The sequence below is a fragment of the Demequina sp. NBRC 110056 genome, from assembly GCF_002090155.1.
In the GTDB taxonomy this organism is placed as follows: Bacteria; Actinomycetota; Actinomycetes; order Actinomycetales; family Demequinaceae; genus Demequina.
Window position 1 is genome coordinate 621470 of the sequence record NZ_BBRM01000002.1, and the last position, 113599, is coordinate 735068.

Genomic DNA, 113599 nt, shown 5'->3' on the forward strand with positions numbered 1-113599 from the left:
TGAGGTCACGGAACGCGTCCATCGCGGACTCCGCCTCCGCGAGCGTGTGGTCCTCGACCAGGTCGTGCAGCACGGACACCGACGCCTGCGAGATCGAGCAGCCCTGGCCCTCCCAGGACACCGACGCGACACGATCGCCGTCGAGCCCGACCCGAAGCGTGACCTCGTCGCCGCACGTGGTGTTGACCTGGTGCGACTGCCCCACCTGGATCAGGCCGGGGTCGGTCAGTCCGCGACCGTGCGCCTCGCGGGCGTGGTCCATGATGACCTGCTGGTACATCTGCTCAAGGCTGCTCATGCGCTCACTCCGAAGAAGCTCGGGACGGTCGCGAGCGCCTCGACGAAGGCGCGGGCGTCATCCTGGGTCGTGTACACGTGGCCGCTCGCGCGGGTCGATCCGGTGACGCCGAGGCGCCGGTGCAGCGGCTGGCCGCAGTGGTGGCCCACTCGCGCGGCGATGCCGCGGTCGTCGAGCACCTGACCCACGTCGTGCGGGTGGACGCCGTCGACCGCCACGGCCGCGAGGCCGATGACGTCCGTGGCACCCGAGTCCCACGCCGGGCCGAGCAGGCGCACGCCCGGGATGTCGGCGACGCCCTCGCGAAGGATGGCCGCGAGCTCGCGCTCGTGCGCCGCGACGGCGTCCATGCCCAGGGCGGACAGGTAGCGCGCCGCGGCGGCCATGCCCACCGCCTGGGCGACGGGCTGGGTCCCCGGCTCGTGGCGCATCGGCGCCTCCTGCCAGGAGGTGGTCTCCATCGTGACGGTCTTGACCGCTCCCCCGCCGAACACCGCAGGCGGCAGCGCGTCGAGCAGGGCCTTGCGGCCGAACAGCGCGCCGATGCCGGTGGGACCGAGCATCTTGTGCCCGCTGAACGCCATGAAGTCCACGTCGAGAGCGGCGACGTCGACCGGCAGGTGCGGCACGGACTGGCACCCGTCGAGCACCGTGAGCGCGCCGACCTCCTTGGCCCGGGCCACCAGCGTCTCCACGGGGCTGATGACGCCCGTGATGTTCGACGCGTGGGTGAAGGCGAGCACGCGGGTGCGCTCGGTCACCACGGTGTCGAGCCGATCGAGGTCGAGCCTGCCATCGTCGTCCACCGGGATCCACCGCAGGGTGGCGCCCGTGCGGACGGCGAGCTGCTGCCACGGCACGAGGTTCGCGTGGTGCTCGGCCTCGGTGACGCAGATCTCGTCGCCGGGCCCGATGCGGAACGCAGCCGACTCCTCTCCGCCGATGCCGGCGGAGGCGTTGCCGATCGCGCCGGCCACGAGGTTGAGCGCCGCGGTGGCGTTCTCGGTCCACACGATCTCGTCGGCACGCGCGCCCACGAAGGCGGCGACCTCGGCGCGCGCCGCCTCGAACAGGCCGGTGGCCTCCTCGGCGAGCAGGTGCGCGCCGCGCGCGACGGCTCCGTTGTGACGCTCGTTGAACTCGCGCTCGGCGTCGAGCACCGCGCGCGGCTTCTGAGCGGTCGCCCCCGAATCCAGGTACACGAGCGGCTTCCCATTCCTGACCGTGCGGGTCAGGAGCGGGAAGTCGTCACGCACGTCGGGGAAGGTCACGAAGAGCTCCGGGATGCCTACGCGTCCACCAGGAAGCGGTCGTAGCCCTCGGCCTCGAGACGCTCGGCGAGCTCGGGGCCGCCCTGCTCCGCGACGCGGCCGTTCACGAAGACGTGGACGTAGTCGGGCTTGATGTAGTTCAGGATGCGCGTGTAGTGGGTGATGAGCATGACGCCCAGGCCCGTGTTCTCGGCGACGCGGTTGACGCCCTCGGAGACGATGCGCAGCGCGTCGACGTCGAGGCCGGAGTCGGTCTCGTCGAGGATCGCGATCTTGGGCTGCAGGAGCTCCATCTGGAGGATCTCGTGGCGCTTCTTCTCGCCGCCCGAGAAGCCCTCGTTGACGTTGCGCTCGGCGAACGACGGGTCCATGCGCAGGTTCTCCATCGAGACCTTCACGTCCTTGACCCAGGTGCGCAGCTTGGGGGCCTCGCCATCGAGCGCGGTCTTGGCGGTGCGCAGGAAGTTCGAGACCGACACGCCGGGGACCTCGACCGGGTACTGCATCGCGAGGAACAGGCCCGCCTTGGCGCGCTCGTCGACGCTCATCTCGAGGACGTTCTCGCCGTCGAGCAGCACCTCGCCCTCGGTGATCTGGTACTTGGGGTGGCCCGCGATCGAGTAGGCCAGCGTGGACTTGCCGGAGCCGTTGGGCCCCATGATGGCGTGCGTCTCACCGGAGTTGATGGTGAGGTCCACGCCCTTCAGGATCTGCTTGGTGCCCTCGGGGGTCTCCACGGAGGCGTGGAGGTTCTTGATCTCGAGAGTGCTCATGGTTGTTACCTCTTTCGGAAGTTCAGGTCAGGAAGTCTTGGGGTTGTCCACGTCGACGAGCACGCGCTCGCCGTCGATGCGGACGGGATAGGTCGCCACGGGGGTCATGGCGGGCAGCTCGTCGGGCACGCCGGTGCGCACGTCGAAGCGGGAGCCGTGGGCCCAGCACTCGATGTGGCAGCCCTCGACATCACCCTCGGCGAGGGGGACCTCGCCGTGCGTGCACATGCCGCCGATGGCGTAGTAGTCGCCGTCGTCGGAACGCACGATCGCCACGGGGGTGTCGGAGCCGTCGGCAAGCGTGAGGTCGGCCTGGAGCGCCGTGCCCGGCGCCAGGTCGCTCACGCTGCACGCGAGCTGCTCGCTCACGCCTCGTCCTCCACCAGCTCGTCCTCGAAGTGCTCGAGCTCGAGGTCGATCTCACGCATGAGACCCTCCTCGACCTCCGGCACGCCGATCTGGTGGATCAGGTCGGCGAAGAAGCCGCGGACCACGAGCTTGCGGGCCTTGTCCTCGGGGATGCCGCGCGAGCGCAGGTAGAACATCTGCTCGTCGTCGAAGCGACCCGTCGCGGACGCGTGTCCTGCGCCCTCGATCTCGCCGGTCTCGATCTCCAGGTTGGGGACGGAGTCGGCGCGCGCGCCGTCGGTGAGGACCAGGTTGCGGTTGAGCTCGTAGGTGTCGGTGCCCTCGGCCTCGGCACGGATCAGCACGTCGCCGATCCACACCGAGCGAGCCGTCTTGCCCGCCAGCGCGCCCTTGTACGCCACGTTCGAGTGGCACTTGGGGGCGTTGTGGTCGATGAAGGTGCGGTGCTCGAGGTGCTGGCCCGAGTCCGAGTAGTACAGGCCCAGCAGCTCAGCGGAGCCACCCGTGCCCTCGTACTCCGCGGTGACGGCGAGGCGCACGGCCTTGCCTCCGAGCGAGACCGCCACGTGCTTGTACGTCGCGTCGCGCCCCACACGGGCGTGGTGGGTGCCGGCGTGGACGGCGTCGTCGTCCCACTGCTGGATCGAGACGACCTTGAGCTGCGCGCCGTCGGCCGTGACGACCTCGACGTTGCCGGCGTGGGCACCGGTGCCGCGGTGCTCGAGGATGACCGTCGCCTCGGCGAACTGGCCGGCCTCGAGGACGATGTGCGACCGCGAGGTGGCGTGGCCCGTGACCGCGATGCGGATGGGCTCCGCGACCTGGGTGTTCGCCGGCACCTTGACGTGCAGGGCGTCGACCGAACCGGCCGACGCGATCGCCGCGATGCGGTCCTCGGGGACCAGCACGGTGCCGCGCGGACCCTCGCCGATGGCGAGCGAGCCTACGGTCACGCCCTCGGGCGCGGTGACGTCGACGGACGCGCCATCAGCGGGCGCCTCGGCCTGGTCGAGGACGGGGGCGAGGTCGCGCAGAGCCGAGAACCGGTACTCCTCGTCACGGGGGCCAGGCATCTCGAACGCGTCCACGTCGAACGACGTGAAGCGCTCGCCGCGCGAGCCCTCGGGGATGACGACGCCGTGGCTGTGCGCGGCGTCTGCGGTGGCCTGCGAGTGATCGGTGGTGGTCAACCGACACTTCCTTCCATCTGAAGCTCGATGAGGCGGTTGAGCTCGAGCGCGTACTCCATGGGCAGCTCGCGCGCGATGGGCTCGACGAACCCGCGCACGATCATGGCCATCGCCTCGGTCTCCTCCATGCCTCGGGACATGAGGTAGAACAGCTGGTCCTCGGACACCTTCGAGACGGTCGCCTCGTGGCCCATGTGCACGTCGTCCTCGCGGACGTCGACGTACGGGTACGTGTCGGAGCGGCTGATCTGGTCGACGAGCAGCGCGTCGCACAGCACGTTCGACTTGGAGTTCTTGGCGCCCTCGAGGACCTGCACGAGGCCGCGGTACGAGGTGCGGCCGCCGCCACGGGCGACGGACTTCGAGATGATCGAGCTCGACGTGTTGGGAGCCGCGTGGACCATCTTGGCGCCAGCGTCCTGGTGCTGGCCCTCACCCGCGAAGGCGATCGACAGCGTCTCGCCGCGCGCGTGCTCGCCGAGCATGAAGATCGCCGGGTACTTCATGGTGACCTTCGAGCCGATGTTGCCGTCGACCCACTCCATGGTGGCACCCTCGGCGGCCGTGGCGCGCTTGGTGACGAGGTTGTACACGTTGTTCGACCAGTTCTGGATGGTCGTGTAGCGCACGCGGGCGTTCTTCTTGACGATGATCTCGACGACCGCGGAGTGCAGCGAGTCGGACGAGTAGATGGGCGCGGTGCAGCCCTCGACGTAGTGCACGTACGAGCCCTCGTCGGCGATGATCAGCGTGCGCTCGAACTGGCCCATGTTCTCCGTGTTGATGCGGAAGTAGGCCTGCAGCGGGATCTCGACGTGGACGCCCGGCGGGACGTAAACGAACGAGCCACCCGACCACACGGCGGTGTTGAGCGCAGCGAACTTGTTGTCGCCGGCCGGGATCACCGTGCCGAAGTACTGCTCGAACAGCTCCGGGTGCTCCTTGAGCGCGGTGTCCGTGTCGAGGAAGATGACGCCCTGCTCCTCGAGGTCCTCGCGGATCTGGTGGTAGACCACCTCGGACTCGTACTGAGCCGCGACGCCCGCGACGAGGCGCTGCTTCTCCGCCTCCGGGATGCCCAGCTTGTCGTACGTCGCCTTGATGTCCTCGGGCAGGTCCTCCCAGCTGGTGGCCTGCTTCTCCGTGGAGCGGACGAAGTACTTGATGTTGTCGAAGTCGATGCCGGTGAGGTCGGACCCCCAGTGCGGCATGGGCTTCTTGTCGAACAGGCGCAGACCCTTGAGTCGCTGGTTCAGCATCCACTCCGGCTCGCTCTTGAGCGCGGAGATGTTGCGGACCACGGCCTCGGACAGGCCGCGCTGCGCGATCGCGCCCGCGTCGTCGGAGTCGTGCCAGCCATACTCGTAGCCGCCGATCGACGCGATGATCTCCTCATCGGTCTGAGTGGGGGCGTTGTCGGTGGGGGTGCTCATGGTCATCCTTCCTTGGCGGTCACCGCGGTGACCGGGATGGTCGTGGTGCACACGTGGGCTCCGCCTGCCAGGGTCGACAGGCGCTGGACATGGACGTCGAGGACGCGGGAGAACGCGCGCGTCTCCGCCTCGCACCACTCGGGTGCCTCCTCGGCGATGGACTGCACGGGGCAATGCCCCTGGCACAGCTGGACGGTGAAGCCTCCGGGTCCGGGTCGCACGGAGGTCGCGTAGCCCTGCTCGGCAAGCGATCGGGACAGCGCCTCGACGCGCTCCTCCATTGTCGCATCCGCGGGGACCGCGGCGCGCAACGTCTCCTCGAGCTCAGCGAGCTTGCCGTCGACGAACTCGCTCAGGTTGCCGTGCTCGCGCATGAAGGACACCGCGTCGACGGCGACCGACGAGTAGGCGGTCGTGAGGGAGCGCTGTCCCTCGGTGGTGGCGACATAGGACTTCGCGGGGCGTCCCCGGCCGCGCACGTGGGTGCCGGGCTGCTCGTGCTCGGTGATGAGCGCATCGTCCGCGAGCGCGGACAGGTGCCGACGCACGCCCGCAGGGGTGACGCCGAGCTCCGCCGCGAGGGTCGCGGCGGTGATGGGACCGGCGGAGGCGATGAGCCCCAGCACGCGGTCACGAGTGGTGTCAGTTCCCACGGTTCGCTCCTCACGCACGGCTGTCCTGTGAACGTGTCTCCAGGGGTGCACTCTTAGGAACGATTGTCGTGCCGAAAATAGTTCCTCGCAAGCAAGGGAAGCCTTACCGAACCGTTGCGTAATTCGGCGGTGGCGGGCAGTCGCGCGCGGCAGAAATAGGATGGTCGGGTGCTGACCAGGATCCTTGACGTCATCTCGCGCCGCGCCCGGCTGTTCCTGATCGCGAACATCATCGCGCAGGCCGGGATCATCGTCACCGGCGGCGTGGTGCGCCTCACGGGGTCCGGGCTCGGCTGCTCCACGTGGCCCCAGTGCGAGCCCGGCAGCTTCACGCCCGAGTTCCACCCCGAGCAGTGGTTCCACCCCGCCGTCGAGTTCGGCAACCGCATGCTCACCTTCGTGCTCGCGATCGTGGCGCTCGGCGTCGCGATCGCCGTGTGGCGCACGCGCCGCGAGCTGCGCTGGTACGGGCTCGTGCCCGGCATCGGCGTGATCCTCCAGGCGGTCGTCGGCGGGATCACGGTCCTCGTCGAGCTCCACCCGCTCGTCGTCGCCCCTCACCTGCTCCTGTCGACCGCGCTGGTCTGGTACTCGGTGTGGCTCGCGCTCGCCTACCGCCGCGCGCCGCGCCGCGCCGGAGAGCCGATGCGCTGGCACCTCCGCGCGCTCGCGGCGGTCGTCGCGATCATCCTGTTCCTCGGAGCACTGACGACGGGCGCCGGCCCTCACTCGGGCGACATCGACGCGACCGAGCGCCTCGCCTTGGACCCGGAGCTCATCGCCCGCGCGCACGCGGCTGCGGTGTGGGCGTTCGTGGTCGTGCTGGGCGCGCTCATCTGGCGCGTCCGCAAGGACAGGTCCGAGGGCGGCCGCGACGAGGTGCGCAAGGCGTGGGTCGTGCTCGTCGCCGTCACGCTCGCGCAGGGCGTCATCGGGTACGTCCAGTACTTCACGGGTCTGCCCGAGGCCATCGTCGCGCTGCACCTGGTGGGCATCGGCGCGTTCTCCGCGGCCGCATCGGCGCTGCACTACCTCCTCACGTCCTCGGGCCGCGGCCTCGCCGTCACGCGCGCCTGACCCATGCCCGGCCAGCGCCGCCGCATCGTGGCCGACCACGAGATCCCCGAGCGTGCTGCGCTGCGCATCGAGCCGGGCGACGTCGTCGAGGTGGGCGACCGCGACACCGAGTGGCCTGCGTTCACGTTCGTGAGCGCCGATGCGGGTGCCGGGTGGGTGCCGGAACGTCACCTCAGCGCCGCGCGCCCTCGGGCGGTGGTCCAGGTGGCGTACGACACCCAGGAGCTCGCCGTGGCCGCAGGCGACGAGGTCGAGATCGTCAGCGACGACGCCGCGAGCGGGTGGTCGTGGTGCCGCGGGCCGGCCGGCGACGAGGGCTGGGTGCCGCACCGTTGCCTCGGCGCCGAGAGCGCCGGAACGCGCTCCTAGACTGGGAGCATGAGCCCGCACGAGGTCACGCTCGCCCACATCGAGCAGGCGGCGGCCGCGCTGGCGGGCGTCGCGCAGCGCACGCCGGTCGACCACGCGACCCACCTCAGCGAGGTGCTGGGCGTGCCCGTGACGATGAAGCTCGAGAACCTCCAGCGGACGGGTTCGTTCAAGCTGCGGGGCGCCACCTACCGTCTGTCCCGCCTTACCGAGGCCGAGCGGGCGCGCGGCGTCGTGGCGGCATCGGCCGGCAACCACGCCCAGGGAGTCGCCTTCGCCGCTCAGCAGCTCGGCATCGAGGCGACCATCTGCATGCCGCTGGGAGCGCCGGTGCCCAAGCTGCTCGCCACCAAGGGCTACGGCGCCACCGTCGTCACGGACGGCGCCACCGTCGAGGACTGCCTGGCGCTCGCCCGCGAGCACGCCGACCGCACCGGTGCCGCGATGATCCATCCCTTCGACCACGCGGACGTCATCGCCGGGCAGGGAACCATCGGCCTCGAGATCATGCAGGACGTGCCCGACGTCGAGACGGTCGTCGTGCCGGTGGGCGGCGGCGGCCTCATCGCCGGCATCGGCGTCGCCGTCAAGGAGATCGCCGCCCGCGCGGGAAGGCAGGTGCGCGTCGTCGGCGTCCAGGCGGCCGCGTCCGCCGCCTATCCCCCGTCGCTCGCCGCCGGCGCGCCGGTGACGATCCAGCGCGGCACGACCATCGCCGACGGCATCGCCGTCGCGCGCCCGGGCGAGCACACGTTCCCGCTCGTGCGCGACCTCGTCGACGAGATCGTCACGGTCGAGGAGGACGACATGGCGCGCGCCGTGCTGACCGTGCTCGAGCGCACCAAGCTCGTGGTCGAGCCCGCGGGCGCCGCGGGCGTCGCAGCGATCCTCGGCGGCCTCGTCGAGACCACAGGACCGACGACGGTCCTGCTGTCGGGCGGCAACATCGACCCGCTGCTCATGCAGCGCATCATCGCGCTGGGCCTCGTGGCCTCCGGGCGCTACATGACCATGCGGATCCCCCTGCCTGACCGCCCCGGGCAGCTCGCCCGGGTCTCCGAGATCCTGGCGCGGGTGGGCGCGAACGTCATCGAGGTGCTGCACACCCGCCACGACCTGGGGCTCACGGTCGGGGACGTGGTCCTGCAGGTGAGCGTCGAGACCCGCGGGCCGAATCACCAGGCCGAGGTCGTCGACGCGCTCGTCGCGGACGGCTTCCACCCGGAGGTCGCGGACGCGAGCTGACGTCGCGCCTCCAGGGTCGACCGGGCGTCCCCGCTACCGGACCAGGCGCGTCGCCTCGGGTCGCATCCACGGCGCGTCCGCGGGGCGCAGCGACGCGTAGCCGTCCCGGCGAGCGCGGTCGGCCGCGAGCAGTCCCGCCACGGCGGACGACGAGTGCACGCGGCCGTCGAGCACGGCGGCGACCGCATCGTCGAGCGGGATCCACGCGCCGATCATGTCGCGCTCCTCGTCGGTGCGCTCGTGACGCTCGTCGAGCGGGACGGTGCCGATGCCGCGCGCGAGGAACACCCGCACGGCCTCGGAGACGCCGCCGCCAGACGGGAAGTAGTCGACCAGGGTGTGCCACTCGTCGGCCGTGAGGTCCGCCTCCTCGTGGAGCTCCCGGCGGGCCGCATCGGCGGGGTCCTCACCCGCGATGTCGAGCAGTCCCGCGGGCGGCTCCCAGCACTCCGCCTCGACGGGATGGCGGTACTGGCGCACGAGGTACACGCGGTCCGCCTCGTCGAGCGCGACGATCACCACGGCGCCGGTGTGGCGCACGTAGTCGCGGGTGACGACGCCGGCCTCCCCGAGGTCGACCTCGTCGCTCACCACGTCCCACACCTTTCCCGTGAAGCGCTCGTGATGCGCGAGCACGGGACGGCGCGCCGGGAGGTCGGCGAGCGGCTCCGTCATGGCTCAGGCGGTCGCCGGCTGGGCGTCCACCTCGGCGCCCTCGCGCACGGCGAGGGCCGCACCGATGAGCCCCGCGAACAGCGGGTGCGCCTTGGTCGGTCGCGACAGGAACTCCGGGTGCGCCTGAGTCGAGATGTAGTACGGGTGGACGTCGCGCGGCAGCTCGACGAACTCGACGAGCTCGCGGTCGGGCGACTCTCCCGACACCACGAGTCCCGCGTCCTCGAGCTGCGCGCGGTACGTGTTGTTGACCTCGTAGCGGTGGCGGTGGCGCTCCCCGACCTGGGTCGCGCCATACGTCTCCGCAGCGACCGAGCCGGCCTTGAGCACCGCCTGGTACTCCCCCAGCCGCATGGTGCCGCCGAGGTCGCCCTGGCCGTCCACGATCGCGAGCTGCTCCTCCATCGTCGCGACGACGGGGTGCTGGGTGTCGGGGTCGAACTCGGAGCTCGACGCGCCCTCGAGGCCCACGACGTTGCGGGCGTACTCCATGACCATCGTCTGCAGGCCGAGGCAGATGCCGAGCGTGGGCACCTTGTTCTCGCGTGCCCAGCGCAGCGCACCGATCTTGCCGTCGACGCCGCGGACCCCGAAGCCTCCCGGCACGAGCACGGCGTCGACGCCGCCCAGCGCCTTCTCGGCGCCCTCGGGCGTCTGGCAGGTGTCCGACGCGACCCAGCGCAGGTGCACCTTGGCGCTGTGGTGGAAGCCGCCGGCGCGCAGCGCCTCGCTCACGGACAGGTAGGCGTCGGGCAGGTCGATGTACTTGCCGACCAGCGCCACCTCGACCTCGTGCTGAGGGCGGTGCACGCGGTTGAGCACGTCGTTCCACGCGCCCCACTCGACATCGTGGAACGGCAGGTTGAGGCGGCGCACGACGTAGGCGTCGAGGCCCTCGGAGTGCAGCACCCGCGGGATGTCGTAGATGCTCGGCGCGTCGATCGCGTTCACGACGGCGTCGGGCTCGACGTCGCACATGAGCGCAACCTTGTTCTTGACCGACGGCTGGACCGGGCGGTCCGAGCGCAGGACCAGCGCGTCCGGCTGGATGCCGATGCTGCGCAGCGCGGCCACCGAGTGCTGGGTGGGCTTGGTCTTCTGCTCGCCGGAGGGCCCGATGAACGGCACGAGGGACACGTGCAGGAAGAACACGTGGTCGCGGCCGACATCGTGGCGCACCTGTCGCGCGGCCTCGAGGAACGGCTGCGACTCGATGTCTCCGACCGTGCCGCCGACCTCGGTGATGATGACGTCGCAGTCGGGGCCCGCCTGGTCACGCATGCGGCGCTTGATCTCGTCCGTGATGTGCGGGATGACCTGCACCGTGTCGCCGAGGTACTCGCCGCGGCGCTCCTTCGCGATCACCTGCGAGTACACCTGGCCCGTGGTGACGTTGGAGCTCGCGGAGAGCTTCACGTCGAGGAACCGCTCGTAGTGGCCGATGTCCAGGTCCGTCTCGGCGCCGTCGTCGGTCACGAAGACCTCGCCGTGCTGGAAGGGGTTCATCGTGCCCGGATCCACGTTCAGATAGGGATCGAGCTTCTGCATCGTCACGCGCAGTCCGCGCGACCGCAGCAGGCGGCCCAGCGATGATGCTGTGAGCCCCTTGCCGAGGGAGGAGACGACGCCTCCCGTGACGAAGATGTGACGGGTGACATGGTCCGTGCCGGACGAGAATCGCGTTCGCTCCACGGGCTTCAACTCTAACATCGAATCTGACGATGCGACACGGACCCGCCGGGCGGACCTGCCGGAATCACCCGGCGCGGGACGGCACGAGGGTCCTGCCCTCGCCGGGGCCGAAGTGCCCGACGGCTCCCGCCTGAGCGTCGGCGAGCGCGAGCGGAACGGAGATCTGCCCATAGTATTCGGTGCCCTCGACGACCGTCGCGACGGTGGCGGAGGCGTCGGGCGAATTCAGCACCGCGCTCGGCACGTCGCCGGCGGCGTCCACGCCCGAGGCGACCACGACGCCGCGCGTGTACTGGGCCAAGGTGGTCGCGAGGGCGGCCATGATGCCCGAGTCCTCGGCGCGGGTGGCGTCGTCCTCCGCACCGGGGCCGGCGACGACCGCGAAGGCGCTGACCGCATCGGTCGTCACGCCCGAGACGAGGCCCGCCTCGGTGAGCAGGTCCAGCAGCAGCGCCGAGCGGTCCGGCGCGTTCTCCGCGTCGGGGAAGTCGGTGTCCGACAGCGCGGACTCGTCGAAGCCTGCGGGGTACACACCGGGCATCAGCGCCTGCGCGAGCGCGTGCGCGAGCACGGTGGGTGCCGAGGTGGAGTCGTCGACTCCCACGACGTTCGGCGCGATGGTCGACGCCAGCGAGGAGCGGAACGCGGTCTGGGAAGGATCGGTCCAGATCGGCTCGACGACCACCTCGGCGTTGACCGTGGCGCCCGCCTGGACGAGACGATCCCGCACCCCGGCCTGCGCCTGCGCATCGGCCTGCGAGACCTGCACGGTCGCGACGGACGTGCCGAGCAGCGCTCCGGACAGCATCGCCGGTGCGGACTCGTCCGCGTACTGGCGAGCGGTGCTGGTCTGCGCCTCGGCGGCGACGACGTCGGCCTCGGCCTGGGCCAGATCGGTCTCGAGCTCGTCGACCTGCTCGGCGAGCGAACCCGTGAAGGCGTCGCGCATCGGCCCCGAGCCCAGCACGACGCCGACGGCGAGCGCGAGGAAGACGGCGACGAGCGAGACGACGTGGTAGCGGAAGTCCTTCATCAGGCGCCCCCGAACCAGCCGACGACGGTCGACCCCAGGTTCTCGAACCATTCCTTGCCGCCCGGCGTGATCCAGATGGCGGCGCCCAACGCCACGAGGCCGCTCACCACGAGCGCGACGAGCGCCCACGGCGAGTAGCGGTGACGGTAGACCTGCGCGAGCGCGGGCGCGTCGACGACGGCGCGTCCTGCCTGCAGCCGCGCGAGGAACATGCCGGAGGCGTCCGTGTGCGCCGACTCGAGGTAGTCCTGCAGGCTGCCCTCGACGCCGACGGTGACGATGACCTTCGCGCCAGCAGCGTGGGCGACGAGGATCGCGAGCGCGGCCGAGGGAAGGGACGACTGGATGTCGCTGTGGGAGACGCCCAGGGCGTCCACGCGCGCCTGGCCCGCGTCCCCACCGTGCGGCTCGTGCAGCAGCACGTGATCGGCGGAGCGCAAGGCCTCCTCGCGCAGCCCCTCGACGTCGCCGATGATGAGGTCGGGAGCCGACGCGAGGTCGTAGGTCGCGTCGGCGGCGTCGCCCACGGCGATGAGCACGGGGCGTCGATCGCGCAGGTAGCGACGGATCTGACGCAGCTGCTCGCGGTGCTGGTAGCCAGCGGCGATGACGACGACGTGGCGACCGGCGAGGTCGATGCCGAGGTCGGGCAGGCCCGTGCCGTCCAGGATGATGTCAGCCTCGCGCTCGACGTGGTCGAGGGCGTTGGCGGTGAACGTCGCGAGCTGGACGTGCATGCCGTCCGCGGCGGCGTGGGTGAGGTCGGCGAGCGCCGCGGCGTCGATGCGCGAGCCCTGGGCGACGGTCTCCCCGTCCACGGTGACCACGCCGCCCACGAGGGCGGCCTCGGCGCCGTCGCGGCAGCCGAGGATGCCGGTGCCGGCCTCATCCACCAGCGGGATCCCCGCGTCGAGAAGGACGCGAGGTCCACCGGTCGGAAAGCGTCCCGACATGGAGGTGCGCACGTTGACGACCGCCGCGGGTCGGCAGGACGCGAGGGCCTCCGCGGCCTTCTGGTCGAGGTCGAGGACGTCGATCACGGCGATGTCGCCGGGGCGCAGCCGGCGGGCGAGCACGCGGACGCTGGGCTCGATGCGCAGGGTGCCGGTGACGGTGCCGTCGGCCGCGCTCACGAGGGGGTCGGAGCGGGTCATGCGGTCATGGTCGCACGCCGGAGGCCTCCAGCAGCTCAAGCGCGTGGGCGCGTGCGGTCTGCGAGTCCTCCTGGCCCGACAGCAGGCGCGCGATCTCCTCGATGCGCCGCTCGGCGGCGACCTCGACCACCTGGGCGCGGGTCACGGCGCCGTCGGTCGCCTTCGCGACCACCACGTGGGCATCCGCGAAGGCCGCGACCTGCGCGAGGTGGGTCACCACGATCACCTGGTGGGTGCGTGCGAGCTGCGCGAGGCGCTCGCCCACGGCGACCGCGGCTCGGCCGCCCACGCCGGCGTCGACCTCGTCGAAGACGAAGGTGCGCGGCCCCTCGTGGGCGCTCTCGGCGAGCGCCACCTCGAGCGCGAGCATGATGCGCGACAGCTCTCCCCCGCTCGCCGCCTCGGCGATGGGTCGGTGTGGCGCGCCCGGGTGGGACGCGAGCGTCATCTCGATCGCGTCGGCGCCGTGGGCGGCCGGCTCGGACTCCGTCACGGCCACCGCGAAGTCCGCATCGGGCATCGCCAGCAGGACGAGCTCGCCGCGCACCGCGCTCGCGAGGCGGTCCGCGGCCTTCTGGCGTCCGGCACGAAGCTCTTGCGCGGCCCGCGTCAGCGCGTCACGCGTCGCGTCCACCTCGCGTCGCCTCGCGTCAAGCGTCTCGTCCCACGCGTCGTCCTCCTCGACTCGCGGCCGTGCACGGTCCGCGTACTCGAGGATCCCGGCGACGTCCGGGACGCCGATGCGCCTCGCGAGGGTCGACAGGTCGCTGCGCCGTTCGTGGATCTCGTCGAGACGCGCGGGGTCGGCATCGAGTCCGTCGAGGTAGCTCGCGAGCTCGGTGACGAGGTCCGACGCCGTGTAGCTCAGCCCGGCCAGACGCTCCTCGAGATCGGCGAGCGCCGGGTCGTGGCGGCTGGCGTCGGCGAGCCCGCGCCGGGCGCTCTCGATCGCGGAGACGGCCGTGAGGTCGTCGTCTCCCCCGAGCGCGGCGTGCGCGGCGGCCGCCCCGAGCCGCACGTCCTCGGCGTTCTCGAGCACGCGGGCCTGGGCGGCGAGGTCGGTGTCCTCACCCTCCTGGGGCGCGACCTCGTCGATCGCTGCCAGGTCGTCGCGCAGGCGCGCCACCTCGGCGCGGGCAGCCCCCGCGCCCTCCTCCATGCTCTGCAGCGCCGCGACCGCGTCGGTCCACGCGCTCCAGGCCTCGCGATAGGCGTCCAGCACGGCGGCGTGCCCGGCGCCGGCGTAGGCGTCGAGCGTCTCGCGCTGTCGGGCCGGCGTGCGCAGCCGCGCCTGGTCGTGCTGACCATGCACGGTGACCAGCTCGGAGGCGAGGTCGGCGAGCAGGCTCTGCGGCACCGTGCGGCCGCCGATCACGGTGCGCGAGCGCTTGCTCGCTCCCACGGTGCGGGACACGATGACGGTGCCGTCGTCGTCGAGGTCGACACCCGCATCGGCCAGCCGTGCGGCGATGTCTCCCTCGCGCGGGGCGTCGAGCACCGCCTCCGCCAAGGCGGCCTCGGCCCCGGCCCGCACCGTCGCGGGCACGGCCTTGCCGCCGAGGATGAGGCCGAGGCCGGTCAGCACCATGGTCTTGCCGGCGCCGGTCTCTCCCGTGACGCACGTGAGGCCGCGGCCGAGCTCGATGCGGGCCGACTCGATGACGCCGAGGTCGGTGATGGACAGCTCGTGGAGCACGCTCACCCGTCCTCGTCGGGAGCGGCCGCCGGAGCGGCGGGCGTCCCCGGGGTCACGGCGTGGATCTCTCGGCCGATGGGGGTGTCGCGGGCGCGCTCTCCGCGCCAGCCGTCGGTGGGCAGCGAGAACTTCTTCACGAGTCGCTCGGTGAACGGCGCGTCGGACATGCGCGCGAGGCGCACGCCGTGCTCGCCGCGGCTCACCTCGACCAGGCAGCCGCGGCCGCCATCGATCGCGCGGGCGCCGTCCAGCACGATCTGCGCCTGCGACTCGGAGCCGCGCACGACCTCGATCTGGAACGAGGAGTCCGGCCCGACCACCAGCGGTCGGGCGAACAGCGCATGCGCGGCGAGGGGGACGCACAGCAGCGCGTCCACGTTCGGCCACATCACGGGTCCCCCGGCGGAGAAGGCATGCGCCGTCGACCCGGTGGCCGTCGCGACGACGAGTCCGTCGCAGCCGAAGCTCGACAACGGCAGGCCGTCGACCGCCAAGGTCACCTCGAGGGTGCGCAGCCGGTTCGCGCGCTCGACGGTGGACTCGTTGAGCGCCCACCCGACCTCCGTCGACCCGTCCTCGCGCGTGACGCGGACCTGGAGCGTGCCGCGCTCCTCGACGGTGTAGTCGCCGGCCGCGAGGCGCTGCGCGGCGGAGGCCACATCCTCGCGCTCGAGCTCCGCGAGGAACCCCACGCGCCCGAGGTTGACGCCCAGCAGCGGGATGCCCGTCCCGTGGGTCAGCTGGGCAGCGTGCAGCATCGTGCCGTCGCCGCCCAGGACGATCGCAGCCTCGATGGGCTCCGAGACGCCAGACGTGAACGAGGTGCACGTCTCGATGCCAGCGGCGCCCAGCACGCGTGCGGCCTCCGCACCCGCCTCGAGCGTGCCGGGGCGGTGCGGGTTCGCGACGATGAGGATCCTGCGCGTCATGGCGATCCCTTCACCTCCCTGTCGATGGCGTTCGTGAGCGCGTCGCCGCCCAGCACCGGGCTTCCGGCGCGCTCGCCACTAGCCTGCCATGAGCCGGAGGCCCAGACGAAGAACTCGACGTTGCCTTGTGGACCGGGCAGCGCGCTGCGCGCGACGTGATGGATGGTGAGGCCGGCGTCCTGCATCGCGGCGGCGACGTCCGCGACCGCGCGCGCCCGCGCGCGGTCGTCGGTGACGACCCCACGGGCGCTCAGCGCACCCCTGCCCACCTCGAACTGAGGCTTCACCATGAGCACGAAGTCAGCGAGCGCATCGGCCGTGCTGACGAGCGCGGGGATCACCAGGCGCAAGGAGATGAACGACAGGTCGGCGACGACGAGGGAAGCGCCCGAGCCTGGGCCGCCGGGGGCGAGATCGCGGACGTTGAGTCCCTCGGTGGCGGTGACCCGTGCGTCGTCGCGCAGGGTGGACGCGAGCTGGTCGTGGCCGACGTCGACCGCGTCGACGCGCGCCACGCCTCTCTCGAGCAGGACCTGGGTGAAGCCACCTGTGGAGGCGCCCGCGTCGAGGGCGTGAGCGCCCGTGACCGAGAGGCCGAGCGGCGCGCACGCGTCCAGCGCGCCGATCAGCTTGTGTGCGGCGCGCGACACGTAGTGCGCGCCGGCGGCGACGGAGAGCGTCGCGTCATCAGCGACCTGCGCAGAGGCACGCTGGACCACGGCGCCGTCGACGGTGACGACACCTGCGGAGATCAGCTCCTGGGCGTGCGAGCGCGACCGTGCGAGCCCGCGCGCATGGAGCGCGCGGTCCAGGCGCACGGCGAGCTACTGCTCGTCGCGCATGCGGGACGAGAGGGAGTCCTGGATCTTGTCGAAGAACTCGGCCTGCTTGTCCAGGTCGTCCGGAAGCTCGGTGACCGCGTTGAGCGCCTCGCGGACCTCGGCGGGGTACTGCACCTCGCCCAGCGGCTCGCGCTGCTCCTTGATCTCACTCATGAGTCCGAGGGTACCGCCAGGTCCGGCAGGGTCTCAACATCCACCTCGCGGCCGTAGTCGGCGGTGGCCCACGCGGCGGCGCACGCGGCGCGCGCCGGGTCCAGGCCGTCCGCCGTGCCCGTGCCGTCGACCTCGAGGTGCAGGCGGCCGCCCGCGACCCACGACGTCGCCGAGCCCACCGTCCACCGGTCGCCGTGGCGTGTCGGAGCAGGATGGGAAAACGCGAGAGCGCTGAGGTCGAGGCCTAAGAAGGACGGGCGGTGCTCCGGCGGCGCGAGGATCGCGTCGCGCACGCCGTCGACGCCGGTGAGCACCTGAAGGCCGGGGTATCCCGCGGCACGCGCGCCCTTGAGGTCGGTGTCGAGCCGGTCCCCCACGACGAGCGGGCGTTCAGCGTCGGCCTTCGCCGCCGCGAGCCGGAACATCGCGGGCTCGGGCTTGCCTGCGCCGGGAGGGTTCACCCCGGTCGCCGCGACGACGACGTTCACGAGGGATCCGTTGCCCGGGGCCGTGCCGCGGTCGTTGGGGATCGTGAGGTCCTTGTTCGACGCGAAGAAGCGAGCCCCAGCGTTGATCGCGTACGACGCCTCGGCGAGCTCCTTCCACGACACGTCCGGCGAGAAGCCCTGGACGACGGCGTCGGGCTTCGCCTCGGCAGAGTCGACGATGACGTACCCGGCCTCGGTCACCGCGGTGCGCAGGCCGGCGCCGCCAACCACGTACACCGTCGACCCGGGCGCGAGCGTCTCGAGCATCAGGGCGGCCGCGGCCTGCGCGGCCGTCATGACCTCGTCGGTGTCGGTCGGCATGCCCAGCTCGCTCAGGTGATCGGCGACAGTGCCGGGCTCGCGGGACGCGTTGTTCGTCACGAAGACGACGCGCATCCCGGCCGCGCGTGCGGCCGCGAGGGCCGGCGGCGCCGAGGGGATCGCGTGCGGGCCGCGGTACGCCACGCCGTCGAGGTCGACCAGCGCAGCGTCGAACGCCACCTGGAGCGGGAGGTCCGTTCCGAGAAGGGACGATGCGGTCACTGGCGGTCCTCCTCGGCGCCAGTGTCCGCGGGTTCGGCTTCTTCCGTGTCGGCTTCAGCCGTGTCGGAGGCCGGGCCGTGCTCAGCGTCGCCTGCGGCCGAGTCGACGGCCGGTTCTCCATCGACTGCATCGGTGGGCTCGGAGCCGGCGTCTCCGTCGACGTCATCGACGTCCTCGACGTCCTCGACGTCCTCGACGGGAGCGTCCAGCTCGGCTACGTCGTACACCGTGATGTCGAAGTCGAGATCGGGCTCCGCCTCGCCGCTCGGCAGGGTCGCCTCGAGGGCCTCCGCCTCGTCGTCCTTGCCCATCGCGCGCAGCACCGGGACCGTGGCCTCGCCGATGCGCACGCGCTGGTCCTCGTCCGTCGCCTTGAGCTGGCGCAACAGCACGAGCGCAGCGCCCGCGTCGCCCATGTCGAGGCGCGCGCCGGCCAGCACGATGTCGAGCTCGGCTCGAGCATGTGCGGGAAGCGACTTCGCCTCCTCGGAACGCGCGAGGTCGATCGCCCTCTCGGGCCGGCCCAGACCACGCTCGCAGTCGGCCATCAGCGGGAGGTGCTCGTGCGAGCCGTTGAGGCGGCGCACGGTACGGAACTCACGCAATGCCTCCGCGTAGCGACCCGTCGCGTAGGCGGCGAGCGCGTTGGCCTCGCGCACCACGTCGACGCGCCCGCCGCGAGCAACGGCAACCTGCGCGTGACGGTAGGCGAGCTCGGGATCGAGGTCGAGGAACGACCCGACCATGATGAGGTGGCGGCCGACGTCCTCGGCGTTGTCCTTGCTCAGCGTGCGCAGGCGTGCGCGGACCGTGCGGTCAAGCTGTCCGTACTGCACCTCCTCGGGGATCTCGGGCGCGTCCACCATCGGGCGCACGGCAGCGCGATCTCCGCGGCGGGAGCCATCGTCACGCGTGGTCCGGCGGTCATCACGCCGCACGCGGTCCTGGGGACGGTCGCTGCGGACTCCATCCTGGCGGTCGTCGTCTCGCCGAGGCCGGCCGTAGCCGCCGGAGGAGCCAGAGCGCCTGTCGTTCCCGGCGCCCCGCGAGGCGCCGTAGCCGCCCCTGCTGTCGCCATCCCGGCGAGGCCCACCGCCGCCGTCACGGTCGCCGCGGTAGCCGCCACGAGAGTCACCATCGCGGTTGCCCCGGTATCCACCACGAGAGTCACCATCACGGTTGCCCCGGTATCCACCACGAGAGTCACCATCACGGTTGCCCCGGTATCCACCACGAGAGTCACCTTCACGGTTGCCGCGGTAGCCACCACGATCACCGCCGTCTCGGCTCCCGCCGTAACCACCACGAGAGTCACCATCACGGTTGCCCCGGTAGCCACCACGGTCACCCTGCGGACGCGAGCCGTACGATCGCTCGCCGCTCGAGGATCGGTTCTGCGACGGGCCGTCAGAACGGCGTTGCCCCTGGTAGCCACCACGACGATCGTCACTGGAACTAGAGCCGGATCGTCGAGGAGCTCCGGAGCGCTTGTCCCCGTACGACTTGCCGGCACGATCGCCGCTGCCGCGTCCCGATGACGCCGAGTCGCGACGCGGGCCGTCGGAGCGACGTGCATCTCGCGAGTCTCCGCCGGACGATCGTCCGTCGCTCGAGCGAGATGCGCGCTCGTCGCCGCTGTCGCGGTCGTCTGTGCCAGCCATGATGCTCCGTTCGGATGCGCGCTCGTGCGCGCGTCTTGGGACGATTCTTGCGGAAATGACGAAGGGCCGCCCAGCATTGGGCGGCCCTTCGTTGAAAGAATGTCCCGCTGCGACCTACTCTCCCACACCCTGGCGAGTGCAGTACCATCGGCGCTGAGAGGCTTAGCTTCCGGGTTCGGAATGGAGCCGGGCGTTTCCCTCTCGCTATGGCAGCGGAAACTCTATGGAGATATCAGTACCCGACCGTATCTCGGGAACCGCACAGTGGACGCGTAGCATTATTGATAAAAGTCAAGTTATCGGCCTATTAGTACCGGTCAGCTTCAAGAGTCGTTAGTCCTCTCTTCCACATCCGGCCTATCAACCCCATGGTCTATAGGGGGCCTCTCGGGACGAATCCCATGGAAATCTCATCTTGAGACCGGCTTCCCGCTTAGATGCTTTCAGCGGTTATCCGTTCCGAACGTAGCCAACCAGCCGTGCTCCTGGCGGAACAACTGGCACACCAGAGGTTCGTCCATCCCGGTCCTCTCGTACTAGGGACAGATTCTCTCAAATTTCCTGCGCGCGCAGCGGATAGGGACCGAACTGTCTCACGACGTTCTAAACCCAGCTCGCGTACCGCTTTAATGGGCGAACAGCCCAACCCTTGGGACCAACTCCAGCCCCAGGATGCGACGAGCCGACATCGAGGTGCCAAACCATGCCGTCGATATGGACTCTTGGGCAGGATCAGCCTGTTATCCCCGGGGTACCTTTTATCCGTTGAGCGCTGGCGCTTCCACATGCCACCAGCGGGTCACTAGTCCCGACTTTCGTCCCTGCTCGACCTGTCAGTCTCACAGTCAAGCTCCCTTGTACACTTGCACTCGCCACCTGATTGCCAACCAGGCTGAGGGAACCTTTGGGCGCCTCCGTTACTCTTTGGGAGGCAACCGCCCCAGTTAAACTACCCACCAGGCACTGTCCCTGATCCGGATTACGGACCGAGGTTAGATATCCAGAGTGATCAGAGTGGTATTTCAACAATGACTCCACCAATACTGGCGTATCGGCTTCAAAGTCTCCCACCTATCCTACACAAACCACACCGAATACCAATACCAAGCTATAGTAAAGGTCCCGGGGTCTTTCCGTCCTGCTGCGCGTAACGAGCATCTTTACTCGTAGTGCAATTTCGCCGAGTTCGCGGTTGAGACAGCGGAGAAGTCGTTACGCCATTCGTGCAGGTCGGAACTTACCCGACAAGGAATTTCGCTACCTTAGGATGGTTATAGTTACCACCGCCGTTTACTGGGGCTTAAATTCAGAGCTTCGCCTTTCGACTAACCCTTCCTCTTAACCTTCCAGCACCGGGCAGGCGTCAGTCCGTATACATCGTCTTGCGACTTCGCACGGACCTGTGTTTTTAGTAAACAGTCGCTTCTCCCTGGTCTCTGCGGCCCTCAAACGCTCACAGCCGCTAGTGCTGATCACGCCTCAGGCCCCCCTTCTCCCGAAGTTACGGGGGCATTTTGCCGAGTTCCTTAACCACGATTCACTCGATCGCCTTAGTATTCTCTACCTGACCACCTGAGTCGGTTTGGGGTACGGGCGGCTAGAACCTCGCGCCGAGGTTTTTCTTGGCAGCATAGGATCACCAGTTTCCCACTTGAGTGGTCACCATCAGTTCTCAGGCTTATGAGCTGCGGATTTGCCTACAGCTCGCCCTACGGCCTTGGACGTGGACTACCATCGCCACGCCTGGCTACCTTCCTGCGTCACCCCTGTTAATACGCTTGCCTACTAAGGACTTGGGTCGCGCGCTACTCCACCGCTCCCCGAAGGGTTGAGTGGCATCGGGCGCTTAGCATTATCCGTTCAGCATGGGCGGTTCTTCGCCGGTACGGGAATATCAACCCGTTGTCCATCGACTACGCCTGTCGGCCTCGCCTTAGGTCCCGACTTACCCAGGGCGGATTAACCTGGCCCTGGAACCCTTGGTCATTCGGCGGACGGGTTTCTCACCCGTCTTTCGCTACTCATGCCTGCATTCTCACTCGTGTGGCGTCCACCGCTGGGTTACCCCGCGACTTCACTCGCCACACGACGCTCCCCTACCCATCCACACGCTTGGATCCGAAGACCAGGCAGTGTGTGAATGACACAACTTCGGCGGTGTACTTGAGCCCCGCTACATTGTCGGCGCGGAATCACTTGACCAGTGAGCTATTACGCACTCTTTCAAGGGTGGCTGCTTCTAAGCCAACCTCCTGGTTGTCTATGCAACTCCACATCCTTTCCCACTTAGCACACGCTTAGGGGCCTTAGTTGGTGTTCTGGGCTGTTTCCCTCTCGACTACGAAGCTTATCCCCCGCAGTCTCACTGCTGCGCTCTCACTTACCGGCATTCGGAGTTTGGCTGACGTCAGTAACCTGGTGGGGCCCATCGGCCATCCAGTAGCTCTACCTCCGGCAAGAAACACGCAACGCTGCACCTAAATGCATTTCGGGGAGAACCAGCTATCACGAAGTTTGATTGGCCTTTCACCCCTATCCACAGCTCATCCCCTCGGTTTTCAACCCAAGTGGGTTCGGCCCTCCACGCGGTCTTACCCGCGCTTCAGCCTGGCCATGGATAGATCACTTCGCTTCGGGTCTAGACCCAGCGACTGAATCGCCCTATTCGGACTCGCTTTCGCTACGGCTGCCCCTCACGGGTTAACCTTGCCACTGAGCACTAACTCGCAGGCTCATTCTTCAAAAGGCACGCCGTCACCCCTGCTAGGGAGGCTCCGACGGATTGTAAGCACACGGTTTCAGGTACTATTTCACTCCCCTCTCGGGGTACTTTTCACCTTTCCCTCACGGTACTGTTCCGCTATCGGTCAGTAGGTAGTATTTAGGCTTACAGAGTGGTCTCTGCTGATTCACACGGGATTTCTCGGGCCCCGTGCTACTTGGGATGACTCTTAGGAGTCCACGAGATTTCGTCTACGGGGGTTGCACCCTCTATGCCGGGCCTTTCAATGCCCTTCGACTATCACGCGGATTTCTGACTCCTTGGAAGAGCGGCAGCTCTTCCCAAAAGGTCCCACAACCCCGCTAACGCAACGCCTGCCGGCTATCACACGCTAACGGTTTGGCCTGATCCGCTTTCGCTCGCCACTACTCACGGAATATCTCTTCCTGTCGGTACTGAGATGTTTCACTTCCCGACGTTCCCTCCGCTCGCCCTATGTGTTCAGGCGAGGGTCACTGGACATGACTCCAGCGGGGTTTCCCCATTCGGACATCCTCGGATCTAAGCTTGTTTGCCAGCTCCCCGAGGCTTATCGCAGGCTACAACGTCCTTCATCGGCTCCTACTGCCAAGGCATCCACCATGTGCTCTTAAAAACTTGACCACAGATATCAAAGATGCTCGCGTCCACTATGCAGTTCTCAAGGTACGGGCGGGTTCACCTTCGTCTGGCGCCTGCCTTGCATCGCAAGGTGGTTCATCCAGGTCCAGTGATCCGTCCAGTCAGTCATATCGACTGACCTGAGGTTGAGCTTGACGCCCGATCCCTCAGGACCCAACAGTGTGCCTTGCTCGATACGTGCTTGTTCATGGTTCCAGCCCGGAGGCGTACTGATGAGACTCACACGAGTCGAGCCATGTCGATGTTCCATCCATGAGCTCTCGCCGGCCTGCGTTTGAGGCCGAAGCGAGTCCTGGACAGCTCGAGAGCTGCCAAGTGCTCCTTAGAAAGGAGGTGATCCAGCCGCACCTTCCGGTACGGCTACCTTGTTACGACTTAGTCCCAATCGCCAATCCCACCTTAGACGTCTCCCTCCCAAAGGGTTGGGCCGACGGCTTCGGGTGTTACCGACTTTCGTGACTTGACGGGCGGTGTGTACAAGGCCCGGGAACGTATTCACCGCAGCGTTGCTGATCTGCGATTACTAGCGACTCCAACTTCATGAGGTCGAGTTGCAGACCTCAATCCGAACTGAGACCGGCTTTTTGGGATTCGCTCCACCTTACGGTATTGCAGCCCTTTGTACCGGCCATTGTAGCATGCGTGAAGCCCAAGACATAAGGGGCATGATGATTTGACGTCATCCCCACCTTCCTCCGAGTTGACCCCGGCAGTCTCCTATGAGTCCCCACCATTACGTGCTGGCAACATAGGACGAGGGTTGCGCTCGTTGCGGGACTTAACCCAACATCTCACGACACGAGCTGACGACAACCATGCACCACCTGTATACCCCCCCGAAGGACTCCCTATCTCTAGGGATAAAGGGTATATGTCAAGCCTTGGTAAGGTTCTTCGCGTTGCATCGAATTAATCCGCATGCTCCGCCGCTTGTGCGGGCCCCCGTCAATTCCTTTGAGTTTTAGCCTTGCGGCCGTACTCCCCAGGCGGGGCACTTAATGCGTTAGCTGCGACGCGGAACTCATGGAAAGAGCCCCACATCTAGTGCCCACCGTTTACGGCGTGGACTACCAGGGTATCTAATCCTGTTCGCTCCCCACGCTTTCGCTCCTCAGCGTCAGTAGTGGCCCAGAGACCTGCCTTCGCCATTGGTGTTCCTCCTGATATCTGCGCATTCCACCGCTACACCAGGAATTCCAGTCTCCCCTACCACACTCTAGTCTGCCCGTACCCACTGCAGGCCCGAGGTTGAGCCTCGGGTTTTCACAGCAGACGCGACAGACCGCCTACGAGCTCTTTACGCCCAATAATTCCGGACAACGCTTGCGCCCTACGTATTACCGCGGCTGCTGGCACGTAGTTAGCCGGCGCTTCTTCTGCAGGTACCGTCACTTTCGCTTCTTCCCTGCTGAAAGGGGTTTACAACCCGAAGGCCTTCATCCCCCACGCGGCGTCGCTGCATCAGGCTTGCGCCCATTGTGCAATATTCCCCACTGCTGCCTCCCGTAGGAGTCTGGACCGTGTCTCAGTTCCAGTGTGGCCGGTCGCCCTCTCAGGCCGGCTACCCGTCGTCGCCTTGGTGAGCCGTTACCTCACCAACAAGCTGATAGGCCGCGAGTCCATCCCAGACCGAAATTCTTTCCAGACGATGACCATGCGGTCTCGTCTCATATCCGGTATTAGACCTCGTTTCCAAGGCTTATCCCAGAGTCTGGGGCAGGTTACTCACGTGTTACTCACCCGTTCGCCACTGATCCACAAGAGCAAGCTCTCGCTTCACCGTTCGACTTGCATGTGTTAAGCACGCCGCCAGCGTTCGTCCTGAGCCAGGATCAAACTCTCCGTGAATGTTTGATAGCAATCCGACCGAAGTCGGTTCACATACAATACGAAGTGATTCCGAAGAATCGTTTAATCTCTAGCTTCGAACAAAATGTCACTGACATTTCGTTGTCTACCAAAGGAATCCTGCATCCCGCTGCTCGAGCCGAAGCTCGCTCACCGTGATGCCGGAGGTTTTGGCATCGACTATGTGGCACACTGTTGAGTTCTCAAGGTTCGGACGCGCACCGCTCTCAACTCGTTTGAGTTGGGATTCGGGGCAACCCTTCTAAGTTACTCGCATGTTTCCGACTTGTCAAATCGCCGTGTCGGCGATCCGTGTCGGCCCCATTTGGGCAACTCGTCTAAGTTACTCACTCGTTTGCAGCTTGTCAAATCGCGCTAGTGGCTGATTTGTTTCGCTGTTCCCGTGTGGCAACCCGACTAAGTTACTTTCTCGTTTCCGACCTGTCAAATCGCTTTGTTTGCGATTTGTTTTTGTCAGAACCGATCTGGCAACTCGTTGAAGTTACTCGGTTGTTTTCGGCCTGTCAAATCGCATTGTTTGCGATCTGAGCTTCTGGCCGAACCCTTCCGGGCAACTCCACCAACTTACCCGCTTCTTCAGTACCTGTCAACTTGCCTTGCCGGCGTGTTGTGTGGTCCTGCTCCCGCGGGGGGCTCTCCATCGTACATCAGTCAGGGCGCGCTTGCGACCCGAGTTCGATGTTCGTTGGGGAGCTGTCCAGTGGGGCTTCGCGTGGCCTTCTCCAGTCCTCCGCGAAGCGCTTCCGTCGTTGGCAGCGAGGAAGACATTACGGCTCGGTGAACCCCAAGTCAAATCGGCGCGCACCGGGCGTGTCGCACGCACTAGAACGACGAAAGCCCCTGGTAACCGCGCAGTTCGCGATCTCCAGGGGCGCTTCCGTCAGGCTTGCGTCCGCACAAGTCCGACAGATTTCTTGCCTCGCCGGAGCACGTACCACCCGCCTGCAAGGGCCGGGCCAGCGTCGATGAGCGCGTCGATCGACTCCACCTTGACGTTGTTCACGTACGCGCCACCGTCCTGCACCGCGCGCCGGGCATCGGACTTCGACCCCACGATCCCCGCGTCGACGAGAGCGTCGACCACCGAGGCGCCTCGTGCCACGGTGGCACCGCCGAGCTCATCCGCGCATCCGGCGAGCGTCGCCTCGTCCAACGTCGCCAGGTCTCCCCTGCCGAACAGTGATTGCGAGGCGGCGACAACCGCATCGGCCGCCGCCGCTCCGTGCACGAGCGCGGTGACCTCCCACGCGAGCGTGCGCTGCGCCTCCCGCTTGAACGGCTCGTCCGCCACAGCCTTCTCGAGCGCGTCGATCTCCTCCCGCTTCAGGAAGGTGAACACCTTGATGTAGCCGATCACGTCGGCGTCGGCCTGATTGAGCCAGAACTGGTAGAAGGCGTAGGGACTCGTCATCGCCGGGTCCAGCCAGACGGTTCCCGACTCAGTCTTGCCGAACTTGGTCCCGTCAGCCTTGGTGATGAGCGGCGTCGAGAGGGCATGCACCGATGTGCCCTCTGCCTTGCGGATCAGCTCTGTGCCGGCGGTGAGGTTGCCCCACTGGTCTGAGCCACCGGTCTGCATGGTGCAGCCGTAACGACGGTGGAGCTCCAGGAAGTCCATGCCCTGCAGCACTTGGTAGGAGAACTCCGTGTAGCTGATGCCCTCGTCGGAGGACAGGCGGCGCGCCACCGTGTCCTTGGCGATCATGGTGCCGAGGCGGAAGTACTTGCCAACGTCGCGCAGCAGCTCGATCGCGGACATGTCCTTGGTCCACTCGTAGTTGTTCACCATCCGCGCCGCCGCGGGACCTTCGAAGTCCAGGAACGGCTCGATCTGGCCCCGGATGCGCTCCACCCACTCGTGCACGACCTCGACGGAGTTGAGGGTGCGCTCGCCCGACATCTTCGGGTCTCCGATGAGTCCGGTCGCGCCTCCCACGAGCGCGAGCGGTAGGTGGCCCGCCTGCTGCAGCCTCTTCACGGTGAGGATCTGCACGAGGTTGCCGATGTGCAGGCTCGGCGCGGTCGGGTCGAAGCCGCAATACAGGGTGACCGGGCCCTCGTCGAGGTGAGCGCGGAGCTCGTCGTCGCCGGTGGTCTGAGAGATGAGGCCGCGCCAGGCGAGCTCGTCGAGGATGTGCTCAGTCATGATGCCTGTCATTGTGCCAGGCCGCAGAGCCGCCGCTCACGAGCGGTCCCGCAGCGCCATTGCTCCGGGACACGGTTCCTCGCCCTCAGGCGAAAGAGAGAGTCGCTGGGCACGCGGAGCGGAATCACGAATCGGCGCTGAGGGGTGGACGTCAATCGAGGGGTCCAACCGACTCGCGGTGTCGCATGCCCAGCGACACTTACGACGCTAGGCGTCGCTTCCTGAGAGGCTTCTCAGACGTCTCACAACGGATCAGTCGCGGATGGGAGACGTGCCGTCGACGATCATGTCCGCGGCCTCCCGCGTGCCATCCAGAGTGAAGTGCGTCATCTCACGTGGCTGCCAGCGAAGCCACTCGGCACGCATCCCCTCCCCGTCGCGGGCGATCCCCCGCGCCAGACGAACCTCCTCGGGCGCCTCGACCCACACGGTGCACACGCTGAACGCACGAGCCTCGCGCCGCGCCACACCCACGCCCTCGATGACGAGGAACGGGCGGACTGGCACCGCGATGCGATCGGTGCGCTCCCCTCGCTGCCAGTCCCACATCGCGAAGCCCGCCTCCTGCCCAGCGGCAAGCGGTTCGAGGACCTGGGTCACGAGCACCTCGTCCAGCTGCTCGAGCCCGTCCCACCCTTCGTACATGTCGTCCGCGTGGAGCAGCTGCGCCGGCGCATCGGGCGCGGGGGCGCGAGACGGGTCGTACGTCCCCGCGCCGGCGCTCGGCTCTCCGCCCAGCGCGACCGTGATGCGGCCGGCGAGCGTCGTCTTGCCCGAACCAGCGGGCCCGTCCACCAGGATCAGGCGGGTGGCTCCGAGGCGTGGCGCCGTTGCGCGCGCACGGGCCACGATCTCGCTCACCGTGGGCTGGGCCCCAGGCACGCCGGGACCAGTGACGTTCGACACCGGGCCAGGCTACGGTAGCCGCATGCACGCCAACGTTCAGAAGGTCACCGCAGTCCTCGACGAGGCGGGCCTGCACGGTCGCGTGCGCGAGCTCTCCCAGGGCACCCACACCGCCGCGGAGGCGGCGGCGTTCCTTGGATGCGAGATCGGCGCGATCGCCAACTCGCTCATCTTCATGACGGAGAAGGGGCCCATCCTCGTGCTCGCGTCGGGCGCGCATCGGGTCGACACGGCGCTCCTCGCAGCAGCGATCGGCGTCGAGGCCGTGGCCCGTGCGACTCCGGACGAGGTACGGGCGGCGACGGGCCAGCCCATCGGTGGCGTCGCACCGGTCGGCCACCCGGCGCCGCTGCCCACGTACCTCGACGTCGAGCTCGCCGAGCACGGCGAGCTGTGGGCCGCCGCCGGCATCCCCGCCTCGGTCTTCGAGATCTCGTACGAGGATCTCCGCGACGTGACGGGCGCGACCGAGGTGCGGGTCGCCTGACGCGTGTCTAGGTGACCGGGATCGAGCGGGACGTCGCCTCGAACCCGGCGAGCGCATCGGCGCTGGGCTGCTCGCACAGCCCCGGGAAGGTGGGCACGGCGATGTGGCCGTCCTCGATGACGAACGGCGTCGTCAGGTCCCGCTCGTAGAACCGCGACGACGCGGAGATGTCGCCGGGGAGCGTGAAGCCCGGCAGTGCCGCGAGGGCCGCGTTCGCGCCCCTCGCGAGTCCGGTCTCGAGCATCCCGCCACACCACACGGCGATGCCCGCGGCGCGCGCCAGGTCGTGGATGCGGCGCGACTCGAGGTACCCGCCCACGCGGGAGGGCTTGATGTTGATGACGGCCGCCGCACCCATCGCGATCGCGTCGGCGGCGGACGCGGCCGACACGACCGACTCGTCGAGACACATGGGCGTCGACATCGCGCGCGCGAGCTCGGCGTGCTGACGCAGGTCGTCCTCCGCCAGGGGCTGCTCGATGAGGAGCAGGTCGAACGCGTCGAGCCGGCGCAGGTGCGCGGCGTCGACCAGCGTGTAGGCGGCGTTGGCGTCGACCTGCAGGCCGATCTCGGGGTGCGCCTCGCGCACGGCACGCACCGGTTCGACGTCCCAGCCGGGCTGGATCTTGAGCTTGATGCGCTGGTATCCCTCGTCCAGGTAGCGCCCGACCACATCGAGCAGCGCCGGGATCGAGTCCTGGATCCCGACGGAGACGCCTGACGGCACGCGGTCGCGCGTCACGCCGAGGTACGTGCCGAAGCTCGTGCCCGAGGCCTTGAGCTGGGCATCGAGGAGCGCGGCCTCGAGCGCCGCCTTGGCCATGCGGTGGCCTACGATCGGCTCGAGGTGCGCGGCCGCGGTCTCGGCCGTCAGGGCGCCATCACGCTGCGCGAGGGCGAGGCGCGGCAGGAGGAAGCGCTCCGTCACGTCCATCGCGCCCGCCGCGTACTCCTCGGAGTAGACGGGCTCGGCGAGGGCGCCACACTCGCCCCAGCCGATCACCTCGGCGCCGTCGACCCGCGCCGCGACCTCGACCGCGACCAGCGTGCGTGCCGTCTGCGTCGAGAAGGACGTGGTGAAGGGCGCGACGAGCGGGATGCGCAGCTCTCGCAGCGTGACGGTGTCGATCTGGATCATGGTCTCCCCAGCAGGTAGTGGTGGTCGTGGAAGCCGGTCACGCGCCAGCCGCGGTCGAGCAGCGGCACCATCGCGCCGCGTACGGCGCCGCGCCACCGCGCCGCCTGCGGCGCGTTCGTCGCGCGCAGGGCTTCGATGTCCGGCGGAACGGCGATCGTCAGCACGTCTGCGGTGGGGTCGGGCACGACGGGTCGCGGCTCGCCGTCGCCGTCCGCTCGCAGCGCCGATGCGCTGGTGGGCGCCGGTGCGGTCGTGGCAGACTGTGCGGTCGTGGCGGCCGATGCGGTCGTCGGGTTCGACAGAGTCGTGCCCGTCAGGTCTGGGTCGGCCTCGGCGAGCTCCCGCATCGGGTCACCGTGCGTCGCGCCTCCCGTGGCGACTCTGGTGCCCGCGTCGGGACGAGGACCGCCCGAATCGCTGTCGACGGCCCAGCGCACGAGCAGGCGGTCGCTGCCCTGGCCGGCGTTCACGCCGTCGCTCATGTCGCCGTAGAAGTCGACGAGGTACTCGGCCACGTCGACGCCGAGCCGGGAGAGGTTGAAGGCGGCGTTGCGCGACACGAGCGGGTCGAAGGTCCAGGTGATGGCGCTCAGTCCGAGGTCGTGCGCCCAGGCGCGCTGGTGAAGCTTCATCGCCATGCCGATGCCGCGCCTCTCGGTCCCGGGCGCGACGCCCGCGACGTGCGAGTGGAGGGTCTGCCCCAGCGGCTGCGCGAAGTAGCCGATGCACGCGCCGAGCATGCGCCCCGACTGTCCGCTCGGCGCTTGACGTGAGTCGAAGGCGCCGGCGACGTAGGCACCGCTGTGGCGCAGCGCGATCATCAGCGGCGGCTCGACCGTCGCGGTGCCCCAGATCGAGGCCAGCAGGTCTGCGGCAGCGGCGACCTCGGCCGGCTCGAGCAGGCGGATCTCGACGCCGGCGCGGGCCGCGGCCGCCTCCGCTTCCTCGTGCGCGGTCACGGGGCGGTGCCCGCCGTCGAGGCACTGGCAGAGCCTGTGCCGTGACTCTCCGACGGTGACGGGTCGGGTGCCGATGCGCCCAGCAGGTCCTCGATCACGAGCGCGAGCAGCGCCGTGCGGTGAGCCACGTGCTCGATGAGGACGTGCTCGTCCTCGGCGTGCGCTCCCCCGCCCACGCCGCCGAGCCCGTCGAGCGTCGGCACGCCGATCCCGGCCGTGAAGTTGCCGTCCGAGGCCCCGCCGACGGAGCAGTCCGCGAGGTCGTGGACCCCGGCGGCCGGCGCGGCGCGCTGCGCACGGCCGAAGAGGTCCGCAGCCATCGCGCGCTCGAGCGGCGGTCGGTTGATCCCGCCAGACACCTCGAGCCGCGCGTCGTCGAGCACGGGCTCGAGCTGCCGGATCGCGGCATCGACGCGCTCGAGCTCGGCCGCGGTGCGGGCGCGCACGTCGACGTCGACGGACGCTGCGGCAGGGACGGTGTTGAGCGTCGTGCCGATGCGCCCGGAGGTCGGAGTCACTGTGGTGCCCGCGTCCGGGTCGGCGAGCGCTGCGATCGCGTGGATCTGGTGGGCGAGCTCGATGCCGGCGTTGACGCCTCGCTCGGGCTCGAGCCCGGCATGGGCGGCACGGCCGGTCACGGCGACCGTGTACATCGAGGTGCCCTTGCGCTCGGTCTTGAGCGCGCCGCCGGGGCCCGAGGCCTCGAGCACCAGCACGGCATCCGCCTCCCGGGCCTCCTCCTCGAGCAGGTGACGCGACCGGGTCGACCCGGTCTCCTCATCCCCTGTGACGAGGATCGTCACGTCCGCCACCGCATCGGCCCCCCGCAGTGCGGCGAGGGCCGCGACGGCGTGAGTGGCCTGCACGAGGCCGATCGCCATGTCGAAGCAGCCGGGCCCCCGCAGGAGGCCGCCGTCAGTCGAGAAGGGCAGGCGCGCGAGGGTGCCCAGCGGCCAGACCGTGTCGTGGTGGCCGAGCAGCAGCACCCGCGACGGTCCTCCCGTGCGCCACCGCAGGGTGATGCCTCCGTCGACCTCGATGCGCTGCGGCTCGGACGGCAGGCCCACCTCGGCGAGCCGCGCGCCGAGCACCTCGGCGACGACGTCGGCGCTGCGGGCGTTCGCGGCTGCGTCCTCGGACGGAGACTCGCACTCGATGATGCGGCGCACGTCCTCGAGCATCGCGGGCAGTCGGGCCTGGCAGTCGTCGAGCAGGGTCACCGTGCCATCGTGTCAGATGGCGCGTGACGCGGGTGTTTCGCGCTCCCGGCTAGCGCGGCTCGGTCTCGACTCTGGACTCGAACCCCGCGATGTGGGGCCTGCCACGCGCGATCGCCTCCTGCACCTGTGGAAGTGCGAGCGATGCCTGGTGATCTTCCCGGGAGCGCCAGTGCTCGACGACCCAGACCACGTCAGGGTCCTGGGCGTCCGCGGCGATCGCGTAGAGCACGTTGCCCGGCAGGCCCTCGCTCCCTGCTGTCAGCGCCTCGATCAGCTCTTCGCGGTGGCCGGACACCGCCCGCATCGCTCCGATGAGTCCGTACATGGCATTCCTCCGGGTCGGCTTCCTCTTCAACCGTAGCGGTGACAACGAGCAACCACCTGGGATCGCCGGCCGCGCAGAAGCGACAGCGAGGCACCATCTGGACGCTCAGGCAGGGAAGGCGACGGACGAGGCAGGGTCCCGACCGCGCGGGGTGGGACCAGGATCGCGCGAGGACCCGGGATCCCGACGGCGCGGGGCGGGAGCCCGGGGTGCGCGAGGACCTGGGGTCCCGACCGCGCGGGGTTGGGAGCCCGGCGCCCGGCTAGCACCGCGCACGGCTTGCGCCGCCGCGAGGCTGTCCTGCGCCTAGGACGCGGCGAGGGCCCAGGGGCGGAAGTGCTTCACCCGCGCCCGTGCGGCCTTGCCCTGCTCGACCACGCGGGCCGGAGCGGTGCCGCCGTACCCGTCACGCGCCGCGAGCGAACCCTCCACGGTCAGCACCTCGAGCACGCCCTCGTCGAGCTGCGGGTGGATCTCCCCCAGCTCGTCCGGCGTGAGCTCGTGGAGCTCCTTGCCGCGCTTCTCGCACAGACGCACGCATGCGCCGGCGACCTCGTGCGCCTCGCGGAACGGCACGCCCTTCTTGACCATCCACTCCGCGATGTCGGTCGCGAGCGAGAAGCCCGCCGGGGCGAGCTCGGCCATGCGGTCCGCCTTGATCACGAGCGTGCGCACCATGCCGGCGAACGCGGGCAGCAGCACCTCGAGCGTCTCGACGGCGTCGAAGCCGGGCTCGTGGACCTCCTGGATGTCGCGGTTGTACGCGAGCGGCAGGCCCTTGAGCGTCGCGAGCAGGCCGGTGAGGTCGCCGATGAGGCGCCCCGCCTTGCCGCGTGCGAGCTCCGCGATGTCCGGGTTCTTCTTCTGAGGCATGATGCTCGACCCGGTCGAGTAGGCGTCGTCGAGCCCCGCGAAGCCGAACTCGACGGTCGCCCACGCGATGACCTCCTCGGAGATGCGCGACAGGTCGACGCCGATCATCGCGCTCACCCACAGGAACTCGGCGACGACATCGCGCGAGGCGGTGGCGTCGATCGAGTTCTCCATGGGGCCGGCGAAGCCCAGCTCGTCGGCGACGCCCTGGGGGTCGAGGCCGAGCGTCGAGCCTGCCAGCGCCCCGGCCCCGTACGGCGAGAACGCCGCACGGGCGTCCCAGTCGGTGAGGCGCTCGACGTCGCGCAGCAGCGGCCACGCGTGCGCGAGCAGGTGGTGGCCGATGGTCACCGGCTGCGCGTGCTGGAAGTGGGTGCGCCCCGGCATCGGGTCGTCGAGGTGGCGGTCGGCCTGCGACAGCAGCGCGTCGACCACGTCGAGCAGCTGCGACGCGATGAGCCGGGCGTGACGGCGCAGGTACATGCGGGACAGGGTCGCGATCTGGTCGTTGCGTGAGCGACCGGCACGCAGCTTGCCGCCCACCTCAGCGCCGATGCGCTCGATGAGAATGCGCTCGAGGGCGCCGTGGACGTCCTCGTCGGACGCGGCCGGGCCGAGCCGGCCGGCAGCGTTGTCCTCTCGCATCCGCTCGAGACCGCCCACCATGGTGGAGGCCTCCTCGTCCGTCAGCAGCCCGGCACGCTGCAGGGCGTGCGCGTGCGCGATCGAGCCGCGCAGGTCGTCGTCGGCGTAGCGCCAGTCGAACTGCGTCGACTTGGACAGCGCGGCGAGCGCGTCCGCGGGGCCGCCGGCGAACCGGCCTCCCCACAGAGCCCCTGCAACCGTGGCGCCCTCGACCGTCGCGCTCTCGCTCGTGGCGGGCGTGGCCGCTCCCGACTGACCCGTGCCGGACTGCTCGGACATCCCTATCCCTTCAGGCGCGCCTCGCGCGCGGCGGCCTGCTTCGCGGCGAGGCCGTAGATCTCGATGAAGCCGCGGGCGGCCGACTGGTCGAACGCGTCACCCTCATCGTAGGTCGCGAGGTTGAAGTCGTAGAGGCCAGTGTCGCTGCGGCGCCCGGTCACGGTGGCGCGGCCGCCGTGGAGCACCATGCGGATGTCGCCCGACACGTACTCCTGGGTGTCGACGATGAACGTGTCGAGCGACTTCTTGAGCGGCGAGGACCACATGCCGTCGTAGACGAGCTCGCCCCACTTCTGCTCGATCGAGCGCTTGAAGCGCGCCTGCTCGCGCTCGAGGGTGACGTTCTCGAGCTCGCGGTGCGCCTCGATGAGGGCGACGGCGCCGGGCGCCTCGTACACCTCGCGCGACTTGATGCCCACGAGGCGGTCCTCGACGATGTCGATGCGGCCGATGCCGTGAGCGCCGGCCCGCTTGTTCAGCTGCTCGATCGCCTGCAGCGGGGTCACCTTCGCGCCGTCGATCGCGACGGGGATGCCGCGCTCGAACGTGATGACGACCTCGTCCGGCACCGGCGGGAAGGCCGGGTCGTCCGTGTAGTTGTAGACGTCCTTGGTGGGCGCGTTCCAGATGTCCTCGAGGAAGCCGGTCTCGATGGCGCGACCCCACACGTTCTGGTCGATCGAGAACGGGTTGGACTTGGTGGTCTCGATGGGCAGCTGGTGACGGCCCGCGTACTCGATGGCCTTGTCGCGCGTGAGCGCGAGGTCGCGCACGGGCGCGATGCACTTGAGCTCGGGCGCGATCGAGGTGATGCCCACCTCGAAGCGGACCTGGTCGTTGCCCTTGCCGGTGCAGCCGTGCGCGACGGTCGAGGCGCCGAACTCGTGCGCGGCGGCGACGAGGTGCTTCACGATGACGGGGCGCGACAGGCTCGACACCAGCGGGTACTTGTCCTGGTACAAGCCGTTGGCCTGCAGCGCGGGCATGCAGTACTCCTCCGCGAACTCGTCGCGGGCGTCGGCCACGTAGGCCTCCACCGCGCCGCAGTCGAGCGCTCGCTGACGGATGACCTCGAGGTCCTCGCCGCCCTGGCCGACGTCCACCGCCACGGCGATGACCTCGGCTCCCGTCGCATCGGCGATCCAGCCGATGGCCACGGACGTGTCCAGCCCGCCCGAATACGCGAGCACAACCCTGTCTGTCATGTGTGTTGCTTCCTTGTCTTTCTCGATGCTGCTGTGTGAGAACTCAGTGATGGAACTGTCAGTGGTGGGCCCCGCCGGCCGCCCGGTCGAGGAACTTCTGCGCCAGCCGCATCCCGCCGTCGGGGTCGCGGGTGATGATCATGAGCGTGTCGTCGCCCGCGACGGTGCCGACGATGTCCGCGTCGTCGTGGCTGTCGATCGCGCTCGCGAGGTACTGGGCCGCGCCCGACGGCGTGCGGATCACGGTCAGGTTCGCGGAGCCGTCCGCGCTGAACAGGAGCTCACCGCACAGTCGGGTGAGGCGCTGCTCCGTGTCCTCGCCGGCGGACATCGACTCGCTGGTCGCGTAGACGTGGCCACCGTGGGCGCCGCGGACCTTGACCGCGCCGATGTCGACGAGGTCGCGCGACAGCGTCGCCTGCGTCACGGTGATCCCCTGCGCCTCGAGCCGCACCGCGAGCTCGCCCTGCGAGTGCACGGGCTCAGCCTCGATGAGGCGGCGGATGAGCGCCTGGCGCGCGGCCTTGGTCGCGGGGATGGTCTGCGGCATCATCGCTCCGCCAACCAGCTCAGCACCGCCTTCTGGGCGTGCAGGCGGTACTCGGCCTCGAGCCACACGAGCGACTGCTCGCCGTCGAGGGCCGATGCGGTGATCTCCTTCCCGCGGTACGCGGGCAGGCAGTGGAGGACGTGGGCACCGGGAGCGGCCAGCTCGAGCGAGCTGGCGTTGACCTGGTACGGCGCGAACACGGCCTCGCGCTCGGCCTTCTGGGCCTCGTCACCCATCGACACCCAGGTATCCGTCGCGATGATGTCCGCGCCACGCACGGCCTCGTCGTGGCTGTGGGTGACGGTCACGGATCCGCCGGTGGACTCCGCGATCGCCTCCGCGCGGGCGACGATGTCCGCGTCGGGCAGGTAGCCCTCCGGGGTGCCGATGCGCACGTGCAGCCCGGCGGTCGCGCCGCCCACGAGGTAGGAGTGGGCCATGTTGTTGGCGCCGTCACCCACGTACGCCAGGTCCAGCCCGGCGAGGGAGCTCACCCCACCGCGCGCATCGGCCACGGCGGCGAGGTCGGCAAGGATCTGGCACGGGTGGAACTCGTCCGTGAGGGCGTTGACGACCGGCACCGACGAGTGCGCGGCCATCTCCTCGATGCGGTCCTGGCCATAGGTGCGCCACACGATGGCGCTGACCTGACGCTCGAGGACGCGGGCGGTGTCCGCCACGGACTCCCCACGGCCCATCTGCGAGGTGGAGGCGTCGATGACGAGCGGGTAGCCGCCCAGCTCGGCGACGCCCGCGGAGAACGACACCCGCGTGCGGGTGGAGTGCTTGTCGAAGATGATCGCGACGGCCTTGGGGCCGACGAACGGCTGAACCTTGTAGCGATCCTTGCGCAGCTCGAGCGCGAGCTCGAGGATCTCGCGCTGCTCCGCTGGCGTGACGTCGTCGTCGCGCAGGAAGTGACGCGTCATGACTCGCCGCCCTTCTCGAGGTCCGGGGTCAGAGGGTGGGCCGCGAGGTAGCCCTCGAGCCACGTCAGGAAGGTGTCCGCCTCCGCCTTGGTGAGGGTGAGTGCGGGCACGAGACGGAGCGTGTCGAGCGACGGCGGGTTGACGATGAAGCCCGAGGCCACGGCGGCCTGGGCGATCTCTGCCGACTGCGGCGCCGCGAGGCCGATGCCGAGCAGCAGCCCCTCGCCACGCACCTCGACCACGCCGTCCATCGCCTCGAGCCGCTCACGCAGGTGGGCTCCGACGGTCTTGACGTTGGCGATGAGGTCCTCGTCCTCGATGACGCGCAAGGTCGCAAGGGCCGCGGCGGCGGCGAGCGGGTTGCCGCCGAAGGTGGTGCCGTGCTCGCCCTTGCCGAGCATCGAGCCCGGCCCCTCGCCGAACGCGATGACCGCGCCCACGGGGAAGCCGCCGCCGAGTCCCTTCGCGAGGGTCATGACGTCGGGCTGGATGCCGTGGAGCTGGTGCGCGAACCAGGCACCGGTGCGCGCGACGCCCGTCTGGACCTCGTCGAGGATCAGCAGAGCCTCGTGCCGGCGGGTGAGCGCGCGGGCGAGCGCGAGGTAGGCGTGCGAGAGCGGGATGACGCCGGCCTCGCCCTGGATCGGCTCGAGCACGATCGCGGAGAGGTCGCCCGCGGCCGCGGAGACGGCCTCGGCGAGCGCCTGCTCGTCGTTCGGCGGGACGAACACCACATCGCCGATGAGCGGCGCGAAGGGGGCGCGGTACGCCTCCTTGTGGGTGAGCGCGAGCGCACCCGTGGAGCGGCCGTGGAAGCCGCCCTCGAGCGCGATGATGGTGCCCTTGCCCGTCTTGCGGGCCATCTTGATCGCGGCCTCGTTGGCCTCGGTGCCCGAGTTCGCGAAGAACACCCGCGAGCCCGACGGCGCGTGGGCGAGGTCGAGCAGCCGCTCGGCGAGGGCGATCTGCGGCTCGGTCGCGAAGAAGTTGGAGGTGTGCGACAGCGTCGCGGCCTGGTGCGCGATCGCCTCGACCCAGGCGGGGTGGCCATGGCCGAGCGCGTTGACGGCGATGCCGCCCAGGAGGTCGAGGTAGCGGTTGCCGTCCGCGTCCCAGACGTACGAGCCCTCTCCCCGGGTCAGCATGCGCATCGGCACGCCGAACGTGCCCATGAGCGAGTGGCCGTAGCGCTGGAGCGCGACGGCGCCCTTCTCGAGGCCGGCCTCGCCGTGGCTGAACAGGTCGCTCATGTCAGCCCCACAGGTCCACGTCGTCGGGCCGGACCATGGTGCCGATGCCGGAGGTCGTGAAGATCTCGGTGAGGATCGAGTGCGGCTCGCGGCCGTCGATGATGTGCGCCTGGGGCACGCCTCCGCGCACGGCGCGCAGGCACGCCTCCATCTTGGGCACCATGCCGGACGCGAGCGAGGGCAGCAGCTTCTCGACGTCGGTCGCGTGGATGCGGCGCACGAGCGAGTCGCGGTCGGGCCAGTTCGCGTACAGGCCCTCGACGTCGGTGAGCATGATGAGCTTGCGGGCGCGCAGCGCGACGGCGATCGCCGCGGCCGCGGTGTCCGCGTTGACGTTGAGAACCGTCGTGGGGTCGTCCATGTCGGGCGCGACCGTGCTGACCACGGGGATGCGGCCGGCGTCGATGATGTCCTGCACGGCGGCGGGGTTGACCTTGATGACGTCGCCGACCTGGCCGACGTCGACGAGCTTGCCGTCGATCTCCGCGTGGCGGCGCTTGGCCTGCAGCAGGCCCGCGTCCTCGCCCGACAGGCCCACCGCGAGGGGACCGTGGTCGTTGATGAGGCCCACGAGCTCGCGCGACACGGAGCCGGTGAGCACCATGCGGACCACGTCCATCGCCTCGGGCGTGGTGACCCGGAGGCCGCCGCGGAACTCGGACTCGATGCCGAGCTTGGTGAGCATCTCCGAGATCTGCGGGCCGCCGCCGTGCACGACGACCGGGTACAGGCCGAGAAGTCGCAGGTGGACGATGTCCTGGGCGAAGGCGGCCTTGAGGGTGTCGTCGACCATGGCGTTGCCGCCGTACTTGATGACGACGGTCGCGCCCTTGAAGGACTCGATCCACGGCATGGCGTCGATGAGGACGCCCACCTTCTGGGACGGGGTGAGGTCGGGATAGTCGATGTCGTGTGTCATGAGGAGTACGCGCTGTTCTCGTGGACGTAGTCGTGGGTGAGGTCGTTGGTCCAGACGGTCGCCGAGGCGTCGCCCGCCTTGAGGTCGACGACGACCTGGACCTCGCGGCCCGTGAGGTCGACGAGGTCGCGGTCGTCGCCCACGCCGGCGTCGCGGCACACCTGCACGCCGTTGACGACGACGTCGATGGTGCGCGGGTCGTACGGGGCGACCGCCTCGGGGACGGTGCCCGCGGCCGAGATGATCCGGCCCCAGTTGGGGTCGTTGCCGAAGATCGCGGTCTTGAAGAGGTTCGAGCGGGTGATCGCGCGGGCGACGGCCTCGGCCGCGGCCTCGGTGGTCGCGTTCTCGACGGTCACCGCGATGTCGTGGGCCGCGCCCTCGGCGTCCGCCACCAGCTGGCGGGACAGGCTCGCCAGCACGTCGGTGAGCTCGGCCTCGAACGCGCTCGCGTCGGGTGCCGACCCCGACGCGCCTGAGGCGAGCAAGAGCACGGTGTCGTTGGTCGACATGCACCCGTCGGAGTCGACCCGGTTGAGGGTGCGGGAGACGGCCGATGCGAGGGCCGCCTTGGCCGTGGCCGCGTCGATCTGCGCGTCGGTGGTGACGACGCACAGCATGGTCGCCATGCCGGGAGCGAGCATGCCCGCGCCCTTGGCCATGCCGCCGACGGTCCAGCCGTCCCGGCCGGCCACGGCGGTCTTCGACACGGAGTCGGTGGTCATGATGCCCTCGGCGGCGTCCTGGCCGCCGTCGGCGCTGAGCCCGGCGATCGCGGCATCCGCTCCGGCGAGCAGCGTGTCCATCGGCAGGCGCACGCCGATCAGGCCCGTGGAGCAGACGGCGACATCGCCAGAGGCGACGTCGCGGCCGGTGGCCTGCAGCGCGGTCGCGAGGTACTCCGCCGTGCGGTGCGTGTCCGCGAAGCCCTCGGGGCCGGTGCACGCGTTCGCGCCGCCGGAGTTGAGGACCACGGCGTCGACGCGGCCGTCCGAGGCGACCTCGCGCGACCAGGTGACGGGCGCCGCCTCGATGCGGTTGGTCGTGAAGACGCCCGCGGCGACCTTCACGGGGCCGTCGTTCACGACGACGGTGACGTCCTTGGCGCCGGTGGACTTGATCCCGGCGGCGACACCTGCGGCGACGAAGCCCTGTGCTGCGGTGACGCTCACGGTGCGACTCCCAACGTCTGCAGGCCCGTGGTCTCGTGGACTCCCAAGGCGAGGTTCATCGACTGCAGCGCCGCGCCAGCGGTGCCCTTGACGAGGTTGTCGATCGCGCTGATGACGACGACGCGGCCTGCCTTGGCGTCGACCGTGACCTGGACCAGGCATGTGTTCGCACCGAGCGTGGCCGCGGTCGTGGGCCACTGCCCCTCGGGCAGCAGGTGGACGAACGGCTCGTCGGCGTAGGCGGTCTCCCAGGCGGCGCGCACCTGCTCGGCGTCGACGCCGGCGGCCAGCGGCGCTGTCACGGTCGCGAGGATGCCGCGAGCCATCGGCACGAGCGTGGGGGTGAAGCTGATCCGCACGTCGTCGCCACCCGCGCTGGTGAGGTTCTGCACGATCTCCGGGATGTGGCGGTGCACTCCCCCGACGCCGTACGGGCTCACCGCGCCCAGGCCCTCGGAGGCGAGCAGGTTGGTCGCGAGCTTCTTGCCGGCGCCCGAGTAGCCGTTCGCGAGCACCGCGACGATGTCGGTGGGGTCCACCACACCGGCCGAGATGCCCGGCTGGAGACCGAGCGTGACGGCGGTGACGTTGCAGCCGGGCACGGCGATGCGCCGGGATCCGGGGAGGTTGTCCCGCTGGCGGCCGTCGGCCGTGATGAGCTCGGGCATGCCGTAGGGCCACGTCCCGGCGTGCTCGCCGCCGTAGTACTCGGCCCAGGCCTCGGCGCTCGCGAGCCGGTGGTCGGCGCCGCAGTCGATCACGAGCGTCTCCGGCGGAAGCTGGGCGGCGATCTCGCCGCTCGCTCCGTGCGGGAGGGCCAGCACCACCACGTCGTGACCGGCGAGCGTGTCCGCCGAGGTCTCCACGATGGTGCGATCGGCGAGGGTGCGCAGGTGGGGCTGGTGCAGGCCCAGCACATCGCCTGCGCTCGAGTGCGCGGTGAGCGCGCCGAACTGCACGTCCGGGTGCTCGCTGAACACTCGGAGCACCTCACCGCCCACGTATCCGGACGCTCCAGAGACTGCCACAGAGATCGTCATGTGCATAACTATACATGCATCGGAATGCGACGGCGCATCGGCGCTACAGGCCCGGCACCAGGCGCGACGTCCGCGCCGGTGCAAGGATGGGCGTCATGAAGGCGATCGTCGTGACCGAGACCGGAGACCCGCAGGTGATGAGCCTGACCGACGTGCCCGACCCGCGCATCGGCCCCGCGCAGGTTCTCGTGGACGTCGCGGCATGCGGCGTCAACTACATCGACACGTACCAGCGTTCCGGCACCTATACGGTGCAGACGCCGTTCACCCCGGGCCTCGAGGGTGCCGGCGTCGTTGCGGCGGTCGGCGCGGATGTCGACTGGGCGGCTCCCGGCGACCGCGTCGCCTGGTGCTCGACGGCGGGCTCCTACGCCGAGCGTGTCACGCTCAGCCGCGAGGACTGCTACCGGGTGCCCGAAGCCGTGGACCTCGACGTCGCCGCCGCGCTCATGCTCCAGGGCCTCACTGCGCACTACCTGAGCGCGTCCTCGTTCCCGCTGCATCCCGGCCAGACGGCCCTGGTGCATGCGGGCGCCGGTGGCGTGGGCCTGCTGCTCACGCAGCTTGCGGTGGCGCGGGGCGCTCGCGTCATCACCACCGTGTCGAGCGACGAGAAGGAGCAGCTATCGAGGGCGGCCGGCGCCGCGGACGTGATCCGCTACGAGCGCTTCCGTGACATGGCCAGCGAGCTGCCACGCGCGGTGCGCGAGCTCACCGACGGCGTTGGCGTGGAGGTGGTCTACGACGGCGTGGGTGCATCGACGTTCGACGGGTCGCTCGACTCGCTCGCCGTGCGCGGCACGATGGTGCTGTTCGGCGGCGCGTCGGGCCAAGTGCCGGACTTCAATCTCCAGCGCCTCAACCGCGGAGGATCCCTGTCGATCACGCGCCCCTCGATGGGCCACTTCCTGCGCACGGACGAGGAGCGCGCGTGGCGCGCGGGCGACCTGTTCTCCGCGGTCGCGGCGGGAGAGCTCGACGTGCGCATCGGCGCCACGTTCCCGTTGGCAGAGGCCGTCGCCGCCCACGAGGCCCTGCAGGGCCGTCGCACCACGGGCAAGGTGCTGCTTCACCCCTGATCACGACACGGAAGCGACGCGATCCCGACACGCGCCCGACATACTTCCACGGCACAATGGCGCCATGCAGAATCTCCGTCTCCGCGTGATGCGTGACAGCGACCTCGAGCAGGTGCTCGCGCTCAACACGGCGGCCTACCCTGCGGTGAACACGCTGGAAGAGGACGAGATGCGTGCGCTCATCGGGTGGTGCGACGTGGCGCTGGTCGCGCTCGGCCGTGACGGCACGGTCATCGCGTTCCTGTTGAGCCTCGGCTCGGGCCAGCCGTACACGTCGGAGAACTACCGGTGGTTCGAGGCGCGCGGCGTGCGTCATCAGTACATCGACCGCATCGTCGTCGGCGAGGCCGCTCGGGGCACCGGCGTGGGACGCGCGATGTACGAGTCGGTCTTCGAGCGCGCCCGCGAGCGCGGCGCCACGGAGGTGACCGCCGAGGTCAACGTGCGTCCCGCCAACCCGCGGTCGATCGCCTTCCACGAGCACCTGGGCTTCCGTCAGCTGTCCGAACAGGAGACCAAGGACGGCGCCGTGCGTGTGGCGCTGCTCGCACGTCCGGTCGACGGGCTGCTGTAGCGCGCAGTCGAGCTCTCGCGGCGCTGCTCGCACGTCCCGTCGAAGGGCTGCTCCCGCGAGACCAGCCCGGACGCTGCCCGCACGGACCGTCGACTGGTTGCCGTAGCGCGGGCGTCCGTGCCTCCGCTGAGGACGCCTACTCGGCCGCGACGCGCGTCGCGGGCGCCGTCTCGGGTGCCTCAGGCTCGCCTGCAGCGGTGGCGAGGTCATCGCAGACGCCGATCTCGCAGTCGTCAGCACCCCCTGCGGGGAATGTCGCCGCGGAGGCCTGTCCCTGGCGGGCAGCGAACACTGCCGCTGCCTCCTCGAGCTCGGTCTCGATGTCGACGATCTGCCACAGCGCGTACAGCAACGTCCGCGGCTGCACCGTCAGCCGCCGTGCGGTAGCACGCACGAGGGGCATCACGTCCGCATCGGTGAGCGCGTCGCCCTCGTCGCCGAGGAGCCGACGCAGGTAGCCCACGACGAGCGGCCCGGGAGCGTGCTCGGCCTGCATCATCGTCGAGATCGCCTCGGAGCTCACTCCCCCGAGCCCCCGGACGCGCTGGAGTGCGCCGTCGATCGCGCGAGCGTCGTCGCCGGTGGCCTCGCGATAGTCGCGGGCGGTCCGCACGCCTTCCGCGGCGAGCACCCGGGCCGCATCGTGGATCACTGCGGCGCGCATGCGCGGCACGCCCAGGACGCGAGTCGTCCCCCAGGCGGGTCCCAACATGGGAGCGAGCTGCTCGACGGGGATGTCTGCGAGCTCGTGGAGATCGTCGAGCATGCGCCCTGGCCTCGCCATCATGTACGAGCCCGCCACCTCCTCGGCGGTGGCCTGCGGCAGCTGCGCGGCGAACACGCCGGCGATGACCGCGAGCTCCGCCTGATCCGGGTAGCCCCAGGGCGCGCTCTCGCGCCAGCCTCGCGGCAGCTCCGGCGACAGCGCGCGCTGCACGATGATCCCCCAGTCATCCCTCACCTGCGCCACGGTAGCGCGCGTGCGGCGACTCCGAAAGGCTCTTCCAGCTCGCCTTCGGATCCGCTTGCCCGACGTTTCTGGACAAGCGCCGCAAAGCGCCCAACGAACATGCGCTATCGCACATCGAGAGCCTGCGGGAGTCTCGACGAGGTGGCGCGGGAACGGTCGCGCAGCCGAGGTGCACGCGGCGTGCCCATGGCCGGGAGCACTGCCTTGTCGGCACACGAACGACGGTCGGGGCGACCGCGGCCGAACGGCTCCCCCGCACGTCCCCGCAGCACAACGAGACGGCGAGGCCTGGCTCCATGGGCGACCGCCGTAGGCTCGGGGCATGCGGATCCTGATCGTCGGCGGCACCGGTCTCATCTCGTCCGAGCTCGCGCAGCTCGCCGTGCAGGCGGGCGACAGCGTGACGCTCGTCAACCGCGGCCGCAGCGCCGCCGCGCCACCTCCGGCAGGCGCGCACGTGATGCACGCCGACGCCACCGATGCCGCGGTCCTGCGGTCAGCGTTGCGTGGGATGCGCCTGCGCGGCGAGCGCTTCGACGCCGTCATCCAGTTCGTGGCCTTCGGGCCCGAGCACGTCGCCGAGGACGTGGAGACCTTCGCACCGCTGACGGACCGCTATGTCCTCATCGCGACGAGCGCCTCGTACCGCACGGCCGACAGGCTCGCCCCCACCACCGAGGACACCCCGCAGGAGAACCTCTACTGGGAGTACGCGCGCCTCAAGCAGGCGGGCGAAGAGGTGCTGCGGGAGCGGGCCGCGAGCGCCGGGCTGCCCTACGTCATCGTCCGCCCTGCTCACACCTACGGCCCCTCGAAGATCCCGGGCTTCACCGCCAACTCCCGCCTGCCGTGGACCCTGGTCGACCGGATGCGCCGCGGCGCCGACATCGTCATCCCCGGCGACGGCACGTCGCTGTGGACCCTCACCCACGCGCGCGACCTCGCCGCTGGCGTGCACGGGCTTCTCAGCAGCGCCGATGCGCTCGGCCGTGCCGTCCACGTCACCTCGGACGAGGCGCTCACCTGGAACGCCATCTATGCGGAGATCGCTGCCGCCGCGGGCGTCGACGCCGAGCGCTACGAGCTCCAGCGCGTCTGCGTCCCCTCGGACGCGCTCGTCGCCGCGGCGCCGTCCCAAGCCGGCTCGATCTATGGCGACAAGATGCACCCCGCCGTCTACGACACGTCGCTCATCAAGTCCCTCGTGCCGGGGTGGTCAGCGCAGATCCCGTTCGAGCAGGGCATCCGCGAGGCGATCGCCTGGTTCGAGGCCGACCCCGACCGCCAGCAGGTCGACGCCGACGCGAACGCGATGCTCGACCGGGTCGCTGCGATCTACCGCGGCGCGCTGCGCGAGGCGGGACGCGAGGACTCGGCGCGACCGTAGGACGCGGCGCGGCTGCCGCAGTCCGCTCGGGGCCGGAATCGTCGGAAGGAAACCCCACGGCGCGGCACCACGGGGACTCCGAGCTAGCGTACGACCCTCGTCGCGCCCGGAGAGGGTGACGTAACGGACAGCGGCGACTACCGTTGGTGGTGACGCGCCCCGAAGCCCACGAGGCGCGCACGGCAGAGCCTCGGGGGTGGCGATGTCCAGGGTGTTCGTGGCGACCGCCGTCGTGACGGCGGTCGTGATGCTCGCGACCGCGTGCATCCCGTCGGGCCCCGACGAGTCCAGCGAGCCCGAGCCCGTCACGGCAGGCGACCTCGCCACGCACTCCCCTGACGCCACGGCCACCGGCACGGCGACGTCCACCCCAGCGAGCGCATCGGCGACGGCGAGGGAACCTGCCCCGCCGACGAGCCCTGACTCAGGCGCCACCTCCGGCCCTGACACCACCGCTCGTGCGGACGACCTCGACTGCCCTACCTACGACGACGGGCTCGACTGGGACTACGTCGCCGTCGACAGCCACCGGTTCGGGTCGATCTGCGTCGGCATGACCTTCGCTGAGGCAAGCGCGTCCGCGCCAGGGCCCGCCGTCGAGGGCGAGGAGATGTGCCCGTGGCTGGCGACCGTCGTGGACGCCGACCCGCTCTACATCCACGCCATCACGTCTCCCGTCGATCCCGATGGCCCCATCCGCTTCTTCCACATGATCTACCTCGACGACCCTGCCGCGGCCTCGCCTCATGACGTGCCGGCGACCGCCGAAGGCGTGGGCATCGGCTCGCCTGCGGCAGACCTGGCCGCCGCCTACCCCACAGCCCGCGAGGTCACCCAGGACGACCCGTCGCGCGGCACCCGCCAGCAGGTGGTGGTCGAGGAAGCCGATGCGCACCACTACGTGTTCGACATCGTGGACGGCGTCGTGGCCGAGGTGACGTGGGGCACGGGGCTCTCCGGCGGCATCGCGGGCGAGCTGTGCGCGCTGTGAGCTGTGGAGTCACAGAGCCGCAGAGCCGCGCGCCGCACAGTCAGAGCGCCACTGAGCCACAAGACCGCCGGGCCGGGTGACGCGCCCCGGCGCATCGGCGGGGTGGATCGGCTGAGCGCGCCGGCGCCTTCCGGCGCGGGCGTAGGCTGAGAGCAGTCCCGCTCTCGAGTCACAGGAGACCTTCGTGCGCGTCCTCTTCATCGGTGGCACCGGCCTGATCTCGTCCGCCTGCTCACCGCTCGCGATCGAGCGCGGCATGGACCTCACGCTCGTCAATCGCGGCGCCTCGACCCGCGCGGCGGCACCCGACGGCGCCCGCGTCATCCACGCCGACATCCACGACGTCGACGCCTTGCGGGCGGCCGTGAAGGCGGACGTCGCCGAGCACGGCGAGTACGACGCCGTCGTCCAGTGGATCGCCTTCACCCCGGACCACGTCGCGCAGGACGTCGAGACGTTCGCGGGCCTCACCCGCCAGTACGTCTTCATCTCCTCGGCCAGCGCCTACGAGACTCCCCCGTCGCGCCCCGTCGTGCGCGAGGACTCGACGCCGCTGTCGAACCCGTACTGGCAGTACAGCCGCGACAAGGCCGCGTGCGAGGCGGACCTGCGCGAGGCGGGCGACGCGAGCGGGTTCCCGTTCACCATCGTGCGGCCGTCGCACACGTACGGGTACTCGGACATCGTGTTCGGCATCACGTCCTGGTCGCACCCCTGGACCATCGCGGACCGCCTCCGGCGCGGCGCGCCCATCCTGGTGCACGGCGACGGCACCTCGCTGTGGACCGTGACCGACCACCGCGACTTCGCCGTCGGGCTCGTGGGCCTGCTGGGCAACCCGGCCGCGCTTCACGAGGACTTTCACATCACGGGCGACGACGTCCTGTCGTGGAACCAGATCCACGAGCACGTCGCCGCCGCGGTGGGCGTCTCGGCCGATGCGCTCGAGGCGCAGACGGTCCGCATCCCCACCGACACCCTCATCCGCTTCGACCGCGAAGCCTTCGAGGGACCGCTGAAGGGCGACAAGACCAACGCGGCGATCTTCGACACGTCCAAGCTGCGCGCCGCGGTCCCCGACTTCGCCACCCGCCATCGCTTCGCCGACGCGATCCACGAGTCGATCGCCTGGTTCGAGGCCGACGAGTCCCGCCGCGGGATCGACGAGGAGGCGAACGCCTCGTGGGACCGGATCGCCGCGGCGTACACGTCCGCCGTCGACGGGATCTTCGAGCCGTGAGCCGCCTGTGGGGACGGCGCGCTTCAGCGGAGCGTGACCCGGTCTCGGATCACGCGATCCTCGACGCTGCGGTGAGCGTCCTGTCGCGCGACCCTCACGCGCCCGTCGAGAGGATCGCGGCCCGCGCCGGTGTCGACCCACGCGACCTCAAGGCCCTGTATCCCTCGCGGGAGGCGCTGCTGACGGCGACGATCCTGCGGGGCGCGCGACGCATCGCCGCCGCGGCCGTGATCGAGGACGGCACGCCCGCCGAGCAGATCGCACTGCTGCTCGCGAGGATCTGGGACGACCAGGCGCCCGTCGCGCCGTTCACGACCCTGTGGATGCGGTCGGGCCTGCGGGGCGAGGTCGAGGAGACGCTCGAGCCTGTGCGCGTCCTCATCGCCGATGCGGTCGCCCGAGGCGCGGGCGTGGGCGCCATGCGCGCGGACGTGCCGGAGACGACAGTCGCGTGGCTCGTCGAGCAAGCCGTGCTCACGTGCCTCGCCGGCGTCGCAGACGGTGCGATCGACGCCACGGCTGGGCGCCGCCTCGCCATCACGCACGCCCTGTCGGCCGCTGGACTCGCCTGGGACGCCGCCGCCGCGGTGGCCGAGCGCGTCGAGCTGCGACTGGACCGCGGGTGAGGCGGGGTGCATGCCAGCGCGCGCACCGCGAGGGCGACGCCGCGGCTGCGTGAGGCGGGCGGCCGAATGAATCCTCGCAGCGGGGTGTTGTCCCAGAGTGACAGGGCCGCGGCTCGACCGTGTGGCACCTCGGCACCAAGGCCCGCGACCCTGACGCTCTGACCTCCTGACGCCCCGACCCCCTGACCGCCCTGACAACTTGAGGAGACCCGATGCACGCGATCGCCGCTTTCGAGCCGCTGCCCATCGCCGATCACGACAGCCTGCGTGACGTCGAGGTCCCCGACCCGACGCCGGGACCGCTCGACGTCCTGATTCGGGTCGAGGCCGTCTCGGTCAACCCCGTGGACGTCAAGAAGCGCTCGGGCGGCTACGGGCGCGGGGCGGTGGGCGACGAGCCGCGCATCCTCGGCTACGACGGCGCCGGCACAATCGTCGGCGTGGGCGCCGAGGTCGAGGGGCTCGCGGTCGGCGACGAGGTGTGGTGGGCCGGCGACGCCGGACGCCAGGGCGCGAACGCCGACCTCCAGGCCGTCGACCACCGCATCGTCTCCCGCAAGCCCGAGTCGGCCTCCTTCGCGGACGCCGCCGCCCTGCCGCTGACCGCGCTCACCGCGTGGGAGGGCATGTTCGACCACCTGCGCATCAGCCGCGAGGACACGGCGACGATGCTCGTGGTAGGCGGCGCCGGCGGCGTCGGGTCGATCCTGACGCAGCTCGCGAAGCGCCTCACGGCGCTGCGGATCATCGCGACCGCCGGCCGTCCCGAGACCGAGGCGTGGTGCCTCAGGATGGGCGCCGATGCGGTCGCCGACCACCACGACCTCGTCGCCTCGGTCGAGAAGCTGGCTCCGGCGGGGGTCGACTCGATCTTCTCGTCGTACACCCCTGGAAACATCGGCCACTACGCGAAGCTCATCAAGCCATTCGGCGGGATCGTGTCGATCGACGGCACGGACGAGTCGCTGCTGCCCCTGTTCTCGAAGTCAGCGTCGATGCACTGGGAGTACATGTTCGCCCGATCGCGCTACGGCACGTGGGACATCGCCGAGCAGGGCCGCATCCTCGACGAGGTGGCGGAGCTCGTCGACCGCGGCGACATCGTGCCGACGGCGACGGAGCACATCGCCGCCTTCTCCGCGGCGGGCCTGCGTGAGGCGCACCGGCTCGTGGAGTCGCAGTCGATGATCGGCAAGGTGGTCGTGCACCGCTGAGGACCCTTCGCCGTCCTCGTTGCCCGCGTCGGCACCATTCGGGCACGGGCAGCGGGACGACACACGCCCCCGGGCTGCAGCGGCACCCGCGCGCCCGGCACCCGGCACTCGCACGACAGCGGCACCCAGGCGACCGCTGCACCCGGGCGACCGCTGCACCCAGGCGACCGCGGCGCGAACCGCAGCGGCATGCGCACGGCGTGGGCAACGCCGCGGGTTGGGCTGGAGCTCAGGCTCTGGCACACTCGGGGCCATGCGCGCGACCATCGTCCCTGCTCTGATCGCTGTCGCCCTCCTGGCGGGATGCTCGGCCGACGCCGACGACGCGTCCCCCGACCCGTCCTCCAGCCCCGCTGCGACGACCACCCCGGCGAGCGCATCGGCCTCGACGGATCCCTCCGACGGCACCTCGGACTCCCCCGACTCCTCAGACACGTCTGATGCCTCGGACTCCGCCGACGGCGCCACCGCAGGCGCCGACCTCTATTGCGAGCCCGCGCAGGCGGGGATCACCTCCACCCAGGCGCTGTTCGAGGCGACCGACCGCAAGAGCACCCAGACGGGGATCGAGGACGACGGTGGCGACGTGGGGCTGATGAACGCGGCCGGCGAGGAGATGCTCGTCCACGCCGAGGACGCCATGGCCCACTGGAACGACGCCCGCGAGCACCTCGAGTCCCCTGCCTGGGACGACGCGTCGTACCCCGTGAGCGCGGACGAGGTCGATGCGGCCATAGAGGACTACGACGCGCACATGGTCACGTGGGTGATCCCCGAGGCGGAGATCGCCGCGAGCGCGGGCACGATCGCCGAGTACGACCAGGCCACCGTGGCGCTGCTCGCCGACCCCGAGGTCATCGCGGCGGCGCAGAACGGCGGCGAGGCGCTCGGCACGATGCTCGGCTACACGGCCGAGCGCTGCGACGGGATCGACGCGCTCGACCCGTAGACGGCGGTCGTCAGGCGCCCATCTGCTCCTCGACGCGGGCGAGCAGCTCCTCCCACGCATCGGCGAACTTCGCGATCCCCTCGTCCTCGAGCTGCCGGGTGACGTCCGCGAGGTCGATCCCCGCATCCTCGAGGTGATGGAAGACCGAGTGAGCCTCCTCGTAGGTGCCGCGCACGGTGTCCCAGCCGTCGGCGTCGGCCGGAGCCTCACCGTGGTCCGCGAAGGCGTCGATGGTGGCCTGCGGCATCGTGTTCACGACGCCGTTGGTGACGAGCTCGTCGACGTACATCGTGTCTGGGTAGGCGGGGTCCTTCACCGAGGTGGACGCCCACAGCGGTCGCTGCGGCCGAGCACCCGCGTGCGCGAGCGACTTCCAACGCGACGAGTCCAGCACCTCCTCGTGGTGCTCGAAGGCCAGGCGCGCGTTCGCGATCGCGGCCGTGCCGCGCAGCTCCTGCCCCACGCCAGCGGCCTCGAGACGCTTGTCGACCTCGGAGTCCACGCGCGACACGAAGAAGGACGCGACCGAGTGGATCTTGGAGAGGTCGTGGCCCGCAGCGTGAGCCGCCTCGAGGCCCGCGAGGAACGCCTCGACGACCTCGGCGTAGCGCTGCAGCGAGAAGATCAGCGTCACGTTGACGGAGATGCCCTGTGCGAGCGCCTGGGTGATGGCAGGCAGACCCTCGACGGTCGCCGGGATCTTGATCATGACGTTCGGGCGGTCGACGAGCCACCACAGCTGGCGCGCCTCCGCGATGGTGGCCTCGGTGTCGCGCGCGAAGCGGGGGTCCACCTCGATCGACACGCGCCCATCGACGCCATCCGTGGCGTCGTAGACCGGGCGCAGCACGTCGCACGCCTCGCGCACGTCCGCGGTCGTGATCATGCGGACCGCCTCGTCCACCTCGACGCCACGCGCGGCAAGGTCGCCGATCTGCGCGTCGTACTGATCCGAGCCCGACACCGCCGCCGAGAAGATGGACGGGTTGGTCGTGACGCCCACGATGGAGCGGTCGCGCACGTCCTCGGCGAGAGAGCCGCTGCGCAGGCGCTCGCGCGACAGGTCGTCGAGCCAGATCGACACCCCGGCGGCGGACAGCGCCTCGAGGGGGCGGGTGGAGGTGGTGGCGGTCATCGCGTGCTCCTTCGCTGGTGGCGGGCCGGTCGTCCTCGGCAACCCGGAAGGCTCGACGAGCATTCCGCGCCGGCGACCACATCCCCGTCGGGTCTCCACGGTCGGGACTCCTCTGTCAGCATTCCACCGCGCGGGTCCGCGCGCGAGGGGTGCGAGGCGGCGTTCGCCCGACGTTCACGAGAGGGGCAGCCCCGGCGGAATGTGGGTGACGTCGCTGAGGTTGACGCTCCCACCACCCCACCCGCCGTCGAAGGAGCGCCGATGCCCTGGTCCACCGCAGACATCCCCGACCTGACCGGCCGGGTCGCCGTGGTGACGGGCGCGAACGGCGGGCTCGGGCTGGAGACGACCAAGGCCCTCGCCGGCGCGGGCGCCCACGTGGTGATGGCGGCTCGCTCGCCCGAGAAGACGGCCGATGCGGTCGCCGAGATCAAGGACTCGGTCCCCTCCGCTTCACTCGAGACCGTCGCGCTCGACCTGGGCTCGCAGGAGGGCACCCGCGCGGCCGCCGCGAGCATCGCGTCGGCGCACCCGCGCGTCGACATCCTCGTGAACAACGCCGGCGTCATGGCGACGCCCGAGGGGCGCACCGAGGACGGCTTCGAGACCCAGCTGGGCATCGACCACCTCGGCCACTGGACGTTCACCGCGGGGCTGCTCGCACCGCTCGTCGCGGCCGACGCGGCGCGCGTGGTCACCGTCTCCAGCACCGCGCACCACATGGGCCGTCGCATCGACCCCGACAACCCCCACCTCGAGGGCACCTACACCGAGTGGAAGGCGTACGGGCAGGCCAAGCTCGCCAACCTCCACTTCGCCTACGGGCTCGACCGCGAGTTCGGCGCCGCCGGTGCGCGCGCATCGTCCCTCGCGGCCCACCCGGGCCTGTCCCATACGGACCTCCAGAGCCGCACCGTGCGCGAGGGCGGGGGCGGGTCGACCGGTCCGTTCTGGGAAGGGCTCGCGGCGACGCGAGGGATGCCGCCGTGGCGCGGCGCGCTGCCGCAGCTGCGCGCCGCCACCGACCCCCGTGCCCGCGGCGGGCAGTTCTACGGGCCGCTGTGGATGAACACCGGAGACCCGGTGCGCAGGCCCCTGCTGCGGCGCCTCGGCCTCACGCGGTCGATCGAGATCCTGTGGCAGGTCTCGGAGGACCTCACGGGCGTCGCGATGGACGTGCGCGGAGCCGTCGCGGGCCTTACCCCGTCCTGACGCGAGACTCCTGCATCGCGCCTGCTCCCGCGCGCGTGTGATGCCGCGCGCCACGAGCCGCACACCCCTAGGGTGATCAGTGAAGATAGCCCTTCACCCAAAGGATTCCCATGGCCGGCGCCCTGCCCGACACCCCGTCCGATGCCCTCGTCTTCTTCGGCGCCAGCGGCGACCTCGCCCGGAAGTCGATCTTCCCGTCGCTGTACCGGATGGTGAAGGCCGGCGGCCTCACGGTGCCGGTGGTGGGCGTCGCGTTCTCGCAGTGGACCCTTGCGGACCTGCAGGAGCGTGCACGCGAGGCGGTCGCCGCCGCCGGGGACGTCGACGAGGCGGCGCTCGACCAGCTCGTGGGCCTGCTGCGCTACGTCGACGGCGACTACAACGACCCGGCGACCTTCACGCAGCTGCGCGAGGTGCTCGCCGAGTGCTCGTCGCCCACGCACTACCTCGCCATCCCGCCGGTGCTGTTCGGCACCGTGGTCGAGGGGCTGCGCGGCGTGGGCCTCAACGAGAACGCCCGCGTGGTGGTCGAGAAGCCCTTCGGACGCGACCTCGCGAGTGCGAAGACGCTCAACGCGGTGATCTCGAGCGCCTTCGACGAGCACGCGATCTTCCGCATCGACCACTTCCTGGGCAAGGAGGAGATCATGAATCTCCTCTACTTCCGCTTTGCCAACGCGATGTTCGAGCCCATCTGGAACCGCAACTACATCGAGACTGTGCAGATCACCTTCGCCGAGGACTTCGGCGTGCGCGGCCGGGGCTCCTTCTACGAGTCCGCGGGAGCCCTGCGCGACGTCGTGGAAAACCACCTGTTCCAGATCGTCGCTCTGCTGACGATGGAGGCGCCCACGTACCGCGGCTACGGGGCCGTCCAGTCCGCGAAGGCCAACGTGTTCAAGGCGATGCGGCCGCTGACGCGGCAGGACTACGTGCGCGGGCAGTTCATCGGCTACCGCGACGAGGAGGGCGTGAACCCGCACTCGGACGTCGAGACGTACGCCGCAGTGCGCCTGCACATCGACTCGTGGCGGTGGGCCGGGGTGCCGTTCTACCTGCGCACGGGCAAGTGCCTCGCCGTGTCGGCCGGCGAGGTGGTGGTCGACTTCAAGCGGCCGCCACAGGCGCTGTTCGGCGACGCGATGGACCCCGACCAGCACCCCAACCGGCTGCGCTTCCGCCTCCAGCCCGACGGCGCGATCGGCCTCGGAGTGCGCGTGAAGCGACCCGGCGAGGAGTTCGTCGGCCACGAGCAGGAGCTGCTGCTGCCGACGGAGAGCGAGCTCGAGCGCGCGCCGTACGAGCGCCTCCTCACCGACGCCCTCAAGGGCGACAGCGCACTGTTCACGCACGAGGAGTCCGTGGAGGCCGCGTGGCGTGTGGTCGACGGCATCCTCGAGGACCGTCCGGCCGCCATCCCCTACCAGCCGGGCACGTGGGGACCCGAGGAGGCCGCGGGCCGGCTCATCGGCGACGACGGCCCCTGGCACAACCCGCTCGCGTAGCGACACCAGCACAGACCCGACCTTTCACCACCTGAACCAAGGAGACAGACATGACCGAGACGCCGATGCAGCTGGGAATGATCGGACTGGGACGCATGGGCGCCGGCCTCAGTCGGCGGCTCATGCGCGACGGCCACACCGTCGCCGTGCACGACGTCTCTGCAGACGCGATCGATGCGCTCGCCGCAGAGGGTGCCGTCGCAGTGCATGAGCTCAAGGACTTCGTCACCGCGCTCGAGGCCCCGCGTGCGGTGTGGGTGATGGTTCCGGCTGGCCCCATCACGCAGTCCGTCATCGAGTCCCTCGCGGCCGTGCTCGAGCCGGGCGACACCATCATCGACGGCGGCAACAGCTACTACCGCGATGACATCGCCCACGCGGCGATGCTCGCAGACAAGGGCCTGCACCTCGTCGACTGCGGCACCTCCGGCGGAGTCCACGGCCTCGCGCGCGGCTTCTGCCTCATGATCGGCGGCGAGGATGAGGTCGTCGAGCGCCTCGCCCCCATCTGGGACACCATCTCCCCTGGTGTCGAGTCCGCCGAGCGCACGCCGGGCCGCACGGGCGACCCGATCTCGGCCGAGCACGGGTGGCTGCACTGCGGGCCCAACGGCGCGGGCCACTTCGTGAAGATGGTCCACAACGGCATCGAGTACGGGCTCATGGCGGCCTACGCCGAAGGTCTGAACGTGCTGCGCAACGCGAACGCCGGATCGACGGCGCGTCAGGCGGACGCCGAGACCGCTCCGCTATCGCAGCCCGAGTTCTACCAGTACGACATCGACACCGCCGCGGTCGCCGAGGTGTGGCGGCGCGGGTCCGTCATCGGCTCGTGGCTGCTCGACCTCACCGCGGAGGCCCTCCACGAGGATGCGGACCTCACGGAGTACTCGGGCCACGTGTCGGACTCCGGCGAGGGCCGATGGACGTCCATCGCCGCGATCGACGAGGGCGTGCCGACGCCGGTGCTCACCACCGCGCTGTACTCGCGCTTCGCGTCGCGCGACCTCGACATCTACGCCGAGAAGGTCCTGTCCGCGATGCGCAAGGGCTTCGGCGGCCACCAGGAGAAGCCCACGGGCGAGTAGTTCGAGGAGCGCGGGCAGCGCGGCGACAGCGAGAACCCCGAGCAGCGCAACGAGCGTCCATGCCGTCCCGCGATCCAAGCTCCTCGGTGGCCGCGGCGCCCGGCCGCGCCACCCTCAGGGGGTGACGCGGCCGGGCTGCGCGAACGCGCCGGCGGCGACGCGCAGTCGCCGCCGGGCACGCAGGCGCAGGAGCCTCACGCGGCGGCGGGCTCGGGTCAGACCGGACGGTCGTGGCCCGAGGCGGTCGTCGGCGCGGTCGGCGTGATGAAGCTCGGGGTGGTTGGCGTAGTACGCGGCCAACCGTCCGAGCTGCTCGTAGTGAGTCATGGCGGATTCACCTCCTCTCGACAGGATCGAGCGGCGGGAGCACGCGCGCTGGCGGTTTCGAGACGCGAGCGTGCGTGCCCGGGGCCACGGCCGATTCCCGCGAGCTCCCCGGTCGAGCCACGCCGGATGGCGCACACCGATCAGGGCTCTCGCGCGGCGGCACGCGGCGCGGGACGGGGGCTCACGGGCGAACCGAACTGTCCGAACCTTGCCGGGGCGGGCCGAGGGCGGGCCTCGGGCGTCGGGAACGGTCAGGAACGGTCAGGAACGGTCAGGAACGGTCAGGAAGCGTGAGCGAGGTCGGCAGACGAGCTGGCGACGGCGGCGGCGGAGCTAGAAGCCCCGAGCGAGGATGCTCGGGCTAGCCGGCCAGGACGGCAGCGACGGGACGCTTGCCGCGCGGCTGCTGCCGCTGGGCCCAGGAGCCGCGGGAGGGCTCGAGGGTCGCGGCGAACGCGCGAACGGCCGGCGCCACTGCGGCGCTGGTGACGTCGATATCCATCATGAGCTTCCTCCCTTCCTGAGGGCCGGGCCTCGAGAGCGCACGCTTCCGGAGGCGAATCCTGCGCGGCCGGGCCGGCTGCGCAACGGTGAAGGTAGCACCGTCACCGGGCGACGCGGAAGGACATTTTGCCGAACTGTGACAGTTCGGACGGTGACGCCGTGCGCTTCTGACGGCGATGCTGAGAGGTCCGCGCGCCCGTCAGGCCGCGATGCGGACGCTCACCGCGTCGACGAGCCCGGGCTCGTCGTCGACGCCGAGGTAGACCTCGGAGCCGTCGGCGAGCGACAGCACCACCGCGGACGTGCCGCGCGTCGCGTAGGCGCTCGCGCGCCGGTCGAAGGCCCACCGCCAGCCCCAGCCGCCGAATTCGCGGATGGGCCGGTAGTCGCGCGTCTCGACGGCGGTCACCTCCCCGAGGGGCACGGAACGCTTGAGGACGCCCGCGAGCGACACGTGCACGGCCGTCTCGTCGACGGTGATCGTCAGCGGGACGAACAGGAGGGCGGCGAGCAGCGCCGTGCAGCCGACGGCGAGCCACGGCAGCTCCGCCCAGGCGCCGCTCACGGTGAACAGCACCACGCACAGCGCGAGCGAGCCCAGCAGGGCTGCGCACGCGAGGCGGTTCTGGAACGAGAGCTGACGCGAGCGGTAGGCGACCATGGCCTCCACCCTGCCACGCGCATCGGCTCGCCGGCCTCCTCCCCCGGCAGGATTCGCCTCAGCGCGGCGCGAGCATGATGACCCCGGCACCGACCAGGCAGAGCGCGGCGCCGGTCCAGTCCCACACGTCCGGTCGGAACTTGTCGACGACGATGCCCCACGCGAGAGAGCCCGCCACGAAGATCCCGCCGTACGCCGCGAGGATGCGCCCGAAGTGCGGATCCGGCTGGAACGTCGCGATGACGCCGTAGAGCCCCAGGCACAGCACGCCGAGACCCACGAACAGCGCTCCGCGGTTCTCGCGCAGCCCCTGCCACACGAGCCACGCGCCGCCGATCTCGGCGAGGGCGGCGACGGCGAACAGGGCGATGATGCGCAGTGTCGTCATGCGCGTCACCCTACTGATGGGACGAGTGCTCAGGACGAACTCAGCATGGGTGGGACGGCACGGTGTGGTGCGGTGCGGTGGGGTGCGGTGTTCTGGGGTGCAGCGCAGTGCGGTGCGGTGCGGTGCGGTGCGACGCGCCCCGCGACGGTTCGTCAGTCCAGCCTGGCCTCGTACAGCTCGAGGTCGTAGTCGGAGAAGCAGCAGAAGATGACCTCGCGGATCGTGCGGTGCTCCGCCGCGGTTGCGCGGACGGTCTCGATCGCGATGTCCGCCGCGAAGTCCCGCGGGAACCCATACGTCCCGGTCGCGATGCACGGGAAGGCGACGGTCCCGAGCCCGTGCCCCGCGGCGAGCGCGATGGATTCCGAGTAGCAGCTCGCGAGGGTGTCACGCTCGCCGTGACCGCCGCCGCGCCAGATCGGGCCGACCGTGTGGATCACGTGCGTCGCGGGGAGCCGGTGGCCGCCGGTCATCTTGGCCTCGCCGGGCTCGCAGCCGCCGAGCTCACGGCACTCCTCGTAGAGCCCGCGGCCCGCGGCGGCGTGGATCGCTCCGTCGACGCCCGAGCCGCCGAGCAGTGTCTCGTTCGCGGCGTTGACGATCGCGTCGACATCGAGGGTGGTGATGTCGGCCTTGAGGGCGCGCAGGTGGGTCATGCACCCAGTCTCACCTACGAGCGACGGGTGCGCAGTGTCACGCGAGTCGCGTGATCGAGTCCTGGCCTTCCTGGCCGCGTGGCGCTGCCGTGTCTCGTCTGGCGTGTCGCCGCTGCCGTGTCGCGTCTGCCGCGTCAGCGTTGCTTTGCCGTGATCACGCCGGCATATGGACCCGACAGCGCGCCGGGCTCGCCCATCCCGCTGACCCACAGGTCGGAGATCTGCCCGTCGAGGTAGAGGGCATCCTCGACGCCCAGCTCGTCGCGGAACAGCGTCGCGAAGTCCCACAGGTTGGTGATGCCGACCGACATCGCCAGGTACACCGTCTCGCCATCGGGGCTCACGCCCACGCCGCTGCGCAGCGCGAAGTTGGTCGAGCCCTCGCGGAACTCGGGGTGCACCTCCCCGTCGAGGAGCAGCGCCGGGCCCGACTGGGTCGCCTGCGTGACGCCCGCGGGCTCGTAGTCCTCGCTGTTCACCACGGTCGCGGTGCCGTCGTCGAAGACCGCGAAGACCGCGTTGGGCTTGAGGTGGAAGTTGCCGCCGCCGTCGGCGAGGTTGAGCGGCACGAGCTCATCGCCGTCGCTCACGAGCAGCCCGCCGGGCACCATCTCGGGGGTGAAGATGCCGGCGTTGGTCGCGACGGCGATCTCGGGGTCCTCGGCGATGACATCGGCGAGCATGACGCCATGGTCCGCGGGGTCCCAGTCGACGCGCACGTCCCAGTCTGCGAGCGGCAGAGTCACGACGGCATAGGACCAGCCAGCGTGGTCGACGACCTCGGCGTCGACCTCGATCACCTCGCCGTTCGGCCACGCCTCAGGCGCCGATGCGCTCGCTGAGCCCTCGGGCCCGCTCGCCTCAGCCGTGGGCACCGGAGTCGCGCCAGGCTCGGCCGTGACGGTGACCCGCGGCGGCGCAGGATCTGACGAGGCGCAGCCGGCCAGTGCCAGGGCGGCAACGGCGGCTGCCGTCGCTGCGCCGGCCCGAGCCGCAGCCCGGGTACTAGCCCCGGCTCCAGTCGCAGCCGCTGCCCTGGAACTCGCCCCGACCCCTGCCCAAGGTCCGCGCGCTGCCCGCGTGCCGCCCCGTGCGCCATCCCTGGGCCGCGTCCCAGCCTCGACCGTGCCTCGTCGCCGAGCGGGCGGGACGGCGCGCGCCGGGCGCGCAGCGGTCACAGCTCGAGCCGGATCTGCTCGACGTCGAGCTCCGCGAGCATCGCCGACAGCGACGGCGAGCTGAAGGTGCCGAGCGAGCGCACGTCGAGCAGCGCGTCGCGCTTGGCCTTGATGATCGCGAGGTGCTGCGCGTGCCCGTGGCCGTCGCGCCCCTCGCGCTGGAACTGCTCGCGTGCCTCGGAGCCGACCTCGTCGAGCAGCTCGCGCAGCCGGGCACGCTCGTGATCCTGCTCCTCTTGCGTCGCGCCGCGGGAGGGATTGAGCCACCGCACCGCCCAGGCGACGGTGCCGCCTTGGATCACGAGCGAGCCGATGGCGACGATGTACGCGATGAGCACGAGAAGCGCGCGGTCTGGCGTGTCGGTCGGCAGGGTCTGGGCGGCAGCGACGGTGACGACTCCGCGCATGCCCGCCCACACCATGAGGGCACCCTCGCGGGGTCCGAGCCGTGCGCGCTCGAAGTACGAGATGTCCGCCTCCGCGCGGGTGAGGAAGCGCTCCACCCCCTCGGCCGTGTGCGCGGACCGGCGCAGCCGATGCCGACGCGACACCGCCCTGATGACCCCCGTCTGGGCGCCGTCGTCGGCAAGCCGGGCACGCGCATCGGCGATCCGACCGCGACGAGACGCCGCACGCGCGACGCGTCTGCCCTGCCACCACAGCAGCGGCGCGATGAAGCCCGCACGCACGACGAGCGCCGCGACGAGCACGACGGCGGCGACGCCGATCGCGAACCCGACTCCCGCGTGATCGCGCTCGACGGCCTCGATGGTGGACACGAGCTCGAGGCCGAGGATGAGGTAGACGGCGCCCTCGAGGACGAGCTCGATCGCGTTCCAGGTGCGGTGGTCCGAGGTGCGCACCAGCGGCGAGAGCTTGCGGGCGGCGCCATTGCCGGTGACGAGGCCGGCCACCACGGCGGCGACGAGGCCCGAGGCGTCGAGCAGCTCGGCCGGGATGGAGGCGAGGAACGGCACCGCGAAGGTGAAGACGGTGTTGGCCGTGGTGTCGCGGATGCGCGCGCTGATCCACAGGTTGAGGTGGCCGACCGCCCAGCCGATGGCGACGGCGATCGCCATGGCCAGCACGAACTCCCAGGCGACGCCCCACACGGTGACGGCCGATGCGGCGGCGGCGACCGCGGCACGCATGACCACCAGCGCTGTCGCGTCGTTGAGGAGGGACTCGCCTTCGAGCAGCGACACCATGCGCGGGGCGACGCCGAGGCGCTTGATGATCGCGGTGGCGACCGGGTCGGTGGGGCTGACGATCGCGCCGATGGCGAAGGCCCACGGCCACGACAGGTCCGGCAGCAGCGCGTGGAACAGCACGCCGAGCAGCACCGTCGAGATGATGGTGAGCAGGACCGAGAGGGCGCCGATGGACTTGAACTCGCGCCTGAAGTCCGTTGCCGGAATGGACACGCCCGCCGCGTACAGCAGCGGCGGCAGCACGCCGGCGAGGATCACCTCGGGGTCGATCTCGACGGGGCCGACGCCGGGGATGAAGCTCGCGGCCACGCCGATCGCCACGAGGATCAGCGGCGCGGCGACGCCGACACGCGGGCTGATCACGGTCGCGAGCGAGATCGAGATGAGCGCGACCACGCCGATGACCAGGTACTCCACGCGACGCCTCCCGTTGCTTCTCGCTCGCAGTCATCGTATCGGCGCCAAGCGGGACCTTGGCCGCTGTCGAGACCCGCCTCGCGGCTGATACCTTCGGCTCACGAGAGGAGACGCCGTGACCACCACGCAGCAGACCGCAGCCCCGCACCGCGCCACACGTTCATTCGTGCGCACGCCCGTACCGACCTTCCAGTCGGCGATGGGACGAGAGCGGGCGCCGATGCGCATGTGGGTCACGGGTCTGACGCAGCGAGGGATGATGGTCAGCGACGGCGAGGGCGCCGCGGTGTGGATCATCGACGAGCGCTCGCGCCACGCGGTCGAGCAGGCTCTCTCGGTGGGGATCAGCGCGCTCGACGTGCACCCCGGTGGCACCGCTGTGATGGCGGGCACCGAGATCAACATCGCCCCCTGGTGAGCTCGGGCTCCGGCAGCCGCACGCCGTGGCGGTGTCAGGTCCTTGCCCGCACCCGTGTTGCGCCACTGTGCCGCCACGACGCCGTGGAGTCCGCGCGCACCACGGTGCCTAGAACGAGGCGCTCAGAACAGCGTCGCCTCAGGTGCCGCTGAGGCGAGTTCGGCGAGGTTCGCCGTCGCGCTCGTGCGCCGCCACTCTCCGTTGCCGTCGCGGGCGTTGGCTCGCGAGACCGTCGTAGCCGATGCTGCGCGGGCCCCGGTCGCATCGGATGCAGTGCTGCCCATCGAGCCGGTGTTCGGGTCCTCCGGGGCCCGCTCGAGACCGTGCGCGAGGATGAGTGGCTTGATGCGGGCAGCGAGCCTGCGGCGGTACTCCTTGGGCGCGTAGGCGCCGTCTCCGTAGAGCTCGCGGTAGCGCGGCGTCAGATCGGGCCGGTGAGTGTTGAGCCACCGGGCGTACCACTCCTTGACCCCGGGGCGCAGGTGCAGCGCGGTGTACGTGACGGAGGTCGCGCCGGCGGCCTTGATCCTCGCGAGCGCGCGGTCCAGGTGCTCCTCCGAGTCGGTGAGGAACGGCAGGATCGGCATCATGAACACGGCGACGTCGAAGCCGGCCTCGGCAGCGGCGGTCACCGTCGCGAGCCGCGCCTGCGCCGTGGGCGTTCCGGGCTCCACGGACTGTTGAAGATCGTCGTCGAGGATCGCGATCGAGAGGGCCAGGTCGACGGGCACGTCCTTGCGCGCCTCGGCGAGCCGCGGCAGGTCGCGGCGCAGCAACGAGCCCTTGGTGAGGATCGAGAACGGCGTTCCCGACTCGGCGAGGGCGTCGATGATCCCCGGCATGAGTCGGTAGCGACCCTCGGCCCGCTGGTACGGATCGGTGTTGGTGCCGAGCGCGACGTGCTCGCGCGCCCACGAACGCTTCGCGAGGTCCTTGCGCAGCGCATCCACGATGTTGACCTTGACGATCAGCTGGCTGTCGAAGTCCCGGCCGGCGTCGAGCTCGAGGTACTGGTGCGAGGGTCGGGCGAAGCAGTACACGCACGCGTGGCTGCAGCCGCGGTACGGGTTGATGGTCCACGTGAACGGGACGGCGCTCCCCTGCCCCACCTTGTTGAGCGCGCTCTTGGCGAGCACCTCGTGGAACACGATGCCGTCGAATTCCGGAGTCCGGACGGAGCGCACAAGGTTGTTGAGCCGGGCGAGGCCGGGCAGCGCCTCGTCGTTCTCCGTGGCGATCGCCTGGCCTTCCCACCGCATGCGACCATTCGAACATATGTTCGACCGCGGTTCAACTGTCTGCGACCGGCGTGGCGGCGAGGCATCCCGCGCGCACGTCGGCGGGCGTCACCGGCGTGCCGCGATGGGCGACACCAGGTCGGCTCGTTCGCTCCCATCGCCGCCGTCGGGCACGTCGGCCCGCGCGGCGGTAGCGTCACTTCCATGGCCCAGTCCTCGCCCGGCGCACGCTTGGCGACCCCATCCGACGCACCGGTGCTCGCACGCATGCTCACCGAGTTCAACGCGGAGTACGGGGAGCCGTCGCCGCCGCTTCCGGAGCTGACGGAACGCTTCCGCCTCCTGTTGGGCAGCTCTCGGTTCTGGGCCATCGTCGCGAGCGCCGACGACGGCGTCCCCGTGGGATTCGCGACGCTCGCCGAGCGCGACTCGGCCTACTACGCGCGCGGCGCGGTCTACCTCGAGGATCTCTACGTCGTCCCTCGTCTGCGAGGCCAAGCCCTTGGCGCGGCGATGGTGCAGCTGATGATCGCCGAGTCTCACCGCCGCGGCATCGGCCTTGTCGAGGTCGGCGTCGACGAGCCCGACGTGGATGCGCTGCGCTTCTACGAGCGCGAGGGCTTCGTCCACCGGGATCCCGGCTCCGGCGATCGGGCGTTCCACCTGCAGATGGAGCTCGAGGGCTGAGAGACGTCGCGGCCGCCGGGTCCGACGTCGGTTGCCTCAGGCGCCGGCCGCGAGCTCCCGGAGCGCGGCCATCGCCTCCGAGGCGCTGCCGGCGGGCACGAAGATGTGGTCGTGGTGGAAGCCCGCGACGACGTTGGCGCTGATGCCCGCATTGGTCAGCGCGCTCGCGAACGCCGCCGTCAGGCCGACCGCCTCGAGAGACGAGTGCACAGTGAGCGTGATGCGCCGGCTCGGGAACTCCACGTTCTCGACGCCGTGCTTCGCCGCGGCATCGATCGGGAGCACCAAGGTCATCCCCTCGCCCTCGCGCACCGTAGCCACCGCATCGATCAGCGCACCGGCCGAGGCAAGGCCGTCGACGGTTGCCCAGACGTAGGTCACGGGATCGAGCACGGGCTCCATCGACGCGATGAGGGTCTCGAGATCGGTCTGGCCAGCCATGACGCCGAGCGTAACGCGCGGACCCAAGGCACCAAGGTCCCGGCAGGCGCGCCACTTGGCACCGTAGGTTGGAGGCACCGACCCCGAGGAGACCCCGTTGGACCCCGCCGCGATGCGTGCCGCCATGGCCGAGACCCCTGTTGAGGACCCCACCCGCACCGAGCACGAGAAGCTCTCCAACGACGAGTGGTTCCGCTACCGCAAGGGGCCCGAGCTCGCGGACATGCAGCGCGCCACGATCGCGCGCCTGCGGGAGCTCGGCGAGCTGTTCTACGCGGACCCTGACGCCGCGAACGCGGGAGTCGCGGAGCTCGTCGGCGAGTGCGGTCCTGGCCTGGACTTCCGGCCACCGATCTACCTCGAGTACCGCGAGCGCGTGAGCTTTGGCGCCAACGTCTTCATCAACGCGAACCTCATGATCCTCGGCTCTGGCAAGGTGCGCATCGGCGACAACGCCCTCATCGGGCCCGACGCGCGCTTCTACACGGTCAACCATCACTTCGATGTCGAGATCCGGCGCGAGGGATGGGAGCGTGCATTCCCGATCACGCTTGAGGACGACGTGTGGCTGGGCGGGTCGGTGGTGCTGTGCCCCGGCGTCACGGTGGGACGCGGCTCCGTGGTCGCGGCCGGCTCGGTGGTCACGCGGGATGTGCCCCCAGGCGTCGTCGTGGCGGGCAACCCGGCGCGAGTGGTGCGCGAGCTGGGCTGACGGCGCGGATCACCGCGACGACGCTCGCCCGGCGCGGGCTCGGCCCGCACCCCGCCGACCGGGGCGCACCCCATCGAGGCTCGTGGGCCGAGCACTCGTAACGCAGCGGCACATCCAGAGGCCCTGCTCCGCCCGCGCGGGTCAGTCGAACGGCTGCACGCGCCCGGCGTGCGCAGCGAGCTCGGCGAGCACCTCGAGGTCGAGATCCTCTGCCGACGCGAACGTCAGCGCCGCCGCCCCAGCCTTCACCTTGCCGAGGCGCGGCGCGTAGGTCTTCGACAGGTACTCGCGCCCCTCGGCGGCGTTGACGTACAGGCTCACGTGCCGCTTCTGGCGCGCCAGGCCGAGCAGGAACCACTCGACGGACTCGCCCCGCGGGCGCGGCTGCTCGATGCGGCCGTAGCCGACGATCGCCTGGTCAGTCCCGCCCCAGAACACCCCGCGCCACAGGGTGCGCGAGATGCCCGGCAGCGCCTCAATGATGACGCGGTCGACCGCTGCAAGCGTGCCGTCCGGGTCCTCGGCGCCGATGAACGCGTCGACGGACTCGTCGGTGGGGCGCACGGAGTCCTCAGCCATGACTCGACCCTAGATGCCGCGCGCCCGCAATTCATGCTGAGGAACGACTCCCGATCGCGCCGCATCTCACGTACCATTCCTGCATGCCCGACGGCCATAGTCCCAAGCGCCGGCCCGCCGCCTCGCCCCTCGCGAGCGCCCACGGCCCGGCGCCAGCCCTCGCCCACCTGCCTGCCCACCCGGCATGTGCCCAGCCTGCGTGTACGTTCCGCGCCGATGCGCGCATCGGCGCACGGAAGTCACGCGCACCCCTCGGCCACGTGACGGGGCACCCCAGCCAGCGCATCGGCGCTCTGTCATGACGCAGGCCTGGCTCCTCCTCGTCCTCGCGATCGCGCTCATCGGCGCGAACGCGCTGTTCGTCGCCGCCGAGTTTGCGTTCGTCACCGTCGACCGCCCGACCGTCGACAAGGCCGCGAAGTCGGGTGACAAGCGCGCGGCGTCCCTCAAGGCGGGGCTCGCGACGCTGTCCACGGAGCTGTCCGGCGCCCAGCTGGGCATCACCGTGACGAGCCTGCTTGTGGGCTTCATCGCCGAGCCGTCGATCGCGACCCTGCTCCGCTCGCCACTCGACGCGGCAGGGCTTCCGGAGGGCACCGCGCTCGCGATCTCGCTGACCGCAGCGTTCATTCTCGCGACGGCGACGCAGATGATCTTCGGCGAACTCGTGCCGAAGAACTGGGCGATCGCCGAGCCGCTGCGCGTGGGTCGCGCCGTCGCGGGCGCGCAGCGAGGCTTCACGTGGTTCATGGGGCCGCTCATCCGCTTCCTCAACGGCTCGGCCAACTGGCTGGTGCGCCGCCTCGGCATCGAGCCCGTGGAGGAGCTGGCTTCGGCACGCTCGGCGCAGGAGCTCGAGTCGCTCGCGATTCGCTCGGCCGCGCAGGGAACGCTCGAGCCGCGCGTCGCCACGCGCCTCGCCCGCGCCGCCGAGATGCGCGAGCGCACCGCCTCAGACGCGATGACGCCGCGCACCCGCGTGACCTTCGTGGAGGCCGATGCGCCCGTCGCCGAGGTGCTCGCCCTCGCCTCCCGCACAGGTCACGCCCGCTTTCCTGTCATGGGCGACAGCGTCGACGACATCGTGGGCGTCGCGCACTTCAAGAAGGCGCTCGCGGTCGCCGCGCGCCAGCGGAAGACCATGACCGTCCGCGACATCTGCCTGCCCGTCGAGTCGGTGCCGTCGACCATGCCGCTGAGCTCGGTGCTCGACGCGCTGCGACGCGGCTCCCAGATCGCGATCGTGGTCGACGAGTACGGCGGCACCGACGGCGTCGTCACGCTCGAGGACCTGGTCGAGGAGATCGTCGGCGAGATCGAGGACGAGCAGGACCTGCCCGTGTCGCGCCACCGGCAGATCGGCGAGGGCAAGTGGTCCCTGTCCGGCCTGCTGCGGCCCGACGAGGCCGGCGAGATCATGGGCCTCGACATGCCGGAGGCGCGCGAGTCCGACACCATCGGCGGCCTCCTCACCGAGCACCTCGAGCGCTTCCCGACCTTGGGCGATCAGATCACCGTCGAGGCGCGCGACGAGCAGCACCGCGACGAGGACGACATCCCGACGCCCATCGACGTCCGCATCACCGTGACCCGCCTCGACGGCCACCGCGTGGACCGCGTCATGGTCGAGCTCATGCCGCGCGAGGACGAGGACGGCAAGCCCTCGTCCAGCGAGCACCGGACCCGCGAGACCTCGGGCGGCCGCTCCGGGGACGCCGGCGACGACCGGAAGGGGGCCTCCGATGTCTGACGGACTTGCGATCGCGCTCGCCGTGGCGCTGCTCGTCGGCAACGCCTTCTTCGTGGGCGCCGAGTTCGCCCTCGTCTCCGCGCGCCGCACCCAGATCGAGCCTCGCGCCGCCGAAGGCTCGTGGTCGGCTCGCATCACCGTGCGCGCCATGGAGCGCGTGTCCCTCATGATGGCGGGCGCCCAGCTGGGCATCACGATGTGCTCGCTCGGGCTGGGTGCGATCGGCGAGCCCGCCGTCGCGCATCAACTCGAGAAGCCGCTCGCGGCCATTGGCATCGAGGGCGCGTGGCTGCACGGCATCGCGTTCGGCATCGCTCTGGCGATCGTCGTCTTCCTGCACATGGTGCTCGGCGAGATGGTGCCCAAGAACATCGCGCTCGCGGGGCCGGAGCGGTCGGCGATGATCCTCGGCCCGGTGCTCTACGGCATCGTGTGGGTCCTCAAGCCCGTCATCTGGGCCCTCAACTGGATCGCGAACTGCGTGCTCCGGCTGCTCAAGGTGGACCCGCGCGACGAGGTCGAGAGCGCGTTCGACGCCGACCAGGTCGCCTCCTTCGTGGCCGAGTCGCGCGAGGAGGGCCTGCTTGACGACGAGGAGCACCAGGTGCTCTCCGGATCGCTCACGCTCGCGTTCGAGACCGTCGAGACGGTGCTGACGCCGCGATCGGAGCTTGTCACGCTGCCGGTCGACGTCACTCCGCAGCAGGCGCAGAAGGCGTCGCTCAAGACGGGCTTCTCGCGCTTCCCCATCGTCGACGACTCCGACGAGTTCGTGGGCTACCTGCACCTCAAGGATTTCGTCGAGGTGCCGCGCGGTGGGGCGACCAAGCCCGTGGCCGAGGAGGCGATCCGGCCGCTGACCTTCATCAGCGCCGATGCGTCCCTCGAGTCCGCGCTGACTGCCATGCAGGCACGGGGCACCCACATCGCGCTCGTCCACAAGGGCGGCGCCGTGGTGGGCGCGGCGATGCTCGAGGACGTCATCGAGCGGCTCGTCGGCGAGGTCGTCGATGCCGGCCAGGCGGTGGTCTCCGAGGCGTGACGGCGGTCGCCGGCGGTGGCTGCTCAGCTGCGGTGCGCGCGGTTGAGCGGGCGGCGCGACCGTGAGGCACCAGCAGGATCCGGCGACCTCTCAGAACCGACAGCCACGCACCACCTGGACGCCAAGGCGGAGGCGGGATCCGGCGCGACGCTGAGACACCAGCAGGATCCGGCGACCTCTCGGAACCGACAGCCACGCACCACCTCCGCGCTCAGGCGGCAGAACAACTCGGAGTCGGGGCAACTGACGCTCGTTCGCGGCACCGGCGGACCCGGCGGTGTCGCGCGTCTGGGCTCAGCTGGGCGCTGGGGTGTCCTCGCCGCCCTCGGGCAGGTCGGTTCTCTCGGGCTTGCGGGCGAGCACCGCGACAGAGATGCCCAGCCCACCCCAGATGACGGCCATGGAGACGACCATGAGGACGATGGCATCGGCGCTCATGACGGGCTCCCCTCGGTCGAGCCGGCGTCGACGCGCCGGTCGGGGCGTTGCAGGTGGAGCTGCTGGCGCGTCGGCCACACCGAGAACCTCGAGATGTCGCGCCTCCAGCCGAACAGCGGCAGCACCACGGCGACCAGCAACAGGAACGCCACGGTCCCCCATCCGGCGAGGATCAGGTAGCCGCCGGGGTAGCCGCCGTAGCCATCGGCGATGAACTCGACCGTCTTCTGGATCAGCATGAAGATCAGCACGAGCGCGACGACGTTGACGAGCACGCGCCACAGCACCCCCGGTCGGTAGGTCGAAGTCGCGCTGAGGTGTCGGTCGAGCTCGACCGTGCGCCGGCCGAGCCACAGCGCGGCGACGATCATGCCCACCGCGCCGGCGACGATGCCGAGCTGGTTCGAGAAGGCGTCGACGACGTCCAAGAGGTACAGCCCGGTGGCCGTCGAGAAGCCGAGGATCGACAGCACCGCCGAGACGCCCCCGACGGTCACCGCCGCCACGCGCGGCGACAGCGAGAACTTGTCCTGCAGCGCCGCTGAGATGGTCTGCAGCACCGAGATCAGCGACGTGAGGCCCGCGATGACGAGCGAGGCGAAGAACAGGGCGCCGAACAGCTGTCCGCCGGGCATCTGCGCGATCACGGCGGGGAAGGTCACGAAGGACAGCTGGACGCCGGCAAGGCCCTCGAGCTCGGAGACCGCCACGCCCTGCTGCGCGGCGAGAAACCCCAGCGTCGCGAAGACACCCAAGCCCGCAAGCAGCGAGAAGGACGAGTTGCCGAAGGCCACCACCAGGGCCGGTCCCGTGAGGTTCGAGCGACGCCGCCGGTACGAGGCGTAGGTGATCATCACTCCGTAGGCGAGCGACAGGGAGAAGAACACCTGACCGAAGGCCGCGATCCACACCGCCGGGTCGCTCAGCGCGGCGAAGTCCGGAGTGAAGAGTGCCTCGATGCCCTCGGCGGCTCCATCGAGGAACAGTGCGCGCACCACCAGGACGCCGAACGTGATCACGAGCAGCGGGATGCCGATGACGTTGAGCTTCTCCACGCCGTTCGCGACGCCGAGCGCCAGCACCAGGATCGCGACGGCCCACAGCGCGGCGAGCGGGATCAACACCGCCGGCACGAAGTCGAGGCTGAAGGTGCCCGCCTCGCCCAGCTGCAGGTACTCGTTGTTGAAGAAGCCGGTCGGATCGTCGGCGTAGCGCAGGTCGAAGCTGTAGACGAAGTAGCTCACCGCCCAGGCGATGATCACCGTGTAGTAGAGGCCGATGACGAAGCAGATCGCGACGTGGAACCATCCCACGGACTCGCCGCCAGGCCCGGCCCGCTTCATCGCCAGCGGCGCCGATCCGCGGAAGCGGTGACCGATCGCGTTCTCCAGGAACAGGATCGGAATGCCCGCCACCACAAGGGCGACGAGGTACGGGATCATGAACGCCCCGCCACCGTTCTCGTACGCCTGGCCCGGGAACCGCCAGATGTTGCCGAGGCCTACGGCCGAGCCGATCGCCGCGAGGATGAAGGCCGTCTGGCCCGACCAGTGCTCGCGCTTGTCAGCCCGTGCGGACGTCGCGTCTGCAGAGCGCGGGGCCCGCGAGGAGCCCGACTCCTGAGGCGCACTCGGGCTCGATGAGCTACCGGCGGCTCCGGCGTCATCTCCGGCCATCGTGATCTCCCCTGGTTCGCAGGCGTTTGTCCCTACGGTAGCCCCGGACCAGGGCCGATGCGCGGGCTGAGCGCGGCGGCCAGGAACGAGACCGCCGCCTCGGCCTCTCCTGCGGGACCGGCTGACGAGCGAGAGTGTGGCGCGCGGGCCAGGGTGCGGCGCGTGAGCGGGGGTGTGGCGCCCGGGCGAGGGTGTGGCGCACGGGCGAGGACAGCGCTGCGCTGCGTGTTCCTCCTGGGGCTCCCGTGGAGTGTGCGGGTGGCTGAATGTTGGCTGGTCAGGGTGTGGCGATGAGTTCGCGGGGGTTGGTGGCTTGTTGTGTGGCGTCCCAGTCGGCGATCAAGGCTTGGAGCTGGTCGTCGGTGATGAGGTCGGGCTTTGCGCCTTGGTGCGGGAGGCTGCGGATGAACGCTTCGTCGTCGGGGGTGACGGGTGGGTCGATGAACTGGTCGACGGTGTGGATGCCGGTGAGGTCGACGTCGAACACGCTCTCGCCACCGGGTTGAGGCGTGCGGTCGGGGTCGATGTTCGTTGGTGGTGTGAAGGTGACGCGTCTGCCGTCGATGGTGATGCGCCAGCCCAGGCGGTGGATGTCGTGATGACATCGGGTGCACAACATGACGCCGTTGCTCAGGTCGGTCATTCCGCCGTCTTCCCAGAACTGGATGTGGTGAGCTTCGCAGTACTCCGGCGGAGCATGACACTTCGCACACCCGCCATCCCGTTCAAGCATCGCCAAACGCTGCGAGGCGCTGAATCGGCGTTGGGTGCGGCCGAGCTCCAGGACGGTGCCGTCGCCGGCGAGGACTTCGGGGATGAAGCCGGCATCTCCGGCCAGACGGCGGGCTTCACGCACCGACACCGGGGTGGTGATCCCGTCGATCTTCGCCAGCCCCACCCCGCCCATGAGGTCTGCCAGGCTCATCCGCACCACGATGGTGGTGCGCACTCCCGACCGATGGGTGTTGGTGCAGCCGAGTGCGTGACGAGCGAGGTCGTGCAGTGCGTCGGCGCGGATCTGACCGATCGTGCGGTGCTCGACCGGCTCACCCGTGCACCCCTCACAGTGTCCTTCCAGGCACGCGCCGGGTCCGTCGCAGTCGTGACCGGCGTGGTTGACCTGACAGCCGCACACTTCGGTGATCGCACCGGTGTCGGGGTCGACCGTGCCTGGTGTGCCGGGGCGGGACTGCTTGCGGACCTGCAGGGTCGTCATCTGCTCCAACACGGTCAGGATCGGTGCTGCGGTGACGGCATCGAGCTCGCCATGGAAGACGACCATCCCGGTGTGGTCCTGCTTCCACCACACATACCGCTTGTCGTGGTTGACCTTCTCGCGCTCCTGATGCTCCTCCACATCGATCCGCGCGATCGCGCGTGCGACCATGCGCTTGACGAGGTTCACCTGCATACCGCGGGCCTTGTTCACGAACCGCGTCTCGAGCTCCACCAGAGTCTCGGCGCTCACGCGTCCGGCCAGCTGGTTCAAACCGTTGACGATCGCAGCAGCCGCCTCCACCGCCAGATCCCCAGCCACCTGAGCACCCGCCACCAGCGGATACTTGTTACGGGTCCGCTTTACCGGCGGCGCAGGCGGCTCCACCACAGGCTCGGGCAGCAACGTCGGCTCCACGTCACCGTCCGGCTCACCGTCGGGCAGCGCGCCCGGCTCGACGGGGACAGCGACTGGCTCGGGCGTGTCGTCCTCGACCGGCGTGAACGCGTCCCCGGCATCGACCGACCAGCGTGCCCGCCCCACCGAGCCGCCTTGGATCTTGGAGAACATCGTCGGCGCGTCCCCGTGACCCTCGACACGGGCGAGACCACCACCGGGCAGGTCCGGGTCCGTGCGCCGCGCGACCTCACCTGCGTAGCGGGCCTCCAAAGCGCCGACTGTGCGTGAGATCTGCCCTACCGTGTCCAACCGGTCCAATAACTCGGCCTTCGCCAACGCCGACACGTCCTCACGGGCAGCACCAGCCAGCAGCTCGTGAAGCTGCTTCCAGTCCGCCTCCGTGAAGGTCATGAGAACACTCCATCACGAGGCACTGACATCACCCGCACGCCATCCACAGACACCACGACAGCGGCACCGAGACACACGCGAGAGAAGTCCATGAGCTCATCTCACCACGCGGGTCTGACATCGCTAGAGACGCCCACTTACCAGGCCGAACACCACCACCAACCCAGCAACCGCATCGGCCCTCCGGCGCGGCTCACGCGACGACAGAGACGACCACAGGAACGACCTACCCCTCGCGGATCGTCATCGACGCGATGCGCCCCTCCTCGGGCACGAACTCGAAGCTCGACAGGCCGTTCGCATGCGAGGACCGCCAGTCGCCTACGCCCGTCACGACGTGCCCCTCGACCTCGACCTCCCGCACGTCGAGCGTGCCGTTCGCGCCCAGGAACTCCTTGTCGCTCCACGCCTTGATCTCGTCGCGGCCGCGGAAGATCCGCCCCCAGTCGTCGACGTACCCGCCCTGGACGAACGCCTCGAGGAACGCGGTCTCGTCGTGACCGTTGACCGCGGCGATGAACGACGCGATGGGCTCGGGGATGTGCTGCTCGGACGGCTGCTGCTCGGACATCGGCGGTTCCTCTCCCCCGGATCCAGGTACGCCTTCGAGCATGCGGCACTCGTGACACGCTGTCGACTCCACCACACGAGGGTGCTCCTTCCCCCTGGTAGGCACTACATTCGCCACAGGCCGCGCGGGCCTGGAACCACCACCAAGGGACGGCATGACACACGACGGAACGCAGCCGAGCCACAGCGGCGCACCCCGTCTCCCTCCCGCCGGCTGGCTCCCGGACCCCGCGCACACGGACCTCGAGCGCTTCTGGGACGGCGCCCGGTGGACGGGCCGGACGCGCGACCGCTTCACGCGGGTCGAGAGCCCTCCCCCGGTGAGCCTCGCCTACGAGCCGCGCACGTGGAGTCCCGAGCCCGCGCATCGGCGCTCCAGGCCGCGGAAGTCCTTCAGCATCGGCCGGGTGCTCGGCGCCACCGTCGCGATCATCACCCTGTCCGGCGTGGGCTACATGTACGCCGCGGACGCCGGCTACGTCGAGCCGCTCATCCCGGCGGCCGCGCAGCCCGCGGGTCCCGTGGCCACCGTCCCGACCCAGCCGGCCCCGAGCGCTCGCCCCACCGTCGCCCCCGCCGCGACACCCGTCGACTACCCGCTCCACGGCTCGAACGAGCTCGTGCGCCACCTCGAGGCCGCCCTCATCGCCCAGGAGCCCGAGATCGACGTGAGCTTCTGGGGGTTCGAGGTCGGCGCCGACGGCATCATCGACGCGATGCACGAGGCCCTCACCCAGAGCCCCTACGCGTACTCGACGGCGTGGGAGGTCATGACGCTCGGCGAGGCCATGACCGTGGTCCCCGACTACACCTACGACGATGCCGAGGCCGAGCGCCGCCGCTCGGCGACGCGACAGGCAGGGGCCGATGCGCTCGTCGCCTCAGGCGCCCACGACGCCGACGACCCGGTCGAGCGGGTCACGCTCATCCACGACTGGATCGTCGACAACGCGACCTACGACATGGGCGTGTTCGAGGCCGTCGAGGCAGGCGAACGATCGCCGCGCGTCGACCAGTCGCAGGAGGCCTACGGCATCCTCGTGATGGGCACCGCCGTGTGCACCGGGTACGCGAAGGCGTTCACGGTGATGGCGGAGCAGGCCGGCCTGGACACCATCCTCATCACGGGGTCCGACACCGCGGGCGCCACGGGCGGCAACCACGCGTGGAACAAGGTGCTCATCGACGGCGAGTGGCTGCTCGTCGACACGACGTGGGACGACCCCATCGCGCCCGAGCCCGTCCTGCGCCACGACTACCTGCTGGTCGAGGACGGAGACCCGATCCTCGACTCGCGCACCACCGACGCCGGCTGGATCGTCGACGCGAGCCTGGGCGACTACGGCGCGTAGACGCTCGCCCCGGGGACGCTACGACCGCCGCACCCCGCCCGCGCCGTCCACGGTGAGGACCACGCGGTCCACCTTGCGGTTCGCGAGCCGGTAGATGACGTAGATGAGCCACAGCCCGGCGGTGAGCAGCACGAAGATCGTGTTCCAGAACCAACCGATCCGCCGCTGCTTGGCGAGCACCACCTGCGTGGGCGTGCGCGACTCGATGCCGTACCCGCGCGCCACGTAGTGCGCGACCTCGGCGTCCAGGACGGACTGGTTCATGGCTGCCTCCTTCTGCCCTTCGAGACTACGGGAGGACTACGACGGGCCGATGCGACCTCGGACCTAGGCACGCGCCCTCACCCCTGTGCGAGGTGGGCGCGCACGCCTACTTCCGTACGAGGGTCACCCAGTTCCGCGCCTGCACCCGCGCCGCGTCGATCGCCGCGCGCCGGGCGCGCAGCTCGTCCGACGTGGCGCCGGGCTGGGTCGACGTCTCGTCGTCGAGCGCACCGGCAAGCGCGCGCGTCGCGCTGAGTCCGTGCGCCGCACGCCCGCTGCGCGCCTCCGACGGCGCCGTCTCCTCGAGCTCGTGGAGCGTCCGGTCGAGGTCGATGATGCGGGGCTTCGCCGCCTGCCACATCGCCGCGGCCTCGGCCGCGGTCGGCTTGGAGAGCACCTGGGGCACGAGCGAGTCCTCGAACCACGACAGCTCGGCGGCACCCGCACCCAGGCGCTTGTCCCAGCCGCGGCGCTTCGCGGCGACCGCCCACCACCAGATCAACAGTCCCAGCACGGGGATGGCCAGCAGCAGCCACGGCCACCAGGAGGTGCCCTCGTCGTCGGAGGCATCCGCGTCGGCCGATGCAGTGGGCGTCGGGCTCGGCTCCGCCGTGACCGTCTCGGTCGGCACGGGCTCCGGCTCGGGCTCCTCAGTCACCGTCTCGGTGGGCACGGGCTCGGGGTCCGTGGTCTCTGTCTCCGTCGGCTGCGGGTCCGAGGTATCCGTGGGCTCGGGGTCCGGCCCGTCCGTGGTGCGCGTGATGTCCGGCAGCCGCGACGGGTCGATGTCGGGCAGCTGATCGCACGCGGTCAGCCCCGTGACGAGCGCGAGGCCCAGGAGGACGGAGACGGCGGGCCTGGCGGTTGCTCTCACGAGTTCTCCCGGAGGTCTGGGCTGCAGGGGCTTCGTCGATCGGGTGCCTCGACCCTACCGAACGCCGCGGGCATCCGCCCTGGTCAGGCCGCGGCGAGCCGCTCGACGCCGTCGAGGATCAGCTCGATCCCCACCTCGAACGACGCACCAAAGCTATAGCCGGGCTGCATCGCGTGCTCGGACGCGAAGCGCAGCAGGTGCGGAAACTCCGCCGGATCCAGCATCTCCTCGAGGGAGCCGGCGACCTCCTCGGCATGCGTGTCGGCGTGGCTGTCGCCCTCGCCGCCCGACTCCCCGCCAGACTCCCCCACGCCCAGGTACGCCTCCTGCATCGCGAACCCATAGACGAACGAGTCCAGCAGCGCGTACGCGTGCGCGATGCACCACAGCGGCAGCCCGCCGCGCGTCAGGGCAGCGAGAGTCGCCTCGTGGTGGCGCAGGAGCTCGGGCCCGGGGTTGGAGCGCGACTCGAGCAGCGGGATCGCCCACGGGTGGCGGATCAGCGCCGCGCGCGCCGACTCGCAGCGGCGCAGGATCGCCTCGCGCCACTCCAGCTCCGCACTGGCCGGCTCCATCTCCGCGATGACCCGGTCCACCATCCCGTCGAGCAGCGCCTCCTTGCTCTCGACGTGTCGGTACAGCGACATGGGCTTGGCGCCCAGCTCCGAGGCCAGCGAGCGGATGGTCAGCGACTCGAGCCCGTCACGATCGGCCAGCTCGACGCCCGTCGCGAGCACCACCAACCTGGACAGCTTCGCCCTGGTAGCACGCTGCTTGGGCGCCTCGCTCTGCTTGGTGTTCGCCACGACTTCTCCCGCATCTGTTGACAGTGAGTACTTAGTACGCTTAACCTCAACGCTATCAGGCGTACTTAGTACGCACAACCACGACACACCTGGAGAACGATCGCCATGAACGCGAACCACGCCGACAAGCACAGCGACCTGCACGCCGACAAGGCCACCGGCGCCGCGCAGCTCCGCCTGGTCGTCCACGCCGAGGACCTCGACGCCGCCCTCGCCTTCTACCGCGACGCGCTGGGCCTGTCCCCCGAGCTCGACCTCACCACCGACACCGACGACGGCCCCGCCCGCGTGGTGGTCCTCGACGCCGGCCGCGCGACGCTCGAGCTCATCGACACCCGCCAGCGCCACCTCATCGACTCGCTCGAGGTCGGCCGGGAAGTCTCCCGCGAGATCCGCGTGGGCCTCGAGGTGGCCGATGCGCAGGCCGCCACCGACCGCGCCCTCGCCGCCGGCGCCGAGCAGGTCGCGCCTCCCACCCACACCCCCTGGGGCTCGCTCAACGCGCGCCTCGAAGGACCGGCCGGCCTCCAGCTCACCCTCTTCCAGCAGATCGACCCCGAGTAGCCAGCAACGCAACAGCGACAACTGGAGCACCCGCCCCGGCCCACCACCCACCACCACATCAAGGAGAACCACCATGACCGCCACCGCCCACACCAAGACCAGCAACAGCACCGCCACCCAGCCCTCGATCCCCGAGACCATGACCGCCGCCCTCCACCGCTCGTTCGGTGAGGCGCGTACGTCGGTCGAGATCGCATCGGCCTCCATCCCCTCCCCCGGCCCCACCCAGGTGCTGGTGAAGGTCGAGGCCGCGGGCATCGCCATCGGCGACTGGCTGACCATGCACGGCCTGCCGTACATCGCCCGCCCGTCGTACGGCTTCGCGCGGCCCAAGGCGCCCGTCCTCGGCAACGAGGTCGCGGGGACCGTGGTCGCCGTAGGCGACGGGGTCGCCAGCAGCGCCGATGCGCTCTCCCCCGGCGACCGCGTGCTCGGCTTCGCGCAGGGCGCCTTCGCGGGGTACGCGGTCACGGAGGCCGCTCACCTGGTCGCCACGCCGGACGACCTCGGCATCGCCGAGGCCGCAGCGATCCCCGTGTCGGGCGTCGCGGCGTACCAGGCGCTGACCGACCTCGGCGGCGCGACCGCCGGCGACCGCGTGCTGGTGCTCGGCGCCTCGGGCGCGGTCGGCACCTTCGCCGTGCAGATCGCGAAGGCGCTCGGCATGCACGTCACCGCCGTCGCCTCGGCGCGCAACGCCTCGCTCGTCACCCAGCTGGGCGCCGACGAGGTGATCGACTACGCCACCCAAGACGTCGCCGAGCTGGGCCAGACCTGGGACGTCGTCATCGACCTCGCCGGCAATCGAGGAGTGCGCTCGCTGCGCCGCCTGCTGACCGACCGCGGCACGGCCGTGATCGTCGGCGGCAGCGGCGGGCGCGTCACCATGGGCTTCTCTCGCACCATCCGCGCGATGCTACTGAGCCCGTTCGTGAAGCAGGGCCTCAAGCCGCTGTTCTCGGGTCCCGACAAGGCCGCGCTGACGGCCGTGCGCGACCTGGTCGCGTCGGGCGCCGTCACCCCGGCCATCGACCGCACCTTCCCGCTGTCGCGCTTCGCGGACGCCATGGACCACATCGGCGGCCGTCACACCCAAGGCAAGTCCGTCATCGCCGTCGACGGCTGACGCCGGGCGACACCCCACATCACCTCAGGAGAGACACCATGATCGCCACCGCCACCGACCGCTCCCTCAAGCGCATGAGCCGCGCCGCCGGCGAGCTCTACGCCGCCATCTTCCTGCTCGCTCCCGTCGGCTTCCTCATCGGCAAGTCGCCCATCACGGGCCTCGGTGAGGGCGAGTCCGCGACCTTCGCCATCCTCCAGAACGAGCAGCTGTTCCGGCTCGGCATGCTCGCCGAGGTGGGCGTCGTCATCATCGAGCTGGTCCTCGCGGCTCTGCTGTTCGCGCTGTTCCGTCCGGTGAGCCGCTCGCTCGCCCTGGGCGCGGCGCTCACCCGGGCCGCCGAGGCCACCATCCAGGCCGTGAACCTCGTCCCGAGCTTCATCGCCCTGTCCGCCGCGACCGGCACCGGCGTCTACGCGGAGATGTCCGCGTCCGGGCGCGAGACCGTCGTGCTCGCGTCCATGGCGGCCTACGAGTTCGGCATCCTCGTGTGGGGCATCCCGTTCGCGCTGCACGTGCTGTTCCTGGGACTGCTGGTCGCGCGGTCGGGGCTGATGCCCAAGGTGATCGGCTGGCTGCTCATCGCGGCATCGGCCGGCTACTTCCTCGACTCGCTCGCCCCCGTGGTGCTGCCCGGCGCGGCCGGCGTCGCCGAGACGCTCGTCATGGTGCTCGCCATCCCCGCCGAGCTGTCCTTCGCGGTGTGGCTCATCGTCAAGGGCGTCCGGGCCGAGCGGTGGCGTGAGCTTGCCGCGGAGTCCGACGGGCTGAGGGCCGATGCGCTCGTGGGGTCTCGCGCCGACGTCGCCACGTCCGTGGAGGCCTGAGCACACCCCGACAGACAGCAGTGCCCGGCCGCCTTGTGGCGGCCGGGCACTGGCGCGTTGGTCAGACTTCGGCGGCGAACGCCATGACGCGCAATTGCAGGCTGTCGACTTGCTCCTGGCGCGCAGCCTCAGCATCGAAGCCCTCGTAGAAGGCCCGCGGTGGCCTTCGCGCGTTGCGCGAGCACTGGAAGTCCTCGCACACGAGCACGCCGACCGTGTCGCCGTTGCGCCCGGCCTTGCCGGCACGCTTGGCCGTGTAGAGGATCACGTCGTTGGGCAAGGTGACGTCCTGGCACCACGAGCACTGAGCGCGGACGCGCGGCGTGGATCCCGGGTGGCGCAACACGATGCCGGCGTGGCCGCCGTCGAGCAACGGGATGACCACGTAGGCGCGGCGCTCGAACTTGGGGTCGCGCCAACCGAGGAACTCGATGGCTGCCCAGTCGATCGCGTCGAAGTCGGCGGGCAGGGACAGGTCGTTGACCTCTCGGCGAGAGGCGTTGATAAAGGACGCGCGCAGCGTCTGGTCGGTGAGAGGGAGCATGGGTTGTCACTTTCGGTGACGCCCGGGCGCGGCGTTCGCGCCGAGCGGGCGGAGGTTGTCAGGGGTCGGCGAAGTCAGCCGTGCCTGAGGGGGCACGGCCGGGGCTCTACGACCTGGTGTCGGCGCACACGGCGCCGACCACCTCCTGGATGCTCACCTCTCCAGGGTACGTGAGCAGGTGGACGCCGCTGTCGCATCGGCCCTCCAGCACTAAGGAAGTGCCCCAGAAACGCCTCGGCTCGGGCAGCTGTCGCCACCCGAGCCGAGGAGATCACTGAACTCTGAGGTCAGCGCGAGCGGCGCCCGCCGCGACCCGACGAGAAGTCCGCGGCCGAGCGGTAGCCACCACCCTGCGAGTTGCGGTTGCCCGAGCGGCTGCGGTTGCCGCCGCCCTGGCCGGGCTTCGCGGTCGAGTGACCGGCGTCGTTGCGGTGGCCGTTGGCCGTGCGCGGGCCGGAGCCGGTTGACTGTCCCTGGGCCCCCGCCGCGTTGCCGCGACCGCTGCCGCCACGACGGCGACGACCGCCGCCATTCGAGCCGGCGCCAGCACCGGCACCGCCGCGACCGTTCTGGCCACGGCCGCCGTTGCGGCCGCCACCGTTGCCACCCTGACGCTGCGGCTGCGCCGCGGCCTTCTTGGCGGCGATCGCCGGGTCGACCCACGCGGCGACTTCGCCCACAAGCTCGACGACGGCGGGCGACGTCGCATTGACCTGCACGGGCGCCACACTGATCTTGGCCTGACGCAGCAGCTGCGCGGTGTCGCGCTTCTGCTCCGGCAGCACCAGCGTCACCACGTCACCGGCCGATCCGGCACGAGCCGTGCGGCCCGAGCGGTGCAGGTACGCCTTGTGCTCGGCGGGTGGGTCCACGTGGACCACGAGCTCGATGCCGTCAACGTGCACGCCGCGCGCGGCGACGTCCGTGGCGACGAGCACCTTGGCCTCACCGGACGAGAACGCCGCGAGGTTGCGGTCGCGCGCATTCTGCGACAGGTTGCCGTGGAGGTCGACGGCGGGGATGCCGTCGGCGGTGAGCTGCTTGGCCAGGCGCTTGGCGTGGTGCTTGGTGCGCATGAACAGGACTCGGCGACCCGTGCCGGAGGCGAGGGCGCGGACCACGTCCTTCTTCGCATCGGCGCTCGTGAGGTGGAAGACGTGGTGCGTCATGGCCTCGACAGGGCTCTCGGCGCTGTCGACGCTGTGGGTCGTGGGGTTCGTGAGGAAGCGCTTGACGAGCTTGTCCACGCCGTTGTCGAGCGTCGCCGAGAACAGCAGGCGCTGGCCCTGCGTGGGCGTGGCGTTCATGATGCGGGTGACGCCGGGCAGGAAGCCCAGGTCAGCCATGTGGTCGGCCTCGTCGAGCACGGTGATCTCGACGTCGTCGAGGCTCACGATGCGCTGGCCCATGAGGTCCTCGAGGCGGCCAGGGCACGCCACGGCGATGTCGACGCCGCGGCGCATGGCGACCTCCTGGCGGTGCTGGCTCACGCCGCCGAAGATTGTGGTGGTGGTGAGGCCGTAGGCGGCGGCGAGCGGCGCGATGACGGCGTCGATCTGCGTCGCGAGCTCGCGCGTGGGGGCAAGGATGAGCGCGCGGGGGCGGCCGGGCTTGGCGTGGCCTCCCTTGGCGCCCAGGCGCGCAGCGATCGGCAGCGAGAACGCGAGCGTCTTGCCGGAGCCGGTCTTGCCGCGGCCCAGCACGTCGCGTCCGGCGAGAGTATCGGGCAGGGTCGTGGCCTGGATGGGGAACGCGGCGGTCTTGCCGTCGCGCTCGAGAACCTCGGTGAGCTTGGTGGGCACGCCGAGTTCGGCGAAGGTGTTCGTCATAGGGACGGGTGAGCCTTTCGGGCTACGGGCCGATGCGCGCGCTTTCTTTGTCTGCGCGCGTGAGTTTCCCTGGGCCGGGTTGTCTCGACAACCAGGGCACCGGCGATGGTGGCGAATCGCGAAGGTGTCCGCGTTCGTTCGCCGAAGAGAGGATTTCTACGAGCCTGGCGCTTTTCTGTCCCCTGTTGAGGCCGTTGCGCTGGCGAGAAGTGGAAGCAATCTGCGACGCGTGCCAGCCGATTTTCTGGCTGGGCACAGGTTTAAGGATAGCAGGCAGGTCGCATGCCAGTGCTAGGGCAAAGGCCTCTGGCCTGCGCGTCGCCATCATGAGGTGGTGAATGCGGCCGCCATGGCTTCGACAACCCGGCGGGATCCTGGCGCGCGCGACGCGCACTCACCGCTTGCCCTGCGGGCAGGACCCGTGGCGCGGGTATTTGGGGTTGCGTTGCCGCAAGGGTCACTCCTTTCGTGTTGCCGACTCCCACACGTGACTCGCGCCAGACGTCAGGGCGACGCCGCGCCCCGAAGTGAGCAGCTTCGAGAAATAGGGGCAGGTCAATGGGCACTAGCCCGGCAACCAAACACTGTCGATCTGACCACACGCGTCCGACAGGGCTTGGACTTGCGTACAAGACTCGAGCTGTATCGAATACGGCACACTCCCCGCGCACCGCTGCCCGCTACGGTGATTGCATGGCATCTGATCGTCGCGAGCAAGTCTTTGTGAGTTCAACCTACCTAGACCTCAGGAACGAGCGTCAGTCGGTCATTCAGGCGTTGCTAACGGCTGGTTGCATACCCGCAGGTATGGAATTGTTTGTCGCGGGAAACGACGAGAAGTGGCGCCTCATAAAGCGGGTCATATCCGAGTGCGATTACTACGTGCTCGTCATCGGCGGCAAGTACGGCTCGGTCGACCCTGAGACTGAACTAAGTTACACGGAGATGGAATACGACTTCGCAGACTCCATTGGCAAGCCCGTCATGGCGTTCTTACATGGACAGCCCGGCGAGTTGAAGAGCGACCAGATCGAGCTAGATCCTGCGCCACGTCAACGCCTCAAGGAGTTCAGGGAGAAAGTCGAGGCGGCTCGAGTCGTGCGCTACTGGACCACGCCAGACGCTTTGCCTGGCGAAGTTGCGCTGTCCTTGATTGAGGCCCGAGAGAACTTCCCAGCCGAGGGCTGGGTTCGCGCGTCAAACGCCCTCACGCCAGAAACCCGAACGGAGCTCGCTGAACTACGAGCGCGCGTCACCGAGTTAACTCTCGAGGTCGAAACACGTCGGGCTGCCAGCTTCGAGGCACCCGAGGCGCTCTCACAAGGTGAAGACGAGTCGTCACTCAACCTGACCATCGTCGGATACCTCAAGTCAGAACTGTCGGTTGAAGGGAATGTCCAGTACAACTCTCGCAAACGCACCTGGACTGTTCCGGTCAAACTGACCTGGAATGAGATTCTTGCAGCCGTCGGGCCGACCATGCTTCACGAGGCGGCTGAGACTGAGGTCAAGAGCACCCTCTCCGACCTCCTCGTAGCCCAGGTCAACAGTGACGCGAAACTACTCCCAGACGGTTTTGGACGTCTGTCAGAGAGCCCGACTGTCACAGACCAATCCGTAAGCGACGTTCTCGTTCAGTTCTTCGCGCTCGGCTTGATCGCGCGTGGAGAAAAACAGCGGACTGCCAGCGACACCAACAAGTACTGGGTGCTCACGGAGTCCGGACAAGACCAGATGATGAGAATGCGAGCGCAGCGCCGTACAGAGTAAGTGTGCAGCGAGCAACGAATCGCACCTCAGATCGCGCCTGGCGGTATCAGTATCCTCTGCAGATCGCGTTGGGCAGCTATTTGCGGATGCTGTCCAGCGGCCGTCATAGTGACGCGGTGGCGCGTACGATTCTCTAGCCCTTGCGAGTGACCTTCTCGAGGCCGTGGACGAAGTACGCTCGGTTGTGTCTCACATCTTGCTTCGCCCGAATGGAACTGACGAGCGCTGTCAACGTTGGCGGCGCTGCTGCCGCGGCGACAGACAACGCAGCAATACCTGTCAGCCCTGAAGCCCACGCCGCACCCACCGCCATCCCAAGCGTCTTGGTCGCGTCGCTAGCGGACGAAAACAGGTCGAGCGCATTGCGCTTGAAGGTCGCACCCTCGACGTGAATTCTCATATCAGAGATTGCTGGGGCGACTTCGGCCTCCCATGCGATTTGCAGCAGCCTTCCCTGTTCGAGGGCGTCCGCGTCCTCCAAGTTCGCCGCGGCACTTGTCTCCAGCAGAAACCCTCGGAACGGTTGTAGATATGGATGCAACTCCTCGCGCACTTCAACTACCTCATCAAGCGGCAACTCAGAGAGGCCTCCAACCATCCTCATCAGTTCGACAGCGCCCGAGACGGTGGCGGCAGAGCCGATCTCCGCGGGGGTAGCTCCTCGCACGCCCAAACCGTAGGACACCGCCGGATCGAGCATCACGCCGGCCACGGAGTGAAGGACTGCTGTCTCCATTTGTTCGACCATTCGGTCGCTTGCGGCGTGCTCGCCCACACGCGTGTCAAGGAACTTCTGGTACTGCGTACGCACCGTCGAGTCCCACGGCTCTTGACGGATGACGGTCGTTGGCATGGCATTCAGACGCGCACTCAAAAACGAGTCTGCACGGCTCTTGAAAATCGCGGCCCTCGCACTTGTGAGGGGTTGCACCCGATGCCGGAAGCGGGTCTCGGGCTCGGCCCTATTGCCAGTCTCAGCCCGATGCTTGCGATAAGCGTCAGCGAAGTTGAATTCGTCGATCTCCTCGTCAGTGAACTCTCGGCTAGAGGGGCTCTCCAAGACTCTCTCCCAGGTCTCCATCTCCTCTTCGGACAGCAAGTCCTTGGGGTCGATGCCGTAGCGATCAAGTTGCTCGGGGTCTCGAGATCGAGAGATCCAGAAGGCGAACGCCTTCGCGGGTGCGAACATGCTGGCTGCCGACGCTTCTCGAAACTCGTCGAGGTAGGCATCTACCCGGGTGGTCTTGAGAACCGCGCGGTCCGCCAGGAACAACGCAGGTTTCACAAAGTCCTCGTCATAGCGGACGATCTCGGAAGCGTGCCCGACGCGCTCTTTCCCATTAGGAGCGGGAGTCACAGCATCGAAGGGGCTACTGAAGATGTTGATCTCGTACAAGTACGATTCCCTCCGAACTGCGCCCGGCTTGGACTTCTGTTCTGCACAACGGCCGCTCCACTTGCCTGTCGTACCGCCTCAAGAATTCAGATTACATCGGGCCTTGGGCGCGACAAGTTGCACTGAAACTCTGGCTATTGCGCCGGTATCAGTATTGCGTGTCGAGATGGCGCCGTTCTCGAAGGTTTCATTGTTGCCGAGTGGCGTTGCGGCCCCTATGTTGGCTTTGCCACCCGCCGTAGAAACTTGGAGCTCCGCATGCAGGATAAAGGCAAGTCAGCCCACACTGAAAGCTCTACCTTCACACGTGGCGCCACGGCCCTCGCGATCACGGCCGTCGTCTTGGCGGTAGTCGCCGTTGTTTGCTTCGTCTTCCTATCGGCCAAGGGATCCTGGAGTCACGCTTGGCTGGCCGCAGGACTCGCGATTTCCCTGATAGGGGTGGCCGTGGCTGGAGCGATCTTCGTGCAGCAAGAGAAGTCATCGTCGAATGCAAACAGCAAGTTCGCTGAGATTCTTGACAAACTTGGCGATCGCTTTGAGAGCAGGTTCGACGGAGTTGATCAAGGCATCGATGCAGTCCGCGACGCGCAGGCGGCCCTCTTGGAGAGAGCGCGCTTGGCGGGTCCATCAGTGCCGATGAACGCATCTGAACAGCTGCTCGCCGAACAAGCAGCCGACGGCGACGACATCGACTCAGACTCGTGTGCTACCGAGATCTTCTCGCACGGAGAGAAAGGTGGCGAGCCCTACTTGCCCGATGCCGTGCCGCTCTACGTGATTGCTGATCTGGTCTGGGGCTGGCGACGTGGTGCGGCGGAACCACCGACTTCGAGGCGCTGGCTCCTTCACCAGTTGGTTGGGGCTTCTCGAGCTCCCGGACAGGGGAACAACCCATGGATCGTGACGTTCGAGGACCGCGAAGGCAAACCTAGGGTCTACAGGCTATTTCGCGGGGGCCAGGGCCAGAGTAGACCGTCCGTTCGCGAGATCACTGACGAAGTGTTGGGCGGCGACGCAAAGGGTTGACTCGATGCCGTCGAAGCGCGCTGGTGCCGGCCCGACAGTTCGAGAGAGTTGACATCCGACTCTGGGCACTGCGGCAACGGCCTACCGCAACACGGCCCCAAACTCCGCCTCCGCAGCCCCGATGATCGCCTCACGCACCGCGAGCACCTCGTCCGCGGACAGGGTGTGATCGGGAGCTCGCATCACGACGTTCACGGCCAGCGACTTCTTGCCCTCGCCCACCTGCTCGCCCGTGTAGACGTCGAACACCCGAGCATCCTGAACAACAGAACCGCCCGCGTTGCGGATCACGCGCACCAGGTCGCCAGCCGCGACATCGGAAGCCACCACGAACGCGAAGTCCTCCTTCGCTAGGACCTGCTGCGACACCGGCTCGGCCGCCTGGATCGCACCCTCGGTGGACGCGATCAGGTCGTCGAGCACGATCTCGAACGCCACCGTGCACGCCGGTAGACCGAAGCGCTCGCAAACCTTCGGGTGCAGCTCGCCCGCGTGGGCCACGAACTCGCCGGACTCCAGCCAGTACGTAGCTCCCCTGCCCGGGTGCCACGGCATCCGCGAACCCTGCGTGACGACGACTGAGCCGCCCGCGGCGGCGACGACGCGGTCCACGGCCGCCAGCGCATCGGTCCAATCCCACGCGGTCGCGTGTCCGTTCCAGCCCGCGCGCACGCGGTTGCCCGCCATGATGCCCGCTACACGGCGCGGCTGTCCCGGAAGCGCCTCGTTAAGTGCCTCGACCTCATGCGGCTGGATGCCGCCGTCCGTGTTGTCGACCGTCGGCAGCACGCCGATATTCTTCGCCTGGTACGCCCGGCCCAGCTCGTAGACCGCGACATCCTGCTCGCCGCGGCCCAGGTTGACCTTCACCGCATCCACCAGCGTCGCCAGCATCGTGGTGCGCATGAACGGCTGCTCCGCGCTCAGCGGGTTCGCCAGGCGCACCACGTCGCGGCGCGCGTCCACGTCCGGCACACCCAGCTCATCGAGCCTGGTCTCCGACATGAATGGATAGGTCAGCACCTCGGTGAGGCCGGACTCGGCGAGGGTGCGCGCAATGGACCTGCGCACACGCTGCGAGTGCGTCAGACCGCGACCGGGAGGCGCGACCGGCAGCACCGACGGCAGGTCGTCGTAGCCCTCAAGTCGCGCGACCTCCTCCACGAGGTTGACCGGCTCCTGCAGGTCCGGGCGCCAGGTGGGCGGGGTGACGAGGAGGGACTCCGCATCGCGATCCACCGAGCAACCGACCAGCTCGAGCGCCGCCACGACCTCGTCGGGCGTGTACTCGACGCCCACAATCAGGCTGGGGTACGCGACGTCCATCGCGATCGACGACGGCGCGACGGTGTTGTCGATGTCGAGCCAGTAGTCGTCGATCTCTCCCCCGCCGAACTCCTGCATCAGCGTCAGCGCGCGCTCGATCGCCACCGGCGCGAGCTGCGTGTCGACACCACGCTCGTAGCGACGCGAGGCCTCCGAGCCCAATCGATGCCGTCGCGACGTGCGCGCGATCGTGATCGGGTCCCAATGCGCGGCCTCGAGCAGCACGTCGACGGTGGACGCGGACACCTCGGTCTCGGCGCCGCCCATGACGCCGCCCATGCCGATCGGACGCGCACCGCGCCCTCCGGCCGAGTCCGTCACCATCAGGTCCTCGGTGCTGAGGATCCGGTCGACGTCGTCGAGCGTCTTCAGCACCTCGCCCTTGACCGCGCGACGCACCACGATGGGCTCGACGACCTTGTCCAGGTCGTACGCGTGCAGCGGGTGGCCCAGCTCAAGCATCACGTAGTTGGTGACGTCCACCGCGAGCGAGATGGGGCGCATGCCCGCCTGGTCGAGGCGACGCTTCATCCACGACGGCGACTCCGCGGCGGGGTTGAACCCGCGCAGAACCCTGGCGGCGAAGCGGTCGCAGCCCACGGTGCCCCGAATGGGCGCGTCGTCCTCGATGGCGACCTCGAAGACGCCCTCAGCGAGCGCATCGGCCGTCCGGGCGCCCGTCACCTCGATGGCGGCGGGGTCACGGAAGACCTGCCCCGTGCTGTGGCTGTACTCGCGCGCGACGCCGCGCACCGAGAAGCTGTAGCCACGGTCGGGGGTCACGTTGATCTCGAGCGTCTCCTCGTCGAGTCCCAGCAGGGAGATCGCCGATGCGCCCGCCACCAGCTGGTCCTCGCTCACCAGTCCGGGGTAGGTCACCTCGGACTCGCCCGAGGGCGAGGCGAGCACGATGATGCCGTCGTGGTCCTCGCCCAGGGCGAGCTCTTTGGCCGAGCAGATCATGCCGTCCGACCAGTGGCCGTACGTCTTGCGGCCGCCGATCTGGAAGTTCCCGGGCAGCACGCCGCCGGGCAGGATGCAGACCACCCAGTCGCCCTCGTGGAAGTTGTGCGCACCGCACACGATGCCCTTCGAGGACGGGTAGTCCTCCTTGTTGTCGGGCTTGTGCCCGGGCCCGGCGGGGTCGTTGTGCTCGCCCACGTCGACCCGGCAGTAGTTGACCGTCTTGCCGTTGGACGCGGTCTCCTTGACCAGGCTCATGACGCGGCCGAGGACCAGCGGACCGGAGACGCCACCGCCCTCGATCCCCTCCTCCTCGAGGCCAACCTTCGCGAGTGCGGCGGCGACGTCGACGGCGGTGTGGCCGTCGACCAGGTCCACGGACTCCGCGAGCCACTGAAGCGGAATCTTGGGCATTACAACTCCATCCCGAACTGCTGGGAGAAGTGCACATCTCCCTCGACCATGTCACGCATGTCCTTCACACCGTGGCGGAACATCAGGGTCCGCTCGATGCCCATGCCGAACGCGAACGCCGTGTACTTGTCCGGGTTGATCCCGGCGGCACGCAGGACGTTGGGGTGCGTCATGCCGCACCCGCCCCACTCGATCCAGCCGGTTCCCGAGCACGTGCGGCAGCCGCTGTCCTCGCCGTTGCAGACGAAGCAGCGCAGATCCATCTCCGCGCTGGGCTCCGTGAACGGGAAGAAGCTGGGGCGCAGGCGCGTGACGGCGTCGGGGCCGAACAGGCTGCGCGCGAAGGCGTCGAGCGTGCCCTTGAGGTGGGCCATGGTGAGGCCCTTGTCGACCGCGAGGCCCTCGATCTGGTGGAACACGGGCGTGTGCGTCGCGTCGAGCTCGTCGGTGCGGAAGGTCTTGCCCGGGCACACCACGTAGATGCCGCGGCCCTCATTCTCCAGTGCGTCGCGGCGCTCGAGCGCGGCGCGTACCTGGACGGGCGACGTGTGAGTGCGCAGCAGCAGACCCGACGTGGGCGGCTGGATGAAGAACGTGTCCTGCATCTCGCGCGCCGGGTGGTCCGGATCGAAGTTGAGGGCGTCGAAGTTGAACCACTCCGCCTCCATCTCCGGGCCCTCGGCGACCTCCCAGCCCATGGCGACGAACGTGTCGCACATGCGCTCCTGCATGGTCTCCAGCGGGTGGCGTGCGCCCTGCAGGTGGCGGTTCACCGGGAGGGTGACGTCGACCGTCTCCTCGACGAGGACGCGCTCGTCGCGCTCGGCCTCGAGGATCGCCTGGCGACCGGCGATCGCCTGGTTCACCTGGGCGCGGGCCTTGCCCATGGTCTTGCCGGCGGTGGCCTTGTCGGCCGGGTCGAGCCCGCCGATCTGCTTGTTCGCCGCAGTGAGCGGGGCCTTGTCGCCCGTATGGGCGAGCCGCGCCTCCTTCAGCTCATCCAAGGTGGACGCGAGGGTGATGGCTGCGAGCGCATCGGCCACAGCGGCCTCGACGGCATCGCCATCGAGCGGTGACAGGTCAGTCATGAGTGCCAATCCAGGGGTTGGGGGTCGGAGGGAAGTCTACCGGCGCGTCCTGGCGGTTGATCGGCGCTGATCCTCGCCCTTGAACCGGCGAAATGGATCCATTTCGCTGGTCTAAGGCGGTAGAGCGACGAGAATCGACCGCGGGGAGTGCGTGCCCGGCGCGGGGCGGCCCAGGGGTTCTCCCTGGGCCTAGATAAACAGCGAAGGTGCGGTGCGCTGCGGCGCTCCCGACTCCCGCCGCACGGCGGCGCGGGCCATGGTGGCCCGGTGCTGCTCGCTCGTGCTCATGGGGCCAGCGTAGCGTGCCTTCGCGGCGCCGCTCCCCCGTCTCCGGTGCCTTGGCGTCCTGATGGTGCGTGGCTGTCGGCTCTGGGCGTGGCGCGTCACCTGATGGCGACTGAGCGACGTCGGTCCCGCACCGCGCATCGTTGCGACGCTATTTCATGCCAGAGTGAAGTACCCGAACACCACTTCCCGTGCCGCGCGAGCGGGCTCGGGTTAGCGTGGGGAGATGATCGAAGTCGGCAGCGTCATCCACACGTCCACCGCCCCGCCCGAGGCGTTCTTCGAGCGCTGGGTGGATCTGCCCACGCATCCCGAGTGGGCGTCCTCCATGGAGTGGTTCGACGTCGAGACGCCCGTGGCGCTCGGCTCACGCGGCACCGCCAAGTCCGTGGGCAACGACCCCGCGCCCTTCGAGGTGACCGCGCTCGAAGCGCCGCATGTCTACTCGGACACCACCGTGGTCGCTGAAGACATCGACGGCAACGCCACCACCCTCACCGTGCACCACGAGGCGCGGCCGCTCGAGAACGGCAGCCGCGTCGAGATCCGCGCGTGGCTCGACGGCCCTCAGGGCCGCGAGCTCGAGATGGAGATGCGCGCCGTCCTCGAGCGCGCGCTCCCCCAGGACCTCGCCGCCCTGGTGGCGCTCGTCGAGGGCCGCGACGTCGCCGAAGGTGAGCCGCATAGGCTCGACCCGAACCGCGCGGGCCCGAGCGCGCATCGGCCGCCCAACCCCGAGATCCCCGACCCCGGAGCCGATCCGACCAACGGGTGACGCGTCAGCGTCAGAGCATGCCCGCCAGGACGTAGAGGATGATGGCGCCTGCGATCGTGTTGACGATGGGCAGCGCCATGCGCACCGCGCGCGGCATCTGCGGGTTCTTGACCGCGAATACGTTCATGAAGAACAGGATCAGCGCGAGGATCATCCCCGGGAACCCGAACACGACCAGCACCAGCGGCAGGAACATCAGGATCTTCTCTGCCAGGGAGGCGTGGCCGCCCATCTGGTAGACGTCCTGGCCGTCCATCACGAGCTTCTGGAAGCCCGGCAGGATGCCGCGCGACTCGAGCTTGCCGGTGGAGCCGTTGCGCATCGGGATGGGCCAGTGGCCCTTCGCGCGCTTGATGGGCTGCCCGTCGATGAGCACCTTGTAGAAGACGCCGTCCGCGCCCTCGAGCGCCACGTTGCCGCGCGCGCCGGCGATGTCCAGTGCGACCGTGTTGTCAGCCATCAGTTCCCTCTCGATCCAGGCGGCACCCTAGCATCGCCGGATTACGCGCCGTAGACGCGGCCCTTGCCCTCGCGCTTGCCGGCGACCAGCGCATCGTCCGCCCGGCCCATGAGCCCGTCGAGCCCGTCCTCGCTCACGGTCGTGGCGTAACCAGCGGTGACGCCCACCTCCTCGCCCCCGAAGACGCGCGTGTTGAGGGCGTGCTCGATGTGGTCGCGCATGCGGGCGACGACGTCGAAGGGCTCGTCGTTGCGGCGCAGCACCAGGACCGCGACGAACTCGTCGCCGCCGGTGCGCGCCGCGAGGTCGCCGGCGCGCACGTTCTCGCGCAGCGCCAGCGCCACCGTCTCGAGCGCATGGTCGCCCGCCTCGTGACCATAGGTGTCGTTGAGCAGCTTGAAGTTGTCGAGGTCGAAGGCCACCGCGAGCACCCGGTCGCCTCGTGCCGCCGCCTTCTCCACCAGCGCAGAGCCGCGGCGCAGCAGCTCGTGGCGGTTCGCGAGCCCCGTGAGCTGGTCCGTCGCGGCGCGGTCGCGCATCGCGCGCAGCGGGCGCCACACGCGCAGCGCGAGCAGGAGCGCGCCGATCGCGATGACCAGCGAGAACAGCGTGATCGCCACGACCGTCGCGGTGAGGCGGTCGAGGCCCGGCGACAGGTCGCCCTCGTCGGCCTCGATCTCGAGGATCCAGTCGAGGTCCTCGTCGGCCTCGAACGCTCGCGTGAGGAAGATGCGGTCGCCCTGCACGTCGTAGCGGGTCTCCCCCGCACCCAGGTCGTCGGCGGGAGTCGTGAGCCCGAGGTCGTCGGCCGTGAGCACGCGGCCCTCGGCGTCGACCGTCTCCTGCAGCAGCTCGAGCGCCTCGGGCGGCGCCGCGACGATCGCTCCCGACGGCGCGAGCACGTATGCCCGCGCACCGTCGCCGATGGGCAGGTCCGCGAGCACCTGGCTGAGGCTCGTCAGCTCGAGGTCCGCGCCGACGAGCGCGACGAGGTCGTTGCCCACCTCGGCCGAGCGGGTCGCCGACACGAGGCCCTCGCCCCCGCCGAACTACACGTACGGATCCGTCCACTGCGTCCCGCCGCCCGCGCTGCCCTGCAGGTACCAGGGCCGCTCACGCGGGTCGTAGTCCACCACCTGCTCGGTCTCGCCCAGCAGCTTGAAGCGCGCGTCGTAGTCGCGCAGCACCGTCGCCTCGCCGGGACCCGCGCCGATCTGCACGTCGAAGCCGCTGCCATCACGCCGCACCACGAGGTACGAGCCGTCGGGCCGGCCCACGTAGATCGCGCGCACCGACGGCTCGCGCACGAGGCGCTGGTAGATGGACCCGAGGAGCTCGGTGGTCTCGATCTCCGGCGTGCGCTGGATCTGCGCCGTCGTGCCGTCGACGACGTCGCGGGCTGCCTCCGCGTAGCGAGCCACCCGCTCGGCGGTGAGGTCGCCCACATAGCTGAACGTGTCCCGCGCCGCGTCCTCCGACAGCCGCGTCGCGGCGATCCCCGCGGCCACCGTCGTCACCATCTGCAGCACGAGGATGCCGACCACCATCGCGGCAGCGATGAGGAAGCCGCGAGAGCGGCTGAGACGCCGCAGGCGACTCACAGCAGGGGACATACGTCGACTTTACGGAGCGCGGGGGCCGCTCTCAGGACGATTCTGAGTGGAGTTGGTCACGAAGGGGCCGGTTTCACGTCCTCCGGGACGCCCGCGAACGGGCCGCAGCAGCGCCGATGCGCTCGCTAGGGTGCGCTCGTGGGCGTCACGAGCCGGTGTCGTCAGGAACGCTGCGGCGTCAGGAACGCTGGGCCGCGGCCGAGGCGTAGAGGCACACCGAGGCGGCGGTCGCGAGGTTGAGGCTCTCGGCGCGGCCGTAGATGGGGATCCGGACGACGGTGTCGACGAGCGCGAGGTCGTCCTCGGCGAGGCCCCACGCCTCGTTGCCGAACACCCACGCCGTGGGTCCGCCCAGCGAAGCGCCGCCGGCGCCCTCGCCGCCCAGCTCCACGGTGCCCGAGCCGTCCGCTGCGAGCAGCGTCAGCCCCGCCTCGCTCAGCGCGATGCAGGCGTCCGCCAGCGGCGCCCTCGCGATGGGCAGGTGGAACAGGCTCCCCGCGGTCGAGCGCACCACCTTGGGGTTGGTGATGTCCACGCTGTCGCCCGCGAGCACCACGGCGTCGGCTCCCGCAGCATCCGCGGCCCGGATGACCGTGCCGGCGTTGCCGGGGTCACGCACGTTGCTCAGCACGGCGACGAGCCGCGGCTTCGCGGCGACGATGTCGTCGAGCGACGCTCCGGCGGTCTCGACCACGGCGAGGATGCCCTGGGAGTCCACGCTCATCGCGGCGACCACCTCGTCCGTCGCGAGGTGCACCCACAGCTCGGCTGCGAGGGCATCGGCGACGATCTGCGGGTGCTTGGCGAGCGCATCGGCGCTCAGGTAGACGTCCCGGACACGCTCGGGCGCGAAGGCGACCGCCTCGCGGACCCCCTGCGGCCCCTCGACCAGGAACTGGCCGGCCCGGGAACGCGCAGGACGCCCCGACAGGGCCGCGACCTTCCTCACTCGCTCCGCTCTCGGGTTGGAGAGCGTGACCGTGAGGTCGTCGGGCCCCGTGGGGCGTCCTGTCATGCTGCGAGACTTACGCGGCGGGCGCGTTCACGTCCTCGGGGAGCGCCTTCTTGGCGGTCTCCACGAGGGCGGCGAAGGCGGCCTCGTCGTTCACCGCGAGCTCGGCGAGCATGCGGCGGTCCACCTCGATCTCAGCGGCCTTGAGGCCCTGGATGAAGCGATTGTAGGTGATGCCGTTCGCGCGAGCGGCGGCGTTGATGCGCTGGATCCACAGCTTGCGGAAGTCGCCCTTGCGCTTGCGACGGTCGTTGTAGCTGTAGACCATCGAGTGGGTGACCTGCTCCTTCGCCTTGCGGTAAAGGCGCGAGCGCTGGCCACGGTAACCGTGGGCCCGCTCGAGGGTGCTGCGGCGCTTCTTCTGGGCGTTGACTGCCCGCTTGACGCGTGCCATGTTTCTTACTCCTTGTTACGTGTGTACGCGGGCGCTTACTTGCCCAGCAGCTTCTTGACCTTCTTGGAGTCCGCGTCCGACAGGATCGCGTCCTGCGCCACACGGCGCTTGCGCGAGGACGTCTTCTCCTCGAACTTGTGCACGTTCATCGCGTGCGCGTGCTTCACCTTGCCGGTGCCGGTGAGCTTGAAGCGCTTCTTGGCGCCCGAGTGGGTCTTGTTCTTCGGCATGACTGCCCTTCCTTGCGTTCTGCGCGTCCCGGTGGGGACGTGCGGGTCTGTTACTCGGACTCTGCTTCGTCCGAAGCGGGCTCTCCGCCCGACGTCTGCTTGGCCGTCTGGGCAGCCGCACGCTCGGCGCGCTCGGCCTTGCCGGCCGCCCTGCGCTCCTCGCGAGCCTTGCGCTGCTCCTCCTTGGCCTCCGCCTTCTTCTTCAGCGGGCCGAGGACGAGGGACATGTTGCGGCCCTCCTGAGACGGCATGTTCTCGACGATGCCGTACTCCTGCAGCTCGTCGGCCAGCTTCAGCAGCAAGCGACGGCCCATCTCGGGACGCGACTGCTCACGACCGCGGAACATGATCGTGACCTTGACCTTGTCGCCGCCCTTGAGGAAGCGGATGACGTGGCCCTTCTTGGTCTCGTAGTCGTGCTCATCGATCTTGAGGCGGAAACGCATCTCCTTGACCTCGGTGTTCGCCTGGTTGCGACGGGCCTCGCGAGCCTTCACCGCCTCCTCGTACCTGAACTTTCCGTAGTCCATGAGCTTGACGACAGGGGGACGCGAGTTGGGCGCGACCTCGACGAGGTCGAGATCCGCTTCCTGCGCCAGACGGGTAGCGTCCTCGATGCGGACGATCCCCACCTGCTCGCCGTTGGGGCCCACCAGGCGGACCTCAGGGACGCGGATGCGATCGTTGATACGGGGCTCGTTGATGAGTGGCTCCTTCTCGTCGTCTTCTCTCCGACGGGCAAGGAAAAAGGCCCCTACCCGAACGCGAGCAGAGGCCACCGAGGCTTCGGATCCTCCCCATGCCTGAAGCACGGCGAGAGCCGAGACCTGAACCCTGGCCCATCAGTTTGGCCCTAGGGTGGGAGGTGGACTCCACTTGCGCGCCGGAGAGCGATCCCCGGCCGGTCAGTCATCAAGGATAGCAGAATGAGCGAATCTTCACCGGAATCGGGCGCGCAGGCGTTCCGCGAGGCCTCCGAAGCGGCCGCGCGCGACCTTGCGGACGTCAGCTCCGTGGAACTTATCACCACCGTAAGCGTTCATCTCTTGAGCGCTGCCGCGCTCAGGTGCGGACTGGCCGAGGACGGCGAGGACCACAAGGACCTCGACGAGGCGCGCGCGCTCATCAACGCGCTCGCCGGGCTCGTCACGGCCTCCGCGCCCGATCTCGGCAACACACACGCGCGCTCGCTTCGTGACGGGTTGCGAAGCGTACAGTTGGCGTTCCGGGAGGCCTCGGTCTTCCCGGATCCCCCGGGCGAAGGTCCGGGCGAGAAGTACACGGGGGCAGTCACCTAGATGAGCACGGGGACGGGATCGACCGACGAGCGCACCGACGCTCGCGCGACCGATGCGGACGCGGCCGACGCGTCCACCGAGACGTCCCCTGCCGAGGCCGACGAGACTCGCGTCGACGGCGCCGATGCGCGTGCCGAGTCGAGCGGCGACGTCGCCGACGACGCCCCCGCGAGTGACGTGGCAGACCCGGCCGACGCGCCCGAGTCTGCCGATGTGACTGAGCCCGCCGACTCGGCCACCGACTCCCCCGCTGACGCGGACGAGCCCGAGGTGACGAGCGCATCGGCGCTGCGAGAGGACGGCGTCGACGCGGACGCCGAGGACCTCGACGACGAGTACGACGCCGAGACCGAGTCCGACGCGTCCGAGGCCGACGAGGACGAGCCGGCCGAGACCACCCCGGTCGCCGCCGCCACCGCGGGCCCGCTGACCGACGACGGCGTGCCGCATCGGCGCCGCCGCTCCGACCCGCCGCCGGCCGTCTACAACTACGCGGAGGGCGAGCGTCGCCACCGCGACGACCACCGCCGCCGATCGCGCCGAGGCGCGGGCTGGATCGCCGCCTCGATCGTGCTGTTCCTCCTGCTGGGCGTGTCCGTCGCGCTCAACTGGCACCTGTGGCACACCACGGAGGCGTGGGAGGCGCGCGCCGACGAGCTGACCGCGATCAACTACGACCTGGGCTCGCGGCTGTCCGCCGAGCAGGCCACGACCATGCAGCTCGAGTCCGAGATCGACCTGGTGAGCCAGCAGCTCGCGACGTCCAACCAGCGCGTCATCGAGCTGAGCGCCGAGTCCGCGAGCGCCATCGACGAGTCGGCCTTCGCCGACCAGCAGATCGAGCTGCTCACCGGCCACCTCACGACCGCGACCTCGACCGCGACGTCGCTGCAGCGTTGCGTCGACGGCCAGCAGCAGCTCACCGAGTACCTGCACACCCCCGACGAGTACGACCCCGACGAGCTCGCGGACTTCGAGGACAGCGTCAACGAGCTGTGCGCGACGGCTGAGCGCAACCAGCAGCGGATGCTCGCGGAGCTCGCCGAGTGAGGCGCGCGCTCGCCCTCGCGGCGGCCGCCGCGCTGACCCTGACCGGGTGCTCGGCGCTGCCGGCCGGTCCCGCGCCGATGCCGTCGGATTGGGTCCCCGAGCCGACCGCGACTCCCGTCGCCCAGAACGTCGGCCTCTCCCCCGACGGGTTCACGGCCGCGCAGCGCATGACGCTGCGCGTGCGCAACATCGGCTGCGGCTTCATCAAGACCGGCACCGGCTTCGCGCTCGACGCGTTCACGCTGGTCACCAACCGTCACGTCATCGAGAACTCGCGCGACATCCAGGTGTCGACGCACGACGGCCGCGTCATCGAGGCCACCGCAGCGTCCTCGACCACCGTCGCGGACATCGCCATCATCACCACCACCGAGCCCCTGGGCGGCGCCTTCGCGGCGCGCGCGACCGAGGACCCCGTCGAGGGCGACGTCATCACCGTGGTGGGCTACCCCGGCGGCGGCAAGCTCACCACCGTGTCGGGCGTCGTGCTCGGCGCGGTGCCCGACCCCGTCGAGGACGGCGGCGCCGTGGACACGGTCCTCGCGACCACCGCGCAGGTGCAGCCCGGCTCCTCCGGCTCGCCCGTGCTCAGCGACGAGGGCGAGGTCGTGGGCGTCGTCTACGCGAAGAACGAGACCCAGAGCTTCATCGTCCCGGTGTCGATGCTCAACACGCTGCTCGCGCAGCCGTCGCTGCTGGTGCCGGACTCGCTGGAGTGCACGACGTCCTGACGCGACGCCTGCGGCCCGCTCTCTGAGATCCCCCGCCGCCTAGGACGCGGTCGTGAGCTTGAGCTCGAGGGTGTCGACCCGCTGAGCCACCACGTCCGAGTGCGCGAGCTCGCGCTGGACGCGCTCGACCACCGAGTCGAGCTCGGGCTGCGTCAGCCCCGGCGCGATGCTGAGCACGATGGAGATCTCCGCGCCGGCGCCCGCGACGGCCTCGACGGCCTTGAGAGCGCTGTCGGTGGTGACGGCGTTCGCGACGGCCTCGCGCACCTCGTCGACGACGGTGCCGTCGACCACCGCGGGGCGCCACGCCTCCCCCTGGCCGATGGCCCACACCGCCGGGCGCGGGACGAGGATCGTCTCCATGCCCGGGTTGATGACGAGGCTCGACCAGCCCTCGGCGACGGCAGCGAGCGCGGCGCGGGGCCCCTCCGCCGGGATGGGTCGGGCCTTGTCGTTCCAGGCCTTCATCGCGTCGACGTCGGTGAACACGGGCAGCGCGGCGCGGCCGTCGGGCATCTGGACCGCGACCACGCCGGTCGACGCGATCTCGTCCTTCTCGACGCCGTGCGCGCCCATGACGCGGCGCTCGCCGCTGGCCAGCACGGGAATCAGCACGCGCGCGTAGGCGAGCGCGTCGACCACGTCGGCCAGCGGTGCCTTCCCGTGGGAGTGGCGGATCAGCGCCTGGGCGAGGTGCGCATCGGCGCTCCCGTCGTCGTCCGCGAAGATCGACTCGGGAATCTCCTTGGCAGGCTCGCCGTCGCTCATGGTTCCGATGCTACGTGCTCGGGGTGACGCCGGAACGCTCGTGTGGCGTACTCGTCAACACACACTTGGGACGCATGGTGCTCACGGGGCGCATGGGTAGTCACCGTGGCCACTCAGGTCACATCCGTCACCGCTGTGTATTGAGCGGCCCGCCGCGCTTGGGCCGAGGTCAGGGACGGCCGGCGACGTCGAGCGCCTGCGGCAGCGTGAAGTTGCCGTTGTAGAGCGCCTTGCCCACGATCGCGCCCTCCACGCCCACGCCCGCGAGGGTGCGGATCGCGGCGATGTCCTCGAGCGAGCTCACGCCGCCCGACGCGACCACGGGGCGGTCGGTCGCCTCGCACACCTGAGCGAGCAGCTCGAGGTTGGGGCCCGACAGCATGCCGTCCTTCTTGACGTCGGTGACGACGTAGCGCGCGCAGCCCTCGGCGTCGAGGCGCGCCAGCACGTCCCACAGGTCGCCGCCGTCGCGGGTCCAGCCGCGGCCCGACAGCGTGGTGCCGCGCACGTCGAGGCCCACCGCGACGCGGTCGCCGTGCTTGGCGATCGCCGCCCGGGTCCACTCGGGGTTCTCGAGGGCGGCGGTGCCGATGTTGACGCGCGCGCAGCCGGTCGCGAGCGCCCGCTCGAGCGACTCATCGTCGCGGATGCCGCCGCTCATCTCGACCTTGATGTCGACCGACTTCACGACCGCCTCGAGCAGCGCCGAGTTCTCGCCGCGCCCGAACGCCGCGTCGAGGTCCACGAGGTGGATCCACTCCGCGCCGCCGTCGACCCAGTCCTGCGCCGCGGACAGCGGGTCGCCGTAGCCGGTCTCCGAGCCGGCCTCGCCCTGCGTGAGGCGGACGGCCTGGCCATCGGCGACGTCGACGGCGGGAAGGAGCTCGAGGCGCGGGGAGTCGGTCATGGTCTCGCTTTCGTGTCGTGGCCAGGCGGGAGGTGCGGGGTTCGCAGCGCCGATGCGCGGGCTGGGTCCGCGGGCTGCCTCACCTGGCGAGGCGGGCACCAGGCTACCGCGCGCGGTGCGCTGCGGCGACGAGCCCGACCGTGACAGTACAGCGTTCAATGTATTAACGTGGAAAGCATGACCTCGACCCCGCCCTCCCCTGTCACGGTCCAGCGCGCCCCCGCCCGCGCATCGGCGCTGCAGGAGGCGCTGCCGGGCGCCGCCCCGGCGTCCCCGGCGCCCGCAGACCTGACGGCCGAGCCGCGCGACCACGTCCAGTGCGCGCATCCCGAGCACACCCGCGCGGTGGCGCACGTGGGCCACGCGCTGTCCGACCCCACGCGCGCCGCGATCCTGCTCGCGCTGCGCCACGGCAGCCACTGCCCGGCAGACCTGGCCGCCGAGCTCGACGTGAGCCGTCAGTCGATGTCGAACCACCTCACCTGCCTGCGCGGCTGCGGCCTCGTGCGCGCCGAGAAGCGCGGCCGCCACGCCCACTACTCGCTCGCCGACGCGTCCATCGCGACGCCGCTCGACGCGCTGCTCGCGGTGACCTTCACGCTCGACCCCACCTGCTGCGACGGCGAGGAGTGCACCTGCTGATGACCACGCACGCTCACGCCCAGCACATCCGGTCCGGCCGAGGCATGCCGTCCGGCCCGCGCCTGACGCCGGAGCGGCGCGCGCTGCTGACTCGCCGCATCCGGATCATCGTGTCGCTCACCATCGCGTACAACCTGGTCGAGGCCGTGGTCGCGCTGGCCGCCGGCGCTGCTGCCTCGTCGACCGCGCTGCTGGGCTTCGGGCTCGACTCCGTGGTGGAGGTCACCTCCGCGGCAATCGTGGCGTGGCAGTTCACGGCCACGGACCCGCGCCGACGCGAGCGGCTCGCGATGCGCCTCATCGCGGTGTCGTTCTTCGCGCTCGCCGCCATCGTGCTGGTCGAGGCCACCCGGGCGGTGCTGACGGGCGCGCAGCCCGAGGCCTCCCCCGTGGGCATCGTGCTCGCGTCGCTGTCCGTCGCGATCATGCCCACGGTGTCCTACCTCGAGCGCCGCGCGGGGCGCGAGCTCGGCTCCCCGACGGCGGTCGCGGACTCGCGCCAGACGCTCATCTGCGCCTACCTTTCGGTGGCGCTGCTCCTGGGCCTGGTGCTCAACGCGTGGCTCGGCTGGTGGTGGGCGGACCCGGCCGCCGCCGCGGTGATCGCGGGCTTCGCCGTGCGGGAGGGGCTCGAGGCCTGGCGCGGCGACGGGTGCTGCGCGACGTCGGGAGCGCTGCTGCACGGCCACGCGGAGACGTGCGCGTGCGACGCGGGCTGCGACGACGGCTGCTGCGACTGACGGCTAGGCGGGCGCGAGCGTCGCGACGATCGTGACATCACCCGCGATCTCGACGCGGTCGACGACGATCCGCGTCCCCATGTCGCGCGCGAGCACGTCCGCGAGCGCGCGGACGTCGACCGCGACGAGCATGGTGGAGCCGCTCACCGAGATGTCGACGGCGCCGGGAGGCAGGCTCGTGCGCTCGGGGCGCCACAGCCGCGCGAGCGCGACCCGCAACGCGAAGCCGGGCGCGCGCAGGCGTCCGGCGTGCACGTCGGCGACGGCGCGGAGCTGACCGCCCTCGACCGTGACATCGCGGACGGCCGCCGTGCCGGCCACGTGCATCGGGCCCACCTTGAGGGTGACGTCGATCTCGAGGGTGCCGTCGCGGGTGGTGCGCGCGGCGGTGACCTCGCGGACCTGGGTGCGCAGCGCAGTGGCGACCTCGTGGGGCTCCAGGACGATGCGCATGGCGACTCGCTAGAGCGTCGCGACCCAGTTGCGCAGCAGCTGCAGCCCGGCCTCGCCCGACTTCTCGGGGTGGAACTGCGTCGCGGCGAGCGGGCCGTTCTCGACGGCGGCGACGAACCTGTCGGGCGCATCGGCCGTGCCGGCCTCCGACCACGTGACGAGCGGCGCGCGGAAGCGGCCGGTGTCCTCGGTGGTGCCGAGCGGGAACTCGCGCGCGCCGTAGGAGTGGACAAAGTAGAAGCGCTCGTCGGCGATGCCTTCGAAGAGGCTCGACCCCTCGGGAACATCCACCTGTGCCCAGCCCATGTTGGGCACGACGGGCGCCTGCAGCTTCTCGACGACGCCGGGCCACTGGTCGAGGCCCTCCGTCTCGACGCCGTGCTCGACGCCGCGCTCGAACATCACCTGCATGCCCACGCAGATGCCGAGCACGGGGCGGCCTCCGGACAGGCGCCGGCCGATGATCTGCTCGCCGCGCACGCCCTTGAGGCCCGTCATGACGGCCTCGAACGCGCCGACGCCGGGGACGATCAGACCGTCCGCGTTCTCCGCGATCACGCGGTCGTCGGTGAGGACCACGCGGGCCCCCACGTGCTCCACCGCGCGCACCGCCGAGCGGACGTTGCCGAAGCCGTAGTCGAGGACGCAGACGAGGGGGGAGGTCACCGGTTCAGTCTATCGGCGGGCGGCAGCGCCCCTCGCGTCGCCTGAGCAGCGCCGATGCGCGCGCCGGGTCGCGCCCGCGCGCCGCCTACTCCCCGCTCGGGTCCGGGTTGGAGTTGCGCTTGTTCTCCTGCTGCGCCTGGTACTGCTTCTTCGCGGCCTTGGACGCGCGACGCAGCTCCTTGAACGCCTCGAAGCGGCCCATGCGCGCCTCGAAGGTCTTGCCCGGGTGCGTCTTGGAGAGCTCCTCGATGGTTTGGGTGCCGGCCATGAGGGTGTGGATCACGCCCGGAGCCTGGTCGAGGGCGAGGCCCGGGGGCACCGTGTCGCCCTTCTGGCCACCGAGCCAGCGGGTGATGGTGATCTGACCCTTGCGGCGCTCCATCGCGAGGATGGGCTGCGTCTTGACGAACGCGCTCACCACCTGGCCGGCGGCGTCGACGGCGCCCGGGCTCGTGTCATCGAGCACGGCGAAGGCTCCGGCCGAGGTCTCGATGGTCTGACCCTTGACGCCGTTGAGCGAGCACACGGCAGCGAGGACGCGGCCGTTCTGGATGGGCGTGAACAGCGCGACGGTGTCGTTGTCGATGTGCTTGCCGGTCTCCCCCATCGGCTTCGCGTCCGCGAGGCTCGACAGGTCGTCAGGGACGTCGAAACCGTCGTCGGACCGACCCTGCTCGTCCGTCACAGCGCGCCCTTCGTGGACGGGATGCCCTTGACCCGCGCATCGGCCGTCACCGCGAACCGGAGGGCACGCGCGAGGGCCTTGAACTGCGCCTCGACGATGTGGTGGGGGTCGCGTCCCGCGAGCACGCGCATGTGCACGCAGATGCCCGCGTGGTGCGCGATGGACTCGAGGGCGTGGCCCGTGAGCGAGCCAGCGAAGTTGCCGCCGATGAGGTGCGTCGCCTGGCCCACGGGCTCGCCGACGTGCACGAAGTACGGGCGGCCCGACACGTCGACCACGCACTGCGCGAGCGCCTCGTCGAGCGGCACCAGGGCGTCGCCGAACCGCGAGATGCCGGCCTTGTCGCCCAGGGCGATCTTGAGCGCCTCGCCGATGCAAATCGCGACGTCCTCGACCGTGTGGTGCGAGTCGATGTGGACGTCGCCGGTCGCCTTCACCGTGAGGTCCATGAGCGAGTGCTTGCCGAGCGCGGTGAGCATGTGGTCGTAGAACGGCACGCCCGTGCTGATCTCGGTGACGCCGGAGCCGTCGAGGTCGAGCTCGACCAGGACCTCGGACTCGCTGGTCTTGCGCTCGATGCGGCCGGTGCGGGCTGCTGCCTCGCTCATGCAGTGACCTCCAGTAGCGCGCTGCGGAACAGCGCCATCTCCTGCGGCGTGCCGATCGACACCCGCAGCCATCCCTCGGGCCCCGTCACACGGATGAGCACTCCGTGCGCCAGCAGCCCCTGAAACACTGTCTCACGGTCCTCGAACGGCCCGAACAGCGCGAAGTTCGCGTCCGTGTCCGCGACCGTGTAGCCCTGATCGCGCAGCCACGCGACGGTCTCGTCGCGCTCGGCGCGGATCTCGTCGACCTGCGCCTGCAGCTCGCGGTGGTGCGCGAGCGCCGCGCGTGCGGTCGCCTGCGTCACGGCGCTCAGGTGGTACGGCAGGCGCACCACGCGCAGCGCGTCCACGAGCTCCTCGTGCGCGATGAGGTAACCCAGGCGGCCGCCTGCCAGGGCGAACGCCTTCGACATGGTGCGGCTCACCGCGAGGTTCTTGTGCCGCGGGATGATGGTCGCCGCGCTCGGCACGCCGTTGCGGCGGAACTCCGCGTAGGCCTCGTCGATGACGACCACGCAGCCGTCCTCGATCTCGTCGGCCGCGGCGATCAGTGCACGCACGTCGTCGAGGCTCAGCGCCGTGCCCGTCGGGTTGTTGGGGCTCGCGACGATCACCATGCTGGGCCGGATCTCGCGGATCGCCGCCTGCGCGGCCTCGATGTCGAGCGTGAAGTCCTCGCGCCGCGGCAGCGTCACGAACTCGGTGATGGTGTCGCGCGCGTACTCGGGGTACATCGAGTACGTGGGCGCGAAGCTCAGCACCGTGCGGCCCGGGCCGCCGAACGCCTGGTGCAGGTGCAGCATGACCTCGTTCGAGCCGTTCGCGGCCCAGATGTTGCGCACCTCGACGAAGTCGACGCGGCTCTCCACCGACAGGTAGTGGGCGAGGTCCGCGCGCAGCGCCGTGAAGTCGCGGTCCGGGTACCGGTTGAGACCCTCGGCGGCCTTGCGCACGGCATTCGCGATGGCGTCCACGACGGACGGCGGCGGCGCGTACGGGTTCTCGTTCACGTTGAGACGCGCGGTCACGTCCAGCTGGGGGGCACCATAGGGCTCCAAACCGGCCAGCTCGGGGCGCAGGGGCAGGGTCATGGCAGGGAGTCTAGTGGCGGGGCTGTGGTCGTCAGAGTCGGCCCCGATGCGCCGGTCTCGCCGGAGCGCCGATGCGCGGGCGGGGATGTCGGTGGCGGCACCTACGGTGGTGGCATGGCTGGCGACCCCGCACCGACCGACACCTCCACGATTGAGCCCACGAGCGCATCGGCCCTGCCCGATGCCGAGGGGCCTACCGCCGACGCACTCCGAGTCGAGGGTGAGGCGGCACTGCGCGCGCTCGTGGGGCGCGAGGACGTGTCGCTGCGCGAGGACCAGTGGCGCGCGATCGAGGCGCTCGTGGCGCGGCACGCGCGCGCTCTGGTGGTGCAGCGGACCGGGTGGGGAAAGTCCGCGGTGTACTTCGTGGCGACCACGCTGCTGCGGGCGCGCGGCGCGGGTCCCACGATCATCGTCTCTCCCCTGCTGGCGCTCATGCGCGACCAGATCGCCGCCGCCTCGCGCGCCGGGATCCGCGCGGCGACGGTGAACTCCGCGAACGTCACGGAGTGGGACCAGGTCCACGCCGCGATCGCGGCTGGTGAGATCGATGTCCTGCTGTGCTCGCCGGAGCGGCTCAACAACCCGCAGTTCCGCGACGAGGTGCTCCCGCGGCTCGCGCGCGACGCCGGCCTGGTCGTCATCGACGAGGCGCACTGCATCTCCGACTGGGGGCACGACTTCCGGCCCGACTACCGACGCATTCGGACGCTGCTCGCGGAGCTTCCCGACGGGATCCCCGTGCTCGCGACCACCGCGACCGCGAACTCGCGCGTCACCGCGGACGTGGCGGAGCAGCTGGGCGTGCGCGGCGCAGATCTCACGGCCCGCGAGGACGTGCTCGTGCTGCGCGGGGCGCTCGACCGAGAGTCCTTGCACCTGGCCGTGCAGCAGCTGCCCGACCCGGCGACGCGGGTGGCGTGGCTCGCGCAGGCGCTCCGGTCGATGGACGGGTCGGGCATCGTCTACTGCCTCACGGTCTCGGCAGCGGAGGAGGTGGCGTCGCAGCTGCGCGACGCCGGGCTCGAGGTGGGCGCCTACACGGGCCGCACCGACCCCGCCGAGCGCGAGCAGCTCGAGGACGACCTCAAGTCCAACCGCGTGAAGGCGCTGGTCGCGACGTCGGCGCTCGGCATGGGCTTCGACAAGCCCGACCTCGCCTTCGTCATCCACGTGGGCGCGCCGTCCTCCCCCATCGCCTACTACCAGCAGGTGGGCCGCGCGGGCCGCGGCGTCTCCCGCGCGACCGTGGTGCTGCTGCCCGGCTCCGAGGACCGCGCAATCTGGGAGTGGTTCGGCTCGCAGGCCTTCCCTCCCGAGGACCAGGTGCGCGCCGCCCTCGCGGCGCTCGGCACGGCGTCGCCCACCTCCGTCGCGGCGCTCGAGACGCAAGTCGAGCTGCGCCGAGGCAGGCTTGAGTCGATGCTCAAGGTGCTCGACGTCGACGGAGCCGTCCGCCGCGTCCAGGGCGGGTGGATCGCCACCGGCGAGCCGTGGGAGTACGACGCGGAGCGGTACGCCCGCGTCGCCGCCGCGCGCACCGCCGAGCAGGACACGATGCTCGAGTACGAGCGCCTCGACACGTGTCGCATGGCCTTCCTGCGCGGCGTGCTCGACGATCCCGAGCTGGAGGACGGCTGGGCGTGCGGCCGCTGTGACGTCTGCGGCGGCGTGACGCTGCCCGACGCGCCGTCGACGTCGGACGTCGAGGCCGTGCGCGACGGGCTCGACCGCGTAGGCGTGGAGCTCGTGGCCCGGCGGCAGTGGCCGAGCGGCCTCGATGCGCTTGGGCTCGACCTACGCGGCCGCATTCCGGCGGACGAGCAGGCCGCGACCGGCCGCGCCGTCGCACGGCTGGATGGGCTCGGCTGGTCCGTCGCGCTCCGCGAGCTGTTCGAGACGCGCACGCCGGAGGGCGGTGTGGTCGACGGCGAGACCCCCGTGCCGCTGCGGGGCGCGGCCGTGCGCGCGCTCGAGGACTGGCCGGACCTCTGGCGTCCGGGACCCGGCGGCGCGAGGACGACGGTGGTCGAGGGCGTGGTGGCGGTCCGGTCGGTCACCCGTCCGCTGCTCGCAGGGCACCTCGGGCCCGGTCTCGCCCGCTACCTCGGCGTGCCGTTCCTGGGCTGGGCCGGACCCCGGCCCGGTCTCGAGGAGCCGATGCGCCACGACGTGAACTCCGCGCAGCGCCTCGCAGGGGTGACGCGCAGGCTCGACCTCGAGTCCGACGCGACAGCTGGCGTCTCCGGGCGCACCGTGCTGCTCGTCGACGACTCGATCGACTCGGGCTGGACGCTCACGGTCGCCGCACGGCTTCTGCGGCGCGCTGGGGCGAGCGCGGTCATGCCGTTCGTGCTCGGGGTGCGGTGACGGGTACCGTCCTGCGCTACCCGAGGTGCGCGTCGTCGAGCACCACCACGCCGCGCTCCTGAGCCTCACAGAAGCCGCCGAAGGCCGTGAAGTAACCGTCCCGCTCCCAATCGGGAAGCGCCTCGGCATCCACCAGCGCGCCGGTGCCGACCACGGTGTCGCCGTCGGCGACCGCGACGCCGTCGAGCTCGGGCATCGCGCCGCCGTCGGCCGCCGGCGTCTCCGGCGGCCAGACGACCCACCGACTGTCGGCCTCGCCCTCGACGGCCAAGTCGACGCACCCGTTGGCGCGCACCGTCACCGTGCCCGAGATCTGCTGGCGGTCTCCCGCGACGGCGTCGGCCGAGGGCTGGATCGGCACGCCGAAGCCGCCCTGGGCGTCCTCGTCGCCCGTGCCCTGACACCCGGCGAGCGCGGCACACACGCCGGCGACCGCGGCCGCGACGTGTGCTGAGCGCATGGGTCCGTCCCTACCGCTGTTGCCGGTCGAGACGGGCTTGGATGGCCTCGCCGTGGGCCGGGAGGTCCTCGGCGTTCGCCAGGGCGACGACCTTGTCTCCCACCTGGGCGAGCGCATCGGCGCTGTAGTGGATCGTCGCGACCGCCTTGAGGAAGCTCGTGACGCCCAAGCCGCTCGCGAAGCGCGCGGTGCCGCCCGTGGGCAGCACGTGGTTGGAGCCCGCGAGGTAGTCGCCGAGCGGGACGGGAGTGTGCGGGCCCACGAAGATCGCTCCCGCGCTCGTGATGCGCTCGGCGACGGCGGCGGCGTCGCGGGTGTGGATCTCGAGGTGCTCCGCCCCGTAGGCGTCGGCGACCTGGATCGACTGGTCGATGCTGCCCGTGAGGATGACGGCGCTCTGGCGGCCCGTCAGAGCCTCCTTGGTGCGCGCCAGGTGCTTGGTCTCGTCCGCCCGCCGCAGCAGCGCCTCCTCGACGCGCTCGGCCAGCTCCTCGTCGTCGGTGATGAGGACCGAGCCGGCCATGGGGTCGTGCTCGGCCTGGCTCAGCAGGTCCGCCGCCACGAAGTCAGCGTCCGCGGTGTCGTCAGCGATGATCGCGATCTCCGTGGGCCCGGCCTCCGCGTCGATGCCGACCACGCCGTTCACGGCGCGCTTGGCGGCTGCCACGTAGACATTGCCCGGACCGGTGATGACGTCGACGGGCTCACACAGGTCCTCGGCGCCGTAGGCGAGCATGCCGATGGCCTGGGCGCCGCCGACGGCGTAGACCTCGTCGATGCCCAGCAGCGCGCATGCCGCCAGGATGGTCGGGTGGGGCGCGCCGCCGAAGGCGCGCTGCGGCGGCGTGGCCACCGCGATCGACTCGACGCCTGCCGCCTGAGCGGTGACCACGTTCATGACGACCGAGCTCGGGTAGACGGCGAGGCCGCCGGGGACGTACAGGCCCACGCGCCCCACGGGGATCCACCGCTGGCTCACGGTCGCGCCCGGCGCGACCTCGACCGACACGGGCGGCGGGACGGTCGCCTCGTGGAACGCACGCACGCGGGTGATCGACTCGCGCAGCGCGTCGAGCACGGCCTCGTCCTGGGTCGCGAGCGCGGCCTCGATGCGGTCCGCGGGCACCCGCAGGTGCTCCGGCGTGACGCCGTCGAAGCGCTCGCCGTACTCGCGCAGGGCCTCGGCTCCCCTCGCGCGGACGTCGGCCAGGATCGGCTGGACCGTCGTGAGCGCATCGGCGACGTCGACGTCTGCCCGGGGCACGACGGAGAGCAGCTCGCGGGCGGTCAGGTCGCGGTCACGCAGGTCGATTCGGCTCAGCACGGGATCAGCCTAGTCGGGGCCGCGGCTCGGACTGGGTCTGGCGAGCGCCGCGCGCAGACCGTCCTCGAGCGCAGTGGTGGGACGCCCCGCGAGCTCGGCGAGATCCGCGCCCAGCACGTCCAGCTCGCCGTCGCGCACCGCACGGTCGAGCGCGACCGCGAACTCCGCGATCGGCTCCGGGGTGCCGGCGCCCAGCAGCGCCTCCAGGTGAGCCGACTCGTCGAGCTGGCGCAACACCACCTGACGACCGCCCAGGCGACCGGCCGTCTCAGCCAGCTCGCGCATCGTCCACCCGGCGTCGCCTGCGAGCTCGTACCGCTGCCCCGCGTGGCCCGGGGTGGTGAGGACCGTGGCGGCCGCTGCGGCGAAGTCGGCGCGGGTCGCGGATGCGGTGCGTCCCTCGCCCGCGCTCGTCAGCAGCTCGCCGGAGCGCATCGCCTGGCGAACCTGGTCGACGTAGTTCTCGGTGTAGAAGCCGTTGCGCAGAACGACGAAGGGCGCGCCGGACTCCTCGAGCACGCGCTCGGTGCCCACGTGCTCGGGGAGCACCGGGTTCTCCGTCGCATCGCCCGCCCTCAGCACCGAGGTGTAGGCGATGAGCTCGGCGCCGGCGGCGGCCGCGGCGTGAATCGCGTTCGCGTGCTGCTGGACCCGCCGGCCGATCTCGGACCCGGAGATCACGAGCACCTTCTGCACGCCCTCGAAGGCGGCGGCGAGGCTCGGCGGGTTGTCGTAGTTGCCCTGGCGAATCGAGACGCCCTGCGCGGCCATGTGGTCGACCTTCGCGGGATCGCGCACCACGGCGACGATCTGCCCGGGCCGCACGCCGCGTTCGAGCAGGGCATCGACCACGAGCGGGCCCAGGTTGCCCGAGGCGGCGGTCACGGCGATGGACACGGCTCGCTCCCTTGTTCGTCTGCCAGGGAGAACCTCGGCGCGTGGTCGGGCTATTCCCGCGGTGGCGCGGGGTTGGACACGGGGAAGGCGTGCTGCGAGATCGACAGCAGGTTGCCCTCGGAGTCACGGAACCAGGCGATCGCGTCGCCTCCCGGGGCGTTCCAGACCACGCCATCCTCCGCGAGCGCGAAGTCCTCGAACGTCACGCCCGCGCCGGTGAGGCGCGCGACCTCGGCGTGGATGTCAGCGACCTCCCATCCGAGCACGGTGAACGGCTGGGGCGTGAAGTCCGCGGCGTCGACGATGCGCACCATCGTGCCGCCCGACTCGCACACCATCGCGAAACCGTCGTCGCGCACGAACCGCAGGCCGATGACGTCGACGTAGAAGTCCCGCGCCCGCTCCGAGTCGTGCGCGGGCACGAAGGCGATCACGGGCGCGCCGGTCATGCCGTGCCCTCCGTCTGTGCCCTGTTCGCGCGGGCCTTGCCGATCCACCCTAGGTGGGTGTGCTCGAAGCTGTCGCCGTGCTTGAGCCCATAGCCGAGCGCGCGGTCTACGGCGACGTGGAACGCCCAGGCGAGGGCGACGAGGCCGGCCCAGCGCGCATCGGCCGTCAGCGCGACCACCCCCAGGACCGCGGGGCCCCAGTACGAGTGCACGAGGTTGTAGAAGAACGCGCCTGCGCGGGTGCCCGCGACGTAGCCGAGCGCCGACAGGTCGAATGCGAGGAACAGCACGAGCAGCCACCACCACGCGTAGTCGAGGGTCACCGTCGCGACGATCACGGCGATCGCGATGACGGCGTTCTCGACCCGCTGCCACGTCGTGGTGCTCATGCCGCCCAGGCTACGGGGCTGGTGCGGCGGGCGCTCGGGGGGGCGTCGCGACGCTCAGGCACCATCACCGCACACGCGCCCGCGGAAACCGACAGCCACGCACCACCTGGACGCAAAGGACGAGAGCAGTGGCCTCGCTGAGCTTCGGGCTCGCTACGCGCCCGCGAGGCAGCTCGGGCCGAACGCGGCCTTGAGGTCTCCGTAGAGCGCGCTTGAGCGGGCCACGCGGAACTCGTCGCCCAGCCTCATGGTGATCGGCTCGCCGGAGCCCGTGAGCACCATGCGCACCTCGACCGAGCCGGGATGCGAGCGCAGGATGCCCTTGATCTCCTCGACCATCGGCGGGTTCACTCGCGCGGCCGGGAGCGTGATGGCCACCGGTGAGGTGTCAACCACGTTGAGGTTGGGCACGCGCAGCTCGACCGCGGAGAACTGCAGCCCGCCGTCGCCACGCTCGCGCGCACGCACCTTGATGGTGAGCACCGCATCGTCAGCGAGGTCCCGCGCGTAGGTCTCGTAGGTGCGTCCGAAGAACGAGATCTCCGTCTCGCCCGACAGGTCCTCGAGCGTCACGATCGCGTAGGCGTTGCCGGACTTCGCGACGCGGCGGTCGACGCGCGTCACGAGGCCCGCGAACGACACCTGGGCGCCGTCGCTCACGCCGCCGGCCGGCGTCGCGGACAGGATCTGGTGCGACGCCTCCGAACGGATCACGTGGTCCAGTCCCGACAGCGGGTGGTCGGACACGTACAGGCCGAGCATGTCGCGCTCGAGGTTGAGCTTGGTCTTCTTGTCCCACTCCTCGAGGTGCGGCACGTTGACGGTGACGCCGCCGCCGAGGTCCGCGTCGCCTCCGAACAGGTCGAACTGGCCCGTGGCCTCCTGGCGCTTGACGCCCACGACGGAGTCGATGGCCTGCTCATGCACCGCGTTGAGCGCGCGGCGGGTGTGTCCCAGCGAGTCGAAGGCGCCGGCCTTGATGAGCGAGTCGATGGTGCGCTTGTTGCACACCGTCGCGGGCACCTTGTCGAGGAAGTCCTGGAAGGACGTGAAGTTGCCCTTCTCCTGGCGCGTCTGGATGATCGCCTCGACCACGTTGGAGCCCACGTTGCGCACGGCGGTCATGCCGAAGCGGATGTCGGTGCCGACGGCCGAGAACAGGTCCTTCGACTCGTTGACGTCCGGCGGCAGCACGGTGATGCCCATGCGGCGGCACTCGGCGAGGTACAGCGCCGACTTGTCCTTGTCGGTGCCGACCGACGTGAGTAGCGCCGCCATGTACTCGGTCGGGTAGTGCGCCTTGAGGTAGGCGGTCCAGAACGACAGCACACCGTATGCGGCGGTGTGCGCCTTGTTGAACGCGTAGTCGGCGAACGGCAGCAGGGTGTCCCACAGCGCCTTGATGGCCGCGTCGGAGTAGCCGTTGGCCTTCATGCCGGCCTCGAAGGGCTCGAACTCCTTGTCGAGGATCTCCTTCTTCTTCTTGCCCATCGCGCGACGCAGCAGGTCTGCCGCTCCCAGCGTGTAGCCGGCGACGATCTGCGCGATGCGCTGCACCTGCTCCTGGTACACGATGAGGCCGTAGGTGATCCCCAGCACCTCGCGCAGCGGCTCGTCGAGCTCGGGGTGGATGGGCTCGATCGGCTGGCGGCCGTTCTTGCGCTCCGCGTAGTTGGTGTGGGAGTTCATGCCCATCGGGCCGGGCCGGTACAGCGCGAGCACCGCGGAGATGTCCTCGAAGCTGTCGGGCTTCATCTGGCGCAGCAGGGAGCGCATCGCCGTGCCGTCCAGCTGGAACACGCCCAGGGTGTCGCCGCGGCCCAGCAGGTTGAACGTCTCCTCGTCGGCCAGCTCGAGGTCCTCGAGGACCAGCGGGTCCTTGCCGTTGTCGACGATGTTGTCGAGCGCATCGTCGAGGATCGTGAGGTTCCTCAGACCCAGGAAGTCCATCTTGACCAGCCCCAGGCCCTCGGCCGTGGGGTAGTCGAACTGGGTGATGACCGCGCCGTCCTGCTCGCGGCGCATGATCGGGATGATGTCGATGAGCGGGTGGCTCGACATGATGACGCCGGCGGCGTGGACGCCCCACTGGCGCTTCAGCCCCTCGAGGCCCTGGGCGAGCTCGAACACCTGCTGCGCCTCGGGATCGGCTTCGAGCAGGGCGCGGAAGTCGCCGCCCTCGTGGTGGCGGGCGTGGGTGGAGTCGGTGATGCCGGCCAAGGGCATGTCCTTGCCCATGATCGCCTCGGGGTACGCCTTGGTGAGCTGCTCCCCCACGGCGAACGGCTTGCCCAGCACGCGGGCCGCGTCCTTGAGCGCCTGTTTGGCCTTGATGGTGCCGTAGGTCGCGATCATCGCGACCTTCTCCTCGCCGTACTTGTCCGAGACGTAGCGGATCACCTCGCCGCGCCTGCGCTCGTCGAAGTCGATGTCGAAGTCGGGCTTGGACTCGCGCTCCGGGTTGAGGAAGCGCTCGAAGTACAGCTGGTGGACGATCGGGTCGATGTCCGTGATCTTCATCGCGTACGCGGCCATCGAGCCGGCGCCCGAGCCACGGCCGGGGCCCACGCGGATGCCGTTGTCCTTGGCCCACTGGATGAAGTCGGCGACGACGAGGAAGTATCCCGGGTAGCCCTTGCCCGCGATGACCTCGATCTCGAAGTTCGCGCGCTCCTGGACCTCGGCCGGGATCGTCTCGCCGAACCGCTCGTGCAGGCCCTTCTGGACCTCCTTCACGAACCAGGAGTGCTCGTCCTCGCCTGGAGGCACGTCGTAGACCGGCATGTAGTCGGCCTTGGTGTCGAACTCGACCTCGCACTTCTCCGCGATCTCGAGCGTGGAGTCGCACGCCTCGGGCAGCTCGCGCCATAGGTGCCGCATCTCCTCGGCGGACTTGAGGTAGTACCCATCGCCGTTGAACGCGAAGCGCTTGCCGCCCTGCTCGTAGGTGGGCTCGTTGAGGTTGGACCCCGACTGGACGCACAGCAGCGCCTCGTGGGCCACCGAGTCGTCCTTGCGCACGTAGTGCGAGTCGTTGGTCGCGACCAGCGGCGCGCCGATCTGGTGGGCGAGGCGCAGGAGGTCCTCGCGCACGCGCTTCTCGAGGTCGAGACCGTGGTCCATGAGCTCGACGTAGAAGTTCTCCGCGCCGAAGATGTCCTGAAACTCGCCGGCGGCCTTGAGCGCCTCGTCGTACTGACCCAGGCGCAGGCGGGTCTGCACCTCACCCGAGGGACAGCCGGTGGTCGCGATGATGCCCTTGGAGTAGCGCTGCAGGAGGTCGCGGTCCATGCGCGGCTTGTGGAAGTGACCCTCGAGCGACGCGTACGAGGACATGCGGAACAGGTTGTGCATGCCCGCCGTGGTCGAGGCCCACATCGTCATGTGGGTGTAGGCGCCGCCCGCCGAGACGTCGTCGCCCTCCTGGCCGCGCTCGCCCCAGCGGACTCGCGTCTTGTCCTGGCGAGCGGTGCCCGGCGTGAGGTACGCCTCGACGCCGACGATGGGCTTCACGCCATGTGCCTGGCCCTTCGCCCAGAAGTCGTAGGCGCCGAAGATGTAGCCGTGGTCCGTGGTCGCGAGCGCGGTCTGGCCCAGCTCCTTCGCGTGCGTGAACAGGTCGTCCAGTCGCGCGGCACCGTCCAGCATGGAGTACTCGGTGTGCACATGAAGGTGGACGAAATCACTGCCGGGCATGGCACCCGATTCTAGGGCTGGCAACCGACATCGAGTCCCCTCCTCCACCAACCTCCCGACAGTTTCGAACATCCGCCCAGCAACACGCCGATGATGAGGGGCCGATGCGACCGTCGCGCCCGCGTGTCGGGCTCACGATGTTCGGAAGTGTCGGGGGAACGGTGTCGAGAGAACTATGAGCAGCTCGAACCTTGGGACAATGGCCGGCGTGAGTCCCCAGTCCCCCTCGCCCGACGGCAGCAGCGCCGATGCGCGGGCTGGGTCGTCCCCCGACGCGCTCGGGCAGGGGCGACGGTCGGGCCGTCGCAGAGGGCGCGGCAACCAGGGCCAGCGCGGCAACGGCCAGGGCGAGGAGGCGCAGGGCGGCGCCGGACGTGGCGGCGACCGCCGCGGGCAAGCCCAGCGCGGGGGCGGTGGCCAGCGCGGGCGCGACCCGCATCGGCGCGTGAGCCGCGGCGAGCTCGAGGCCGCCGCCCGCACCCGCGAGGCCGTCGAGGTCCCGCCGATCACGTACCCGCCCGAGCTGCCCGTCAGCGCGAGCCGCGACGAGATCTCGCAGGCGATCCGCGACCACCAGGTGGTGATCGTCGCGGGCGAGACCGGCTCGGGCAAGACCACGCAGCTTCCCAAGATCGTGCTCGAGCTGGGGCGCGGGCGCGCGGGGCAGATCGGCCACACGCAGCCGCGACGCATCGCCGCGCGGTCGGTGGCGGAGCGCATCGCCGAGGAGCTCGGCACCACGCTGGGCGCGATCGTCGGCTACCAGGTGCGCTTCACCGACCAGTCGAGCGAGAAGACTCTCGTCAAGGTGATGACGGACGGCATCCTGCTCGCGCAGATCCAGCGCGACCCCGACCTGCTCGCGTACGACACGCTCATCATCGACGAGGCGCACGAGCGCAGCCTCAACATCGACTTCCTGCTCGGCTACCTCACCAACCTGCTGCCGCGCCGGCCCGACCTCAAGATCATCATCACCTCGGCGACCATCGACTCCGAGCGCTTCGCCCGCCACTTCGCGCCCGGCGGGCCCCTGCCCCCGCTCGAGGTGGACGACCTCGAGGACCCAGCGAGCGCATCGGCCGACCCTGATGCCCCGGCCACGGCGCCCGTGATCGAGGTCACCGGCCGCACGTACCCGGTCGAGATCCGTTACCGGCCGCTCGCGGGCGAGACGCGGGGCGAGGAGAAGGACCAGGCGACGGGCATCGTCGACGCCTGCCAGGAGCTCATGCGCGAGACCACGGGCGACGTGCTCGTGTTCCTGTCCGGCGAGCGGGAGATCAGGGACGCGGCCGATGCGCTCGAGGGCTGGCTCGGTCCGCGCGCCCGGGACGCCCGCCACCCCCAGCGCGTCGAGATCCTGCCGCTGTACAGCCGACTCTCGGCCGCCGAGCAGCACCGCGTGTTCGAGCGGCACTCGCACCGCCGGATCGTGCTGTCGACGAACGTCGCGGAGACCTCGCTGACGGTCCCCGGCATCCACTCGGTCGTGGATCCGGGAACGGCGCGCATCTCCCGGTACTCGAAGGCCACCAAGGTCCAGCGCCTGCCCATCGAGCCCATCTCGCAGGCGAGCGCCAACCAGCGCTCCGGACGCGCGGGCCGCCTCGCGGACGGCATCGCGATCCGCCTCTACGCCGATGAAGACTTCGAGGGGCGCCCCGCCTTCACCGAGCCCGAGAT

The 113599-nt window shown here is 70.1% G+C and carries 109 protein-coding genes and 3 rRNA genes (2 of these 112 cut by a window edge); 34 read left to right on the forward strand and 78 right to left on the reverse strand.

Features of this window, described 5'->3' with window-relative positions:
- The 7 genes in view from sufU to B7K25_RS02930 are tightly spaced (at most 27 nt apart) and all read right to left on the reverse strand, a layout consistent with a single transcriptional unit that may run on beyond the window.
- Nucleotides 1-298, reverse strand: partial view of a Fe-S cluster assembly sulfur transfer protein SufU gene (gene sufU / locus B7K25_RS02900; protein WP_084104029.1) — the 5' portion only. 164 nt of this gene lie to the left of the window's left edge; 298 of the gene's 462 nt are visible here — the first part of the coding sequence; its start codon is at nt 296-298; its stop codon lies beyond the left edge, outside the window.
- Nucleotides 295-1569 (reverse strand): SufS family cysteine desulfurase, encoded by a 1275-nt coding sequence (locus B7K25_RS02905; protein WP_234988049.1) that lies wholly within the window; start codon nt 1567-1569, stop codon nt 295-297. The genes sufU and B7K25_RS02905 overlap by 4 nt, the downstream gene beginning before the upstream one ends.
- A gap of 17 nt (nt 1570-1586) precedes the next feature.
- The gene (gene sufC, locus B7K25_RS02910; RefSeq protein WP_084104033.1) at nt 1587-2342 is read right to left on the reverse strand and encodes a Fe-S cluster assembly ATPase SufC; all 756 of its coding nucleotides are present in this window, start codon (nt 2340-2342) and stop codon (nt 1587-1589) included.
- 27 nt (nt 2343-2369) lie between these two features.
- Complete coding sequence (locus B7K25_RS02915) at nt 2370-2711, reverse strand: non-heme iron oxygenase ferredoxin subunit (RefSeq protein WP_084104035.1); 342 nt, start codon at nt 2709-2711, stop codon at nt 2370-2372.
- Complete coding sequence (gene sufD, locus B7K25_RS02920; RefSeq protein WP_234988050.1) at nt 2708-3901, reverse strand: Fe-S cluster assembly protein SufD; 1194 nt, start codon at nt 3899-3901, stop codon at nt 2708-2710. The genes B7K25_RS02915 and sufD overlap by 4 nt, the downstream gene beginning before the upstream one ends.
- A complete protein-coding gene (gene sufB, locus B7K25_RS02925; RefSeq protein ID WP_084104037.1) occupies nt 3898-5334 on the reverse strand; it encodes a Fe-S cluster assembly protein SufB in 1437 nt (478 codons plus the stop codon). The genes sufD and sufB overlap by 4 nt, the downstream gene beginning before the upstream one ends.
- Nucleotides 5335-5336: 2 nt before the next feature.
- On the reverse strand, nt 5337-5987 hold the full coding sequence (locus B7K25_RS02930) for a metalloregulator ArsR/SmtB family transcription factor (RefSeq protein WP_234988051.1): 651 nt from the start codon (nt 5985-5987) through the stop codon (nt 5337-5339).
- Nucleotides 5988-6155: 168 nt separating this feature from the next.
- On the opposite strand from B7K25_RS02930, the gene B7K25_RS02935 reads away from it, so the two are divergent.
- Genes B7K25_RS02935 through ilvA form a run of 3 tightly spaced genes read left to right on the forward strand, consistent with a single transcriptional unit; the run spans nt 6156 to nt 8678 of the window.
- On the forward strand, nt 6156-7064 hold the full coding sequence (locus B7K25_RS02935; RefSeq protein ID WP_084104041.1) for a heme A synthase: 909 nt from the start codon (nt 6156-6158) through the stop codon (nt 7062-7064).
- Between the two features lie 3 nt (nt 7065-7067).
- Entirely contained in the window at nt 7068-7433 is a 366-nt protein-coding gene (locus B7K25_RS02940) for an SH3 domain-containing protein (RefSeq protein ID WP_084104043.1), read from the forward strand.
- A gap of 9 nt (nt 7434-7442) precedes the next feature.
- On the forward strand, nt 7443-8678 hold the full coding sequence (gene ilvA, locus B7K25_RS02945) for a threonine ammonia-lyase (RefSeq protein WP_084104045.1): 1236 nt from the start codon (nt 7443-7445) through the stop codon (nt 8676-8678).
- Between the two features lie 33 nt (nt 8679-8711).
- Here ilvA and B7K25_RS02950 read toward each other — a convergent pair whose 3' ends face one another.
- The 15 genes from B7K25_RS02950 to B7K25_RS03020 all read right to left on the reverse strand — a co-directional run bounded on the left by B7K25_RS02950 (nt 8712) and on the right by B7K25_RS03020 (nt 27868).
- Nucleotides 8712-9353, reverse strand: a complete 642-nt coding sequence (locus B7K25_RS02950; RefSeq protein ID WP_084104047.1) for an NUDIX hydrolase — start codon at nt 9351-9353, stop codon at nt 8712-8714.
- Nucleotides 9354-9356: 3 nt separating this feature from the next.
- The gene (locus tag B7K25_RS02955) at nt 9357-11063 is read right to left on the reverse strand and encodes a CTP synthase (RefSeq protein ID WP_084104049.1); all 1707 of its coding nucleotides are present in this window, start codon (nt 11061-11063) and stop codon (nt 9357-9359) included.
- A 46-nt stretch (nt 11064-11109) separates the two neighbouring features.
- Entirely contained in the window at nt 11110-12078 is a 969-nt protein-coding gene (locus B7K25_RS02960; RefSeq protein ID WP_159450091.1) for a copper transporter, read from the reverse strand.
- Nucleotides 12078-13232 carry a putative cytokinetic ring protein SteA gene (steA, locus tag B7K25_RS02965; protein WP_084104053.1) on the reverse strand — a complete coding sequence of 385 codons (1155 nt, stop codon included), beginning with the start codon at nt 13230-13232 and terminating at the stop codon, nt 12078-12080. The genes B7K25_RS02960 and steA overlap by 1 nt, the downstream gene beginning before the upstream one ends.
- A 4-nt stretch (nt 13233-13236) precedes the next feature.
- Nucleotides 13237-14934 carry a DNA repair protein RecN gene (gene recN, locus B7K25_RS02970; RefSeq protein WP_371328273.1) on the reverse strand — a complete coding sequence of 566 codons (1698 nt, stop codon included), beginning with the start codon at nt 14932-14934 and terminating at the stop codon, nt 13237-13239.
- Nucleotides 14931-15857 (reverse strand): NAD kinase, encoded by a 927-nt coding sequence (locus B7K25_RS02975; protein WP_084104055.1) that lies wholly within the window; start codon nt 15855-15857, stop codon nt 14931-14933. The genes recN and B7K25_RS02975 overlap by 4 nt, the downstream gene beginning before the upstream one ends.
- Nucleotides 15854-16675, reverse strand: a complete 822-nt coding sequence (locus tag B7K25_RS02980) for a TlyA family RNA methyltransferase (protein WP_084104057.1) — start codon at nt 16673-16675, stop codon at nt 15854-15856. The genes B7K25_RS02975 and B7K25_RS02980 overlap by 4 nt, the downstream gene beginning before the upstream one ends.
- 6 nt (nt 16676-16681) lie before the next feature.
- Nucleotides 16682-16852: a hypothetical protein gene (locus B7K25_RS13650; RefSeq protein ID WP_159450092.1), complete on the reverse strand. Its 171-nt coding sequence runs from the start codon at nt 16850-16852 to the stop codon at nt 16682-16684.
- Entirely contained in the window at nt 16849-17883 is a 1035-nt protein-coding gene (locus tag B7K25_RS02985; protein WP_084104059.1) for an HAD-IIA family hydrolase, read from the reverse strand. The genes B7K25_RS13650 and B7K25_RS02985 overlap by 4 nt, the downstream gene beginning before the upstream one ends.
- Nucleotides 17880-18749, reverse strand: coding sequence for a hypothetical protein (locus B7K25_RS13655; protein WP_084104061.1), 870 nt, complete (start codon nt 18747-18749; stop codon nt 17880-17882). The genes B7K25_RS02985 and B7K25_RS13655 overlap by 4 nt, the downstream gene beginning before the upstream one ends.
- Before the next feature lie 896 nt (nt 18750-19645).
- Nucleotides 19646-19762: ribosomal RNA gene (rrf, locus tag B7K25_RS03000) — 5S ribosomal RNA — on the reverse strand.
- Nucleotides 19763-19831: 69 nt separating this feature from the next.
- Nucleotides 19832-22929 (reverse strand): 23S ribosomal RNA (locus tag B7K25_RS03005).
- Nucleotides 22930-23273: 344 nt separating this feature from the next.
- Nucleotides 23274-24795: ribosomal RNA gene (locus tag B7K25_RS03010) — 16S ribosomal RNA — on the reverse strand.
- Together the 16S, 23S and 5S rRNA genes form the textbook arrangement of a ribosomal RNA operon.
- Before the next feature lie 901 nt (nt 24796-25696).
- Nucleotides 25697-26962, reverse strand: a complete 1266-nt coding sequence (gene tyrS, locus B7K25_RS03015; protein WP_084104065.1) for a tyrosine--tRNA ligase — start codon at nt 26960-26962, stop codon at nt 25697-25699.
- Between the two features lie 252 nt (nt 26963-27214).
- On the reverse strand, nt 27215-27868 hold the full coding sequence (locus B7K25_RS03020) for a uridine kinase (RefSeq protein WP_084104067.1): 654 nt from the start codon (nt 27866-27868) through the stop codon (nt 27215-27217).
- 22 nt (nt 27869-27890) lie between these two features.
- Between B7K25_RS03020 and B7K25_RS03025 the strand changes: the two genes are divergently transcribed.
- Entirely contained in the window at nt 27891-28355 is a 465-nt protein-coding gene (locus tag B7K25_RS03025; RefSeq protein WP_084104069.1) for a YbaK/EbsC family protein, read from the forward strand.
- Between the two features lie 7 nt (nt 28356-28362).
- Here B7K25_RS03025 and menC read toward each other — a convergent pair whose 3' ends face one another.
- The 12 genes from menC to argC all read right to left on the reverse strand — a co-directional run bounded on the left by menC (nt 28363) and on the right by argC (nt 40865).
- Nucleotides 28363-29490 carry an o-succinylbenzoate synthase gene (gene menC / locus B7K25_RS03030; protein WP_084104517.1) on the reverse strand — a complete coding sequence of 376 codons (1128 nt, stop codon included), beginning with the start codon at nt 29488-29490 and terminating at the stop codon, nt 28363-28365.
- On the reverse strand, nt 29490-30452 hold the full coding sequence (locus tag B7K25_RS03035; RefSeq protein ID WP_084104071.1) for a hypothetical protein: 963 nt from the start codon (nt 30450-30452) through the stop codon (nt 29490-29492). The genes menC and B7K25_RS03035 overlap by 1 nt, the downstream gene beginning before the upstream one ends.
- Entirely contained in the window at nt 30449-31672 is a 1224-nt protein-coding gene (locus tag B7K25_RS03040; RefSeq protein ID WP_234988053.1) for a M20/M25/M40 family metallo-hydrolase, read from the reverse strand. Before B7K25_RS03040 ends, B7K25_RS03035 begins: the two co-directional genes overlap by 4 nt.
- Before the next feature lie 49 nt (nt 31673-31721).
- On the reverse strand, nt 31722-31997 hold the full coding sequence (locus tag B7K25_RS03045; protein ID WP_084104073.1) for a putative quinol monooxygenase: 276 nt from the start codon (nt 31995-31997) through the stop codon (nt 31722-31724).
- Nucleotides 31998-32303: 306 nt separating this feature from the next.
- Nucleotides 32304-33794 carry an argininosuccinate lyase gene (argH, locus tag B7K25_RS03050; protein WP_084104075.1) on the reverse strand — a complete coding sequence of 497 codons (1491 nt, stop codon included), beginning with the start codon at nt 33792-33794 and terminating at the stop codon, nt 32304-32306.
- A gap of 2 nt (nt 33795-33796) precedes the next feature.
- Complete coding sequence (locus B7K25_RS03055) at nt 33797-34999, reverse strand: argininosuccinate synthase (protein ID WP_084104077.1); 1203 nt, start codon at nt 34997-34999, stop codon at nt 33797-33799.
- Between the two features lie 58 nt (nt 35000-35057).
- Complete coding sequence (argR, locus tag B7K25_RS03060; RefSeq protein WP_084104079.1) at nt 35058-35552, reverse strand: arginine repressor; 495 nt, start codon at nt 35550-35552, stop codon at nt 35058-35060.
- On the reverse strand, nt 35549-36478 hold the full coding sequence (gene argF / locus B7K25_RS03065; protein ID WP_084104081.1) for an ornithine carbamoyltransferase: 930 nt from the start codon (nt 36476-36478) through the stop codon (nt 35549-35551). The genes argR and argF overlap by 4 nt, the downstream gene beginning before the upstream one ends.
- A complete protein-coding gene (locus tag B7K25_RS03070) occupies nt 36475-37728 on the reverse strand; it encodes an acetylornithine transaminase (protein WP_084104083.1) in 1254 nt (417 codons plus the stop codon). Before B7K25_RS03070 ends, argF begins: the two co-directional genes overlap by 4 nt.
- A gap of 1 nt (nt 37729) precedes the next feature.
- Entirely contained in the window at nt 37730-38647 is a 918-nt protein-coding gene (argB, locus tag B7K25_RS03075; protein ID WP_084104085.1) for an acetylglutamate kinase, read from the reverse strand.
- Complete coding sequence (gene argJ, locus B7K25_RS03080; protein ID WP_084104087.1) at nt 38644-39819, reverse strand: bifunctional glutamate N-acetyltransferase/amino-acid acetyltransferase ArgJ; 1176 nt, start codon at nt 39817-39819, stop codon at nt 38644-38646. The genes argB and argJ overlap by 4 nt, the downstream gene beginning before the upstream one ends.
- On the reverse strand, nt 39816-40865 hold the full coding sequence (gene argC / locus B7K25_RS03085) for an N-acetyl-gamma-glutamyl-phosphate reductase (RefSeq protein WP_084104089.1): 1050 nt from the start codon (nt 40863-40865) through the stop codon (nt 39816-39818). The genes argJ and argC overlap by 4 nt, the downstream gene beginning before the upstream one ends.
- 89 nt (nt 40866-40954) lie before the next feature.
- Between argC and B7K25_RS03090 the strand changes: the two genes are divergently transcribed.
- Nucleotides 40955-41938, forward strand: a complete 984-nt coding sequence (locus tag B7K25_RS03090; protein WP_084104091.1) for a quinone oxidoreductase — start codon at nt 40955-40957, stop codon at nt 41936-41938.
- Between the two features lie 64 nt (nt 41939-42002).
- The gene (locus B7K25_RS03095; RefSeq protein WP_084104093.1) at nt 42003-42512 is read left to right on the forward strand and encodes a GNAT family N-acetyltransferase; all 510 of its coding nucleotides are present in this window, start codon (nt 42003-42005) and stop codon (nt 42510-42512) included.
- 136 nt (nt 42513-42648) lie between these two features.
- On the opposite strand, the gene B7K25_RS03100 is transcribed toward B7K25_RS03095, so the two are convergent.
- Nucleotides 42649-43473 (reverse strand): hypothetical protein, encoded by an 825-nt coding sequence (locus tag B7K25_RS03100; protein WP_144018813.1) that lies wholly within the window; start codon nt 43471-43473, stop codon nt 42649-42651.
- A 331-nt stretch (nt 43474-43804) separates the two neighbouring features.
- On the opposite strand from B7K25_RS03100, the gene B7K25_RS03105 reads away from it, so the two are divergent.
- The 6 genes from B7K25_RS03105 to B7K25_RS03130 all read left to right on the forward strand — a co-directional run bounded on the left by B7K25_RS03105 (nt 43805) and on the right by B7K25_RS03130 (nt 49889).
- Nucleotides 43805-44869, forward strand: a complete 1065-nt coding sequence (locus B7K25_RS03105; RefSeq protein ID WP_084104097.1) for an NAD-dependent epimerase/dehydratase family protein — start codon at nt 43805-43807, stop codon at nt 44867-44869.
- A 202-nt stretch (nt 44870-45071) separates the two neighbouring features.
- Complete coding sequence (locus tag B7K25_RS03110; protein ID WP_084104099.1) at nt 45072-45860, forward strand: hypothetical protein; 789 nt, start codon at nt 45072-45074, stop codon at nt 45858-45860.
- Nucleotides 45861-46044: 184 nt separating this feature from the next.
- Nucleotides 46045-47100 (forward strand): NAD-dependent epimerase/dehydratase family protein, encoded by a 1056-nt coding sequence (locus B7K25_RS03115; RefSeq protein ID WP_084104101.1) that lies wholly within the window; start codon nt 46045-46047, stop codon nt 47098-47100.
- Nucleotides 47097-47726 carry a TetR/AcrR family transcriptional regulator gene (locus B7K25_RS03120; protein ID WP_084104103.1) on the forward strand — a complete coding sequence of 210 codons (630 nt, stop codon included), beginning with the start codon at nt 47097-47099 and terminating at the stop codon, nt 47724-47726. The genes B7K25_RS03115 and B7K25_RS03120 overlap by 4 nt, the downstream gene beginning before the upstream one ends.
- Before the next feature lie 212 nt (nt 47727-47938).
- Nucleotides 47939-48940: a zinc-binding alcohol dehydrogenase family protein gene (locus tag B7K25_RS03125; RefSeq protein ID WP_084104105.1), complete on the forward strand. Its 1002-nt coding sequence runs from the start codon at nt 47939-47941 to the stop codon at nt 48938-48940.
- A 253-nt stretch (nt 48941-49193) separates the two neighbouring features.
- Complete coding sequence (locus B7K25_RS03130; protein WP_084104107.1) at nt 49194-49889, forward strand: hypothetical protein; 696 nt, start codon at nt 49194-49196, stop codon at nt 49887-49889.
- Nucleotides 49890-49899: 10 nt separating this feature from the next.
- On the opposite strand, the gene tal is transcribed toward B7K25_RS03130, so the two are convergent.
- A complete protein-coding gene (gene tal / locus B7K25_RS03135; RefSeq protein WP_084104109.1) occupies nt 49900-51024 on the reverse strand; it encodes a transaldolase in 1125 nt (374 codons plus the stop codon).
- 261 nt (nt 51025-51285) lie between these two features.
- On the opposite strand from tal, the gene B7K25_RS03140 reads away from it, so the two are divergent.
- From B7K25_RS03140 to gnd, 3 genes are all read left to right on the forward strand, one after another.
- On the forward strand, nt 51286-52236 hold the full coding sequence (locus B7K25_RS03140; protein WP_084104111.1) for an oxidoreductase: 951 nt from the start codon (nt 51286-51288) through the stop codon (nt 52234-52236).
- Between the two features lie 110 nt (nt 52237-52346).
- Nucleotides 52347-53741, forward strand: a complete 1395-nt coding sequence (gene zwf, locus B7K25_RS03145; protein ID WP_084104113.1) for a glucose-6-phosphate dehydrogenase — start codon at nt 52347-52349, stop codon at nt 53739-53741.
- A gap of 50 nt (nt 53742-53791) precedes the next feature.
- Nucleotides 53792-54829, forward strand: coding sequence for a phosphogluconate dehydrogenase (NAD(+)-dependent, decarboxylating) (gnd, locus tag B7K25_RS03150; RefSeq protein WP_234988054.1), 1038 nt, complete (start codon nt 53792-53794; stop codon nt 54827-54829).
- A gap of 114 nt (nt 54830-54943) precedes the next feature.
- On the opposite strand, the gene B7K25_RS03155 is transcribed toward gnd, so the two are convergent.
- The 7 genes from B7K25_RS03155 to B7K25_RS03180 form a co-directional block, all read right to left on the reverse strand.
- Nucleotides 54944-55156, reverse strand: a complete 213-nt coding sequence (locus tag B7K25_RS03155) for a hypothetical protein (RefSeq protein ID WP_084104115.1) — start codon at nt 55154-55156, stop codon at nt 54944-54946.
- 361 nt (nt 55157-55517) lie between these two features.
- Nucleotides 55518-55661 (reverse strand): hypothetical protein, encoded by a 144-nt coding sequence (locus B7K25_RS13660; protein ID WP_159450093.1) that lies wholly within the window; start codon nt 55659-55661, stop codon nt 55518-55520.
- Nucleotides 55662-55859: 198 nt separating this feature from the next.
- Nucleotides 55860-56321, reverse strand: coding sequence for a hypothetical protein (locus B7K25_RS03160; RefSeq protein WP_144018814.1), 462 nt, complete (start codon nt 56319-56321; stop codon nt 55860-55862).
- A gap of 58 nt (nt 56322-56379) precedes the next feature.
- Complete coding sequence (locus B7K25_RS03165; protein WP_084104120.1) at nt 56380-56709, reverse strand: YnfA family protein; 330 nt, start codon at nt 56707-56709, stop codon at nt 56380-56382.
- 152 nt (nt 56710-56861) lie between these two features.
- The gene (locus tag B7K25_RS03170) at nt 56862-57365 is read right to left on the reverse strand and encodes an O-acetyl-ADP-ribose deacetylase (protein WP_084104122.1); all 504 of its coding nucleotides are present in this window, start codon (nt 57363-57365) and stop codon (nt 56862-56864) included.
- A gap of 134 nt (nt 57366-57499) precedes the next feature.
- Nucleotides 57500-58240: a phosphodiester glycosidase family protein gene (locus B7K25_RS03175; RefSeq protein WP_084104124.1), complete on the reverse strand. Its 741-nt coding sequence runs from the start codon at nt 58238-58240 to the stop codon at nt 57500-57502.
- 299 nt (nt 58241-58539) lie between these two features.
- Nucleotides 58540-60171 carry a sodium:proton antiporter gene (locus tag B7K25_RS03180; protein WP_084104126.1) on the reverse strand — a complete coding sequence of 544 codons (1632 nt, stop codon included), beginning with the start codon at nt 60169-60171 and terminating at the stop codon, nt 58540-58542.
- A 115-nt stretch (nt 60172-60286) separates the two neighbouring features.
- Here B7K25_RS03180 and B7K25_RS03185 point away from each other — a divergent pair, with 115 nt between their 5' ends.
- On the forward strand, nt 60287-60589 hold the full coding sequence (locus B7K25_RS03185) for a hypothetical protein (protein WP_084104128.1): 303 nt from the start codon (nt 60287-60289) through the stop codon (nt 60587-60589).
- A gap of 122 nt (nt 60590-60711) precedes the next feature.
- On the opposite strand, the gene B7K25_RS03190 is transcribed toward B7K25_RS03185, so the two are convergent.
- A complete protein-coding gene (locus tag B7K25_RS03190) occupies nt 60712-61848 on the reverse strand; it encodes an Rv2578c family radical SAM protein (protein WP_084104130.1) in 1137 nt (378 codons plus the stop codon).
- Between the two features lie 183 nt (nt 61849-62031).
- Between B7K25_RS03190 and B7K25_RS03195 the strand changes: the two genes are divergently transcribed.
- On the forward strand, nt 62032-62514 hold the full coding sequence (locus B7K25_RS03195) for a GNAT family N-acetyltransferase (RefSeq protein ID WP_084104132.1): 483 nt from the start codon (nt 62032-62034) through the stop codon (nt 62512-62514).
- Nucleotides 62515-62550: 36 nt separating this feature from the next.
- Here B7K25_RS03195 and B7K25_RS03200 read toward each other — a convergent pair whose 3' ends face one another.
- Nucleotides 62551-62955: an ACT domain-containing protein gene (locus tag B7K25_RS03200; protein ID WP_084104134.1), complete on the reverse strand. Its 405-nt coding sequence runs from the start codon at nt 62953-62955 to the stop codon at nt 62551-62553.
- Nucleotides 62956-63079: 124 nt separating this feature from the next.
- On the opposite strand from B7K25_RS03200, the gene B7K25_RS03205 reads away from it, so the two are divergent.
- On the forward strand, nt 63080-63667 hold the full coding sequence (locus tag B7K25_RS03205) for a sugar O-acetyltransferase (protein ID WP_144018815.1): 588 nt from the start codon (nt 63080-63082) through the stop codon (nt 63665-63667).
- A gap of 141 nt (nt 63668-63808) precedes the next feature.
- Here the strand turns inward: B7K25_RS03205 and B7K25_RS03210 are convergent, their stop codons facing one another.
- A complete protein-coding gene (locus B7K25_RS03210) occupies nt 63809-64246 on the reverse strand; it encodes a DUF1801 domain-containing protein (RefSeq protein WP_084104136.1) in 438 nt (145 codons plus the stop codon).
- Nucleotides 64247-64544: 298 nt separating this feature from the next.
- On the opposite strand from B7K25_RS03210, the gene B7K25_RS03215 reads away from it, so the two are divergent.
- Both B7K25_RS03215 and B7K25_RS03220 read left to right on the forward strand, forming a co-directional pair.
- Nucleotides 64545-65996 carry a hemolysin family protein gene (locus tag B7K25_RS03215; RefSeq protein WP_084104138.1) on the forward strand — a complete coding sequence of 484 codons (1452 nt, stop codon included), beginning with the start codon at nt 64545-64547 and terminating at the stop codon, nt 65994-65996.
- Nucleotides 65989-67038 (forward strand): hemolysin family protein, encoded by a 1050-nt coding sequence (locus B7K25_RS03220; RefSeq protein ID WP_084104140.1) that lies wholly within the window; start codon nt 65989-65991, stop codon nt 67036-67038. The genes B7K25_RS03215 and B7K25_RS03220 overlap by 8 nt, the downstream gene beginning before the upstream one ends.
- Before the next feature lie 294 nt (nt 67039-67332).
- On the opposite strand, the gene B7K25_RS13505 is transcribed toward B7K25_RS03220, so the two are convergent.
- The 4 genes from B7K25_RS13505 to B7K25_RS03235 form a co-directional block, all read right to left on the reverse strand.
- Nucleotides 67333-67476, reverse strand: a complete 144-nt coding sequence (locus B7K25_RS13505; RefSeq protein ID WP_144018816.1) for a methionine/alanine import family NSS transporter small subunit — start codon at nt 67474-67476, stop codon at nt 67333-67335.
- Nucleotides 67473-69152 (reverse strand): sodium-dependent transporter, encoded by a 1680-nt coding sequence (locus tag B7K25_RS03225; protein WP_084104142.1) that lies wholly within the window; start codon nt 69150-69152, stop codon nt 67473-67475. The genes B7K25_RS13505 and B7K25_RS03225 overlap by 4 nt, the downstream gene beginning before the upstream one ends.
- A gap of 277 nt (nt 69153-69429) precedes the next feature.
- Nucleotides 69430-71178: an HNH endonuclease signature motif containing protein gene (locus tag B7K25_RS03230; RefSeq protein ID WP_084104144.1), complete on the reverse strand. Its 1749-nt coding sequence runs from the start codon at nt 71176-71178 to the stop codon at nt 69430-69432.
- 226 nt (nt 71179-71404) lie between these two features.
- Nucleotides 71405-71749: a nuclear transport factor 2 family protein gene (locus tag B7K25_RS03235; protein WP_084104146.1), complete on the reverse strand. Its 345-nt coding sequence runs from the start codon at nt 71747-71749 to the stop codon at nt 71405-71407.
- A gap of 154 nt (nt 71750-71903) precedes the next feature.
- Here B7K25_RS03235 and B7K25_RS03240 point away from each other — a divergent pair, with 154 nt between their 5' ends.
- Entirely contained in the window at nt 71904-73100 is a 1197-nt protein-coding gene (locus tag B7K25_RS03240; RefSeq protein ID WP_084104148.1) for a DUF2510 domain-containing protein, read from the forward strand.
- Between the two features lie 18 nt (nt 73101-73118).
- On the opposite strand, the gene B7K25_RS03245 is transcribed toward B7K25_RS03240, so the two are convergent.
- The 3 genes from B7K25_RS03245 to B7K25_RS03255 all read right to left on the reverse strand — a co-directional run bounded on the left by B7K25_RS03245 (nt 73119) and on the right by B7K25_RS03255 (nt 75044).
- On the reverse strand, nt 73119-73364 hold the full coding sequence (locus tag B7K25_RS03245) for a hypothetical protein (RefSeq protein WP_084104150.1): 246 nt from the start codon (nt 73362-73364) through the stop codon (nt 73119-73121).
- Nucleotides 73365-73470: 106 nt separating this feature from the next.
- Nucleotides 73471-74238, reverse strand: coding sequence for a hypothetical protein (locus B7K25_RS03250; protein ID WP_084104152.1), 768 nt, complete (start codon nt 74236-74238; stop codon nt 73471-73473).
- A gap of 83 nt (nt 74239-74321) precedes the next feature.
- A complete protein-coding gene (locus B7K25_RS03255) occupies nt 74322-75044 on the reverse strand; it encodes a TetR/AcrR family transcriptional regulator (protein WP_234988055.1) in 723 nt (240 codons plus the stop codon).
- Between the two features lie 105 nt (nt 75045-75149).
- Between B7K25_RS03255 and B7K25_RS03260 the strand changes: the two genes are divergently transcribed.
- The 3 genes from B7K25_RS03260 (at nt 75150) to B7K25_RS03270 (ending at nt 77561) form a co-directional block, all read left to right on the forward strand.
- Nucleotides 75150-75608 carry a glyoxalase/bleomycin resistance/extradiol dioxygenase family protein gene (locus tag B7K25_RS03260; protein WP_084104154.1) on the forward strand — a complete coding sequence of 153 codons (459 nt, stop codon included), beginning with the start codon at nt 75150-75152 and terminating at the stop codon, nt 75606-75608.
- 73 nt (nt 75609-75681) lie between these two features.
- Nucleotides 75682-76734, forward strand: a complete 1053-nt coding sequence (locus B7K25_RS03265) for an NAD(P)-dependent alcohol dehydrogenase (RefSeq protein WP_084104156.1) — start codon at nt 75682-75684, stop codon at nt 76732-76734.
- Between the two features lie 38 nt (nt 76735-76772).
- The gene (locus tag B7K25_RS03270) at nt 76773-77561 is read left to right on the forward strand and encodes a DUF4386 domain-containing protein (protein ID WP_084104158.1); all 789 of its coding nucleotides are present in this window, start codon (nt 76773-76775) and stop codon (nt 77559-77561) included.
- 61 nt (nt 77562-77622) lie between these two features.
- On the opposite strand, the gene B7K25_RS03275 is transcribed toward B7K25_RS03270, so the two are convergent.
- Nucleotides 77623-78105 (reverse strand): FBP domain-containing protein, encoded by a 483-nt coding sequence (locus B7K25_RS03275; protein ID WP_084104160.1) that lies wholly within the window; start codon nt 78103-78105, stop codon nt 77623-77625.
- A gap of 287 nt (nt 78106-78392) precedes the next feature.
- Nucleotides 78393-79934, reverse strand: a complete 1542-nt coding sequence (locus tag B7K25_RS03280) for a DEAD/DEAH box helicase (RefSeq protein WP_084104162.1) — start codon at nt 79932-79934, stop codon at nt 78393-78395.
- A gap of 693 nt (nt 79935-80627) precedes the next feature.
- Between B7K25_RS03280 and B7K25_RS03285 the strand changes: the two genes are divergently transcribed.
- Nucleotides 80628-81704: a DUF4062 domain-containing protein gene (locus B7K25_RS03285; protein WP_159450094.1), complete on the forward strand. Its 1077-nt coding sequence runs from the start codon at nt 80628-80630 to the stop codon at nt 81702-81704.
- A gap of 133 nt (nt 81705-81837) precedes the next feature.
- On the opposite strand, the gene B7K25_RS03290 is transcribed toward B7K25_RS03285, so the two are convergent.
- Nucleotides 81838-83100 (reverse strand): hypothetical protein, encoded by a 1263-nt coding sequence (locus tag B7K25_RS03290; RefSeq protein WP_084104166.1) that lies wholly within the window; start codon nt 83098-83100, stop codon nt 81838-81840.
- A 258-nt stretch (nt 83101-83358) separates the two neighbouring features.
- Here B7K25_RS03290 and B7K25_RS13510 point away from each other — a divergent pair, with 258 nt between their 5' ends.
- Nucleotides 83359-84129 carry a hypothetical protein gene (locus B7K25_RS13510; protein ID WP_144018817.1) on the forward strand — a complete coding sequence of 257 codons (771 nt, stop codon included), beginning with the start codon at nt 83359-83361 and terminating at the stop codon, nt 84127-84129.
- 81 nt (nt 84130-84210) lie between these two features.
- Here B7K25_RS13510 and pheT read toward each other — a convergent pair whose 3' ends face one another.
- Entirely contained in the window at nt 84211-86832 is a 2622-nt protein-coding gene (pheT, locus tag B7K25_RS03295; protein WP_084104168.1) for a phenylalanine--tRNA ligase subunit beta, read from the reverse strand.
- Nucleotides 86832-87920, reverse strand: a complete 1089-nt coding sequence (gene pheS / locus B7K25_RS03300; protein ID WP_084104170.1) for a phenylalanine--tRNA ligase subunit alpha — start codon at nt 87918-87920, stop codon at nt 86832-86834. Before pheS ends, pheT begins: the two co-directional genes overlap by 1 nt.
- A gap of 511 nt (nt 87921-88431) precedes the next feature.
- Here pheS and B7K25_RS03305 point away from each other — a divergent pair.
- Nucleotides 88432-88980, forward strand: a complete 549-nt coding sequence (locus B7K25_RS03305; protein WP_084104172.1) for an SRPBCC family protein — start codon at nt 88432-88434, stop codon at nt 88978-88980.
- 10 nt (nt 88981-88990) lie between these two features.
- Here B7K25_RS03305 and B7K25_RS03310 read toward each other — a convergent pair whose 3' ends face one another.
- From B7K25_RS03310 to infC, 7 genes are all read right to left on the reverse strand, one after another.
- On the reverse strand, nt 88991-89440 hold the full coding sequence (locus B7K25_RS03310) for a hypothetical protein (RefSeq protein ID WP_084104174.1): 450 nt from the start codon (nt 89438-89440) through the stop codon (nt 88991-88993).
- 41 nt (nt 89441-89481) lie between these two features.
- Entirely contained in the window at nt 89482-90468 is a 987-nt protein-coding gene (locus tag B7K25_RS03315) for a diguanylate cyclase (RefSeq protein ID WP_084104176.1), read from the reverse strand.
- A 21-nt stretch (nt 90469-90489) separates the two neighbouring features.
- Nucleotides 90490-91053, reverse strand: a complete 564-nt coding sequence (locus tag B7K25_RS03320) for a hypothetical protein (RefSeq protein WP_144018818.1) — start codon at nt 91051-91053, stop codon at nt 90490-90492.
- Nucleotides 91054-91231: 178 nt separating this feature from the next.
- Nucleotides 91232-92068: an RNA methyltransferase gene (locus B7K25_RS03325; protein ID WP_084104180.1), complete on the reverse strand. Its 837-nt coding sequence runs from the start codon at nt 92066-92068 to the stop codon at nt 91232-91234.
- 10 nt (nt 92069-92078) lie between these two features.
- A complete protein-coding gene (gene rplT, locus B7K25_RS03330) occupies nt 92079-92459 on the reverse strand; it encodes a 50S ribosomal protein L20 (protein WP_084104182.1) in 381 nt (126 codons plus the stop codon).
- A gap of 35 nt (nt 92460-92494) precedes the next feature.
- Nucleotides 92495-92689 carry a 50S ribosomal protein L35 gene (gene rpmI, locus B7K25_RS03335; RefSeq protein ID WP_084104184.1) on the reverse strand — a complete coding sequence of 65 codons (195 nt, stop codon included), beginning with the start codon at nt 92687-92689 and terminating at the stop codon, nt 92495-92497.
- Between the two features lie 50 nt (nt 92690-92739).
- Nucleotides 92740-93342 carry a translation initiation factor IF-3 gene (infC, locus tag B7K25_RS03340; protein ID WP_371328274.1) on the reverse strand — a complete coding sequence of 201 codons (603 nt, stop codon included), beginning with the start codon at nt 93340-93342 and terminating at the stop codon, nt 92740-92742.
- Nucleotides 93343-93615: 273 nt separating this feature from the next.
- Here infC and B7K25_RS03345 point away from each other — a divergent pair, with 273 nt between their 5' ends.
- From B7K25_RS03345 to B7K25_RS03355, 3 genes are read left to right on the forward strand one after another with little or no spacing between them, the layout of a single operon-like run.
- A complete protein-coding gene (locus B7K25_RS03345; protein ID WP_084104188.1) occupies nt 93616-93987 on the forward strand; it encodes a DUF1844 domain-containing protein in 372 nt (123 codons plus the stop codon).
- Nucleotides 93988-95037 carry a hypothetical protein gene (locus B7K25_RS03350; RefSeq protein ID WP_084104190.1) on the forward strand — a complete coding sequence of 350 codons (1050 nt, stop codon included), beginning with the start codon at nt 93988-93990 and terminating at the stop codon, nt 95035-95037.
- A complete protein-coding gene (locus B7K25_RS03355) occupies nt 95034-95768 on the forward strand; it encodes a serine protease (protein WP_234988056.1) in 735 nt (244 codons plus the stop codon). The genes B7K25_RS03350 and B7K25_RS03355 overlap by 4 nt, the downstream gene beginning before the upstream one ends.
- Nucleotides 95769-95807: 39 nt before the next feature.
- Here the strand turns inward: B7K25_RS03355 and B7K25_RS03360 are convergent, their stop codons facing one another.
- The gene (locus B7K25_RS03360) at nt 95808-96536 is read right to left on the reverse strand and encodes an SseB family protein (RefSeq protein WP_084104192.1); all 729 of its coding nucleotides are present in this window, start codon (nt 96534-96536) and stop codon (nt 95808-95810) included.
- Between the two features lie 169 nt (nt 96537-96705).
- On the reverse strand, nt 96706-97443 hold the full coding sequence (priA, locus tag B7K25_RS03365; RefSeq protein WP_084104194.1) for a bifunctional 1-(5-phosphoribosyl)-5-((5-phosphoribosylamino)methylideneamino)imidazole-4-carboxamide isomerase/phosphoribosylanthranilate isomerase PriA: 738 nt from the start codon (nt 97441-97443) through the stop codon (nt 96706-96708).
- Between the two features lie 177 nt (nt 97444-97620).
- Between priA and B7K25_RS03370 the strand changes: the two genes are divergently transcribed.
- Nucleotides 97621-98085 carry a metalloregulator ArsR/SmtB family transcription factor gene (locus B7K25_RS03370; RefSeq protein WP_084104196.1) on the forward strand — a complete coding sequence of 155 codons (465 nt, stop codon included), beginning with the start codon at nt 97621-97623 and terminating at the stop codon, nt 98083-98085.
- Between the two features lie 44 nt (nt 98086-98129).
- A complete protein-coding gene (locus B7K25_RS03375; RefSeq protein WP_084104523.1) occupies nt 98130-98825 on the forward strand; it encodes a cation transporter in 696 nt (231 codons plus the stop codon).
- A 3-nt stretch (nt 98826-98828) separates the two neighbouring features.
- On the opposite strand, the gene B7K25_RS03380 is transcribed toward B7K25_RS03375, so the two are convergent.
- The 5 genes from B7K25_RS03380 to B7K25_RS03400 form a co-directional block, all read right to left on the reverse strand.
- Nucleotides 98829-99278 carry a hypothetical protein gene (locus tag B7K25_RS03380; RefSeq protein ID WP_084104198.1) on the reverse strand — a complete coding sequence of 150 codons (450 nt, stop codon included), beginning with the start codon at nt 99276-99278 and terminating at the stop codon, nt 98829-98831.
- Between the two features lie 9 nt (nt 99279-99287).
- Entirely contained in the window at nt 99288-99944 is a 657-nt protein-coding gene (gene hisH / locus B7K25_RS03385; protein ID WP_084104200.1) for an imidazole glycerol phosphate synthase subunit HisH, read from the reverse strand.
- A gap of 85 nt (nt 99945-100029) precedes the next feature.
- Complete coding sequence (locus tag B7K25_RS03390) at nt 100030-100629, reverse strand: hypothetical protein (protein WP_084104202.1); 600 nt, start codon at nt 100627-100629, stop codon at nt 100030-100032.
- Entirely contained in the window at nt 100626-101237 is a 612-nt protein-coding gene (hisB, locus tag B7K25_RS03395; protein ID WP_084104204.1) for an imidazoleglycerol-phosphate dehydratase HisB, read from the reverse strand. The genes B7K25_RS03390 and hisB overlap by 4 nt, the downstream gene beginning before the upstream one ends.
- Entirely contained in the window at nt 101234-102328 is a 1095-nt protein-coding gene (locus B7K25_RS03400) for a histidinol-phosphate transaminase (protein ID WP_084104207.1), read from the reverse strand. Before B7K25_RS03400 ends, hisB begins: the two co-directional genes overlap by 4 nt.
- A 114-nt stretch (nt 102329-102442) precedes the next feature.
- Here B7K25_RS03400 and B7K25_RS03405 point away from each other — a divergent pair, with 114 nt between their 5' ends.
- Nucleotides 102443-104698 carry a RecQ family ATP-dependent DNA helicase gene (locus B7K25_RS03405; protein ID WP_084104210.1) on the forward strand — a complete coding sequence of 752 codons (2256 nt, stop codon included), beginning with the start codon at nt 102443-102445 and terminating at the stop codon, nt 104696-104698.
- Nucleotides 104699-104714: 16 nt separating this feature from the next.
- On the opposite strand, the gene B7K25_RS03410 is transcribed toward B7K25_RS03405, so the two are convergent.
- The 6 genes from B7K25_RS03410 to dnaE all read right to left on the reverse strand — a co-directional run bounded on the left by B7K25_RS03410 (nt 104715) and on the right by dnaE (nt 111913).
- Nucleotides 104715-105158, reverse strand: coding sequence for a hypothetical protein (locus B7K25_RS03410; RefSeq protein WP_084104212.1), 444 nt, complete (start codon nt 105156-105158; stop codon nt 104715-104717).
- 10 nt (nt 105159-105168) lie between these two features.
- Nucleotides 105169-106482: a histidinol dehydrogenase gene (gene hisD / locus B7K25_RS03415; protein ID WP_084104214.1), complete on the reverse strand. Its 1314-nt coding sequence runs from the start codon at nt 106480-106482 to the stop codon at nt 105169-105171.
- Between the two features lie 9 nt (nt 106483-106491).
- Complete coding sequence (locus B7K25_RS03420) at nt 106492-107379, reverse strand: NAD(P)H-binding protein (RefSeq protein ID WP_084104216.1); 888 nt, start codon at nt 107377-107379, stop codon at nt 106492-106494.
- 50 nt (nt 107380-107429) lie between these two features.
- A complete protein-coding gene (locus tag B7K25_RS03425; protein WP_084104218.1) occupies nt 107430-107828 on the reverse strand; it encodes a VOC family protein in 399 nt (132 codons plus the stop codon).
- Nucleotides 107825-108217, reverse strand: coding sequence for a DUF4260 domain-containing protein (locus B7K25_RS03430; RefSeq protein WP_084104220.1), 393 nt, complete (start codon nt 108215-108217; stop codon nt 107825-107827). Before B7K25_RS03430 ends, B7K25_RS03425 begins: the two co-directional genes overlap by 4 nt.
- Nucleotides 108218-108370: 153 nt before the next feature.
- Nucleotides 108371-111913: a DNA polymerase III subunit alpha gene (dnaE, locus tag B7K25_RS03435; RefSeq protein WP_084104222.1), complete on the reverse strand. Its 3543-nt coding sequence runs from the start codon at nt 111911-111913 to the stop codon at nt 108371-108373.
- A 199-nt stretch (nt 111914-112112) separates the two neighbouring features.
- Between dnaE and hrpA the strand changes: the two genes are divergently transcribed.
- On the forward strand, nt 112113-113599 hold the start of the coding sequence (gene hrpA, locus B7K25_RS03440; protein WP_084104224.1) for an ATP-dependent RNA helicase HrpA. It continues 2953 nt past the right edge of the window; the window shows 1487 of its 4440 coding nt (coding positions 1-1487); the start codon lies at nt 112113-112115; its stop codon lies off the right edge, out of view.

Coding starts and splice junctions, on each gene's coding strand:
- B7K25_RS03245 (WP_084104150.1), bottom strand. CDS start 73,364: ATGAACCAGTCCGTCCTGGACGCCGAGGTCGCGCACTACGTGGCGCGC.
- B7K25_RS03190 (WP_084104130.1), bottom strand. CDS start 61,848: ATGCGGTGGGAAGGCCAGGCGATCGCCACGGAGAACGACGAGGCGCTG.
- B7K25_RS03200 (WP_084104134.1), bottom strand. CDS start 62,955: ATGGCTGGCCAGACCGATCTCGAGACCCTCATCGCGTCGATGGAGCCC.
- B7K25_RS02940 (WP_084104043.1), top strand. CDS start 7,068: ATGCCCGGCCAGCGCCGCCGCATCGTGGCCGACCACGAGATCCCCGAG.
- B7K25_RS03195 (WP_084104132.1), top strand. CDS start 62,032: ATGGCCCAGTCCTCGCCCGGCGCACGCTTGGCGACCCCATCCGACGCA.
- B7K25_RS03370 (WP_084104196.1), top strand. CDS start 97,621: ATGACCTCGACCCCGCCCTCCCCTGTCACGGTCCAGCGCGCCCCCGCC.
- B7K25_RS03305 (WP_084104172.1), top strand. CDS start 88,432: ATGATCGAAGTCGGCAGCGTCATCCACACGTCCACCGCCCCGCCCGAG.
- B7K25_RS13505 (WP_144018816.1), bottom strand. CDS start 67,476: ATGAGCGCCGATGCCATCGTCCTCATGGTCGTCTCCATGGCCGTCATC.
- argB (WP_084104085.1), bottom strand. CDS start 38,647: ATGACACACGACATCGACTATCCCGACCTCACCCCGTCCCAGAAGGTG.
- tyrS (WP_084104065.1), bottom strand. CDS start 26,962: ATGACTGAGCACATCCTCGACGAGCTCGCCTGGCGCGGCCTCATCTCT.
- B7K25_RS03025 (WP_084104069.1), top strand. CDS start 27,891: ATGCACGCCAACGTTCAGAAGGTCACCGCAGTCCTCGACGAGGCGGGC.
- rpmI (WP_084104184.1), bottom strand. CDS start 92,689: ATGCCGAAGAACAAGACCCACTCGGGCGCCAAGAAGCGCTTCAAGCTC.
- B7K25_RS03425 (WP_084104218.1), bottom strand. CDS start 107,828: ATGACCGGCGCGCCCGTGATCGCCTTCGTGCCCGCGCACGACTCGGAG.
- priA (WP_084104194.1), bottom strand. CDS start 97,443: ATGACCGACTCCCCGCGCCTCGAGCTCCTTCCCGCCGTCGACGTCGCC.
- B7K25_RS03320 (WP_144018818.1), bottom strand. CDS start 91,053: ATGTCCCCTGCTGTGAGTCGCCTGCGGCGTCTCAGCCGCTCTCGCGGC.
- B7K25_RS03095 (WP_084104093.1), top strand. CDS start 42,003: ATGCAGAATCTCCGTCTCCGCGTGATGCGTGACAGCGACCTCGAGCAG.
- tal (WP_084104109.1), bottom strand. CDS start 51,024: ATGACCGCCACCACCTCCACCCGCCCCCTCGAGGCGCTGTCCGCCGCC.
- B7K25_RS03265 (WP_084104156.1), top strand. CDS start 75,682: ATGACCGCCACCGCCCACACCAAGACCAGCAACAGCACCGCCACCCAG.
- B7K25_RS03090 (WP_084104091.1), top strand. CDS start 40,955: ATGAAGGCGATCGTCGTGACCGAGACCGGAGACCCGCAGGTGATGAGC.
- B7K25_RS03270 (WP_084104158.1), top strand. CDS start 76,773: ATGATCGCCACCGCCACCGACCGCTCCCTCAAGCGCATGAGCCGCGCC.
- B7K25_RS02955 (WP_084104049.1), bottom strand. CDS start 11,063: ATGTTAGAGTTGAAGCCCGTGGAGCGAACGCGATTCTCGTCCGGCACG.
- gnd (WP_234988054.1), top strand. CDS start 53,792: ATGACCGAGACGCCGATGCAGCTGGGAATGATCGGACTGGGACGCATG.
- B7K25_RS03400 (WP_084104207.1), bottom strand. CDS start 102,328: ATGACCCTGCCCCTGCGCCCCGAGCTGGCCGGTTTGGAGCCCTATGGT.
- steA (WP_084104053.1), bottom strand. CDS start 13,232: ATGACCCGCTCCGACCCCCTCGTGAGCGCGGCCGACGGCACCGTCACC.
- B7K25_RS03240 (WP_084104148.1), top strand. CDS start 71,904: ATGACACACGACGGAACGCAGCCGAGCCACAGCGGCGCACCCCGTCTC.
- B7K25_RS03230 (WP_084104144.1), bottom strand. CDS start 71,178: ATGACCTTCACGGAGGCGGACTGGAAGCAGCTTCACGAGCTGCTGGCT.
- B7K25_RS13660 (WP_159450093.1), bottom strand. CDS start 55,661: ATGATGGATATCGACGTCACCAGCGCCGCAGTGGCGCCGGCCGTTCGC.
- sufB (WP_084104037.1), bottom strand. CDS start 5,334: ATGAGCACCCCCACCGACAACGCCCCCACTCAGACCGATGAGGAGATC.
- B7K25_RS03165 (WP_084104120.1), bottom strand. CDS start 56,709: ATGACGACACTGCGCATCATCGCCCTGTTCGCCGTCGCCGCCCTCGCC.
- B7K25_RS03360 (WP_084104192.1), bottom strand. CDS start 96,536: ATGAGCGACGGCGAGCCTGCCAAGGAGATTCCCGAGTCGATCTTCGCG.
- B7K25_RS03235 (WP_084104146.1), bottom strand. CDS start 71,749: ATGTCCGAGCAGCAGCCGTCCGAGCAGCACATCCCCGAGCCCATCGCG.
- B7K25_RS13650 (WP_159450092.1), bottom strand. CDS start 16,852: ATGAGTGAGATCAAGGAGCAGCGCGAGCCGCTGGGCGAGGTGCAGTAC.
- B7K25_RS03280 (WP_084104162.1), bottom strand. CDS start 79,934: ATGACGAACACCTTCGCCGAACTCGGCGTGCCCACCAAGCTCACCGAG.
- argF (WP_084104081.1), bottom strand. CDS start 36,478: ATGACGCGTCACTTCCTGCGCGACGACGACGTCACGCCAGCGGAGCAG.
- pheT (WP_084104168.1), bottom strand. CDS start 86,832: ATGCCCAAGATTCCGCTTCAGTGGCTCGCGGAGTCCGTGGACCTGGTC.
- ilvA (WP_084104045.1), top strand. CDS start 7,443: ATGAGCCCGCACGAGGTCACGCTCGCCCACATCGAGCAGGCGGCGGCC.
- B7K25_RS02975 (WP_084104055.1), bottom strand. CDS start 15,857: ATGACGCGCAGGATCCTCATCGTCGCGAACCCGCACCGCCCCGGCACG.
- B7K25_RS03405 (WP_084104210.1), top strand. CDS start 102,443: ATGGCTGGCGACCCCGCACCGACCGACACCTCCACGATTGAGCCCACG.
- B7K25_RS03205 (WP_144018815.1), top strand. CDS start 63,080: ATGGCCGAGACCCCTGTTGAGGACCCCACCCGCACCGAGCACGAGAAG.
- argC (WP_084104089.1), bottom strand. CDS start 40,865: ATGCACATGACGATCTCTGTGGCAGTCTCTGGAGCGTCCGGATACGTG.
- B7K25_RS13510 (WP_144018817.1), top strand. CDS start 83,359: ATGCAGGATAAAGGCAAGTCAGCCCACACTGAAAGCTCTACCTTCACA.
- sufC (WP_084104033.1), bottom strand. CDS start 2,342: ATGAGCACTCTCGAGATCAAGAACCTCCACGCCTCCGTGGAGACCCCC.
- hisB (WP_084104204.1), bottom strand. CDS start 101,237: ATGAGCGAGGCAGCAGCCCGCACCGGCCGCATCGAGCGCAAGACCAGC.
- B7K25_RS03430 (WP_084104220.1), bottom strand. CDS start 108,217: ATGAGCACCACGACGTGGCAGCGGGTCGAGAACGCCGTCATCGCGATC.
- B7K25_RS03345 (WP_084104188.1), top strand. CDS start 93,616: ATGAGCGAATCTTCACCGGAATCGGGCGCGCAGGCGTTCCGCGAGGCC.
- B7K25_RS03070 (WP_084104083.1), bottom strand. CDS start 37,728: ATGAGCGACCTGTTCAGCCACGGCGAGGCCGGCCTCGAGAAGGGCGCC.
- dnaE (WP_084104222.1), bottom strand. CDS start 111,913: ATGCCCGGCAGTGATTTCGTCCACCTTCATGTGCACACCGAGTACTCC.
- B7K25_RS03105 (WP_084104097.1), top strand. CDS start 43,805: ATGCGGATCCTGATCGTCGGCGGCACCGGTCTCATCTCGTCCGAGCTC.
- zwf (WP_084104113.1), top strand. CDS start 52,347: ATGGCCGGCGCCCTGCCCGACACCCCGTCCGATGCCCTCGTCTTCTTC.
- B7K25_RS03045 (WP_084104073.1), bottom strand. CDS start 31,997: ATGTACGGACTCATCGGAGCGATGCGGGCGGTGTCCGGCCACCGCGAA.
- rplT (WP_084104182.1), bottom strand. CDS start 92,459: ATGGCACGCGTCAAGCGGGCAGTCAACGCCCAGAAGAAGCGCCGCAGC.
- B7K25_RS03380 (WP_084104198.1), bottom strand. CDS start 99,278: ATGCGCATCGTCCTGGAGCCCCACGAGGTCGCCACTGCGCTGCGCACC.
- B7K25_RS03160 (WP_144018814.1), bottom strand. CDS start 56,321: ATGGTCGCCTACCGCTCGCGTCAGCTCTCGTTCCAGAACCGCCTCGCG.
- B7K25_RS03125 (WP_084104105.1), top strand. CDS start 47,939: ATGCACGCGATCGCCGCTTTCGAGCCGCTGCCCATCGCCGATCACGAC.
- B7K25_RS03275 (WP_084104160.1), bottom strand. CDS start 78,105: ATGCTCCCTCTCACCGACCAGACGCTGCGCGCGTCCTTTATCAACGCC.
- B7K25_RS03170 (WP_084104122.1), bottom strand. CDS start 57,365: ATGACCCACCTGCGCGCCCTCAAGGCCGACATCACCACCCTCGATGTC.
- argH (WP_084104075.1), bottom strand. CDS start 33,794: ATGTCCGAGCAGTCCGGCACGGGTCAGTCGGGAGCGGCCACGCCCGCC.
- B7K25_RS03055 (WP_084104077.1), bottom strand. CDS start 34,999: ATGACAGACAGGGTTGTGCTCGCGTATTCGGGCGGGCTGGACACGTCC.
- B7K25_RS03410 (WP_084104212.1), bottom strand. CDS start 105,158: ATGCGCTCAGCACACGTCGCGGCCGCGGTCGCCGGCGTGTGTGCCGCG.
- argR (WP_084104079.1), bottom strand. CDS start 35,552: ATGATGCCGCAGACCATCCCCGCGACCAAGGCCGCGCGCCAGGCGCTC.
- B7K25_RS03260 (WP_084104154.1), top strand. CDS start 75,150: ATGAACGCGAACCACGCCGACAAGCACAGCGACCTGCACGCCGACAAG.
- B7K25_RS03155 (WP_084104115.1), bottom strand. CDS start 55,156: ATGACTCACTACGAGCAGCTCGGACGGTTGGCCGCGTACTACGCCAAC.
- B7K25_RS03220 (WP_084104140.1), top strand. CDS start 65,989: ATGTCTGACGGACTTGCGATCGCGCTCGCCGTGGCGCTGCTCGTCGGC.
- B7K25_RS03140 (WP_084104111.1), top strand. CDS start 51,286: ATGCCCTGGTCCACCGCAGACATCCCCGACCTGACCGGCCGGGTCGCC.
- B7K25_RS03210 (WP_084104136.1), bottom strand. CDS start 64,246: ATGGCTGAGGACTCCGTGCGCCCCACCGACGAGTCCGTCGACGCGTTC.
- B7K25_RS03310 (WP_084104174.1), bottom strand. CDS start 89,440: ATGGCTGACAACACGGTCGCACTGGACATCGCCGGCGCGCGCGGCAAC.
- B7K25_RS03215 (WP_084104138.1), top strand. CDS start 64,545: ATGACGCAGGCCTGGCTCCTCCTCGTCCTCGCGATCGCGCTCATCGGC.
- B7K25_RS03325 (WP_084104180.1), bottom strand. CDS start 92,068: ATGACAGGACGCCCCACGGGGCCCGACGACCTCACGGTCACGCTCTCC.
- B7K25_RS13655 (WP_084104061.1), bottom strand. CDS start 18,749: ATGGTGGACGCGCCCGAGATCCCCGAGGAGGTGCAGTACGGACAGCTT.
- B7K25_RS03110 (WP_084104099.1), top strand. CDS start 45,072: ATGTCCAGGGTGTTCGTGGCGACCGCCGTCGTGACGGCGGTCGTGATG.
- B7K25_RS03130 (WP_084104107.1), top strand. CDS start 49,194: ATGCGCGCGACCATCGTCCCTGCTCTGATCGCTGTCGCCCTCCTGGCG.
- B7K25_RS02960 (WP_159450091.1), bottom strand. CDS start 12,078: ATGAAGGACTTCCGCTACCACGTCGTCTCGCTCGTCGCCGTCTTCCTC.
- B7K25_RS03375 (WP_084104523.1), top strand. CDS start 98,130: ATGCCGTCCGGCCCGCGCCTGACGCCGGAGCGGCGCGCGCTGCTGACT.
- B7K25_RS03225 (WP_084104142.1), bottom strand. CDS start 69,152: ATGGCCGGAGATGACGCCGGAGCCGCCGGTAGCTCATCGAGCCCGAGT.
- B7K25_RS02950 (WP_084104047.1), bottom strand. CDS start 9,353: ATGACGGAGCCGCTCGCCGACCTCCCGGCGCGCCGTCCCGTGCTCGCG.
- B7K25_RS03350 (WP_084104190.1), top strand. CDS start 93,988: ATGAGCACGGGGACGGGATCGACCGACGAGCGCACCGACGCTCGCGCG.
- B7K25_RS03285 (WP_159450094.1), top strand. CDS start 80,628: ATGGCATCTGATCGTCGCGAGCAAGTCTTTGTGAGTTCAACCTACCTA.
- pheS (WP_084104170.1), bottom strand. CDS start 87,920: ATGACTGACCTGTCACCGCTCGATGGCGATGCCGTCGAGGCCGCTGTG.